Raw genomic sequence first — 110876 nt, 5'->3', positions numbered from 1 at the left:
GTCCACGGCAAGTGGTCGGGCCAGTGCAGCGCATGCGGGCAGTGGAACTGCATCGTCGAGGAGAGCCGCTCGGCTCCGCCGGGCGCGCTGAAGCCGGCGGCGTCCAGCCGCACGCGCGGCCTGGCCTTCGAGACCCTGCAGTCCGACAACCCCGAGCCGCCGCGCATCATCACCGGCGTGACGGAGTTCGACCGCGTCTGCGGCGGCGGCGTGGTGCCCGGCTCGGCCCTGCTGCTCAGCGGCGACCCGGGCGTCGGCAAGTCGACCCTGCTGCTGGACGTGGCCGGACGCGCGGCGCTGGCGGGCCGACGGGTGGCCTATATCTCCGGCGAAGAGGCGGTCGAGCAGATCCGCTCGCGCGCCCGCCGCATGGGGCTGGAGAAGGCGCCGGTCGAGCTGGCCTCGGCCACTGCGTTGCGCGAGATTCTCGGCACGCTGAAGCGCGAAAAATTCGACATTGTCATCGTGGACTCGATCCAGACCCTGTGGTCCGACGCCCATGAGGCCGGTCCCGGCTCGGTGACCCAGGTGCGAGCCTGCGCCAGCGAGATGGTGCGGCTAGCCAAGTCCGGCGGCCCCGCCGTCATCCTGGTCGGCCACGTCACCAAGGACGGCCAGGTCGCCGGGCCGCGGGTCGTCGAGCACATGGTCGACGCCGTGCTCAGCTTCGAAGGCGAACGCGGCTATCCCTTCCGCATTTTGCGCGCCGGCAAGAACCGCTTCGGGGCCACTGATGAGATCGGCGTCTTCGAGATGGGCGACGGCGGCCTGCGCGAGGTCGGCAATCCGTCCGCCCTGTTCCTAGGCGAGGGCAAGGAGCGCGCGTCGGGCGCCGCCGTCTTCGCCGGCATCGAAGGCTCGCGCCCCGTGCTGGTCGAGATGCAGGCGCTGGTGTCGAAGTCGGCCTACGGCACGCCGCGTCGAGCGGTCGTCGGCTGGGACACCGGCCGGCTGGCCATGGTGCTGGCGGTTCTGGAGGCGCGCTGCGGCTTCGGCTTCGGCGACCAGGACGTTTATCTGAATGTCGCCGGCGGCCTGCGCATCAATGAGCCGGCGGCGGACCTGGCGGCGGCGGCGGCGCTGATCAGCTCGGCCACCGACGTGCCCCTGCCCCAGGGCTGCGTGGTATTCGGCGAGATCAGTCTGTCGGGCGAGGTGCGCGCCGTCGGTCGCGCCGAAGCACGCCTGCGCGAAGCCCAGAAACTCGGCTTCGACCAGGCCCTGTGCCCGCCCCTGTCGGCCAAGGGCAAGGGCGTGACGGCGACGACGGTCAACCGACTAAGCGAAGCCGTCGATCGAATCTCGCAAAACAGGTATTGATGTCGGGGACAGTTACGCTTCCCCGACAATCCGTCATTATCGGATCTGCATGACCGGCTTCGACGTCATCGCCATCCTGGTCATCCTCGGCTCGGCCGCCGCCGGCTGGGTGCGCGGCGGCACGCGCGAGATCATCACCCTGTTCAGCTTCGTGGTGGCGGCCTTCCTGGCCCTGGTCACCCTGCCCCTGACGGCCAGGCTGGGCCGGGCGCTGGTCGATCCCGACTGGGCCGGTTCGATCTCGGCGGCGGTCGTCGCCTTCCTCGTCATCTATTTCGGCATGCGGCTGTTCGGGCAGATCCTGTCCAAGCGCGCCCAGGCCCATCCGCGCCTCGGCGGCGTCGACCGCATCGTCGGCATCTTCGTCGGCGCGGCCCGTTCGCTGCTGCTGCTGGGGGCCATCCACCTGGTCGTGGTCGCCGCCATGCCGGGCGACAAGACCCCGACCTGGCTGCGCGATGCCACGGTGCGCCCGGTCACCGCCGCGGCCGCCCGCGCGATCCAGTTCATCCTGCCCGGCATCGGCCGGGGCGCCGACGCCCTGACGCCGGTGGTCGCTTCGTCCGTAAGCAAAGGATTTTCCGACGAAGAAGCCTTGCCCCCGACGCAATCCGAGCCTACGTCCCGCCGCGCCGCACCCTAGTAGATTCTCGGTCATCGGAGCCCCACGATGTCCCACCTGATCGCCGATCCCGTCGTTCACCGCGAGCATTGGCGTGACGCCGATGACGACGCCCTGCGCCTCGAGTGCGGGGTCTGCGGAGTCTGGGGCGCCGAGCCCGACGCCGCCTCCTCGATCGTCGCCCTGGGCCTGCACGCCCTACAGCATCGCGGCCAGGAAGCCTGCGGCATCGCCAGCGTCCACGACGCCCGCTTCCACACCGAGCGTCATATGGGCCTGGTCGGCGAAGCCTTCGGCGGCGCGGATCTGTCGGAGCGCATGCCCGGCTCGGCTGCGGTCGGCCATACCCGCTACTCCACCGCCGGCGGCAGCTTCCTGCGCAACATCCAGCCGATGTTCGCGGATCTGGACTCGGGCGGCATCGCCATCGCCCATAACGGCAACCTGACCAACTTCCTGTACCTGCGGAACCAGCTGGTCGGCGAAGGGGCCATCTTCCAGTCGACCTCGGACTCGGAAGTCATCCTCCACCTCATCGCCCGCAGCCGGAAGGCCAAGATCGTCGATCGCTTCATCGACGCCGTCGGCCGGATCGAGGGCGGTTACGCCCTGGTCTGCCAGACGCGCTCCAAGATGATCGGCGCCCGCGACCCGCTGGGCATCCGCCCGCTGGTGCTCGGCAAGCTGGGCGACGCCTGGGTCATGGCGTCGGAGACCTGCGCCCTGGACACCATCGGCGCGACCTTCGTCCGCGACGTCGAGCACGGCGAGGTCATCGTCATCGACCACGAGGGCCTGCTGTCGCTGAAGCCCTTCCCGACCCGCGCCGCCCGCCCCTGCCTGTTCGAATACGTCTACTTCTCGCGCCCGGACAGCGTGGTGAACGGCAAGTCGGTCTATGACGTGCGCAAACGCATGGGCCGCGGCCTGGCGCGTGAACATGCTGTCGAGGCCGATGTCATCGTGCCGGTGCCGGACTCCGGCGTCCCGGCCGCCCTGGGCTACGCCCAGGAAAGCGGCATTCCCTACGAGATGGGCATCATCCGCAGCCACTATCTGGGCCGGACCTTCATCCAGCCGAGCCAGGGCGCGCGCCAGAAGGGCGTGCGCATGAAGCACAGCCCGAACCGTTCGGTCATCGAGGGCAAGCGCGTCGTGCTGATCGACGACTCGATCGTCCGCGGCACGACCTCGGTGAAACTGGTGCGCGCGGTCCGCGCCGCCGGCGCCAAGGAAGTTCACCTGCGCTCGGCATCGCCGCCGATCCTGTACCCGGACTTCTACGGCATCGACATGCCGGAGCGCGATCAGCTGATCGCCGCCAACAAGACCCTGGAAGAGATGCGCGCCTATCTGGAGGTCGACTCGCTCGGCTTCCTGTCGGTCGATGGCCTGTACGAGGCCATGGAGGCCGGGCCGCGCGATCCGAAGAACCCGCAGTTCACGGACCACTACTTCACCGGCGAATACCCGACCCGCCTGCTGGATCGCGAGATCGAGGAAGGCGGCCGCGAGGTGGCCGCGCGGCAACTTTCGCTGCTGGTGAGCGCTTAGGGCGAACCCGGCCGGTCGCGCCAAGCGTCCGGCAGGTCTTCGCCAACGGAAAGCGCGGATGATTCAGCTCGGCTACTTCACGATCGACACCCCTGACATCGACAAGGCCCGCGCCTTCTACGGCGGGCTGTTCGGCTGGCGCTTCGACGAGGCGGCCTCGAGCCCGACCTATGCCCATGTCGCTGACAGCGACCCATCCTTCGGCTTCACCAAGGTCGAGCGCGCCAAGGAATTCCAGCACCTGTATTTCCGCGTCGAGGATGTCGACGCCCTGTGCAAGCGGGTGGCCGAGCTCGGCGGCAAGGCGGCCGCGCCTTCGGAGACGCCATCGGGCCGGACGGTGGTCGTCGCCGACGACCAGGGCGTCAGCTTCAGCCTGTGGCAGCCTGCCCCGGGTTTCTGAGCCGGTTTCGCTTTCGGCGAACGTAGCGGCGCGCTATCAGGCCCGCCATGACCGACCTCCCCCTGAAAGACCGCATCGCCCTCGTCGTCGGGGCCTCGCGCGGCATCGGCTATGAGAGCGCACTGGCCCTCGCCAAGGCCGGAGCCCATGTCATCGCCACCGCTCGAACCCAAGGGGGACTGGAGGAGCTGGACGACGCGATCTTCGCCGCCACCGGCCAGCACGCCACCCTGATCCCGTTCGACCTGGTCGACGGCGGCGCGATCGACCGCATGGGCGGGGCCATCTTCGAACGCTTCGGCCGGCTGGACATCTGGGTGCAGGCGGCCGCGACCATGGGCGCCGAGGGCCTGACCCCGGTCAGCCACGCCGACCCGCGCGGCTTCGCCAAGATCGAGAAGACCAACTTCACCGCCGTCTACCGCCTGATCCGTTCGCTGGAGCCGCTGCTGAACAGCTCGAGCGCCGGCCGCGTCATCCACTTCACCACCAGCGTCGCCAGCGCTCCGAAGGCGTTCTGGGGCGCCTATGCGGCGACCAAGGCGGGCGCCGAGGCGCTGATGAAATGCTGGGCCGACGAGATCGAATCCACGGCGATGCGCGTCGCCATCGTGAATCCCGGCCGGATGCGCACCCAGATGCGCGCCCAGGCCTATCCGGGCGAGGATCCGCAGGACGTCGTACATCCCTCGGCCATCGGTCCGCTGGTGGTCGAACTGGCCCGCGGCGACCTGCAGCCGCCGCTGGAGGTCAGCTTCAAGGAGTGGAGCGGCCAACCGGGGGCGTCCGCGCTGATCTAGCTGCCTGGCGGATAGACCAGCGGGGCGCGCCACCTGCAGCCGCAGCTGGAGACTACCGCGGCATCGTCGGGTCGACAGGGACGTTCGGAGCGACGTCACGCAGGTATTCGCCGGCCTCCTGGCGATCTGCATCGGTCCGGCGCTCGCTTCGGCACACACGGCGGCGCAGCACCGAGCCCGTCGGCGCACGCTCGCGGCAGACGAGGGTTTCGCCCTGACGATTGCGCGCCGGTGCAGCGGGCTGGACGGTCTCGCTCTCCGGGGCAGAGACGCCCGGAGCCGAACTTCCCTGAGGTGCTGCCTGCAAGGCCAGCGAAGCAATCAGAACAACCAGCATGGGGACCCCTCCATCTCGCATGCCACTGTGTGCGAAGTACGCTCCGGTTGCAAACCGGCCGCGCCTGCACGCAGGCTCAGGCGGTCTGAAGCTCTGGTTTCAGCGACACCCAGGTCCCGAGGGCAGCGGCCGCCAAGGTCCCGTCCGCGGCGTGCAGGGCCGTCCCGACCGTATGCTTGCGGCCGTCCGAGGCGATCGGCCAGCCGGTCACGATGATCGGCTCGCCGGCACGGACCGGAGCGTGCAGGACGACGCCGAGGCGGCCGAGGACAGCCTTGCCGGCCCGGTCCTGGACGGCGAAGTAGCCGGGGCAGTCCAGGGCCGCCCAGATGAACTCATCCCGGATATGCCCATCCACGCCGGCAAGACCCTCATCGGGGGTCCAGACGGCCGCGACACGGCCCGAGCCGTCATCAAGCGGGCCGGTGAAGATGCGCAGGCCGTCCGCCGGTGCGCGCTCAGGTCCGCAGACGAAGCAGCCGGGGAAAATGTGCTTGTGGAAGCCGGTGAACCGCCGCGCCGCGGCCTCTGCATCCTGAAGCGAAGGCGGCGACGGGACGTCGACGGACACCGGGACGGCGTTGGCGGTCGCCAGTTGCTCGTCGCCGAACCACAGGGTCGCGCCGCGGCCGGCGACCTCGAGACCCAGCGTCTCGTCGAGCGGGGGCGGCGCTTGCAGGGTGACGACGCAGTTCGAGCCGCCGAGCCCGCCCGCCAGCAGGCCGGCGACATAGCCCCCGTTGCCGCTATTCGGCGGACCACGAAAACGAGGCGCGATGCGGAGGACGCTGCTCGTCACGGCGCGCCCTCCCCGGCCCTATTTCTTCGGCGCGTGTTTCTGGCCGGTGCGGATCCGGCCTGAACGCGAGACCTGCCGGGCTCCGCCACGGGCGCCCTTCTGGACCGCCACCGAGGAGCCGGCCTTCTTGGAGGCGCTGCTCTTGAGGCCGCTGACCGGCTTCACCTTGCCCTTGCCGGCCTTCTTCTGCTCCAGCGCCTTGCCGGGCAGGTTGGACAGCATCTCGGCGCGCTCGGCCTTCTTGATGACGCGGCGCGGCGCGGTCTTGGCGTCGCCCTTGTAGCGCTCGGGGCCCGACTTGGAGCCGCCCGGCGCATAGGGGTTCTCGCTGCCCGACTTGACGATCAGGCGGATCGGCGTGCCCTTCAGGTCGAAGCTCTCGCGCAGGCCGTTGACCAGGTAGCGCTTGTACTGCTCCGGCATGGCCTCGGCGCGGCTGGCCATCAGCACGAACGTCGGCGGGCGGGCCTTGGTCTGGGCCATGTATTTGGGCTTGATCCGCTTGCCGTCGACGGCGGGCGGCGGGTGCCTCTGGGTGGCCAGGGACAGCCAGGTGTTGAGGTCCTTGGTCTTGACCTTCACCGACCAGGTCTCGTGCGCCTTGAGCACCGCCGGCATCAGCCGTTCGACGCCGCGGCCGCTGTGCGACGACAGGGCCACGAAGGGCGAGCCCTTCAACTGGGGCAGCTTGTCCTCGGCCATCTGGCTGAGCTTGGCCAGACGGGCCTGGGGCTCGGTCTCGAGGTCCCATTTGGCGGCGACATATACCAGGGCGCGGCCTTCGCGCTCGACCAGGTCGGCGAGCTGCAGGTCCTGGGTGTCGAAGGCGTCGTCCTTGTCCATGACCAGGACCACGACCTCGGCGAAGGTGATCGCGCGAATCGTGTCGGCGACCGACAGCTTCTCCAGCTTCTCCTGCACCCGGGCCTTGCGGCGCATGCCGGCGGTGTCGACCAGACGGATGTTCTGACCTTCGTACTCCCAGTCGACCGAGATCGAGTCGCGGGTGATGCCGGCCTCAGGGCCGGTCAGCATGCGGTCTTCGCCGATCAGGCGGTTGATCAGGGTCGATTTGCCGGCATTGGGGCGGCCGATGATGGCGATGCGGATCGGCTTGTCCGGCTCGTCCACCTCTTCGACGAAGATGTCGACCGAAGCGGCGACGATGGCGGCGTAGAGGTCGGCCATGCCCTCGCCGTGCTCGGCGGAGACGGCCACGGGTTCGCCGAAGCCCAGAGCATAAGCCTCGCCGATGCCGCCGCCGCTTTCGCGGCTCTCGGACTTGTTGGCCAGCAGGATGACCGGCTTGGTCACGCGACGCAGGCGATCCGCGAAGATCCGGTCCAGCTGGGTCACGCCCTCGCGGGCGTCCATCATGAACAGGATCAGCTCGGCGTCGTCGATCGCGGCCTCGGTCTGCTCGCGCATACGGGCTTCGAGGCTTTCGTCGGTGACGTCCTCGTAGCCGGCGGTGTCGATCAGGGTCAGGTCCATGTCCCCGATGTTCCCGTCCGCATAGCGACGGTCACGGGTCACGCCCGGGCGATCATCGACCAGCGCAAGGCGCTTGCCGACGAGGCGGTTGAATAGTGTCGACTTGCCCACGTTCGGGCGGCCGACGATGGCGACTTTGAGAGCCATGTCGGCCTTCTAACGCAGTTCGGGCGACTAAGTCAGCGAATGCTGATCAGTTGGCCCTGATCGGTGAGCACATAAAGCGCGCCGTTGTAGGCGGCCGGGGCGAGATAGACAGGGCCGCCGAGCTTGAGCGAGGCGGTCTGCTGGCCGGTCTTGGGGTCGAAGGCGACCAGTTCGCCGTCCGAATTGGTCAGCACCAGACGGCCCGAGGCCATCATCGGGCCCGACCATTCCGGGCGCACGGTGCGGTCCCAAAGCCCGAACACGCCGCCTTCCTGGCGCTCACGGCCCTCATTGAGGTCGTGGGTCCAGTAGACTTGGCCGGTTTCACGGTTGACCACGGTCAGCTCGCCGTTCTTGGAGACGACATAGACGACGTCGCCGACCGGCAGCGGAGCGTTCACGCCGGCGACCGGCAGCTGCCACTTCGGCTGACCGGTGCGGACGTCGATGGCCGACATCACCCCGGAGTGGCCGACGGCGTAGACGACGCCGCGGCTGACCACCGGGCGGCCGGCGATGTCGCGGATTTCGGACAGGGCGCTGGTGCGGCTGGTGCGCGACAGCACCTGCTGCCACACCGGCTGGCCGGTCGAGGCGCGCAGGGCGACGAGTTCACCCGACGAGAACGGCACGACGACCGTCTCGCCCGTCACCGCCGGGCTGGAGGCGCGCATGATCCGCGCCGGCTCGGGGATGCCGCGGTAAGCCCAGGCCTGGCGACCCGTATTCACGTCGAAGGCGAAAATCTGGTTCTCGACATCGACGACATAGACGCGCGAACCGGCGACGGTCGGAGCGCCGTGGATCGGCACGTCGACCGGGGTGGTCCACAGGACCGCGCCCGAAGCCTGATCGATAGCGCTCACGCTGCGATAGCCGGAGGCGACGAAGACCTTGCCGCCGCCGACAGCCACGCCGCCGCCGAAGCCGCCGCCGCTCTCGCCGCCGGTGATCGGAATGCCGAGCACGCGACGACCGCGATCATTCTCGGCGCGCTTCAGATCAACCTTCCAGGCGACAGCGCCCGTGCCGGAGTCGACCGCGGTGACGTTGGCCTCGCCGTCCATGACGAAGACACGGCCGTTGTCGGCCACCACCGGCGCCATGATTTGGCGGGTGCGCGACGAGCCGGAGCCGACATCGCGCTTCCAGGCGATGGCGAATTCCGGGGCCGCGATCACGTGCTCGACCGAGTTCTCGGCGGTGCCGCCCGGCTGGGTCCAGGACACGGCCGCCTGCGGGCCGGGGATGAAGAAGTCACGGCCGCTGAGCGCCGCGGCGGGCGCGAGCTGCTGCTCGAACTCCAGCACCGAGATGCGCTCGCCGGCGCTGGCGGTGGCTTGGGGCTTGTCCCCGCCCCCGAGGCCGAACGGCAACGCCTGACGGACGCTGCTGCAGGACGCGAGGGTGGCGGCGACACCGCACAACAGGGCGACTTTGAACGCGCGATTCATGGAGGACGTCCTGAAAGCGTGGATCACGGGCGGGCCGCCGCGGCGGGCGCGGCGGTCGGAGCCGCCGGAGCGGCCTGGGCGCGGGCGGCGGCCTCAGCCTCGCCCGCGGCGCGGGTGATGGCGGCGAGGTTGCCGGCCGTGCCGGAGTCGATCGAAGCGATCGCGAGGTCAGCGCGCTGGCTGACGATCTGCGGCGTATCGAGCGCGTTCTTGAGCACCACCAGGGCCTCGCGGGCCTCGGCGGCCTTGCCGTGCTGCAGCTGGGCCATGGCCAGGGCTTCGCGGGCGAAGGCGCTGTAGGGGCGCTTCGCGTCGGTCAGCGGCTCGAGGCGCTTGGTGATGTCTTCAAGGTTGGCGGTGTCCATCACCAGCCAGGCGGCTTTCAGGGCGGCGGCGTCGGCGATGATCGGATCGCGGGTGGCGCGCGCGGCTTCGTCAAGAAGCGCGACGGCGCCGGGAATGTCGTTGGCCTGCAGCTTCAGGCCGGCGCGCTGTTGCAGCGCCAGGGCCTTATAGGCGCCGTTGCCTTCCTTGGCGGCTTGCACGAAGGCGGCGTCGGCGCCGACCGCATTGCTGGCCTCGAGCGATTCGAGGCCGCGCTGGTAAGCGATCGAGCCCTTGTCGGCCTTCGCCGTCTGCCACGACTGCCAGCCCCACCAAGACAGGGCGGCGATCAGCGCGACCAGCAGAACACCGCCCACGACGGGCAGCCAGGTGCGGGCCAGGCGCTTGTATCGATCGGAGCGAAGCTCCTCCTCGACCTGATCGAAGACATCAACCACGGAAATATCGCCCCAGAAGTCGCAGAAAATCCAACCGGCCGGACCCTAGAGGCTCGTTTCCCCCGCCGCAACGCGGCCGTTACGGTGAAACCGGCTTTTTCGAGAAGTAGGTCTCGACTTCGGCAGGAAAACGGCGGGCCCGCACGTCTGCGGCATAGGTCGCAGCGGCGCGGCCGATCTCGCCGCGCAGGTCGGCGTAGCGGCGCACGAACTTGGGCGTCCATTCGAACAGGCCCAGCATGTCGGACACGACGAGGATCTGCCCGTCGCAGCCGGACGAGGCGCCGATGCCGATGGTCGGCTTGTCGATGGCGTCGGTGATCTCGCGGGCCAGACCTTCCGCCACGCCTTCCACCACCACCGCAAAGGCCCCGGCGTCAGCGGAGGCCTCAGCCTCGGCGAGGACGCGCAGGCGTTCCTCGTCGGTCCGCCCCTTGGCCTTGAAGCCGCCCTCGGTCAGCACCGCCTGGGGCCGCAGGCCGACGTGGCCCATCACCGGAATGCCGCGCTGGACCAGGTAGGCGATGGTTTCGGCGACAGTCGGGCCGCTTTCCAGCTTCACGCCCTGGGCCCCGGTCTCCTTCATGACGCGAGCGCAATTCTCGTAGGCCTGCTCCTTGCCGCCCTCGTACGAGCCGAACGGCATGTCGATGACGACCATGGCCCGCTTCGAGCCGCGCATGACCGCCTGGCCGTGCAGAATCATCATCTCGAGCGTGACGCCGACCGTGTTGGGCAGGCCGTGCACAGCCATGCCGACGCTGTCGCCGACCAGCAGCAGGTCGCAGTGATCGTCCAGAATGGCGGCGGTGGGGGCGTCATAGGCGGTCAGGCAGACGATGGGCTCCCCACCCTTGCGCGCCCGGATGTCCGGGGCGGCGATTCGGCGGACGACTTCCTGCTTCTGGCTGGACATGACGGCTCTCCTGTTCGGAGCCCTAGATAGGGGCGCGAGACCGGCCCGTCATCCTTTCGAACGACGGGCCGCGAACTCAGGCGTCCTGCGACAGCTTCATCACGCCGCCGGCGGCGATGGCGATCAGGGCGGCCGCGGCGATCCAGAACAGTTGCATGCTGCTCATGGAGCCGAACTCGACATGGGCCAGGCCGGCCTGTTCAAGGCCCGACTGGACGCTGCTCTGGAGGTTGAACGACGCCGACTGGAGCCCCTGACCGAGGGCGTCCTTGGCCACGACGCCCTCGCGGGCGCCGAGGTCGATGTCGACCGTCATGGTTTCGCGGATGGCCACCGCGCCGCCGATGACGCCCGCCAGCGACAGGGCGAGGAAGCGGATCCGCGAACCCTTCTGCAGGCGCTGCTCGACCTGGGCGGTGAACAGCGGCGCGTCGGGCATGGCGGGGGTGCGCGAGAACAGCCGCTCGACGAAGGGATCGAATTCGTCAGCCGACATGCTGCGATCTCCCCAAGGGCTGTGCGGGCTCCGGTTGAAGCCGCGCGCGGAGTTTATCCAAACCACGTTTGACATGAGATTTCACCGTGCCGAGTGGCAAATTCAGGGCCGTGGCGATCTCGGGATGCGCCATGCCCGCCCCGTGACAGAGAGACACGCAGAGCCGTTCGACCTCGCTGAGCGCCTTGAGCGCTTCGTCGAGATCGACCAGGCCCGCTTGGTCGGTCTGGGGAGCGACATCTTCGCTTTCGACTTCAGCGACATAGCGGGCCTCCTTGGCGACACGCTTAATGTAGAGCCGGGCGGCGATGCGCTTGACCCAGGCGGCGAAGGTCCCCTCGCCACGGAACTCCGCGCAGCGCTGGAAGGCCTGGATGAAGGCGTCCTGAGCGATGTCGTCGGCGAGCGAGGGCTGGGCCCCCATACGGCGGAGCAGGGCCCGGACCGCCGAACCGTGGCGACGGACCAGCTCCCCGAACTCCCGACGTCCGCCCGCCGCCGCAAGGGCGGCGAGCTCGACATCGTGCCGGTCGACCAGAGGTTGGGTCATGATCAGCTCCTGCCAGACCCGGACCTACTCCTTGTTCTTGTTGAAGAAGCTCAGGACCAGATAGGCGAGGCCGATGGTGATCGGGATAGCCGCCAGGCCCATCAGGCCGTTGTCGACATTGCCGCCCCAGTCGTCGTGGTGGCCCCAGCCGGAGGTGCTGATCAGCGAGAAGGCCACCATGCCGATGCCGACCGCCAGCCAGATGATGCCGCGGCGAATGTCGCGGGTCCGCGAAGGCAGGTTCTTCTGGACGTCCTTCGTCAGGGCGTCGATGACCTCGGGCGGCATGTCCTGGCCCTTGTCGATGGCGCGGCGGACGGTCTCCTGGACCTCGCGGCGCTCCCTCGAGCGCAGGTAGGTCGGACCGAAGAAGATGGCGACGATCGTGCCGAAGAAGGCGACGATTGCGACGACCGGAATGAATTCTTCCATTGGGAAATCCCCTCTCTTGTGAAGCCGAGCCTGATGCTTCGACCTTCTGACGACAAGAGGCGACGGCGCGCCCGTACGGATGCGTTCGGACGGGTGAAACTTTCGTAAGGCGGATGAAACCGGTTACATCGCCCCGAACAGAGGATTCGCCCATGATCGATCGTCGCCTGCTGCTGGCCGGACTCGCCGCCGCCCCCCTCGCCGCCCCGCTCGCGGGCTGCACCACTACGGCGAAGCAGGGCGCGAAGGCCCCGCTGCGGCTGGCGACCTTTAACATCTGGCACAACCAGGGAAACTGGGCCGCCCGCCTGCCGCTGATCGTCGCCGAGCTGAAGGCCCAGGACGCCGACGTCATCGCCCTGCAGGAGGTGCTGGAGGACGCAGCGGTCGGCCTGCCGAACCAGGCCGTGACCATCGCCGAGGCCCTGGGCGGCTATGAGGTGCATTTCGTCTCGACCGATCCCGAGGACAGCGGCCGTCGCTACGGCAACGCCATCCTGAGCCGCCTGCCCCTTCTCGCCCACGACACCCGCAAGCTGGCGCCGCTGGACGACTACCGCACCGCGATCCGGGCGCGGGTCGATTTCCACGGCCGGGCCATCGACGTGGTCTGCACCCACCTGGCCTGGAAGCCCGAGCAGGCTCCGACGCGGGCGCAACAGATCGCCGACCTGCTGGCCTGGCTGCCGCAGGACGGCGCGCCACTGATCATCATGGGCGACTTCAACGCTGTGCAGGAAGATGCGGGACTGGCCGTGCTGACCAGCGACCGCTTCTTCAGCGTTCTGCCACGGGGCTCGGCGCCGACCACGCTGAATCCGGCCAAGGGCCACCAGCCGCGCGTGATCGACCACATCTTCGCCGAGGCGGCCTATTTCTCGCCGGTGAGCGGCGTCGTCTTCGCCACCGATATGACGGGCGGCGAACACCCGTCGGATCACTTCGGCGTGGCGGGGGCCGTCAGCCTGCGCTGAAGCGGCGCGAGACCCGGCGCGACAGCTGCAGGGCGCTGAAACCTGCGACCGAGGCGATCGCCAGAATCGAGGCGAGCGGGCCGATGACCGCGGCCAGGCCCTGCGACAGCGGGTGGATCATCGGCTGAAGAGCCCACAGCAGGGCGGCGGAGGCGATCGCCCAGGGCGTCAGGGCGAGGACGGTCAACCACGCCCGGCGCGCCGCGATGCGTCCGGCAACGAGCGTCTGGAAGCCGTAATCGCGCGCCGGCGGGGCGTCGGCGGCGAACAGGGCGGCGAGTTTCTGTTCAGGCGTCATGGTCAGGCCCTCCGAGCGCTTTGAGCAGCCGCGCCCGGCCACGCGCAACATGGGACTTCACGGTGCCCAGCGGCAAGTCCAGCGCCAGGGCGGCCTCGCCGTGCGACCAACCGTCGGCCAGGCACAGGGCCACGCAAGCCCGGACGTCGGCGGGCAAGTCGGCCATGGCGTCGACAAGGGCCAGCTTCTCCTCCGGCGACACTCCGGCCGGCAGTTGGATGCTTTCCAGCCAGACCGAGTCGCGCGCCGCGCCCCGGCGCGATGAGCGGATCCGGTCCTGGGCCTTGCGCCAGGCGATGCCGCACAGCCACGGTCGGACCCCAGCCGGGTCCTTGAGCGACCGCAGCGAACGCCAGGCGGCCAGGAAGGCGTCCTGGGCCACGTCGTCCGCCTCGGCCCAGCCCCCGCCCAGCGTCCGGCGCAGGAAGGCCCGCACCGGCGCCTGGTGTCGTTCGACCAGCCGCGAAAAGGCCGCGTCCGAGCCGGCGAGCGCGCGGCCCACCAGTTCGGCGTCGGTCTGCAATCCCCCCATGCCCTGCGCCCCGGACCCGCATCACTTCCGCAAGCGGCGGCCGGACAGCAAAGCAGTGACCAGGCAGGCCAGGCACAAGCCGGCGAGGACGAAGGTGACGATCACCAGCCCCGGGCCCGAGCCGTACATGTCCGTGTAGGCGCCGTAGCCGAACCCGACCGCCATGACCGCGAACAGAACGACGCTGAACCACAGGCCGTCGTTGTTGTCCTTCCTGGCGTCTATCGTCACCGAGACTTCGTTCTCCGGCTCAAGCAACTTCAGCAGGGCCGCAGGCGGCTCCTGCCCCTTTTCCGCATAGGTGCGGATCAGCTTCAGCGTGTCCTGCTGGCGCTTGTAGTTCAGCAGGCTGTTGAAGGCGCCGGCGATCAGGAAGCCGACCGGGAAAATCAGCCACCAGAAGTCGCGAAACAGTTCTTCCATCGTCGTTCACCCCTTGCGCGCCGAGCCCGTCGCCCTGCGCTTTCATAGGGTAGTCGTCGCCCCCCGGGCCAGCGGATGCAGGGCGAAGAGATTTTTCGGCGAGACCGCGAGTCCGCGAGCGTACGCCGCAAACTGCAACTGGCTGGCCGTCGCCGCGTTCGTACCGCAGCGGTTGGCGGGACCCTTCCCTGCCCTTCTCCCGGAGACGGCTCATGGTCCAGATCACCTATCGCATCGTCGAGCACGACGGCGGATGGGCCTACAGGCTTGGCGATACCTATTCGGAGACCTATCCGAACCACGACTCGGCGCGCGCCGCCGCAGCGGCCGCCGCGCGGGAACAGAAGGTCCCGGACGAGGACGCCCTGATCGAGTATGCGGACACCACCGGACGTTGGGTCACCGAGCGCGCGGACGGGCATGATCGGCCCGAAGTCGAGGTCGAAGGCTAGGCTCGCAACGGGTTGTGATTTTTTCGGGGTAGGCGGGGCCCGCCTTGACGGTTTAGTCCTGCCCGACTCTCGTTGGAACCGGTTACAATGCAGCATGCCTCATTCTCTGCACCCTCCCGTCGCATGCTTCTGCTCGGTGGCGTCATGATCGCCGGAATGATGACCGCACCGCGAATCGCGGCCGCCAAGGCCGAAGCCAACCTCGAACGCGTCAACGCGCTGATCGCGCGCATGACCATTGAGGAAAAGGCTGGACAGCTGAACCTGCAGAACGATCCGTTCCGGTGGCGCCCAGAAGGCGTGAACCCCGGCGACGCTCTGAACACGGACCAGGCCCAGACCGCCGCCGACATCAAGGCCGGCCGGATCGGGGCCCTGTTCAACGGCGTCGGCGCCGCCACCACCCGGCTGGTGCAGGACATGGCGGTCAAGGAAAGCCGCCTGGGCATTCCGCTGCTGTTCGCCGCCGACATCATCCACGGCCTGAAGACCACCTTCCCCGTGCCGCTGGGCGAAACCGCCAGTTGGGATCTCGACCTGGCCGAACGCACGGCGCGCGCCGCAGCCGTCGAGGGCGGCGCGGCGGGCGTGCACCAGACCTATGCGCCGATGGTCGACGTGGCTCGCGACCAGCGTTGGGGCCGCGTGGTCGAGGGCGCCGGCGAGGACGTGCTCCTCAACCGCCTGTTCGCCATCGCGCGGACCAAGGGCTTCCAGGGCGACGACCTGAAGGACTGGTCGTCCCTGCTGGCCTGTCCGAAACATTTCGCCGCCTACGGCGCCGCCGAAGCAGGCATGGACTACAATTCGACCGACATGAGCGAGCTGGAGCTGCGCTCGGTCTATCTGCCGCCGTTCAAGGCCGCCTTCGACGCCGGCGCGCTGTCGACGATGAGCGCCTTCAACGACCTGAACGGCGTGCCCGCCAGCGGCAACAAGTGGCTGCTGACCGACATCCTGCGCGGCGAGTGGGGCTTCGCGGGCTTCGTCGTCTCCGACTACACCTCCGAGCAGGAGCTGATCGCCCACGGCTTCGCCGCCGACGGCCGCGACGCGGCCCGCATCGCCCTGATGGCCGGCGTCGACATGTCGATGAAGAGTGGCCTGTACATGGAGCACATCCCCGACCTCGTGGCCTCGGGTGACGTGCCGATCGAGCGCGTCGACGAGGCGGTGCGCCGCGTGCTGATGACCAAGGCCGCTCTGGGCCTGTTCGAGAACCCCTACCGCGGCGCGGACGTGCGCACCGAGCGTCGCGTCCATGGCAGCCGCGAGCACCTCGCTTTGGCCCGCGAGGCCGGGCGCAAGTCGATCGTCATGCTCAAGAACGACGGCGATCTGCTGCCTCTGCCCAAGACCGGCAAGACATACGCCCTGATCGGGCCGTTCGGCGCGGATTCGGCCGACCTGTTCGGTCCTTGGTCGATCTTCAAGGACACCAAGCTGGCCGTCTCGCTGGAGCAAGGCCTGCGCTCGGCGCTGGGCGCCGGCGCCAGCCTGACGGTGACCAAGGGTTCGGACGTGGAAGCCCCGATCGCCGGCGGCATCGAGGCGGCCGTGGCTGCCGCCCAGGCGGCCGACGTGGTGCTGCTGGCCGTGGGCGAGTCGACCGAGATGTCGGCAGAATCCAAATCCCGTGTCGACATCGGCATCCCGGCCGCCCAGTTGGCCCTGGCCGAGGCCGTGGCGGCCACCGGCAAGCCGGTCGTCGTGATCCTGCGTAACGGCCGCGGCATGGAGCTGGCGGGCGCGGTCAAGGACGCCCCTGCCTTGCTGGTCACCTGGTTCCTCGGCTCGGAGACCGGCAACGCCGTCGCTGACGTGCTGTTCGGCGACCACGCCCCGACCGGCCGCCTGCCGGTCAGCTTCCCGCACCGCTCGGGCCAGTCGCCGTTCTACTACGCGCACAAGGCCACCGGCCGGCCGTCGAAGCCGACCGATCGCGAGTTCACCTCGAAATTCCGCGAGGTCCCGCACACGGCCCTCTACCCGTTCGGCCACGGCCTGACCTATGCGCCGGTCAGCTATTCGCCGGTGCGGCTGTCGGCGGACGCCATGGCCTGGAACGGCGAACTGACCGCAAGCGTCACCCTGACCAACGGCGGGACGCGCGAGGCGTCGGAGGTGGTGCAGCTCTACATCCGCGACCGCACCGCCTCGATCACCCAGCCCGTCCGCCTGCTGCGCCACTTCAAGCGCGTGACGGTCCCGGCCGGCGGCTCGGTCGAGGTAGCGCTGCCGCTGAAGTTCGAGGACCTGCTGTTCCTCGGCCAGGACCTGAAGCCGACCGTGGAGCCGGGCCTGTTCGACGTCTGGCTGTCGCCCGACGCCCAGGCCGGCGAACCGGTCCAGTTTACGCTGAACCGCTAGGCGAAGGCCGCTTCGTACAGATCAGGTTTGAAGCCGACGAGCGTCCGGTCGCCGAGATCGAGCACCGGACGCTTGATCATCGACGGCTGGGCCAGCATCAGGCCGATCGCCTTGTCGGCGTCGAGCCCCTGCTTCTCGGCGTCCGGCAGGGCGCGGAAGGTCGTGCCGGCGCGGTTCAGCACCGTCTCCCAGCCGTGCGCCGCGACCCACTTCTCAAGACTGGCGCGGCCGATGCCGGCCTTCTTGTAGTCATGGAAGTCGAAGGCGACGCCGTGCTGGTCCAGCCAGACGCGGGCCTTCTTGACGGTGTCGCAGTTGGGGATGCCGTAGAGGGTGTGGGTCATGGGGCCTGTCTGCCCATCGCGCCCGGGAACCGCAAGCCGGAGGCGGCGTTTGCATTTAACCTTTCGGTTTAATGGTCTCAAGAGACCACGAGAAGGAGCCCACCTATGCCCGTCGCCGCCAAGATCGTCCCCTGCCTGTGGTTCGACAAACAGGCCGAGGAGGCCGCTGAGTTCTATGTCTCGCTGTTCCCGGACTCGCGCATCGACGGGGTCGACCGCGCGCCATCCGACTATCCCGCCGGCAAGGAGGGCGACGTCCTGCTGGTCCAGTTCACCCTGGCCGGCAGCCCCTTCACCGCCCTGAACGGCGGCGACTATTTCAAGTTCACCGAGGCGGTCTCCTTCCAGATCGACTGCGCCGACCAGGCCGAATGCGACCGCTACACCAACGCCCTGTCGGCCGTGCCCGAGGCGGAGCAGTGCGGCTGGGTCAAGGACCGCTACGGCCTGTCGTGGCAGATCGTGCCGACGATGATGACCGAGATCCTGTCCGATCCCGACCGGGCCAAGGCCAAGCGGGTGTTCGACGCCATGATGGACATGAAGCGGCTCGACATCGCCGCCCTGGAGGCGGCTGCGCGCGGCGAGGGCTGAGGGTTCGACCGGGCCTCGCTCTGCGGGATACGCCCGATCATACGGCCGCGCCAACCGTTCTAGGGTCTGACGGCGGGGGACAGACGCGAAAGGCCCGGTCCATGACCCGACTCCTCGCCTCCCACCTCGCCGCAAGCCTCGCCTTTGGGGCCGCCATCGTCGCCCTTTCCGGATCGTGCGCCGACGCCCAGTCCGGTCAGGACGACATGGCCGCCTTCCCCGCCGCCCGCGAGGGCGAGACGCGGCACGTGATCCGTCTTGAGCCGGGCCGAGACGAGGACGCCATGCGTGTCAGCGTCATCGTCGGCCGGACCCAATGGGTCGACTGTAACCGGGTGATCTTCTCGACACACCTTGAGGAGCGCACGGCCGAGGGCTGGGGCTTCAACTACTACGTCGTGACTGGCGGTGGTCCGGCCGCCTCGACCATGATGGCCTGTCCTGACACCCAGAAGACCCAGCAGTTCGTGCGCAGCGCGGACGAGCCGATGCTCCGTTACAACAGCCGCCTGCCGCTGGTGGTCTATGCGCCGAACGAGCTGGAAGTGCGCTACCGGATCTGGCGCGCGGGGCCGGAACAGACCCCCGGGGATCGCTAGGCAGCGAGCGACAACGGCGCCGCCGACGCGAGTTCAAGCCTGGTCGAGTCCGTCCGGGGCCGTGATCAGCTGGGCGAAGATCTCTCCAGCCCGACTGCGGTATCGCTCGGCGTGGCGCAGCAGGCGGTAGGGGCGTTCGGCCAGACCGAAGGGCGCGACGACGACGCGGCCGGCGTCGATGGCGGCGCGGGCGACGCTCTCCGACAGGGCCGTTGCGCCCGCCCCGGCTTCGGCGGCGGCCAGGACCGACTCGTTCGACGGCAGGGTCATGGCGACGGGCAGCTCGGCGGGATCGACGCCCGCCTCGCGAACGGCCTCCTCCAACGTCGAGCGGGTGCCGGAGCCGACCTCGCGCATGACCCAGGGTGACGACGGCAGGTCTTTGGCGGCCAGGGCCCGCCGATCCGCCCACGGGTGATCGGGGGCGACGATCACCGCCAGCCGGTCCGAGCCGATGCGGGTCTGGACCAGGGCGGGGGCGTCGACGTCCCCTTCGACCAGACCGATCTCGGCCACGCCGTTCAACACAGCATCCGCCGCTTCGCGCGTGTTGCCGATCTCGACCTGCAGCTCCACGCCCGGATGAGCGGCGTGGAAGGCCACCAGGCGGCGCGGCAGCCAGTAGCTGGCGATGGTCTGGCTGGCGAAGATGGTCACCCGTCCACGGCGCAGGGCGCTCATGTCGGCCAGGACGGCGTCGGCGGCGGCAGCCCGGGCAAGGACGGCGCGCGCCTCGGGCACGAAGGCGCGGCCCATCTCGTTCAGCGCCACGCCGCGTCCGACCCGGTCGAACAGGCGCACCCCGTGCTCGGCCTCCAGGGCGGCGATGGCGTTAGAGACGGCCGACTGAGTCAAGTTCAGCGCCCGCGCCGCCGAGGTCACATGCTCCCGCTCGGCCACGGCGACGAAGATGCGTAGGCGCTCAAGAGTCATGAACGATCTCCAAATCGGATCAATCCTAGCACAATTATCCGTTGGACCCACATCCTCGGACGGGCTCATCAGTCCACGGATGAGCGCCGCTCCCTCCTCTGTCCCGTCGCCCCCCGTTGCGTCCCTCACGGCGATCGGCCGCTCGCTGCTGCCGGGGCTGCTGCTGTGCGCGGCGGTGACGGTCGCGGCCCTCTGCCTGACCAGTCTGGAGCGCAGCCTGATCGGCGAGGTCTGGTTGGAGCCCCTGGTGGTCGCCATCCTGCTCGGCGCTGCGATCCGCACGGTCTGGACGCCGGGCGCCCGGTTCAAGGCCGGCGTCGGCTTCAGCGCCCGGACGCTGCTGGAGATCGCCGTCGTCCTTCTCGGCGCCTCGGTCAGCGCCGAGGTGCTGGCCTCTCTGGGGCTGGGAATGATCGGCGGCATCTTCGCCCTCGTCGCCCTGGTCATCGTCATCGGCTTCGGCGTCGGGCGGATGCTGGGGCTTAACCCGCGCATGGCTCTGCTGGTCGCCTGCGGCAACGCCATCTGCGGCAACTCCGCCATCGCCGCCATCGCGCCCGTAATCGACGCCGACGGCGAGGACATCGCCGCCTCGATCGCCTTCACGGCGGTGTTGGGCGTTGTCGTCGTCCTGACCCTGCCGCTGCTCGGCGCCCTGCTGTCGATGACCGAGACCCAATACGGCGTCCTGGCCGGCCTGACCGTCTATGCGGTGCCCCAGGTCCTGGCGGCCGCCGCCCCGTTCGGCGCCTTGGCCACCCAGACCGGGACCGTAGTCAAGCTGGTGCGGGTGCTGATGCTGGGACCGGTGATCCTGGGCCTGTCGCTGGTCTTCCGGGACCGCGCGCCCGGCGCTGCTAAGCCGGGCCTGTCGCGTCTGTTGCCCTGGTTCATCGTCGGCTTTCTCGTGATGGTCGCGCTGCGCTCGCTGGACCTGATTCCGCCGGCCATCCTGCCCACGCTCGCCGCCGCCTCCGGCCTGCTGACCGTCATTTCGATGGCCGCCCTCGGTCTTCAGACCGATATTCGCGCCGTCGCCCGCGCCGGCGGCCGCACGGTCGGCGCAGTTCTCCTGTCGCTTGCGGCGCTGGCCCTGCTCAGCCTCGGCCTGATCCGGCTGCTGGGGATCTGATCAAGCGGCTTCGTCCCAGAGCGCCAGCGGTTCTGCGGCGAAGCCCAGGGCGGGATTGGACAGGACGGAGACCGGCCGCTCGCCCTCATACAGGGCGATGGTCTCGAACCCGGGCCAGTTGGCGGCCAGGGCCTCGAGTTCGCGCTTCGCATCGGCGTCTGACTCAGCCGAAAGCGCGGCGATCTCCCGGTACGGTGCGCCCGGCAGATTCACGATGCAGAAGTAGGAAGTCACGCGCCCGCTCCGAAACTGAGCGGCGAGAACGGCGACGGCCCGCCCGGGTTCCGCCGCGACCCGCGGTCGATCGTGCGTGCGTCCTTCGGTCCTAGGGCAGAAGGATCGAAGACCCCCGGGCGCGGCGACTTTCCAGGGTCTCGTGGGCCTTGCGCACCTCCGCCAGGGGAAAGCGCGCGCCGATCTCGACCGTCACAACCCCGCGCTCGATGACGTCGAACAGGGCGGCGGCGCTCGCGTCCAACTCCACCTCGGTGGCGACGTAGTCCCCGAGCGTCGGCCGGGTCAGGTAGAGCGACCCCGCCTGGCTCAATCGAAGGGGCGAAACAGGTGGAACAGGGCCGGACGCATTACCGAAGCTGACGAGGCAGCCGCGCCGGCTCAGGGATGCCAGCGAGGCCTCGAACGTGGCCGCCCCGACGGAATCGTAGACGACGGGCACGCCTTCGCCTGCGGTCAGTTCGCGGACCCGGGCGGCGACGTCCTCCTCACGATACTGAATGACCTCCGCGCAGCCGACGGAGCGGGCGAAAGCCGCCTTCTCCGGCGATCCGGCCGTGCCGATCACCCGCGCGCCGAGCGAGACCGCCCACTGGGACAGCAGGGTGCCGACGCCGCCGGCCGCCGCATGCACCAGGATGGTCATCCCCGCTTCAACGCGAAACGTCCGCCGCACCAGGTATTCGGCCGTCATGCCCTTCAGCATGGACGCGGCCGCGACCTCGAAGGACACGCGCTCAGGGACCCTGACAGTGCGATCCGCCCGCACCACATGCGCCTCGGCATAGGCGCCGGGCGGGCCGCTGGCGTAGGCGACGCGGTCGCCCGTCGCGAACCGCGTCACCCCGGGCCCCACGGCCTCGACGACGCCCGCCGCCTCCTGCCCGAGTCCGCCCGGAAGCGGGATCGAATAGAGGCCGCTGCGCTGGTAGATCTCGATGAAGTTGAGCCCGATCGCGTGGTGCCGGACCCGGATTTCGCCTGGGCCGGGCTCGGGCGTCTCGACCTCGACGAGGCGCAACACCTCCGGCCCGCCGGTCTCGGATATGCGGACGGCTTGCATGGCGTGCTCCTGCGGCCAGAGCCCGCGACGCGCAGGCGTAACCGCTAGAAGGGAATGGGACGCTCGATCCGCAAGACGATCAGCAGCTGGCCGCGCTTATTCCCACTCGATCGTGCCAGGGGGCTTCGAGGTCACGTCATAGACCACGCGGTTGACGCCGCGGACCTCGTTGATGATCCGGGTGGCGGTCTTGGCCAGGACATCCCAGGGGAACTGGAAGAAGTCGGCGGTCATGCCGTCGGTCGAGGTGACGGCGCGCAGGGCCAGCACCTTCTCATAGGTGCGCGCGTCGCCCATGACGCCGACCGTCTTGACCGGCAGCAGCACGGCGAAGGCCTGCCAGATCTGGTCGTAGAGGCCGGCGTTGCGGATCTCTTCCAAGTAGATGGCGTCGGCGTCCTGCAGGGTGGCGACGGCCTCCGGAGTGATCTCGCCGGGGATGCGGATGGCCAGGCCGGGCCCTGGAAACGGGTGGCGGCCCACGAAGGCGTCGGTCAGACCCAGCTCGCGGCCCAGGGCGCGGACCTCGTCCTTGAACAGTTCGCGCAGCGGCTCGACCAGCTTCAGCTTCATATAGTCCGGCAGGCCGCCGACGTTGTGGTGACTCTTGATCACGTGGGCCTTGCCGCTCGACGACGACACGCTCTCGATCACGTCGGGATAAAGGGTGCCCTGAGCGAGGAACTCGGCGCCCTCGATCTTGGCGGCTTCGCGGTCGAAGACCTCGATGAAGACCCGGCCGATGGTTTTGCGCTTGGTTTCGGGGTCCGACTGGCCCGCCAGCTCGCCAAGGAATTCCTTAGACGCATCAACGTGGATCAGCGGGATGTTGTAGTGCTCCCGGAAGAGCGTGGTGACCTGCTTGGCCTCGTCCTTGCGCAGCAGGCCGGTGTCGACGAAGACGCAGGTCAGCTGGTCGCCGATGGCCTCGTGGATCAGCACCGCGGCGACGGAGGAGTCGACGCCGCCCGACAGGCCGCAGATGACCTTGGCCGAACCGACCTGGGCGCGGATCTGGGCGATCTTTTCATCGCGATAGGCGGCCATGGTCCAGTCACCCGACAGGCCGGCGATCCGGTGGGTGAAGTTCTTCAGCATGGTCGCGCCGCGCGGGGTGTGCATCACCTCCGGGTGGAACTGAACGCCATAGAACCGACGGGTCTCGTCGGCGATCACCGCATAGGGCGAGCCGGGCGAGGAGGCGACGACGTCGAAGCCCTCGGGAATGGCGACGATCTTGTCGCCATGGCTCATCCAGACCGTCTCTTCCTCGCCGATAGGGGCCAGGTCGGCCAGCAGGGGTGAGTCCTTTTCGATGGTGATCTCGGCGCGGCCGAACTCGCGGGAGTGGCCGCCCTCGACCTTGCCGCCGAGCTGTTCGCACAGGGTCATCTCGCCATAGCAAATGCCGAGCACCGGCACGCCCGCCTCGAACACGCCCTGCGGCGCCCGGGGACTGCCCTCCTCGTGCACGCTCTCAGGGCCGCCCGACAGAATGATCGCCGCCGGACGCATCGCCGCCAGCGCCGCCTCGGCCTTATCGAACGGGTGGATCTCGCAATAGACGCTCGCCTCGCGCAGACGCCGGGCGATCAGCTGGGTCACCTGGCTGCCGAAGTCTACGATCAGCACGGACTGGTGGTTGGCGGCGGTCATGGGCGTTCCAGATTCGGGGCAATCGGGGAATGGGCGGGGTCTTGAAGCTTCGGGCCGCCCGGATCAAGGGCGGCGAGGCCTTGGGTCGTCAGGACCTCGGCGAGGCGATCCATGGCCTCGGCCAGATTGACGTCCACGTGATGCAGGGTGGAGGTCCAGTCCTCCAGCTTCGTCAGTTCGGAGCGGCCGTCGCTGACGCCACGCAGGGCCACAAGGGGCGTGCCGAAGGTCTGGGCGGCGCGCAGCAGGGCGAAGGTCTCCATGTCGACCATGTCGGCGTCGATGGCGTCATAGGCGGCTCCGGAGACCACGTTCGCGCCGGTCGACAAGCGGGCCGTGGGCAGGCCAGGCACGGGGCAAGGCAGGCTCATGACCGGCGGCAGGTCGAGCAGCGGCGTGACGCCCTTCTCAAAGCCGAGGACGCTGGCGTCCATGTCGCGATAGGCGACCGAGGCGACCTGGTAGACGGCCGCGTGCTCGAGATCGCGCGAGCCGCAGGAGCCGAGCGAGACGATCAGGTCCGGCGGATGGCCGGCCGCCTCCAGCCGGGCCAGGGTCGCCGACAGGGCGACGGCCGCCTCGACCGGGCCGACGCCGGTGATCAGGGGCTGGATGCGCGCGCGGAGCGCCGGGCCGTACTCGGCCGGCGCCGCCATCACGCAGAGGACGGAAAGGTCGCCGTAGGTCTGGAGGGACCAGCTCCCGTTCACGCCGTCCTCTCGTAGACGGCGGCGAAGAAGCCGTCGGTGTTGGTGGAGGCCGGGGACAGCCGCAGGCGATGACCCGAAGCGACCTCGGCCAGCCGGGCCCGGGCGGCGTCCGTGAGCGTCGGGGACGACATCAGGTCGGCGATCGCCACCGGGCGGAAGCCCGGGTGCGCCGCTTCGAAGGCCTCGGTCGTGGCCTCGTTCTCGCGGCTCAGCATCGAGCAGGTGACATAGACTAGGCGTCCGCCCGGCTTCACCAGCTGAACGGCCTGTTCGAGGATGCGCAACTGCAGGGCGTGCAGGCGTTCGACCTCGTCGGCCTTGAGCCGCCAGGCGTCCTCGGGACGGCGGCGCCAGGTGCCGGAGCCGCTGCAGGGCGCGTCGACGAAGACCAGGTCGGCCTTGCCGTTGACGTCCTCGACCCCGCCGCCATTCTGGCCGAGCAGGCGCAGGTCGGCCGCGACGCCGGCGCGGGCGAGGCGCGGACGGATGTTGTCGAGCCGCTTCTGGACTACGTCGCAGGCGATCAGCGTCATGCCCGAGGTCAGTTCGGCCTTCGGGGCGCCGCCTGCGCCCTCGTCGCCGCCTGTGGGCGACCAGCCGGCCGGCTTCGCAGCCGGCTTCGCGCCGGCCTTGGCGACCGGCAGGGCCTGGGCGGCCAGGGCCAGGGTCTTGCCCCCGCCGCCGGCGCAATAATCGACGACGATGCTGTCCGGCCTGAAGTCGAGACCAGCCCCGGCCAGCCAGGTGACGATCTGGCTGCCCTCGTCCTGGATTTCGATCCAGCCCGCCTTGAAGGCGTCCTGGGCCTGGACGTTCGGCGGCGGCTCGGACGGCAGGCGCAGGCCCCAGGTCGAGAAGGGTGTCGGCTCCGGCGCCAGGCCGGCGGCGGTCAATTCGGTGCGGACGGCGTCCACCGATGCCCGGGCGCTGTTGACGCGCAGGTCGATCGGGGCGCGCGGGGCCATCAGCTCGCGGGCCTCTTCGGTCCAGCGCTCGCCGTAGGTCGCCTTGAAGTCCTCGACCACAAACTCGGGCAGGCCGGCGGCTGCCCAGCCGGGCAAGTCGCCCTCGCCGGCCGTAATGCGGGCGCGCTCCTGCTTGGACAGCGGGCGCGGGCCGTAGCCTTCGCCCGAGTGCAGGGCCTCGATCTCTTCCAGCGACAGGCCGTCGATCAGGCTCAGCGAGCCGATGACCAGGGCCCGGCCGTCCTCGCGGCCGCCCATGGCCCAGACCAAACGACCGCGGGCGCGCAGCACGCGGTAGACGCGGTCGGCGACGGCGCGACGATCCTTGGATCCGGCGTAGCGATTGGTCTGTCCCCAGGCCTTGAGAACGACTTCGGCCGGAGCGCGGCCCTGGGCGATGCTGTCCAGGACGGAGGCGGCGGCGGCGAGGCGGGCGGCTGGGGTCAATTCAACTCTTTCAGACAAACAGGGCGACGATGCACATCACCAGCCCGGCGGCGGCGGCGAGCCAGGCCAGGGTGCGGATATAGGGCACGCCGAAGGCGTAGAGCGGCAGGTAGATCACCCGGCCGAAGAAATAGAGGTGGGCGCCCAGGAAGGTCAGTTGCCCGTCCTTACCGGCGATATGCGCCATGATCACGGCGGCGGCGAAGATCGGCAGGGTCTCGAACAGATTGGCCTGGGCCCGCATGAGGCGGCCGGCCAGCTTGCCGGGCGGCGGGACCTCGGCATCGCGCGGTCCCGCGTTCCATTTGGCGCCGAGCTCGGCGGTGCGGGCTATGGCGGCGGCCCCGATCTGGACCAGCGCCAGGATCAGGGTGAAGGCCAGCATGATGAACTCAGGCGTCATATCCATGCCTGCCGGCCCTCCCCTTCTCAGCCCTGACGGTAGTTCGGCGCCTCGCGCGTGATCATCACGTCATGGACGTGGCTCTCCCGCAGGCCGGCTCCGGTGATGCGCACGAAGCGGGCGCGTTCCTGGAGGTCGGCGATGGTGGCGGCGCCGACATAGCCCATGGCGGCGCGCAGACCGCCGACCATCTGGTGCAGCACCGGGGCGATCGGCCCCTTGTACGGCGTCTGGCCCTCGATGCCCTCGGGGACCAGCTTGCGCGTGTCCTCGACTTCCTTCTGGAAGTAGCGGTCCGCCGAGCCGGCGCCCATGGCGCCGACCGAGCCCATGCCGCGGTACGACTTGTAGGACCGGCCCTGGTACAGGAAGACCTCGCCCGGGCTTTCGTCGGTGCCCGCGAACATCGAGCCCATCATGGCGACGGAAGCGCCCGCCGCGATGGCCTTGGCGAAGTCGCCGGAATATTTGATGCCGCCGTCGGCGATGATCGGGGCGCCGCTTTCACGAGCGGCGCGGACGGCCTCCATGATGGCGGTCAGCTGGGGCACGCCGACGCCCGCGACGATGCGGGTGGTGCAGATCGAGCCTGGGCCGATGCCGACCTTCACGGCGTCGGCGCCGGCGTCGATCAGGGCGCGCGCGGCTTCGTAGGTGGCGACGTTGCCGGCGATCACCTGCAGGCGGTTCGATTCCCGCTTCACCCGCTCGACGGCGCGCGAAACCTGGATCGAATGGCCGTGGGCGGTGTCGATGACGACCACGTCCACCCCGGCGTCGGCCAGGGCCATAGAGCGCTCGAAGCCGGCGTCGCCGACGGTGGAGGCGGCCCCGACCAGCAGGCGACCCTGCTCGTCCTTGGCGGCGTTCGGGAAGGCGTGGGCCTTCTCGATGTCCTTCATGGTGATCAGGCCGACCGCCCGATAGGCGTCGTCGACGACGATGACGCGTTCGATCTTGCGCGTGCGCAGCAGGTTCTGGGCCTCGTCGCGACCCGCGCCTTCGCGCACGGTGACCAGGTCGCCGGTCGTCATCAGCTCGGCGGCCTTGCGGTTCGGATCGGTGTCGAAGCGCATGTCGCGGTTGGTCAGGATGCCGACCAGCTTGCCCGACTTCGGATCGACCACCGGGAAGCCCGAGATCTTCTTGCGGGCGACGATGTCGCGGACCTGGCCGAGGGTCGTCTCCGGATGGATGGTCACCGGATTGATGACCATGCCGCTCTCGTAGCGCTTCACCTCACGAACCTGGTCGGCCTGTTCCTCGACCGAGAGGTTGCGGTGAAGAACACCCAGACCGCCGGCCTGGGCCATGGCGATGGCCAGTCGACTTTCAGTGACGGTGTCCATGGCGGACGAGGTCACCGGGATGTTCAGCTTGATGTCGCGGGTGAGCTTCGTCGAGACATCCGCATTGGCGGGCATGATCTCGGACGGGCCGGGTTCCAGCAAAACATCGTCGAAGGTGAGCCCTTCGCGTATCTCCATGAGGAGTCTCCGTTTTGCGGGCCGCGTATAGAGCCGGAAGGCGGGGAACCGCAAGGCCCCGTCGCGCCTATCCTCACGATAAGAACAATTGCCTTGCCTGTTGCGGCGCCGGACCCACATCTGAGGATAGATGGTAGGATTGATCATCAGCACCGCCCGACGGCTCGCGCTCAAGATCGCGAGCTATGGGGTCATGCACCTGGTTGTGGCGATCCTGGTCGCCTTCGCGATCACCCGCGATTGGCGGCTGGCGCTGGCTGTCGGGGTCGTCGAGCCCTTCTTCCAGACCATCGCCTATTCGATCCACGACCGCGTCTGGCACCGCATCGAGCGGCGGCGGATGCTGTCCAATGTCGAGGAGGCCGCCGAGGCGTTCACCGCTCGCCTGGAAGTGATGACTCCGGAGGAGCAGACCCGGGCCCATGGCCACGGCCACGGTCACCACGGCCATAGCCACGCCCTGCCCCGCTCGCTCAAACAGATCGCGCTCAAAACCGTCACCTACGGCCTGATGCATTTCACCGTGGCGGTGACGGTGGCCTTCGCCCTGACCCAGAACATCCGCCTTGCCCTGGCCATCGGCATCATCGAGCCCTTGGTCCAGACCGTCTTCTTCACCGTCCACGACCGCATCTGGACGCGGATCGAGGCCAAGAAGGCCAAGCGCGCGGCGGAACTGGCCTCCGCCTAGCGCTTGTTCAACGCCACCAGGAAGACCTCGGCGCTGTCCTTACGGCTCGAGGCGGGCTTCACATACTTCACCGTCTCAAACTCGGCGCGCAGCCGCGTCAGCACGCCGCCGGCGTCGCCGCCCTGGAAATTCTTCGACACGAAATGCCCGCCCGGCTTGAGCGTGCGGATGGCGAAGTCGGCGGCGATCTCAATCAGGGCGATGATCTTGAGGTGATCGGTCTGGCGGTGTCCGACGGTGTTGTGGGCCATGTCGGACAGGACCAGGTCAGGCGGCCCGCCCAGCAGGTCGATCATCTGTTGATCGACGCCCGGATGCGTGAAGTCGGCCTGCACCAGCTCGGCGCCGGGGATCGGCTCGATCGGCAGCAGGTCGACCCCGACCACCGCCTTGGCCCCCCGCTGAAGCGCCACCTGCACCCAGCCGCCCGGAGCCGCGCCCAGGTCGATGACCCGGCTGCCCGTCTTGATCAGGCGGAAACGATCGTCGATCTCGATCAGCTTGAAGGCGGCGCGGCTGCGCCAGCCCTCGGCGCGGGCCTTCTCGGACCATTTGTCGGACAGCTGACGCTTGATCCACTGCTGGCTGGACATCGACTTGGTGTCCGCCGTCTTCATCTTGGTGCCCATGCCACGACCGGCAGCGGTCCCGCCCGAGGGCGGACGGACCATGCGGCGGCGTTCTACGGGCTTTTCCTCGTCACTCATGCTTCCCACATAGCGGCGACGGCGATCACGGGCTATGACCCGCGCCACTTTCCCTTCCCCTTTAGTGCAAAGGACCGCGCCGATGGCCGAAACCCTGACCTTCTCCCTCGACACCGGCGACGGCGAACAACGCGACGTCGTCATCAAGCTGCGCCCCGACCTGGCCCCCGGCCACGTCGCCCGCATCACCGAGCTGGCTGAAGAAGGCTTCTACGACGGCGTGGTCTTCCACCGCGTCATCCCGGGCTTCATGGCCCAAGGCGGCGATCCGACCGGCACCGGCACCTCGGGCTCGAAGAAGCCGAACCTGAAGGCCGAGTTCTCGGCCGAGCCGCACGTCCGCGGCGTCTGCTCCATGGCCCGCACCTCGGATCCGAACAGCGCCAACAGCCAGTTCTTCATCTGCTTCGACGACGCCACCTTCCTCGACCGCCAGTACACGGTCTGGGGCGAAGTCATTGAAGGCATGGACCACGTCGACGCCCTGCCGAAGGGCGAGCCGCCCCGCAACCCGGGCAAGATCGTCAAGGCCACGGTGGCCTAAAACAAAAGGGCCGCTCGAAGGAGCGGCCCTTTTTCTATTCGATCTCGACGACCTCGACCCGCGGCCCGTTCAGGACCAGGGCGATCTCGCCGCGCTTGAGCTTGAGCGCATCCTCGCCGAACAGCTGGCGGCGCCAGCCGTGCAGGGCCTCGACCTCGGCGTTGTCGTCCAGGGCGATCTTCTCGAGGTCGGCGACGTTGGCGATCAGCTTGGTGGCCACGCCCGCGTTGTCGCTCTTGGCCTTGAGCAGGACCTTCAGCAGCTCGACCACCGACGGCGGCGCAGGCTGGTTGTGGGCGGGACGCTCCAGCTTGGGCGCGTGGGCCTCCGGATCGGCCAGCACGCGCTTGAGCTCGGCGATCAACTCCAGGCCCAGGCGCGAGGCGCCGAAGCCTTTGGGCACCGAGCGAAGGCGGTTGAAGGCGTCCGGATCGGTCGGGCCCTGGGCGGCGATCTCGTCGATGGCCTCGTCCTTGAGGATGCGGCCGCGCGGCTGGTCGCGCTCCTGGGCGGCGCGCTCGCGCCATACGGCGGCGGACACGAAGGCCGCCAGGTATTTGGCCGCGTACTTCTTGGGCTTCAGCCGCTTCCAGGCCTTTTCCGGATCGGTGTCGTAGAGGGCCGGATCGGTCAGGTCCTCCATCTCGGCCATGACCCACTCCAGGCGCCCGTCCTTGTTCAGGCGGTCACGCAGCTTGGGATACAGGGCCGCGAGGTGGGTCACGTCGCCCAGGGCGTAGACCAGCTGGGCGTCCGACAGCGGGCGGCGAGCCCAGTCAGTGAACCGGCTGCCCTTGTCGACTTCCTGACGCAGCATCTGGCGGACCAGAGCCTCGTACGAGACCTGATCGCCGAAGCCGGCGGCCATGGCGGCGACCTGGGTGTCGAACATCGGCTTGGGCATGGCGCCCAGCTTCACGAAGATTTCGACGTCCTGGCGCGCGGCGTGGAAGACCTTGAGGATCGATTCGTCGCGCAGCAGCTCGAGGAAGGGTTCGAGGTCCAGCCCTTCGGCCATCGGGTCAATGATGGCCGCATCGGTCGGCGACGCGGCCTGGATCAGGCACAGGCGCGGCCAGTAGGTCGTCTCCCGCATGAACTCGGTGTCGACCGTGATGAAGGGGGCTTGGGCCAGACGCGCGCAGAAGTCGCGCAGTGCGTCAGTGGTGGTGATCGGCGTCATTCGAGTGCTATAGCCCCGCGCAATACGGTTGTGGCAAGAGCCCCCGCATAAATCCGCCCACTGATTCAGGCCCGTGACCCATGAGCGACACCCCCGACAAGCTCCGTAATGGCCTGACCTACGCCGATGCAGGGGTCGATATCGACGCCGGCGAGATGCTGGTCGACGCGATCAAGCCACTGGCCAAATCCACCGCCCGCCCCGGTTCTGAGCCCTCGCTGGGCGGATTCGGGGCCCTGTTCGACCTCAAGGCCGCCGGCTTCGAGGACCCGCTGATCGTCACCACCACAGATGGCGTCGGCACCAAGCTGAAAATCGCCATCGAGACCGGCCGTCATGACGGCGTCGGCATCGACCTGGTGGCCATGTGCGTCAACGACCTGCTGGCCCAGGGCGCCGAGCCGCTGCTGTTCCTCGACTATTACGCCACCGGGAAGCTCGAGATCGACGCCGCCAAGCGCGTCGTCGCCGGCATCGCCGAGGGTTGCCGCCAGGCCGGCTGCGCCCTGGTGGGCGGCGAGACCGCCGAAATGCCCGGCATGTACCAGGGCGGCGACTACGACCTGGCCGGCTTCTCGCTGGGCGCCGTCGAGCGCGGCCACGCCCTGCCCTACCTCGACCGCCAGCAGGCGGGCGACATCATCATCGGCCTGGCCTCGTCTGGCCCGCATTCGAACGGCTATTCGCTCATCCGCAAGGTGGTCGAGAAGTCCGGCCTGTCATGGGGCGATGACGCGCCCTTCGCCAAGGACCGCACCCTGGCCCAGGCGCTGATGGAGCCGACCCGCATCTATGTGAAGCCGGTCCTGCCGCTGATGAAGGCCGGCTTGGTCAAGGGCGCGGCGCACATCACGGGCGGCGGCCTGATCGAGAATCCGCCGCGCTGCATCGCCGACGGCCTGCAGGCCAGCTTCGACTGGGACACCCTGGCGGTGCCCCAGGTGTTCCAGTGGCTGGGCGAAGTGGGCGGCATCTCGGACAATGAGCTGCGCCGGACCTTCAACTGCGGCATCGGCTTCATCCTGATCGTGGCCGCCGAGAACGCCGAACCGGTCCTCGCCGCCCTGCTCAACGCCGGCGAGGTCGCCTTCGTCTGCGGCCAGCTGGTAGCCGCCTAGGTCGCCTCCAGAGAGGATCGTCCGATGGTCGGATCGCCCGTCCCGCCGACGCGCGTGGCCGTTCTGATCTCCGGATCGGGATCGAACATGGCCGCCTTGATCGATGCCACAAAGGCGGATGACGCGCCCTATGAGGTGGTTCTGGTCCTCTCCAACAAGCCGGACGCCGGCGGCCTGGCCGTCGCCGAGGCCAAGGGCGTACCGACCGCCGCCGTCGACCACCGCCCGTTCGGCAAGGACCGTGAGGCCCACGAGCGGGCGATCGATGCGATCCTGATGGAGCACGGCGTCGAGGTGGTGGCCCTGGCCGGCTATATGCGGCTGTTGACGCCCTGGCTGGTGAGCCGATGGGACGGGCGAATGCTGAACATTCATCCCAGCCTGCTGCCCAAATACCCCGGCCTCGACACCCACGCCCGCGCGATCGAGGCGGGCGACACGGAAGCCGGCTGCACCGTCCATCTCGTCACCGAAGGCGTCGACGAGGGCCCGGCCCTGGGTCAAGCCGCCGTCCCGGTTCTGGCCGACGACACCCCGGCCGCGCTTGCCCAGCGTGTCCTGACCGCCGAACATCGCCTCTACCCAGAGACCCTGGCGGCCTTCTGCCGCGACAGATGAGTTTTTTGTAATCCGGGCGTTTCCCGGCGACAGCTCGTCGGGGGTGAGTCAGGGTCCCGCACGGATTTTCCGTTCTGAGGGGCGCCTATGCTCAAACTTCGTCTTACGGCCTGCGTTGCGGGCGCCGTTCTTCTCGCTGCCGCCGGCGTCGCCTCGGCCCAGACCCACGCCGCGGCGCCTGCGACCGACGCCGGCTCTGGTCGCCACGCCGAGATTGGCGGCTTCGGCTTCGACATGGCCGGCATGGACGCCGCTGTGAAGCCGGGCGACGACTTCAACCGCTACGCCAGCGGCGTCTATCTGCGCGACACGGCCATCCCCGGCGACAAGACCTCCTACGGCGTGTTCGACATGCTCTACGACCGCTCGCAGGAGAACCTTAAGGCCCTGATCGAGCAGAGCGCGGCCAATCCGACCTACAGCGCCGACGCCGCCCGCATCGGCGCCTTCTACGCCAGTTTCATGGACGAGGCGGCGGTGAACCGCCTCGGCGCGACGCCGCTGAAGGCCGATCTGGACGCCGTGCGCGCCGCCGACAGCCACGCCGAAATCGCCGAGCTTATGGGCCGGAGCCAGATGGGCTTCGGCGCCAGCCTGTTCGGCCTGGCCGTGTTCGAGGACCTCAAGGAGCCCTCCAAGAACAGCGCCTACATCTTCCAGGGCGGCATCGGCCTGCCCGACCGCGACTACTACCTGGAGCCGCAGTTCGCTGAAGCCCGGACGGCCTACCAGGCCTATGTCGCTCGCAGCCTGAGCCTGGCCGGCTGGCCGGACGCCGAAGCGGCCGCCGCCGCCGTGGTCGCCTTCGAGACCCGCATCGCGGAGCAGCACTGGACCCAGGTCCAGAGCCGACAGATCGACAAGCTGCACAACCCGATGACCCGCGCCGAGTTGGCCGCCGCCGCGCCCGGCTTCGACTGGGAGGCGTGGGCCCGCGGGGCCGGCGTGCAGAATGCGCCGGTGCTCATCGCCGGCAACAACACCGCCTTCCCGGGCATGGCCCGCGTCTTCTCCGAGACGCCGGTCGAGACCCTGCAGGCTTGGCAGGCCTTCCACGTCATTGAGCAGGCGTCGCCCTATCTGTCGCAGGACTTCGTCGACGCCAATTTCGACTTCTTCGGCAAGACCCTGAACGGTCAGCCCGAGAACCGGCCGCGCTGGAAGCGCGGCGTGCAGTTGGTCGACAACTCGCTGGGCGAAGTGCTGGGTCGCGAATATGTGGCCAAGCATTTCCCGGCCGAGTCCAAGGCCCAGATGGAGACCCTGGTCGACAATCTGCTGGCCGCCATGAAGACCCGTCTGGAGGGCCTCGACTGGATGGGCCCGGAGACTCGCGAACAGGCGCTCTACAAGCTGAGCCGCTTCGGGGTGAAGATCGGCTATCCGGACGAATGGCGCTCGTACGACGGCCTCCAGCTGAACGCCGGGGACCTGTACGGCAACGTCGAGCGCTCGACCGCCTTCGAATGGGCGTTCAACCTCGACAAGCTGTCCAAGCCGGTGAACCCGAAGGAATGGGGCATGACGCCCCAGACGGTGAACGCCTCCTACAACCCGCCGCGCAACGAGATCACCTTCCCGGCGGCGATCCTGCAGGCACCCTTCTTCGATCCGAACGCCGACCCGGCCGTGAACTACGGCGGCATCGGCGCGGTGATCGGCCATGAAGTGACCCACGGCTTCGACGACCAGGGCCGCAAGGTCGACGGCGACGGCGTGCTCCGCGACTGGTGGACCGCCGAGGACGCGGCGAAGTTCGAGGCGCGCGCCAAGGTGCTGGGCGCCCAGTATTCCGCGCTGAGCCCGTTCGCGGGCGTCAACGTCAACGGCGACCTGACGATGGGCGAAAACATCGCCGACCTGGGCGGCCTGCTGATGGCGCTGGACGCCTATCACCTGTCGCTGAACGGCCAGCCCGCCCCGGTGATCAACGGTCTGACCGGCGATCAGCGCGTCTTCCTTGGATGGGCCCAGGTCTGGCGCGAGAACATCCGTGACGAGGCCTTGCGCCAGCAGGTGACGGTCGACCCGCACGCGCCGGCCCAGTACCGGGCCGCCGTGCCGGTGCGGAACATCGACGCCTGGTACGAAGCCTTCGGCGTCAAACCGGGCGACGAGCAGTACCTCCAGCCCGGGGCCCGCGCCCGGATCTGGTAAGGCCTGAAAAGAAAACGGCCCCGGCGAGCGATCGCCGGGGCCGTCTTTCTATTGCGCCAGGCCGCGTCGGATCGACAAGGCGGAGCCTTGTGACCGCGGCCCAACAGGCGTTAGCCGACGATCTGGTCGTCCGAGAAGAACTGCTCGATTTCGATCGCGGCGTTCTCAAGCGAGTCCGAGCCGTGGACCGAGTTCTCGCCGATCGACAGGGCGAACTGCTTGCGGATGGTGCCTTCGGCGGCCTGTTCCGGGTTGGTGGCGCCCATGACTTCACGGTAGGCGGCGACGGCGTTGGGGCCTTCCAGGACCTGGACGACGACCGGCTCGGCGGTCATTTGGCCGACCAGCTCGCCGTAGAACGGGCGCTCGGCGTGGACGGCGTAGAATTTCTTGGCCTGCTCTTCCGAGAGCTTGACGCGGCGCTGGGCGACGATGCGCAGGCCGGCGCCTTCGATCACGGCATTGATGGCGCCGGTCAGGTTGCGGCGCGTGGCGTCGGGCTTGATGATCGAGAAGGTACGTTCGGTCATGGGAAGTGACTTCTTGTTTGGGAGATTGAGGGTCGCGGGCTTATAGCGGCGCCCTCCCCGCTTTCCAACCGCCTCACAATTTTGCCTCTATCGCCCGCCGAATGGCGTCCGCCGACAAGAGGCCGTTCAAGAATTCGACGTACCGATGCTGCAGATCACCGACCTGACCTTCAACGCCTGGGGACGCAAGTTCCTTGAGGACGCGTCCGTCAGCCTGCCGCCCGGCTCCAAAGTCGGCCTGGTCGGCCGCAACGGCATCGGCAAATCGACTCTGTTCAAGCTGATCCTCGGCGAACTGGCTGCTGGCGGCGACGAAATCAGCCTGCCCAAGACGGCCCGCATCGGCTCGGTGGACCAGGAACACCCGGCCACGCCCGTCAGCGTGCTGGAGACCATCCTGGAGGCCGACGAGGAGCGCCACTGCCTGCTGTCGCGGCTGGAGACGGCCGAGCCGGAGGAGATGGGCGAGATCTGGACCCGACTGATCGAGATCGACGCCGACGCCGCCCCGGCCCGCGCTGCGGAAATCCTGGTCGGCCTGGGCTTCAGCCAGGAAAACCAGCAGCGGCCGATGTCGGAATACTCCGGCGGCTGGCGGATGCGCGTGGCCCTGGCCGCCGCCCTGTTCGCCGAGCCGGACATGCTGCTGCTCGACGAACCGACCAACTACCTCGACCTGGAAGGCGCCCTGTGGCTTGAGGCTCGCCTCAAGAAATACCCGCACACGGCCCTGATCATCTCCCACGACCGCGAGATGCTGAACGAGGTCTGCACCCACATCCTGCACCTCGCGAACCACAATCTGACGCTCTACACGGGCAACTACGACCAGTTCGAGAAGGCCCGCGCCGAGAAGGCCCGGCTGCAGATGTCGGCCAAGGCCAAGCAGGACGCCGAGCGCGCCCACCTGCAGGCCTTCGTCGATCGCTTTAAGGCCAAGGCGTCCAAGGCCGCCCAGGCCCAGTCGCGCATGAAGCGGCTGGCCAAGATGGAGCCGGTCTCGACCACCATCGAAGAGCGCGTCGCCCCCTTCATCCTGCCCTCCCCGCCGCGTCCGCTGGCCCCGCCGCTGATCCGCCTGGAGCGCGCCAATGTCGGCTACGAGACCGGCCGGCCGATCCTGCGCAATCTCAACCTGCGCATGGACCTGGACGACCGCATCGGCCTGCTCGGGGTCAACGGCGCCGGCAAGTCGACCTTCGCCAAGATGATCGCCGGCGCCCTGAACGTCTCCGAGGGCGAGTTGCACCGCGACCGCAAGATGCGGGTGGGCTGGTTCCACCAGCACCAGATCGAGGCCATGGACCCGACGGACACCCCGTTGGAGATCATGCGCCGAGCCATGCCGGACGCCTCCGAAAGCAGCCGCCGTTCGAAACTGGCGCAGTGGGGACTAGGCTACGAAAAGCAGGAGACCACCGTGGCCTCCCTGTCTGGCGGCGAGCGCGCGCGCCTGTTGCTCAACCAGGTGGCCATGGACGCGCCCCACGTCCTGATCCTCGACGAACCGACCAACCACCTGGATATCGACAGCCGCCGCGCCCTGTTGGACGCGCTGAACGAATATTCGGGCGCCGTCATCCTGATCACCCACGACCGCTCGCTGATGGAAATGGTCGCCGACCGTCTGTGGCTGGCCGCCGACGGCACGGTGAAGCCCTATGACGGCGACATGGACGACTACGCCAAATTCGTCCTCGACCGCGCCAAGGCCGCCGTCTCCAAGCCCAGCCAGATCAAGGAAGAGGCCAAGGCGGACGCGCCCCAGCCGAACAAGGGCAAGAAAAACGAGAAGCGTTCGGGCCCTTCGCCCTCGACGTTGCGCCACGCGGTCAAGAAGGCTGAAGAGCGGGTCGCCGCCCTGACCGCCGAGATTGCCCGAATTGACGACGACCTGGCCAACGCCGCGGTCAGCAATCCGAAGGCGCTGGAAGGCCTCACGCGCGCTCGCGGCAAGACCCAGTCCGACCTCGAGGCCGCCGAGACCGCCTGGATGGAAGCCGAAGAAGCCCTGGCGGCCGTCGGATGAAGCCGATCGCCTTCAGCCGCGAGGAGACGGCGGCCATCACCGGCCGCCTGCAGACCTATTTCCGTGACGAGCTGGAGCTCGATCTGGGCGCGTTGCCGGCCGAGATGCTGCTCGACTTCCTGGGCCGCGAGATCGGGCCGTTCTTCTACAACCGCGGCCTCTACGACGCCCAGGCGGTGGTCGCAGCCAAGGCCGAGGACATCAGCGAGGCGATCGCAGGTCTGGAGCGCAGCTGAGCCGTCAGACTGTCCTGCCCGCCCGTCGCAGCTACAGCCGCACCCTGAGCTTCTGGCGAGGCTCAGCCGCAGTCAACGGCGGTGACCAGTCCGGTGGCCTGGTCGAACCGGATGTTCAGGCGATCGCGCTGGAAATCCTGCGTGGAGGCGCAAGTGGTGCACACCACCCGAACGTTCGAACCCGGCGGGAAATTCAGCGCGTCGGCGCGGGTGCCGATGAGGTGCCGATGCGTATCCGCGTCGCAGCGCTGCGGACTGGGCCGCGGGCTGGACGAGCCGCTGCTTCCGCAGGCGGCGAGCGTGACGGCTCCAATGGCCGCCATGGCGAGGAGCGTTTTCATCCGCAGAAGACCCTGGTGATGACATTGGTGTTCTGGTCGTAGACGACGTTCATCCGCTCTTCGTGGAAGTCCATCGTCATGGCGCAGGTGCTGCACACTACGCGCCAGTTGGCGTCAGCGGGTTTGGCCGGCAGCTCTGATCGATTGCGGCCAATGTACTGCTGATACCGGTCGGCCTTGCACTGGGCGAGACTTTCGCCGGGCGCATCCGGAGCGGGCGTGGGATCCGTCGATGAGGCGCAGGAGGCGATCAGCAGGCCGGCCGCAGCGAGGGTGAGGATGGACTTCATGGACGCGTCTCCGTTCCGACGTCAGCCGCAGCGCACCTGCTCGACCACGGACGTCTGCTCGTTGAAGAAGATATTCAGGCGGGTCGGGGAGTAGTCCTCGGTCACAGGGCAGGTCGTGCAGGTCACTCGACGGCTGACCACATCTACCGGAACGGGGATTTCGGTCTTCGGTTTCCCCACAAGCCACTGCATCTCGCCCGCGCGGCAAAGATCGGCGGTCGGATTCACGGTGGGCGTTCCAACCGGCTGATTGAGTTGGGCTTCCTCGACTGTGCGCGGCGCGGGGGCGTCGGCGGCGGGCGTCGAGGCGGCGCAGGCGGCGAGGCTCGCCGCGAGGACGATCAGGCCGCCTTTTCCCAGCGCCCCTCGGGCGACTGCTTCCAGTAGGCCAGATTGGCGTTGGCCGCCTTCAACGTCTTCCAGCGCGCGCGAGCCCCAGTGAGGGATGCCTCGTCCCGACCGTCGAAGATGATGAAGCATCGATCAAACCCTTTCGTATCGCCAAGCTCTGCGCCGTCCACGATGAACAGCGCCTGAGCGCCGTTAGGGTTCTCAAGGGATTCGGTCAGCAGGATGGGCTGGCGCCCCGGCTCGGGCTCGGACGAACGGCCGTGAGCGAGAAAGCTCTCGTCTCGCCAAGTCCATAGATGTTCGTCGAGGTCATCGAGCAGGCCCGAGGATTCGGCGCGCACAATCGCCCGCCAACCGCGCTCCCGAGTCTTCTCCAGCAGACCAGGCAGCACCTGATCCAGCGTCGAGCGCTCGAGGTGGTAGAACCAGATTTCGGGTTTGGCGTCAGACACCTAGCCCTACCCCCTCATGCAGTTGGAGCGATCAGGACTCGTAGCTGTCGGCCACCATCCGGTCGAGCGTGCGCACGCCCCAGCCGACGGCGCCGTCCGGCACGGTCGCGGACTTGCTGTCCTTGACCCAGGCGGTCGGGGCGATGTCGATGTGCGCCCACGGCGTGCCGTTGGTGAAGCGCTGCAGGAACAGAGCGGCGGTGATCGAGCCGCCGGCGCGGCCGTTGCCGGTGTTCTTCACATCAGCGATCGGGCTGTCGATGTGGCGCTCATAGGCCGCGGGGATCGGCATCCGCCAGGCATTCTCGCCGACCTTCGGAGCAGCGGCGAGGAAGTTGTTCGCCAACTCGTCGGAGTTCGAGAATACGCCTGCATACTCCAGGCCCAGAGCCACGATCATGGCGCCCGTCAGGGTGGCCAGGTCGAGCATGAATTTCGGCTTGAAGCGCTCTTGGGTGTACCAAAGGCAGTCGGCCAGGACGAGGCGTCCCTCGGCGTCGGTGTTCAGCACCTCGACCGACTGGCCCGACAGCGACATGACGATGTCGCCCGGACGCTGGGCGTTGCCGTCGGGCATGTTCTCGACCAGACCGATGACGCCGACGGCGTTGACCTTCGCCTTGCGGCCGGCCAGCGCGTGCATCAGGCCGGTGACGGCGGCCGCGCCGCCCATGTCCCACTTCATCTCCTCCATGCCTTCAGCAGGCTTGATGGAGATGCCGCCGGTGTCGAAGCAGACGCCCTTGCCGACGAAGGCGATCGGCTGGTCGCCCTTGGCGCCGCCGTTCCACTTCATGATAGCCACCTGGCTGTCGCGAACGCTGCCCTGGCCGACGGCCAGCAGGGTGCGGAAGCCGAGCTTCTCCAGCTCCTTCTCGCCAAGAATTTCGACCTCGAGGCCGAGCTTCTCGAGCCCCTTCACGCGCTTGGCGAACTCTTCCGGGTACAGGACGTTGGCCGGCTCGCTGACCAGATCGCGGCTGAACTCGACGGCCTCGGCCACGGCGGCGAGCGCCGCATACGCGGCCTCGGCGGCCTTCGGATCGGCGGCGACGATCTTGATGGTCTCGATTGACGGCGTCTTCTCCGGCTTCAGCGTGGTCCGGTATTTCAGGAAGCGGTAGCTGGCCAGTCGGGCGGCGAAGGCGGCGCGTGCGGCTTGGGCGGCCGACAGGTCTGAGGCGTCGATGGTCAGCGCGGTCGCGCCCGACATCTTCACGGCGTGATAGGCGGCGCCGGCGGCGGCTTCGAGCGCGAGATCGTCAAATTTGGCTGGATCGCCCGCGCCGGTCAGGACGACGGCGGCGGCGTCGACGCCCGCGGGGGCGGCGACCAGCAGGGTGCTGTTGGAACCGCCGGTGAAGCGGCTGGCGGTCATGGCCTTGGTCAGGGCGCCGGAGGTCGCGGCGTCAACGTGTTGACCCGAGCTCAGGAAAGCGCGGCCCTCATGCACCAGAACGGCCAGAACCTCAGCGGCGCTAGCAGACGCGACGAACTCGATCTTCATTTACTGCTCCCGCCCGGTGGAAGTCCCGAGCTTGTGGATCTGGGAATGGTCGCGCGGTTTCACCGGCGCGAACGGGTGTGTATTAGATGCTCTCCCTCGCCGCCACCTGCAACGGGCTATTTCCTGCCGCGTATGACGCTGATTCAAGGCTATCTATTCCGCCAGATTGCGCGCCCCGTCGTCGGGGCGTGCGCCGCGCTGGCCGGAATCGGCATCCTCAGCCAGAGCCTCGACCAGCTCGAGGTGATCGTCGAACGGGGTCAGAGCATCTGGGTCATGATCAAGCTGACGCTGCTGGCGGTGCCGCAGTTGTTGGCCGTCATCATTCCCATCGGCCTGTTTGTAGGGGCCCTGATGGGCCTGACCCGGCTGCAACGCGAACAGGAGCTCACGGCGGTGTTCGCCTCGGGCGTGACGCGCTGGTCAGCGATTCGGCCGGCGGTGCGGATCGCCTTCATCGCCGCGCTGTTGACCCTGGCCATCACCACGACCCTGCAGCCGTGGGCGCAGCGCCAGGCGCGCGTCGAAGCCTTCGCTGTGAGGACCGATCTGGCCGCCCTTCTGGTCGAGGAGGGCCGCTTCGTGCAGGGGCCCGACGGTCTGACCGTCTATGTCCAGCAGATCGAACAGAACGGCCTTCTGAAGAACCTCTTCGTGTACATTCAGAAGGGCGACGAAGTGACCACCTGGGACGCCGCGGAAGCCCGCTTCGGACGCGTCGACGGCCTACCCACGCTGGATCTGCTGAACGGCTCACGCCAGAGCTATTCGTCGCGGGGCGTGCTGGAGTTCACCTCCTTCGACCGGACGGTCGTGGATCTGTCGCCCTATACCGACATCACCGAAGAGGTCCGCTACAAGCCGTCGGACCTGTATCTGACCCAGCTGTTTAATCCGTCGCCGCGCGAACTGGACTCGGTCGGTTCCGCGGGCGAGCTGCTGGCCGAAGCCCACTCCCGATTGTCCGCTCCGCTGTACGCCCTGCTGGCCATGGCCATGGCGCTGTCGGCGATCATGGGCGGCCAGTTCAGCCGCACCGGCTACACCTTGCGGATCGCCAAGGCGGCGGGCGCCTTCCTGATCGTGCGCATCATCGGCTACGGCATCGTCGCCGCCAGCGCCTGGAACGCCTGGGTCAACGTCTTCCAGTACCTCCTTCCGATCGTCGCCACCGTGATCGCGATGCGATTGCTGTTCCGCGCCCTGAAGCCTCGTCGCCGCCGGAGCTGGCCGGCCTATGAGCGACTGAAGGCGAGGTTCGCGTGAGCCTGTTCGCCGCCCTGCCCTCCTGGATGCGACTGGGCCGTATCGAACGCTATGTGCTGGTCCAGCAGGCGCGCTCGCTGGCCGTGGCCCTGGGGGTCATCGCCGCCCTGATCATGCTCATCGACTTCGTCGAGATTTCGCGCGGCGTCGGCTCTGACGTCGATCTCTCGGCGGTCCGCATCCTGGGCCTGATGCTGCTGAAGTCGCCTCAGGTGATCCTGCAACTGCTGCCCTTCGTCTTCCTGTTCGGCACGCTGGCGGCCTTCGTCGGCCTGAACCGCCACAGCGAGCTGATCGCCATGCGCGCGGCCGGGGTCTCGGCCTGGCGCTTCGTGCTGCCGGCGGCCGGCGCGGCCTTCCTGTTCGGCATCATCACGGTGACCGCCCTGGGTCCCCTCGCCGCCTCCGCAGACGGTCTGTTCCAGCGAGAACGCGCCCGGCTGTCCGGATCCGCTGCGTCCGGCAGGGCGCCGGAGGCGGTCTGGATCCGCGAAGGCGATGACACCCGCCAGATGGTCATCCGCGCCGAACGGCAGGATCCGGCCAACGCCCGCCTGCTGGGCGTCTCCTTCTTCATCTACACCAACGACGAAGACGGCCGCCGCACCTTCGCCGAGCGGATTGACGCGGCCGAAGCCTCGCTGAACGCCGGCCGGTGGCGGCTGGTCGACGCGGTCGGGGCCCGCATCGGCCAACGGGCGGTGCGCTACTCGACCCTCGACCTGCGTTCCAGCCTCGCCGACAAGGAAGCCTTCGAGCGCTTCGCCCGGCCCCAGTCGACGCCCTTCTGGTCGCTGCCGGCGCAGATCGCCCGAGTCGACGCCGCCGGCTTTTCGACCACCGCCTATCGGCTGAGGCTCCAACAACTGCTGGCGACGCCGCTGATGTTCGCAGCGATGTCCATCCTGGCGGCCGCCTTCTCGCTGCGACTGATGCGCCTAGGCGATCTTGCGCGCATGAGCGCGGCGGCCGTTGTGCTCGGTTTCGGCTTCTTCTTCGTCAACCAGGCCGCCTCGGCCTTCGGTTCGGCGGAAGTGATCCCGCCGTGGCTGGCGGCCTGGTTGCCGCCCTTGCTCACCGCCCTCGCCGCCTTCACCTTGCTGTTCTATACCGAAGACGGCTAAGCGGATCACTGACTTAGCCCCCACCGCCGACCTTCGAGTGAGACTGAATGCAGCGTGACCGCCGCGTCCATACGGGAGCCCTGCGCCTTCGCCTGCTGGCTGGGGCGGCCGCGGTGGCCCTCATCTCGAGCGGCGGCGCGGCGCTCGCGCAGGAGGTTCCGGCCGAACCCGCCTCCGAATCCGCGCAGGTCCCGGGGCCAGATGGCCTGCCGCCCGGCGGCGTCTATCTGGACGCGGAAACCGTCACCCGCGACGGCGACGTGGTTTCCGCGTCCAGCACCCAGGACCGCGTGCTGGCCCGTTTCCGTCAGACCACCCTTCGCGCCGGCCAGGTCACCTACGATCTCGCCAACGAGGTCGCCACGGCGGACGACCGCGTCGAGTTCAAGGACGCTGACGGCAATACCGTCTTCGCCAGTCACCTCGAGCTTCAGTCCGACCTGAGGGCCGGTGTCGCCGTCGACTTCGCGACCCGCTTCAGCAACGGCGCCAGCCTGATGGCGGCGACGGCCGTACGTCGGTCGGAAAACGTCAACGAGCTGAATTTCGCGCTTTTCTCGCCCTGCCCGATCTGCGACGAGGAGGGCAACCCGAAGGAGCCGAGCATCGCCGTCCAGGCGGAGAAGGTGGTGCAGGACCATGATTTGCGCGCCATTCTCTACCGCAACGCCGTCTTCCGGGTTGGCGGCGTGCCCGTCTTCTACCTGCCGTGGTTCGCCCATCCCGATCCTTCGGTCGAGCGCGCCTCTGGGTTCCTGATCCCGATCCCCAGCTATGACGAAGGCCGCGGCATCAGCCTGGAGCTGCCGTACCTCGTGGTCGTCTCGGCGTCCGAGGATTGGCTGATCAGTCCGCAGATCAACACGGACGTCGCGCCATTCCTGAACCTGCAGTGGCGACGGCGCTTCAGCGACGGCACGATCGTGCTCCGCGGCGGATACACCTACGAGCGCAATTTCGGCGACTTCGACCCGGACGGCGAATGCGACATCGATTGCGACATCCAGAAGAACATCCGGTTCGGGGACGCGACCAGCCGCAGCTACTTCCTCGGCTACGGACGATTCGATCCTGAAGGCCCCTGGCGCTGGGGCTTCACGGCCGAGCGGACCTCCGACAAGACCCTGTTCGACCGCTACGACATCCAGGATCCCTACCAGGACAACGGCCTCTACTACGGCGACCAGCGGCGGCTGATTTCTCAGATCTACGCCGAGCGCCAAACCGAACGGTCCTACTTCTCGATGGCGGCCTTCACCCTGCAGAGCCTGCGGGTGAAGGAGTTCAGCACGATCACACCGGCCCTCAACGAGTTCGAGGCCGACGGCGACCTGCCGGTCGTCGCGCCGCTGATCGATGCGCGTTGGGAGCCGGATCATCCGGTGTTCGGCGGCCGTCTGAGACTGCGCGGCTCGGCGGTGGCCCTCGCCCGCGACAACTATGTCGGCGCCCCCGTGCTGCGCTCGGAGATCCTGCCGCCGGGACCGACCGACGGCCTTCCGGGCGTCGACAGCCGCCGTGTCACCGGTCAACTCGACTGGCGCCGGACGATGATCTCGGCCGCCGGGGTCCGCTTGGAGCCCTTCATCGACCTGCGCACCGACCTCTATTCGATCGGCGACCTTCCCCCCGGGCTGGGCGTCGAGGAGGACTCCGTCGCCCGCGGTCGCGCCACTGCAGGCGTCGACGTCAGCTATCCGCTGATCCGTCGGTTCGGCGCGAGCGATCTGATCCTGGAGCCCATGGCCCAGCTGTCTTACTCGACCGACTCGGACCTGGACCCGCACGTTCCGAACGAAGACAGCGAGATCATCGAACTCGACGAGAGCTCGTTGTTCCGGGTGGATCGCTTCCCCGGGTACGACCTCTACGAAGGCGGCCTGCGCCTCACCGCCGGCGCCCGCGCCACCCTGCGCTGGGACGAGGGCCGTCAGGCCAGCCTGTTCGTGGGCCGCAGCCTCCGCGCCAATGAAGAGCCGGCTTTCCGAGTGCCGACGCCCGACGATCCGGCGAAACTCTATGATCCCACCGGCCTGGCCTCCGAGACATCCGACTGGGTTGTGCAGGGCACCTTCTCGCCGTCGGACCACGTCCGCGGTTGGGGCCACGCCACCGTTGATTCCGCTGGCGAACTGCGTCGCGCCGAGCTGGCCGTCGACGGCCGTTGGGGTCGGCGCAATCTCGGTACGGTGAGCTACATTCTCGACCGCTCGAATCCGCAGGCGGGCCCGAACAACCGCAACTACGAATTCCTTCAGGTATCGGGCCAGCAGTTCGTCTACGGCAACTGGGGTGTCGCGGTCACCGGCATTGCGGACCTGGAGCGGGACATCATCACGCGCTCCGAAATCGGCCTGCTGTTCGACGACGACTGCTTCCGTTTCGAGCTGGGGTGGCAGCGCGACAACACCAGCGTAAGACCATCCGGCCCGTCGGAAGGTCCTTATGTGCGCCTAACCCTCGCCACTTTCGGCAGTACAGGATATTGACGGGGCGACGGGCGCCGGCGGACCCAGGTTCACGGCTGCCTGCGGGGAGTCGTGGCGGGTACCATAGGGTGCGGCGCTGCTTGAGGAATCAGGACTGACATGCGTTTTCAGCGTTACATGACGGGCGCCGCCCTTGCGGCCCTCCTGGCCGGTTCGGCCATGGCCCAGACCGCGCCACAACAACCGGCTGCGGCGGGTACGCTGAATCCTGCGGCGGAACAGGCCCCGGCCGCCGCACCGCAGGCGGCCCCGCAGTTCCAGATGGCCGACGGCGTTCTGGCCACGGTCAACGACAGCGTCATCACCGGCTATGACCTGCGCCAGCGCATGCTTCTGCTGATCGCCATGACCCAGGTCCAGCCGACCCAGGAAAACCTGCCGGCCATCCAGCAGGAGGCGCTGAACGCCCTGATCGACGAGCGCCTGCAGATCCAGGAACTGGCCAACTACGAAGACCTCCGCGTCTCCGACGAAGAGGTGAACCAGGAAATCTCCGCCATGGCCCAGGAGGCCGGCACCACTGCCGAGGCCTACCTCGCCTTCCTGCAGCAGGGCGGCATCCGCCCGGCGACCCTTCGCGAGCAGATCCGTACCCAGATCGGCTGGCAACAGCTGGTCGGCGGCCGCTTCCAGAGCCGCGCCCGCGTCAGCAAGGGCGCCGTTGACGCCGCCATGCGTCAGATGTCCGAGGCCGCGTCGAAAAAGCAGTACCTCATCGGCGAGATCTACATCGACGCCAACCGCGTCGGCGGCCAGCAGGCGGCCATGAACGGCGCCAACCAACTGGTTCAGCAGATGGTCCAGGGCGCGCCCTTCCAAGCCGTCGCCCAACAGTTCTCCTCGGCCCCGTCCGCCCCGCGCGGCGGCGACGCCGGCTGGGTTGTCGAAGGCACTGTCCACCCGACCCTGCAAGCCGCCATGGACCAGCTCGGCGTCGGGCAGCTGTCGCGGCCGATTCCGGTCGAGGGCGGCGTCTACATCGTTTACATGCGGGATAAGCGCGAAGGGGCGGCGACGAGCCTGGTTTCGCTGAAGCAGATCATGGTCGAGCTGCCGGAGGGCGCGACGGAGGCTCAGGTGCAGGCGGCCAGCCAGCGGCTCGAGTCGATCCAGCCGCAGCTGACCTGCGACAACATCCTGACCCGCGCCACCTCGGAGCAGGGGCTGCTCGGCGCAGACCTGGGCGAATCGGACGTCCAGAACCTGGCGCCGCAGTTCCAGCAGGTCGCCCGCTCGGCCGAAATCGGCACGGTCAGCTCTCCCGTGCGCACCCCGCTGGGCCTGCACCTGCTGGCCGTCTGCGGACGCCGCGCCGGCGGCATCCAGGCCCCCGACGCCCGCGCGGTCGAGAACAACCTGTTCCGCCAGAACCTCGCCACCCTGGGCCGCCGCTACATGCGCGACCTGCGCGACGACGCCCTGATCGAGTACAAGGCCGGCCAGTAATGACCGACCGGCCCGCCCCGCCGCTGGCCCTGACCCTGGGCGAGCCGGCGGGCGTGGGCCCCGAGATCACGGCCAAGGCCTGGCAGGCCCTGCGCGCCGACGTCGCCTCCACCCCGCCCTTTGTGGTCCTCGGCGACGCAGCCCTGCTGCGCGCCCAGGGCGTCCCGGTGCAGACCGTCCCTTCGCCGGCCGAGGCCGCAGCGGTCTTCGCCCGCGCCCTGCCCGTCCTCGACCAGCCCCTGCCCGCCCCGGTCCAGCCCGGCCGCCCCGACCCGGCCAACGCCGCCGCCGTCGCCGACTGGATCGAACAGGCGGTCAACCTGACCGTGGCCGGCGAGACCTGCGGCGTGGTCACCGCCCCCATCGCCAAGGCCCCGCTCTACGCCGCCGGCTTCCGCTTCCCCGGCCACACCGAGTTCATCGCCGAACTGACCGCCGACGTCCCCTTCAGGGGGACCCGCGGGCCGGTGATGATGCTGACCGCCAAGGACCTGCGGGCCTGCCTGGTGACCATCCATGCGCCGCTGGCCGAGGTCCCGGACCTGATCACCGCCGAGCGCGTCCAGCGCACCGCCCGCGTCGTCCATGAGGCCCTGCGCCGCGACTTCGGCATCGCCCGCCCGCGTCTGGCCCTGGCGGCGCTGAACCCGCACGCCGGCGAGAGCGGATCCATCGGCCTGCAGGAGATCGAGGTGCTGATCCCGGCCGCCCGGGCCCTGCGCGACGAAGGCCTGGACATCACCGACCCCCTGCCCGCCGACACCCTGTTCCACGACGAGGCCCGCGCCCGCTACGACGCCCACATCTGCCTCTATCACGACCAGGCCCTGATCCCGGTGAAGACCCTCGACTTCTGGGGCGGCGTCAACGCCACCCTGGGCCTGCCGATCGTGCGGACCTCGCCCGACCACGGCACGGGCTTCGACATCGCGGGCAAGGGCCTGGCCCGGCCGGACAGCCTGATCGCCGCGATCCGTCTGGCGGGCGAGATGGCGCGAGCACGGGCAGGATAGCGGCGGCGATCGACGCCTCCGGCCTGCCGGCGAGTGCGGACGCTGACCCCTTGCTGGTTCGTCACGAAGGACGCGAAGGTCTCACGAAGATCACGAAGAGAGCGCGGCCGCCGCTACGCTCAGGCCTTCAGACTGGCCCGCGCGATTTGATCGGGCGCGAAGCGCCCAAGAAAGCCCGCCGAACCTCCGGCTCAGGCTTGAAGGCTTAAGCACCGGCCCCGTTGCGCCCTTCGTGTGACCTTCGTGTCCTTTGTGACGAACCATGTCTGTCGGACGCCCAGCGCTGGCCCTCCCCTCGCCCCTCCACTGCTTGCTGCTTCGCCCCTCCACCGCTTGACTACTTCGCGCCGCCCTGCGGGTCGCGGTCCCCCTCCCCATTGCTTTGCAACGGGGAGGAGACGAAGGCGGCGCGCTCCCCTATGACACCCCGGTGACCTCCTCCGACCTGCCCTCCCTGCGTGAAACGCTCGACGCCCATGGGCTGTCGGCGAAGAAGAGCTTCGGCCAGCATTTCCTGTTGGACCTGAACGTGACCCGCAAGATCGTCCGCCTGGCCGGGCCGTTCGAGGGCCGGGCGGTGATCGAGGTCGGGCCCGGGCCCGGCGGGCTGACGCGGGCGCTGCTGGAGAGCGACGCCGGGCCGGTCGTGCTGGTCGAGAAGGACCCGCGCTTCGTGCCGCTGCTGGAAGAACTGAATGATGGCTCCGGGCGGCTGACCATCGTCCAGGCCGACGCGCTGAAGGTGCGCGAGGCCGAGCTGGTCGAGGGGCCCGCGCACCTGGTCTCCAACCTGCCCTACAACGTCGGCACCGCCCTGCTGATCAAATGGCTGACCGGGCCGTGGCTGCCCCACGCCCTGACCCTGATGTTCCAGAAGGAGGTCGCCGAGCGCGTCGTGGCGGCGCCGGGCGACGACGCCTACGGCCGGCTGGCGGTGATCAGCCAGGCGGTGTGCGACGCCCGCATCGTCATGCACCTGCCCGCCGCCGCCTTCACCCCGCCGCCCAAGGTGGCCTCGGCGGTCGTCCACCTGGTCCCGAAGGCGCAGCGGCCGCCGGCGGAGATGCTGAAGAAGCTGGAGCGGGTGACCGCCGCCGCCTTCGGGCAGCGGCGCAAGATGCTGAGGTCGAGCCTCAAGCCGCTGGGCGGCGCGGCGCTGTGCGAGAAGGCCGGGATCAGCCCGGAGGACCGGGCCGAGGTGATCGACCTGGCGGGGTTCCTGCGGCTGGCGGGGGCGTTGGAAGGCTAGGGTCGGAGGTTCAGGGTCTGCCTGGCCATAGAGACCCCTCTGGGCCGGAGGTCGGCCCTGCGCCAGGAGCGGACAACAATCACCCGCCCATTCCGAAGGGTCGCGCCCGGGCCCCGCCGCAGCGGGACCCGGGCGTCGATCTCAGCTCAGCCAGTCGTGGTCGAACACCGCCGCCCGGGCGTGGTCTTGGGCGAGCGACCAAGCGCCGTCGTAGTGGGCCAGCTGCGCCTCGAGGCCGATGAACAACCGATCGGCGAGGCCCGACGGGACGTCGAAGCCGTCGAAGGCCTTGGCCGCGTCGAGGCCCGGCAGGACTTGCGTGTGGTCCGACGCCAGCGCCGGCAGGACGAAGGAATCCGCATCGGCCGCCATCAGCGGGCTGACCTCCGGACCGCCCTTGCCCTCGGCCTCGCCGATCGAAGCCGCCACCGGCGGATAGCTGAGCGTGCGCACGGCGTTGTTCGACCAGCGGATCACCTCGATGGAGGTGACGAAAGTCGAGCCGTCGCGACCAGCGACCTTGTCGACGATGCGGTAGCCTGCGCCCTCGACGGTGACGGTGTAGTCCGCCGCAAGGCCACGCATCTGGATCTCGTCCTTGCCGAGCCCGCCGTTGATCGTGTCGCTGCCGCCGCGGCCGCGCAGGATGTCGTTGCCGTTCCCGCCGGTGATGATGTTGTCCAGCGCATTGCCGGTGCCGACGAAGGTGCCCGTGCCACCGACGTAGAGCAGGTTCTCGATATTGGCGCCCATGGTGTACGAGCCGATGCGGGCCTCGACGGTGTCGATGCCTTCGCCGGCCAGCTCGACGCAGGTGTCGAAGGCGTCCAGCACGTAATAAAGCCCAGCAGGGTGTCGGTGCCGATGCCGCCGTGCAGGACGTTGTTGGAGGCGTTGCCGATCAGCAGGTCGTTGTAGACCGAGCCGGTCAGGTTCTCGATGCCGGTGAAGGTGTCGGTAGCCCCGTCGCCGTCGTTGGTGGCGCGCATGGTGTCGAGACGCGCCGTCACCCCGGCCGCGGCCAGGGTGTAGTCGACGGTGTCGACGCCGGCTCCGCCGTTCAGAACGTCCACGCCGCCGCGGCCGCGCAGGTTGTCGTCGCCATTGCCGCCGGTGATGGTGTTGGCCTGGGCGTTGCCCGTCGCCGCGAAGTTCCCGGTCCCGCCGAAGACGAGGTTCTCGACGTTCAGGGCCAGCACATAGGCGTTGATCCGGGCCTCGATGGTGTCGGTCCCTTCGCCGGCGACCTCGACGACGGAGTCGTTGGCCTCGAGGACGTAGCGGTCGTCGCCCAAACCGCCCTGGAGCTGGTTGACGACGCCCGAACCGCCCCAGATCACGTCATTGCCGGCCAGGCCGAGCAGGGTGTCGGCCCCGAGGCCGCCGCGCAGGATGTTGGCGTTGGCGTCGCCGATCAGGGTGTCGTTGAAGGCCGAGCCGGTCAGGTTTTCGATCGAGGAGAAGGTGTCCGTCCCGCCGTCGCCGTCGTTGCTGGAGCTGTTCGAGTTGAGCTGGGCGCGCATGCCGGCGGCCGCAGCGGAGTAGTCGGCCGTGTCGATGCCTGCGCCGCCATTGAGGACGTCCACGCCCGCGCCGCCGGCGAGGATGTCGTCGCCGATATACCCGTTCAGAATGTCGGCCCCGCCGAATCCAAACATGGAATCATTGTCTCCAACGGCTTCCAGGGTCTCACCGGCATCCGTGCCGAAGACCTGATATGCGACGAGGTCTGACGCGGCGATCTCCATCGCCCCCAAACGCAGGCGTTCGACGGAGGTCAGTCCATCGACGCCGTCGACGCCTCTCACGGTGATCTCTCCAGCGGAGACGATGATCGAAACGGCTCCGGCGGCAAAAACGGCCGTGTCGAATCCGTCGCCTCCCCAAAGGTTGTCATCCCCCTCGCCGCCGATCAGAAAATCGTCGCCGTCCTCACCCTGGAGCGTATCGCGGTAGGCGCCGGCCCCGCCGAGAAGGGTGTCGTGGCCACCGCCGCCGTAGAGCGTGTCGGTTCCTGCGCCCCCGTCCAGCAGATCATCGCCCGCGGTCATCGGCAGCAGAGCGCCGAGGCCACTGTCCCCCTGCAAGGTGTCGGACCCGTCGCCGCCCAGAAGGGTGTCATCGCCCGATCCGCCGAACAGCCTGTCAGCGCCGCCGAACGCCTCAAGGTGGTCATCGCCCTCCTGGCCGGCCAAGGTTTGAGCGCTGTCGTTCCCGAATATCCGATCGTCACCGCCGTAGCCGGAGTAACTCCCGCCGACCGCGCTCCCGACGCGAAGCACGTCGCTAAAGTTTGTCAGGCCAAGCGCGCCGACTTTCTCGAACCCGATCAGGGAGCCCCCCTGGACCGCTGTGAGCGCGCCAAACGTATCCGCTCCGAGATCTAACGTCAGGGCCGACGTGCGTCCGACGAGGGTCAGGAAGAGGCTGTCGCTGTTCGCTCCCCCGTCGGCGACATCGCCGTAGCCGACGTGGATCTCGTCGTTCCCGGCGCCCCCGTTGATCGTATCGACGTCGCCGTCGTCAAGAGCGCCACCGGTTACGAGTACGCCGTCGGTATTGGTTGCGGAGCCTACGATCGACCAAGATCCAAAAAGGCCGTCTGCAGCATCCCCTCCTTCGATAGTGTCGCGCCCGAACCCGCCGTAGAGGTAGTCGTAGCCGGCAGCCCCCGTAAGGATGTCGTCCCCTGCCTCGCCGTAGATCACGTCATTTCCCGCGGTGCCCGTGACCGCGTCGGCGAAGAGGGTGAGCGCCACGCTGTAGGTCTCGAAGCCTGACAACTGGCCTCCAAGGGCCGCGCCGAGGACGCCGTCGGCATTGATCTGAAGATCGAGGTCTACGCCAGCCGCCAGGCGGGTAAGGTCGACGAAGACATGATCCATGCCATCGCCGCCGGAAGCGATGTCGGCCAGCCCGGCGTAGATGTCATCGTCGCCTGCCTCGCCGTCCAGGACGTCGATTTCTTCGTCATCCTGCCCGACATAGGTCGTGAACCGGAGGTGCTCGACCGGCTCCCCGTAGAGATGGGTATTGAGCCGGGCGGTGAGCTGCCCCTCCTGTCCGATGAGGACGTCGTTCCCCGCGCCCCCGTAGACGCCGTCAGCCCCGCTTCCGCCAATAAGGATGTCGCCGCCGCTATTGCCGAACAGAGTGTCATCGCCGGCTCCGCCCGTGATGCCGTCTCCTTCGTTGTCGCTGAGCGGGTAGGTCTCGTCGCCCCCCCTGATCACGTCATCGCCGCTGCCGCCGTCGATCAGGTCAGTGCCGTCGAAACCCTCGATTTCTTCGGAGGCGTCCGTCCCGGTCAGGGTATCGATCCCATTTGTACCGGAGATGGGCAGCAGTGCCGAAAGCTGGACGCCATTCCGCTGCGCCGCCACGCTCGTCACATGAGCAAGAGGGCCGCCGGACCATTTGGGATGGAGCAGGCTACCGACACCCCCGCTGTTTTCCAGCGCCCGGTCGTCGCCGGCGAGGCCGGTGTTGTTTGACATGAGTGTTCCCCGCACTTGAACCAATAGGCAGGGCGATACGCTGACGCTGCACTTCCCCTTAAGGCGAAGCTAGTGGGTCGATCAGCGGGTGTACATGCTCTCACCTGCACTTCGTCGTCCGCCACCGAGGCTGTCGGTGACAGAATCTCGGACAGGTGTCGATCCGCCGGGCGCGCCATTTTCCTCTGCAGAGGCGCGACCGCCGCCGTCAAAAACGAGCCGTGAGGTCGTCCGGCGCCTTGTGGCGCTGCAGAACAGGCCGCCGCCCCCCTTGGGGCCGGCGCCGACCTCGGCAGTCGAGACGCTGATCGTCCCGGTCGCCAAGGGCTCCGCCGAACGACCGGCCGAGGTCGTTGCGGTAGCGCGCGCCGGCCGGATTGATGACGGTTGTCGCCATCAGCGCGCAGGGGCGACCCGCCAGACGGTGTTGGACAGGTCGTCGGCGATCAGCAGGATGCGGCGCTGCGGATCGAAGCTCACGCCGACCGGTCGTCCCCGCGCCTCGCCGTCGGCCAGGAAGCCGGTGACGAAGTCGACGGGCCGCCCCACCGGACGGCCGTTGGCGAAGGCGACCCAGATGACCTTGTACCCGGACAGGTCCTGCCGGTTCCAGCTGCCATGCTCGCCGATGAAGGCGCCCTGGCTGAAACGCCCGCCGAAGCCGCCGTCAGTCGCGAAGCTGAGGCCCAGCGCGGCCACATGCGAACCGAGCGCATAGTCGGGCGCGATGGCGCTGCGCACCTGTTCCTCATCCGCAGGGCGGACCCGCGGATCGACGTTCTGGCCCCAATAGCTGTACGGCCAGCCGTAGAATGCGCCGTCGCGAACCGAGGTCAGATAGTCGGGCACCAGCTCCGGTCCCAGTTCGTCCCGCTCATTGACCACGGCCCACAGTTGGTTCGAGGTCGGCTCGATCGCCAGCGCGGTGGGGTTGCGGATGCCGGTCGCGAGCGTGCGGCGCGCGCCCGTCAGGCGATCGATCTCCAGGACCACCGCCCGATCCTCCTCGACGGACATTCCGCGTTCGCCGACGTTGCTGTTCGAGCCGACGCCCACATACAGCTTCGTCCCGTCCGCGCTGGCGGCCAGCGACTTGGTCCAGTGGTGGTTGACCTCGGACGGCAGCCTGGTGACGACCTCGCCCGGCGTGGTGATGCGGGTCTGCCCGTCCTGATAGGGGAAGCGCAGCAGAGCGTCCTGGTTGGCGACGTAGAGATTGCCGTCCACGAAGGCGAGACCATAGGGCGCGTCGAGATTCTCGATGAAGACGGTCCGCACTTCGGCCGTCCCGTCGCCATCAGCGTCGCGCAGCAGAGTAATGCGGTTGCCGCCCTTCACCTTGGACTTGCCGCCCGCCTTGATCACCCCGGCGATCACGTCCTTGGGCCGCAGCTTGGGCGCATTGCCGCCCGAACCTTCGGCGACCAGGATGTCGCCGTTGGGCAAGACGAGCATCTGGCGCGGGATCTTCAGATCCGTGGCCATGGCGGTGATGGTGAAGCCCTGGGGCACCGTGGGCAGGTCGCCGTCCCAGCCGGTGGGCGAGGCGATCTTCATGGGCGGGATCAGGGTTTCGTTCCGCTCCGGAAGCTGGGGGCTGGGACCGGTCTGGTCGAGGTTCTCGGCCGGGCGTCCGCAGCCGGTCATGGCTACGGCGAGGGTAAGGGCGGAGGTGGCCAGCAGACGGCGCATCATCGGCCTCCCTCCCGGATGGATTGCGCGGTTCCGACCCAGGCGGCGGCGAAGGCCAGCAGGGTGCAGACGATGGACATCACCAGGCCCGGGGTTCCGACCGAGCTCCAGCCGTCGCGGCTGTGCTGCAGGGAGTTGAGGAAACCGATGACGAAGGCGACGGCGAGCAGGCCGGACAGCAGCACGGCCGAGGTCCGCTCCGGCGTCCGCCACTGCTGGATCAGGCTGATCGCCGACCAGGCCAGCAGAACGCCTGTGAACACCTCAGCCCCAATGATCAGCCATTGGGAGAAGTTGGTCCACTGAATCACCTCGGTGCGCAGATAGGCGATGTCGCTCAGCAAGCCGCCGGCGAACAGCGCCGCCGGGAAGCCCAGAAGGATGGAGCGTGTCGTCTGCAGTGGCCGCGCGGCCAGTCCCTTCAATGTCATTCGTGCGTCATTCCTGTTCAGCCTGTGCCGTCGCCAACCCGTCGGACGCCGTTTCGTTGCCGCATTCCCGGGGAACCACCGGACGGGCGCGGGGCTTCTCACGGTGAAGCTGCCGAGGGGCCGCCATCATCCGCCCGCCGACCGAGTTCGCCGCATGACGCCCGACGCCCTGACCTGGCTCCCGTACTGCGGCCCGGCTCCAGCGCCTGGCGACTGGCGATGGAACCTTGATCCACTCCTGCTGATCGCGCTCACCGCCATGGCCGCGCTGGCGCTGTGGCGGGGCCGGGGTCAGGCGCGATGGCTGGGTCTGGCCGCCGTCGCGGTCTTCGGGGTCATCTTCGTTTCCCCCCTGTGCGCGATCAGTTCGGCCCTGTTCTCGGCCCGGACCGTACACCACGTCCTTCTGGTCGCGGTCGGCGCGCCGCTGCTGGCGGGGACTCTGCCCGCGGGGCGAGCGGGGTCGCTGACCCTGGCGACGGCGACGCAAGCGATCCTCTTCTGGGCGTGGCATGCACCGTCGGTCTACGCCGCCGCTCTGTCGAGCGACGCGGCCTACTGGCTCATGCAGGCCAGCCTGCTGGGCAGCGCCGTCTGGTTTTGGACGGGGGTGCGCCGCGCATCGGCGCCGTCAGCGGTCGGGCATCTGCTGCTCGCCATGGTGGCCATGGGTCTGCTGGGCGCCCTGCTGACCTTCGCCGAAGCCCCCCTGTACGCGCCCCACCTGCTGACCACCATGGCCTGGGGTCTGACGCCGCTGGAGGATCAGCAGGCCGCGGGCCTGATCATGTGGGCTCCGGCGGCGGCGATCTATCTGGCGGCGGCTCTGATCCTCCTCGGCCGCTGGATCGGACCGGACCGTCCTGTTGTCCACGTGGATCCGTCCGCGTGATCGACCGGCTCATCGCCAATGTGCTGGAGTGGGCCGCCGGACACCACGATGAAGGCCGCTTCTCGCCGGTCGCCATCGTCTTCCACTGGACCATGGCGGGGCTGGTCAGTTTCCAGCTGTTCTGGGGCTGGTGGATGGGCCAGCTCCCGGTCGGCGGCGACAAGGTGGCGGCGCAAAGCCTGCACTACGCCATCGGGGTCCTGATGTTGGTGCTGGCCATGGGGCGTGGCGCGTGGCGGCTGCTGGCGCCCGGTCCGATCAACGACGCGGACAAGCCGGGCTGGGAAAGCCATGCCTCCACCGTCACCCACTATCTGTTCTACATCTGCCTGTTCGGGCTGCCGCTGAGCGGATGGGCCATCGTCTCGGCGACAGCCCGCGAGCAGGACCTGACCCTGCTGGGCCTGACCTCATGGCCGCTGATGCCGTTCCAGGATCTGTCAGCGGTGAGCCGCTGGCGAATGGAGGCGATCACCGAATGGATGCACTGGGCGCTGGTCGTGACCCTGCTCCTGCTCATCCCGATCCACATCGGCGCGGCGCTGAAGCACCAGATTATCGATCGGGACGACGTACTCCACGGGATGCTTCCGGTCGTGCCGCAGCCGAAGCCGCGACGGACGCGCTGGCAACGGCGGTATCGGGCGGTGGAGCAGCGGGTGCGCGCTCTAGCCAGGCGGCGATTTGGGCTATCTCGGCGTCGGTGAGCCCCTTCACCGCATCGATCATGACCCCGCGCGGGTCATTGCGACGCTTCGCCTCGCGCCACCGGTGCAACTGGTCGGCCGTATAGGCGGCGGGTTGGCCCGCGATCGCCGGATTGCCGAAACCCACGCCCAGACCGTCCGCGCCGTGACACGATGCGCAACTGGCCACGCCCCGCGCGGGGCGCCCGTTCAGATAAAGGTCAGGCGGCGGACCGGCTGGGCCCCGCGATGGCGGCGAGGGCATGTCGGCGTAGAACTGCGCCACCGCCCGGCGGTCACCGTCGTCCAGCCAGCGGGCGACCTCGCGCATCACGACGTCCTGCCGGACGTCCTTCGCGTAGTCCTCCATCTGCTTCTGCAGATAGCCGGCATCCAGCCCCGCCAGCCGGGGAACGCTGACGCCGTCGCCCGCGCCGTCCAGACCATGACAGCTGAAACAGGCGTTGGCCGGTCCGCCCTCCCCGCCGCCCATGGCGATGATTTCACCCGTGCGCGTGTAGGCGGCCCCCGTCTCGTTGGCGGGAGGCGCGCAGGCCGCAAGCGGCAGCAGCAGAAGCAGGGGCAGGACACGCACATCCCGCCAACACCGCCCGACCGCCACGGTTCCGCTTCAGGCGGAACCTTGACCATGGGGACGGGTTTGATCGGCAGCGGCGAAGAGGCGCGATGACGATTCCCGAGTTTCCATGTCCGGCGTGAGGCGGGGCGCGATCGCCTTGGCCACGACCCTGTGCGCCTGTGCGGACAAGTCGGATCCGCCCCGGACCATAATGGGCGCGGACGCGAACCATGGGCTCGAGGTGATCGAACGCATGGGCTGCGCCGCCTGTCATGACACGCCCGGCGTCGCCTGGCCCAAGGGACTTGCCGGCCCCTCGCTTCACGGTTTCGCCGACAGCCCGATGATCGCGGGACAGTTCCCGAACCGCCCCGAATCGCTGATCGCCTTCCTCAAGGATGCGCCCTCGATGGCGCCCGCCACCGCCATGCCCGCCATGCCTTTGACCGACTCCGAGGCCCGCGACGTGGCCGCCTACCTGTACACGCTCCATGACTAGGGCCGCCGACGGAACGGCGGCCTGGCCGCCCGCGGCGCTGGACCCGGCGGGGCCTTTCGCCGAGCCCCTGCACACTCTGTCCTGGGTGCTGTTCGCCATGGCCGGCTCGGTGCTGCTGATCGTCGTCGTGGCCCTCGCCGTCGCCCTGTTCGGCCCCCGCCGCTGGCGCGACAGGCTGGGCGGGCGCAAGCTGGTGTGGATCGGCGGCTTCGCCTTCCCCGTCATCGTGCTCACCGCCCTGCTGATCTATGGCCTGGGGCTGACCAGCCACCTGACGCAGGAGCCCGGTCCCGGCGAAATGCGCGTGCGCGTCACCGGCGAGATGTGGTGGTGGCGCGTCGCCTACCTCGACGACCAGGGCCGAGAGGCGTTCCACGACGCCAACGAGCTGCACATTCCGGCCGGACAGCCCGTGGTGATCGAGCTCGACTCCGCCGACGTGATTCACAGCTTCTGGGCGCCGCGTCTGGCCGGCAAGGTCGACATGATCCCGGGCCGTCGCAACCTGATCCGGATCCAGGCCGACGCCCCCGGCTCCTACGGAGGTCAATGCGCCGAATACTGTGGCGGCCCCCACGCCCTGATGGGCTTCGTCGTCGTGGCCCATGAGCCGGCGGCGTATCAGGCGTGGCGCGCCCGCCAGGCCGCGCCGTCACCCGCCGCCCTGCAGACCACCGCCGGATCGCAGGTCTTCGCCCGCGCCGGCTGCGGCGCCTGTCACACGGTGGCGGGCACGGCCTTCAATGGGCAGGCCGGGCCGGACCTGAGCCACGTCGGGTCGCGGCGAACGCTCGGCGCGGGCATCCTTCCGAACAACCAGGGCGTGATGGCGGGCTGGATTTCGGACAGCCAGTCGATCAAGCCCGGCAACCGGATGCCCGCCTATCCGGTGCTGACCGGCAAGGAACTGCGCGACGTCTCCGGATGGCTCGAGAGCCTGAAGTGAGTTCACAGTTCGAAAAGGAAACCGGGTTCGACACCGCCCTCTACGAGCGCTTCCCGACGACGGGACCGCGACCGGATGGCGAGCTGGAAGAGCTGGAGCGCATCTGGTGCCGCCCGAAGGGCTGGCAGTGGATCACCGCCATCAACAACAATTTCGTGGGCGTCTACTACGTCGGCGCAGCCATGCTCTTCTTCGTGCTGGCGGGCATTCTCGCGGTCCTGATGCGGACCCAGCTGGCCGTGCCAATGGCGGGCGTCCTTCCGCCCGAGACCTACAACCAGATCTTCACCGTGCACGGCACGATGATGATGTTCCTGTTCGCCGTCCCCGCCGTCGAGGCGTTGGCGGTGCTTTTGCTGCCTCAGATGCTGGGGGCGCGCGACCTGCCTTTCCCCCGCCTCAGCGCTTACGCCTTCTGGGCCTACCTGATCGGCGGGCTGGCCTTCTTCTGCTCGCTCTTCTTCGGCCTCGCGCCGAACGGCGGCTGGTTCATGTATCCGCCGCTGAGCTCGACGGCCTTTTCGCCTGGGATCAACGCCGACTTCTGGCTGCTGGGCATCGGCTTCATCGAGATTTCGGCCATCGCCGGCGCCATCGAGATCATCGTCGGCGTGCTGCGAAACCGCGCGCCCGGCATGACGCTGGACAAGATGCCGATCTTCGCCTGGGCCATGCTGATCTTCGCCGGAATGATCATCATCGCCTTCCCGTCGGTGATCCTGGCGACCACTCTGATGGAGCTGGAACGGGTCTTCGGCTGGCCCTTCTTCGATCCGGTCAAGGGCGGCGACCCGATGTTGTGGCAGCACTTGTTCTGGTTCTTCGGCCACCCCGAGGTCTACATCATCTTCCTGCCCGCGGCGGGGGCCATGTCGACCATGATCCCAGGCATCGCGCGGATGCCCCTACTGGGCCACAACGCCGTGGTGCTGGCCATGCTGGCCACCGGCTTCATCAGCTTCGGCGTGTGGGCCCATCACATGTTCACCACCGGCATGCCGACCATCTCCACGAGTTATTTTTCGGCGGCGTCGATGGCGGTGTCGGTGCCCGCGGGCGTGCAGGTCTTTGCCTGGATCGGGACGATCGCTGCGGGCAAGATGCGTTTCACAACGGCGGGACTGTTCGTCACCGGGGCCATCGTCACCTTCGTCATGGGCGGGCTGACCGGCGTCATGGTCGCCATGGTCCCCTTCGACTGGCAGGCCCACGACAGCTACTTCATCGTCGCCCACCTCCACTATGTGCTGATCGGAGGGATGGTCTTCCCCTTCTTCGCGGCTATCTACTACTGGCTGCCCATGTCCTCGACCCGCCCGCTCAGCGAGCGGATGGGCAAATGGGTCTTCTGGCTGATGTTCGCGGGCATGCACGTGACCTTCCTGCCGATGCACCTCAGCGGGCTGATGGCCATGCCGCGGCGGGTCTTCACCTATCTGCCGGGACGCGGACTGGAGCTGCCCAACATGATTTCGAGCATCGGCGCGGCGATCACCGCCATCGGCGTCCTGCTCTGGGTCATCGACATGGCCCGCAACTTCCGCCCCTTCGGCGACCGCGACGCGGGCAACATCCATGACGCCCCCGGACTGGAGTGGCTTCCCACCGGCCTCTATTCGGTGCGCTCGGTGCCCGTCGTGAACAGCCTCTATCCGCTCTGGGAGCAGAAGAATCTCGCCCGCGACGTCGAGGGGGGCCGCTACTTCCTGCCCAACGCCCCCACCGGCGAGCGCGAGACCATCGTCACCTCTACCCTGAACGCCGAGCCGCAATATCTGCAGCGCATGCCGTCGCCCTCGCCCTGGCATGTCTGGGCGGCGATCTTCACGGCGGGCTTGTTCCTGCTGCTGACCGTGCAGGCCTACGTCGCATCGGCCATCAGCGGGATCCTGGCCGTCTGGTGCATCATGCATTGGTGCTGGATGCTGGATCGACCGCACATCGCAGAGACGGTCGATATCGGCGGCGGCATCCGGTTGCCGACCTATATGAGCGGTCCGTCCAGCCATGGCTGGTGGGCCATGGTCATCACCCTGATCGTGGCGGGCATGGTCGCCCTGCTGGCCGGCTTCAGCTACGTCTTCCTGTGGAGCCGAAATCCGCAGGATTGGCTCGCGCCGCCACCCTCCACGAGTCTCTACCTCACGCTCGGCGCGAACCTCATCGGGGCCCTTTTCGCTTGGCTGTCGTGCAGAGCGTTGTCGCTGGACCGTCCGCGCAGCCCGGTCATCGCCACCCTGCTGATGCTGCTGGCCGCCGCCGCGCTCGGCGCGGCCTGGTGGATCGACTTGAACGGCTGGATCGACGCGGGTCTGCAGGCATCGGCCACCGGGCAGGGCGCCACCGTCTTCGCCCTGCTGTCCTGGCACGGCTTCTTCATCGGCATCGTCGCCCTGATGGCGCTCTACGCCACGCTGCGGCTGGTCTTCGGGCACGTTGAGGCGCGCCGGCGCTCGACCTTCCAGCTGATCGCCCTGTTCTTCGCCTACTCCGCCGGACAGGGCGCTTTCTCGGCCGCCCTCACCGCCCTGTTCCCGGGGGCGCTGTGAGGACCTGGGCCTGGATGACCGGCGGTCTGATCGTCTGGGCCGTCCACTTCATCGGCGTTTATCTGATTTCCAGCGTCGCAGACGTCGTGGCGACGGCCGACGACGCAGGATGGCGCATGGCCGGGCTCGCCTTCAGCGGGCTTTGCGCCTTGACCGCCGCCGCCTCGCTTTGGGCCGCCCTCCGGCGCCTGCGTGATCGCAAAGACGCTTTCGCGGGTCAGATCGCCGCATTCGGATCCGGTGTGGCGGTCATCGCCATCGTCTGGCAGGCCTTGCCGACGGTCATAGGCCACTGAGGGGCGCAGGCTCTTTGGGGTTTCTGACTCAAGGCAAGGCTTGTCCGCCGAGCGCCCGCAGCAAAAAGGGCCGCCCCGTCGGAGGGGCGGCCCTTCATTGTTCAGCCGCGTACGGCTACGTCAGGCGAAGGCCCCCGCCAGAGGGGAGGCCGGGCTCATCCGACGGGCCGCGCGCGGCGTGAGACAATGAGACATTCGACCACCTCCTTTCGTTGTTGAAACAGTAGGTTGGAGATAGGGGCCGCGCGGGCGGGTTCAAGGGGCGGTCGGTCCCAAGCTCGGGCGGGAGTTGTCGCAGCGACTCCGAGATGGTCGGCGCCGAAGGCCGCGGGGCCGGGCCGAGAATCCGGGCGCTCTAGGCCGCCAGCTTGAGCTCGAACAGGGCCCAGACCTCGACGAGGGCGGCGACCAGGTCGGCGATCATGGCCTCGTCGTGCAGGGGGCCGGGGGTGAAGCGCAGGCGCTCGGTCCCCTTGGGCACGGTCGGGTAGTTGATCGGCTGCACATAGACGCCGAAGTCGGAGAGCAGGCGGTCGCTGATGGCCTTGGCCTTGACCGGGTCGCCGACCAGCACCGGCACGATGTGCGTCGTCGAGGGCATCAGCGGCAGGCCGGCGGCGACCAGCGCCTGTTTGAGCAGGGCCGCGTGGCGCTGCTGGCCGTCGCGCTCGGCCTGGGAGGCCTTGAGGTGGCGCACGCTGGCCAGGGCCCCGGCGACCAGCACCGGCGACAGGGAGGTGCTGAAGATGAAGCCGGGGGCGTAGCTGCGGATGACGTCGACGATGCGCCGCTCGGCGGTGATGTAGCCGCCCATGACGCCGAAGGCCTTGGCCAGGGTGCCCTCGATGATGGTGACGCGGTCGGCGACGCCGTCGCGCTCGGACACGCCGCCGCCGCGCGGGCCGTACATGCCGACGGCGTGGACCTCGTCGAGATAGGTCAGGGCCCCGTATTTGTCGGCCAGGTCGCAGATGGCGGCGATGGGGGCGACGTCGCCGTCCATCGAGTAGACGCTCTCGAAGGCGATCACCTTGGCGGCGCCCGCGGGGGCGGCGGCGAGCAGCTCTTCAAGGTGGTCCAGGTCGTTGTGGCGGAACACGCGCTTGCTGCAGCCCGAGTTGCGGATGCCCGCGATCATCGAGGCGTGGTTCAGGGCGTCGGAGAAGATGATGCAGTCCGGCAGGACGGTGCCCAGGGTGCACAGGGTGGCCTCGTTGGAGACGAAGCCCGAGGTGAACAGAAGCGCCGCCTCCTTGCCGTGCAGGTCGGCCAGCTCGGCCTCGAGGGCGAGGTGGTAGTGGGTGTTGCCGCCGATGTTGCGCGTGCCGCCCGAGCCGGCGCCGACGTCGTGCAGGGCCGCCTCCATGGCCGCGATGACGGTCGGGTGCTGGCCCATGCCGAGGTAGTCGTTCGAGCACCAGACGGTGATCGGGCGCGGCTTGTCCGTCTCATGATAGCAGCGGGCGCGAGGGAAGGCGCCTTTGTTGCGCAGGATGTCGATGAATACTCTGTAGCGGCCTTCGGCGTGCAAGCTCGCGATGGCGCTGTCGAATGACGCAGAATAATCCACGGCAATGCCCCCTCTACATTATCCAGACGGGACCCGCCCTCCAGCACGCCACGTCGATACAGCCCGCCTGAAACATCCGGGAAAGGCTGGAGAGCGACAAGTGACACCATCGCCCTAGACCTTTCGGCCTATCGGGAGCTTGCCTACCCGGAAGGTCGTAGGGCAGCCCGGCGCCGCCCGGAGCGCCACGCGTCAAGCGCGTATCCCGCCCACCACCAGTTCGCCACAAGCCTTAATAGGCACTCGCCTCACAGGCGAAAACGCGCCCATCCCAATGGTTCCAAAGAAAAAATTGCCATTTTTTTACGGTGAAGCTGAGGCGAATTTCCAACACGCAGGTTTTGGTGGCCGCCGGAAAATAAGGCCGGATCTGGACGGCAAACCGCCGTCTCCCCAGGAGGTTTCAACCATGGCTACCACTCGCGTTACGTTTACCAGTTCGGAAGTCGGCAACGGCCTGAACAACGACTCCGGGCTCCTTACGGGCCAGGACGGCGGCGCCGCTGTACGGCTGCAGTCCCAAGATACTGACGGCGTCCTGACCGGTTCCGAGATCCGCGTCGGCGACGAAGGCCTGCGCCTGACGGCCGGCGCCGGCGACTTCTTCGACGTCCGTGACCTGGTGTCGGGCGACCAGCGCGGCGCGCTGTTCAGCTCGGTCAACCTCGGTTCGGACGGCATCGACGCCTTCCTCGGCGGCGACCTCAATGACTACATGAACGGCGGCCTGGGCGACGACCAGCTGCAGGGCGGCCTGGGCGACGACTTCCTGGTCGGCGGCGCGGGCGACGACGTCCTGACCGGCGCGGGCGGGATCGACAGCTTCATCGGCGGCGCGGGCAATGACCGCATCGACGGCGGCGTCGGCATCGACTGGGTCAGCTACGCCGGCTCGACGGCGGGCGCGACGATCCGCCTGAACGGCGGCGCGACCCTGGACGGCATGGGCGGCACGGACACCCTGTTCGGCATCGAGGACGCGACCGGTTCGGCCTTTAACGACACCATCATCGGCAGCGGCGTTTCGAACACCCTGCGCGGCGGCCTGGGCTCTGACTATCTGATCGGCATGGCCGGCGACGACGTCCTGGTCGGCGGGGCCGGTTCGGCCAACACGCTGCAGGGCGGCGTCGGCGACGACGTCTATGTCGTCAGCGCCAATGACACGATCATCGAAGCGTCCGGCGAGGGCGTCGACCTGGTCCAGACCACCAACGCCAGCCAGCGCCTGTCGGCCAATGTCGAAAATCTGACCTTCACCGGCACGGGCGAATTCCAGGGCGTCGGCAACGTCATGGACAACCGCATCATCGGCGGCGAGGCCCGCGACACCCTGATCGGCCTGGCCGGCAACGACACCCTGGTCGGCGGCTCCGGCGCGGCCAACCAGCTGTTCGGCGGCCTGGGCGACGACGTCTACATCGTCTCGGCCAATGACACGATCGTCGAAAACGCGGGCGAAGGCGTCGACGCGGTGGCCACCACCAACGCCCGCTTCACCCTGGGCGCCAACATCGAGAACCTGGACTTCACCGGCACGGGTTCGTTCACGGGCACGGGCAACGCCCTGGCCAATGTGATCCAGGGCGGCGAAGGCGATGACGTCCTGACCGGCCGCGGCGGCGACGACACCCTGGTCGGCGACCTGGGCACCGATGTCGCGGTCTTCACCGGCGTGCGCGCCGACTACACCATCGCCCTGACGCTTGACGGCTATCAGGTGACCGACAACACCGCCGGCCGTGACGGCGTCGACCAGCTGATGGGCGTCGAGCGCGTCCGCTTCGCGAACGGCGAAGAGTTCCTGCTGACCGACCTGTTCCCGATCCCGGCCGCCGACGCGCTGGCCAAGTCGGCAGGGATGCAGGTCATGCCGATCTGGGAAGACGCCTCGTTCGGCGCGGCGCAGGAGAAGGCCTTCTTCGAGCCGATGGGCGACGCTCACGACGCCATGCCGATCACGCCCCACGCGCTGGTCGAGTTCGGCCACAACGACGCCTGGCTCTAGACCTCCGATCCAAGTGTGACGGGAGGGGGCGCGGGCGACCGCGTCCCCTCTTCCCTTGCCGGAGGGAAGTCTCAGACCGCTTCGTGCAGCAGGGCCTGCTTGTAGCCTTCGACCCAGGTGTTGCGCTGACGACGGCTGCGTTCGGCGTGGTAGATGTGGGCCAGCTCGGCGTAGGAGCGGTCGAAGTCGTCGTTGACGAAGACATAGTCGAAGTCGCCGCAGTGCTCGATTTCGCCCTTGGCGTTGGCGATGCGGCGCTCGATGACTTCCTCAGCGTCCTGCGAGCGGGTCACCAGGCGGCGGCGCAGCTCTTCCAGGCTCGGCGGCAGGATGAAGACGCGGACGGCGTCGCCCGGGCATTTCGCGGCGATGTCGCGGGCGCCCTGCCAGTCGATGTCGAACAGCACGTCGCGGCCCTCGGCCAGGGCGCGGTCGATCGGGCCGCGCGGGCTGCCGTAACGGGCGCCGTGGACGTCGGCCCATTCCAGGAAGGCGTCGGCGTCGATCAGGCGCTGGAACTCGGCGTCGTCGACGAAATGGTAGTCGCGGTCGGCGACTTCGCCCGGGCGGATGCCGCGGGTGGTCATCGAGACCGACAGCTCCAGCCCCTTGTGATCGGCCATCAGGCGACGGCAGAGCGAGGTCTTGCCGGCCCCCGAGGGGCTGGCGACGATCAGGAGGACGCCGCGGCGGGGCGTACGTTCATTCGACAAGGTAGGCTTCCAGACATCAGACCGGGACGAACCGGGAATCCCGGGCGCCCTTCAAGGCGGTGTTAATCCGTGAAGCGGGCCGAAATTGAAAGCCCCGGCGGACAACCGAAACAGCGAGACGGGGCCATTCCGCCGAGTCGGCCGGTTCGTCGCATCAGTCCTGAACTGCGTCATCCTGTGCGGAAGCAGCGGGTCCGCCGCTCAGTTCAGGCTGGTACAGACCCGTCGCGACGCGCACGAGGAACCCCTCGGCCCGCACGCGCGGCCCGAAGCGCGCGCACGGATCCGGCGTCGGGATCGGGCGCACTTTCCTGTCCTTCGTCGAGAATGCATCTCCCACCATGTCACCGAGCGGCTCGGCGAGTTGGTGGGCGTCGCCGACCCGCGACAGCGACGGGCTGTCCGTACCGATGACCATGGCGTCGCGTCGCCAGACGATCGCTGCAGCCTGCCGGCCGTCTGCGGTCAGCAACTCAGCCTCCGCGCCCAGCCCGCCCGTGCCGCCCGGCGCGCGTACAGTGACCGGTCCCGGAATGAAGAAGTTCGCCACCGCCGCCGCCGCCGACCCCGCCGGATTGGTCGGGGCGATATGCGTAACCCCGATCCGGACGGAAGCGGCGTCTGGGCCGGGCTGGTCGGCGATGTCGAACCGTTCGCTCAGCTCGTAGCAGACCTGGCGATCGACCTCGGCGAGCACTGCCTGCCGCTCTCCCTCGCTCAGGACCGGATGGACCACCCCGAACACCTCTGCCGGAGCGATCCAAAGTCGCTGAACGCCGGAGGCGAGCACGTCATCCCTCCGCTCGTGAACCGAGGCGCGGACCGTATCGTCGCGGCGAGCCAGGCCCGCGTAGGACGAGAGGTAGCCCGAGGGCGAGGACGCCGGCGCGGTCGCACAGGCGGCGGCCAGGCCAGCGAGGCTCGTCACCATGGCGGCGGTCAGCAGTTTCTGCGGCATCGGCGGCTCCTTGAATGCGACGAAATACGTACGCCGGAGCCGTTTGGATGACCGATGAGCACGGGCCGTATCTCGGGCCCTGAGGTCCGGCGGGCCCGAGACGGGCCGCCGGACCTCAGGAATCAGAGCATCCAGTCGTCGTGGTGGTGGGCGCCGCGATGGTCGTCGAAGACGCTGAAGCGCGAGGCGCCATCGTCAACGGTCAGAATGTCCGCGCCGCTCGCCGCAACCGGGGCGTCGACCAGGCTCGGGGAGTCGAAGCCGCCGACCGCCGGCACGACCAGCGGCAGTTCGAGGCCCTTCGGCAGGATGAAGGCATCGTCTGTCAGGGGCGAGACGACGGCGCCGACGTCCTTGGCCGACAAGGCCGGAGCCGCGATGACCAGGTCGGCGAGCACGAACGTGCCGTCGGCGAAGCGGACTGTCTCGATCCTGAAGGTGTAGTCCGTCCCATCACGGCCGCCGATCGTGTCGACGATCTCGTATCGGCCCGATCCGATGTCGGTGATCACGTAGTCCGACCGGATACCTCTGAAGACGGCCATGTCGCGACCGTCATCGCCGTCAAGCAGGTCGTCGCCCGCTCCGCCGGTCAGGGTGTCGCGCCCGTCACCGCCGACGATGTAGTTGTTCGACGCGTTCCCGGTCCCAGCGAAATCGCCGTGGCCGCCGTACAGCAGTTCCTCAAGGTTGGCGCTGAGGGTGAAATTGCTGCGGTCCGTCTGGACCGTGTCGGTCCCCTGCCCGGCCAGTTCCACGATCGTGTCATTCGCGGTGACGATATAGATGTCGTCGCCCAGGCCGCCGTACAGGGTGTTGGCTGCGCCAATCCCGCCCCAGAGGGTGTCGTCCCCTCCCATGCCCAAGAGGACGTCGCGGCCCCCATCGCCAGTCAGCTGGTTGTCCAGGGCGTTGCCGACGATCAGGTCGTCCTGGCTTGACCCATAGACATTCTCGACCGCGACGAGGGTGTCCGTCCCGCCGAGCCCGTCCTGAGCGAAGTTGAGATCCAACCGCACCGTGACGCCGGTCATGGCGGCGCCGTAATCGACCGTGTCCACGCCTACGCCTCCCAGGAGGGTGTCGTTGCCGCCGAGCCCCTCCAGATGGTCGTCGCCGGCGCCGCCCGAAAGGACGTTGGCGCCGTGATCACCGCCCAGAACGTCTCTGACTGCAGAACCGGTCAGATTCTCGATGCCGACGAGCACATCTCGACCGCCATCGCCGTCGGAGGACGCCAGGCCGTGAAGGAGGCTCGCCTGCACGCCGATATGCGAGCTCGCACTGGCGTAGGTGGCCGTGTCGTTGCTTCCTGCGCCGCCGTCGAGGCTGTCGTTCCCCGCCGCGCCGTACAGCACGTCCGCACCCGCGCCGCCGGAGATGGCGTTGTCCAGGCCGTTGCCCGTGCCGATGAAGTTACCGCCACCGGTGTAGTGAAGCTCCTCGACATTGGCGACCAGGGTCAGGCGGTCGCGGGTCGTGAAGATGCGGTCGTGGCCCTGGTTGACCAGCTCGATGACGGTGTCGTTGGCGTCGACGTAGTAGTCGTCGTCGCCCGTGCCGCCCTGCAGTTGATTGGCCGCGCCCACGCCGCCGCGCAGGACGTCGTTGCCGTCCAGGCCGATCAGGGTGTCGGCGCCGCCGCCGCCGCTGAGGACGTTGCCGCCCGTGGCGCCGATCAGGATGTCGTTGAAGGCCGAACCGGTCAGGTTCTCGATGCCGGTCAAGGTGTCCGCGCCGCCGTCGCCGTCGTCGGAGACCGAACCGGCGTTCAGCTTGGCCACAATGCGCGCGGCGGCGTTCTGATAGTCGGCCGTGTCCACGCCGTCGCCGCCGATCAGGGTGTCGTTGCCCGCGCCGCCGGTGATGACGTCGTCGCCGTCGCCGGCGTCCAGGGTGTTGTCGCCGGAGTCGCCGGCGACCTCGTCGCCCTCGCTGTCCTCGCCGACGATGGTCAGGGTGACGGTGGCGGTCGAGCCGCTGTCCAGGGTGTAGGTGAAGCTGTCCGTGGCGGTCAGATTGGCGCCGCCCGAGGCCGTGCCCGAGAGGGCGTCGAAGGCGCCGTTCGGGTCGTAGCTGTAGGTCCCGTCCGCGTTCAGGGTCAGCAGGGCGCCCGAGGCCAGGGTGATCTGCGTCCCGACCGCGGCGGCCGAGCCGTTGACGGCGGCGACCACGAACGGCGGGCCGTCAGCGTCGCTGTCGTTGGCGACGACCGAACCGGTCAGGACGACGCTTTCGAGGGTCGAGTCGGCGTCGTCGGACGCCACAGCGGCGTCATCGACGTTGGCGACCGCGGCCGTGCCGGCGCTGGTGGCGGATTCAACGGTTCCGCCGGCGTCGGTGTAATAGACCACCACGCGGATCACCGCGCCGACGTCGGCGTCGCCGAGGATGTAGGTCGCCTGGTCGGAGCCGACGTTGACGTAGCCCGCGCCGGTGTCGCGCTGCCACTGGTAGTGCAGGGTTCCCAGGCCGTCGGCGTCGGCCAGGTCCGAGGCGTCGACGGTCAGGGTCTGGTCCTCGGCGACCACGCCGGAGATGGTCACGGAACCGGTGGGGGCGTCGTTCGTCCCGGTGATCGAGACGATGGTGGTGTCCGCCGCCGAGGTGGCCGTCCCGTCGGTGACGGTCCAGCTCACGGTGCGGCCCGCGCCCGGCGCGTCGCTGGTCGAGTCGAACACGACCTGCTGCAGCAGCGCCTGGTAGGTCGCCAGCGAGGCCGAGCCCGAGAAGGTGAGCACGCCGGTGAACGGGTTGTAGCTGTAGGTCACGCCGTTGACGACGCCTGAGGCGCTGCCGTCGATCGACAGATAGTCGTGCAGGGCGACCATGCCCGCGCTGATGCTGACGGTCGCCCCGGTGAGGTTCGCGCTGTCGATGTCGCGCAGCGCCGCGTTGGGCGCGAGGAGCACGGCGGCGCCGTTCTCGACGTAGGTCGCCGTCGTGCCGGTCTCGGAGCCATTGCCGTTCAGATCGACGAACGGGGCGTCGTTCACGGCGGTGACGTCGAGGGTGATAGTGTTGGGGCTCTGGTCGAGGTCGACCCCGGCATTGGCCGTGCCGCCGTCGTCGGACACCTGGAAGGTGAAGGTGTCATAGCCTGCGCCGTTGGCGTCGGTGGCGGGACGGTAGCGCACCAGGCCGGCGTCGATCTGGGCGGCCGTGACCGCGTCGCCGGAGACCAGGGTCGAGACGACCGCGCCGTCGCCATCGACGATGACGATCCACCCGTTGATCGGCATCGTCGTGATCACCACGCCGCCGAGGTCGTCGCGGTCGACGTCGGCGAAACCGAAGTCGGCGCCGGTGAAGACGTGCTCGCCGTCCTCGGCCAGGGTCACCGTGGCGTCAGCGCCGCTCGGCGCGATGTTCGGCGCGTCGGGGTCCTGGTGCGTGAGGTGGAGGCCGACGATCGTGCCGCCGCCCGAGGCGTTGCCGGTCGCCCAGGTCACGGTGACGTTGACGCCGTCGAGGACGGCGACCGGATCGTAGTCGGACGAGGCGTTGCTGGTCAGCTGCACCGGGCCGGCGTCGGGGGCGTAGGTGTTGTTGTAGGCGCGCGAGAACAGCTCGAAGTCGCTGGACGGGCCGGTCCCGCCGGTCGGGTCCTGCGACCAGATGATCTGGAAGCCGCCCCACGGGAAGGCCACGGCCGAGACCGTGCTGACGCCGTTGTCGTCGACCACGTCGTTGACCTGCACGGTGGCCTTCACCGTCGAGAGGTCGGCGCTGTAGACGCGGGCGGTGAGCTTGTCGCCGTCATCCAGGGCGCCGCCGCTGACGGGGCCGCCGACGTAGACCACCAGCACGTCGCCGTTGGCGAGATACGTCAGGCTGCGGATGGTGGTGTGGGCCCCGAGGTCGAGTTCGTTCGGCGGCGAGACCGGCAGGGCGCCGGTGGCGGCGCCGACGGTGAAGCTGGCCACGCGGGCGTGCACGTTGCCGCCGTCCAGCGGGTTGTTCTGGGTCCAGGACACGACGGCGTCGAAGCCGTTCAGGGTCAGCAGGGGATTTGAGACGCCGGTGTTGGCGAACTCGCTGATGCGGGTCTCTGGCGTCAGCGGGTTGAAGTTGGCGTCGAAGGTGCGCGCGACCAGCTGGGCGCCGCTGTAGTTGCCCGTGTACTGGGCCCAGACGACCAGGAAGTTGCCGTCCGGCAGGCGCAGGATCTGGTGATCGTTGCCGTTGTCGTCGTCCAGGCTGGCCGGATTGCTGATCGGCAGGTCGCCGCCGTGGCTGATGGAAGCGCCGGTGATGGTGTAGACCTGGGCGATCATCTCGACCGCGCCGGTCGGCGTGGCGTAGTCGGCGACGACGACGGCGAAGTGGGTCGCATCGATGGCCGTGACGCGCGGCATGGCCCCGTAGCCGCCGATGACCTCAAAGATCTCGTTGGTGACGGGCGTGCCGTCCGGGTTGATGACGCGGATGCCGAAGCTGTTGTTCCCCAGCGCGTCATAGTGCTCGTAGATCACGACCAGCTGGCCGTTGGGCAGGCGGGTGACCGCCGGCCGGACCTCGTTGTCGCCCGCGTTGAAGGGCGACACGACGAAGGGCGTGGTGAACGGCATGGAACTGTACTTTCGGATAACCGCGCGCGGCGGTGTGAAGTCTTTGGACTGGCAAAGCTTTCACGCCACGCCGCCCCCCAACGGCTCCGGATAGAGCGCGTCTCGGGGGCCGACAACCCGCAGATTGGGTACCCCTTAAGGAGTAGGTAACTGTGTGGCTTCCCGGCCGCTGTGGAGCGAATCAGGACCGCCCCCGGCCCTACTCCACGTTCTGGACCTGCTCGCGCAGCTGTTCGATCACCGCCTTGAGCTCCAGACCGATGCCGGTCAGGGCGGTGGCGGCCGACCGGGAGCCGGACTCACTCGCTGTCGACGCTGACGAGCGTACCCTCGTGCGTGAAGGTACAGATGAAGACCGTACCGGCGCCGTCCGGCGGATACTGTCCAAACACTGAATACATGCCGTGATCGGGGATCGGCGTTTGGGTGCTGATGTTCTGAGGCGATTGATGGAACTTGGCCGCTGCGGCGCCGGCGCAGTAGCGCGGCATCTGCGCGACCGTGGTGCGCTCCGACGAAACGCCGTGGTTCTGATAGCCGGGATTGGCTCGAATCTCGGCCTGGCCGCAGTCCCGAGCCGACGCGGGCTCGATCGACTGAACCCGGCCGTTCTCAACCAGGACGGAGGCGCACGTCCTCGTGCCGGCATTCCACCACATCGATGCGGCGCCCACGTTCTTCGCGAGCGCATAGCCCTTGCTCGCGAGCTCGCTTTCGGCGGACGAGCCTCGGGCGCCAACGAGATCCGCGAGGCCCGGCACGCTCTGGCCCAGCGCGACGGCCGGCCAGATCGCAACGACCAGCGTGGCAATACCTACAGCATTGGCGATCTTGATCATCGTATTCGCTCCATTCGTAGATCGATGTTTAAGCCGTTGGCGGCTTCACCCGCCGAAGATCAGCGCGTCTGGAATTTCATAGATTTCGACGTCGCCGATGCGCACGATGCTGACGTCTTCGCGTCTTTCGACGCCAATGCGGCTATCGCCGTCACTGGATACCGCCACGCCGTCGCGAAACAGGATCGTCCGCTCACCCCCATCGGGCGTGTCGAGGTGAACCGTCGCTGATCCACGCCGGCGGATCACGCCCGCCTGGCACGAGCCCATCGGCGCCCCGGCCGCTGACCGACAAGGAATGGAGGCGGTGGCATGGTAGGGCGTGCCTGGAACCAGGGCGTCGCCCGGAAGCTGTGAGGCCGCGTCTCCGCCGGACGCCGGAAGTTGGCCGGCGACCCCTGGATCGGTGACGGAAAGCGCAAGCTTGAAGCGCGCGGCTTCGTCGCGGCGGCCGCTCGCACGCATCTGATACACGCGGATTGTATAGGCGCCGTTATGCGCCGTCGTGCCGGTGTATTGCTGGTCGCCCATCGAACTGTTGTAGATCGCCTCGCCGGTTGATCCCGGCTCCATGACATTGAAGTAGGGCGACCCGGCGGTCGGGCGCAGGCTGACGGACAGGCGCTGGCCGGCGCCTACGACAAGGCGATAATCCGAATAGGTTTGACCACGGATCTCGCCATCCAACGTCGATGATGATGCGCCCCGGTCGAATTGAACCGGAATCACGGTCTGTGCAGACACTGGAGCGGCGGTGATGAGGATCAACAGGCTGGACGCACACGCCAACACGTAACGCATCACCTTGTCTCCTGCGGGGTCGGGGTCGGGCCGTTCGAAGCCCGGGGTCCGGTTCAGGAGGCCTCACAAGCGGACAGGTCACAATCAGGCGAAACCCGGAAGCCGGAACGGCCCCGCCGCCCCCGGCCCTACTCCACGTTCTGGACCTGCTCGCGCAGTTGCTCGATCACCGCCTTGAGCTCGAGGCCGATGCCGGTCAGGGCGGTGGTGGCCGACTTGGAGCACAGGGTGTTCGCCTCGCGCATGAACTCCTGCATCAGGAAGTCCAGCTTGCGGCCGGCCGGCGGCTGTTTGAGCAGGGCGCGGGCGGAGGCGACGTGGGCGGTCAGGCGGTCGAGCTCCTCGCGGACGTCGGCCTTGGTCGCCAGGGCGGCGGCTTCGAGGAAGATGCGGTCGGCGAGGCCGGGCGCATCCGGAGCCAGCTCTGTCATGCGGCGGGTGAAGCGCTCGCGGATGGCGTCGGTCTGGGCCACGGCCTCGGTCTCGGCCTGGGCGACCAGGGCCTCGATGCGGTCGATGAAGTCGGCGATCACCGGCAGCAGCTGGGCGCCCTCGCGTTCGCGGGAGATCTTGAGGGCGTCGAAGGCGGCGTCGATGGAGGCGGCCATGGCGGCCTCGACGGCGGCGCGGGCCTCGGCGTCGTCCTCTTCCTCGGGTGCCTCGAGCACGCCGCGCAGGGAGAGCAGGCCGTCGGCCGAGGGCGGGGTGGCCCCCTCCTCCGCCAGCTGGTTGGCCAGGGTCAGGTAGCGGGCGAGGATGTCTTCATTGACCTTCAGCGCCGCGGCGCCAGGGTCGGCGCGCTTGGCCTGGACGCCGACGGTGACCTGGCCGCGGCTGAGGCGGGCCTGGCCGGCGGCCTTGGCGTGGCGTTCGAGGGTGTCGAAGCCCGGCGGGCCGCGGAAGCGGACCTCCAGATTGCGGCCGTTGACCGAGCGGGCCTCGACCGACCAGGTCCAGCCGCCTTCGGCGCCGTCGGCGCGGCCGAAGCCGGTCATGCCCGAGATCTGATTGCTCATTGGCTCGCCGCCGGCTGCTGGGGAACGCGGATGACCTGGGCGCCGGGCGGAACGTTGACGCCCGGCGGGAGGTCGCTCGCGGGGGCGGCGCCGGGGGCGACGGCGCCGGGCGGCGCGGGCACGGGCGCGCCGGGCGGCAGGCCGGCCTTGCGGCGCTCGATCTCGCGCCAGCGGGCGACGTTGAGCAGGTGCTCGTCATAGGTGCGGGCGAAGACGTGGCCGCCGGTGCCGTCGGCGACGAAGAACAGCTCGTCGGTGGTCGGCGGACTGAGCACCGCCGCCAGCGCTTCGCGGCCCGGGTTGGCGATCGGCGTCGGGGGCAGGCCGTCGATCTGGTAGGTGTTCCAGGCGGTCTGTCGATCCAGCTCGGAGCGGCGGATGCCGCGGCCCAGCGGGCGTCCCTGGGTGATGCCGTAGACGATGGTCGGATCGCTCTCCAGCCGCATGCCGGTGCGCAGGCGGTTGCTGAACACGGCGGCCACGCGCGGCCGCTCGGCGGCGATGCCGGTCTCCTTCTCGACGATCGAGGCGAGGATCAGGGCCTCTTCAGGACTGCGCACGACCGAGCGCGGCGAGCGCCGCTCCCACAGCTGGGCCAGGTTGGTCTCCTGGGCGGTGGTCATGCGGGCGATGACCGAGGCGCGGGTTTCGCCGCGGCTGATCTCATAGGTGTCGGGCCAGAGCGAGCCTTCCTCGGGGACCTCGGGAATCTCGCCGGTGAGGATGGGCTGGGCCATCAGGATGTCCACGGCCTGGGCCGAGGACCAGCCCTCCGGCAGGGTGACGTAGTGGCGGACCACCTTGCCGTCGACCAGCAGGCTGATGACCGAGCGGAGCGAGGCCTTCGACGGCACTTCATATTCGCCGGCGCGCAGGCGGCGGTCCGCGCCGGTGACGGCCACCGCGGCCTTGAACATGTCGGTCGAGCGGATCACGCCCGCCGCCTTGAGGTTGGCGGCGATAGCGCTGACCCCTGCGCCGCTGGGCAGGGTGACGATGGTGACGTCGCCTTCGCGCGCCGTCGGCCCGGGCGCGTAGAAGACGCTCCAGGCCGCGACGATGGCGGCGATGAGAAAGACGCTGAAGGTGGCCGAAGCCGCCAGAAGCGCCGTTGCACGGCCGGATCTCGGAGCCCCCGCTCCCCGGAAACGGCTGAACATCTAGTCCACCTTTTTGAAGATGACGCTGGCGTTGGTGCCGCCGAAGCCGAAGCTGTTGGACATGGCGACGTCGATCTTCATCGGCTTGCCCTTGTGCGGCACGAGATCAATGAGCGTCTCTTCCTCGGGATTGTCGAGGTTGATCGTCGGCGGGGCGATCTGGTCGCGGATGGCCAGGACGGAGAAGATCGACTCGATGGCGCCGGCGGCCCCGAGCAGGTGGCCGGTCATCGACTTGGTCGAGGAGACGGCCAGGTCCTTGGCGTGGTCGCCGACCAGGGTCTCGATCGCGTGCAGCTCGATCCAGTCGGCCATGGTCGAGGTGCCGTGGGCGTTGACGTAGTCGAGGTCCGACGGCTGCAGGCCGGCGCGCTTCAGCGCCGCCTTCATGGCCCGCAGGCCGCCCTCGCCGTCCTCGGACGGGGCGGTGATGTGGTAGGCGTCGCCGCTCATGCCGTAGCCGACGACCTCGGCGTAGATCTTGGCCCCGCGGGCCTTGGCGTGCTCGTACTCCTCCAGGACCATGATCCCGGCGCCCTCGCCCATGATGAAGCCGGCGTGGTCCTTGTCGTAGGGACGGCTGGCCTTCTCGGGCGTGTCGTTGAAGGCCGTGCACAGGGCCTTGCAGGCCAGGAAGCCTGCGATGCCGATCGGCACGATGGAGCTTTCCGCGCCGCCGCAGACCATGACGTCGGCGTCGTCCAAGGCGATCATCCGGGCCGCATCGCCGATGGCGTGGGCGCCGGTGGCGCAGGCGGTGACCACCGAGTGGTTCGGGCCCTTGAGGCCGTGGCGGATCGAGATCTGGCCCGAGGTCAGGTTGATCAGCGACATCGGGATGAAGAAGGGGCTGACCCGGCGCGGGCCCTGTTCCTTAAGGACGATGGCGGTTTCGGCGATGGGGCCCAGGCCGCCGATGCCGGAGCCGACCATGACGCCGGTGCGCTCGCGCTGTTCGTCGGTCTCGGGCTTCCAGTTCGCGTCGGCCAGGGCCTCGTCGGCGGCGGCGATGGCGTAGACGATGAAGTCGTCGACGCGCTTGCGGTCCTTGGCCGACATGACCTTCTCGTGGTCGAACACGCCCGGCTCGCCGGCGACGCCGCCGCCCCGTCCGTCGACCGACGGGATTTCACCGGCGATGGTGCAGCCCCAGCCCTCGGTGTCGAAGCTGGTGATCGGGCCGATGCCGGAACGGCCTTCCACGATACCCTTCCAGGTATGTTCGACGCCCCAACCGAGCGGGGTGAGAAGGCCAAGACCGGTGACGACGACGCGGCGCATGCGCTTGCGCTCCTGAACTGCAGAATCCTGAGGCTTAAACAGTAATGGCCGCCGGGCGACCCCGCTAGGGGAGCGCCACGGCGGCCATCAAAGCCGTATCGAGAATGGCGGCGATCAGCCGGCCAGCTTCTCGTCGATGAACTTCACGGCATCGCCGACCGTCTGGATGTGCTCGGCGGCGTCATCCGGGATCTCGATGTCGAATTCTTCTTCGAAGGCCATGACCAGTTCGACGTTGTCGAGCGAGTCGGCGCCGAGGTCGTCGATGAAGCTGGCCTTCTCAACGACCTTCTCCGGATCGGCGTCCAGGTGGTCGATGACGATCTTGCGGACGCGTTCCAGGGTGTCGGACATTTGTGTCTCTGCCTTCTAGGGCCGCGAGTCTGCGGCTGTTGTCTCAATCCTTGCCGTATGACGACGGCGTCGGCTGCGCAAGCCTTCTAACGAAGACTCGATGCATCCGGTTGCGAGCGCCTTTAGCACAGCCATTCCGTTGGGGAAGGCCCGAAATGCGCCTGAAGCAGGCTGTGATCAAGCCTTCCGGGCCGTCAGATCATCGCCATGCCGCCGTTGACGTGCAGGGTCTGGCCCGTGACGTAGGCGGCTTCGTCGGACGAGAGGAAGACGGCGGCGGCGGCGATCTCATCGCCGGTGCCGAGGCGGCCGGCCGGGATGTTGCGCAGGATGGTCTCGCGCTGCTGGTCGTTCAGCACATCCGTCATCGGCGAGGCGATGAAGCCCGGCGCGATGCAGTTCACCGTGATGCCCCGCGAGCCGACTTCCTGGGCCAGCGACTTCGAGAAGCCGATCATGCCGGCCTTGGAGGCGGCGTAGTTGGTCTGGCCGGGGTTGCCGGTGACGCCGACCACCGAGGTGACGCCGATGATGCGGCCCGAGCGGCGCTTCATCATGCCCTTCATGGCGGCGCGCGAGAGGCGGAAATAGCTCTCGAGGTTGACCTTGATGACCTGTTCGAAGTCCTCGTCCTTCATCCGCATAAGCAGGCCGTCCTTGGTGATGCCGGCGTTGGCGACCAGGATGTCCAGCGGGGCGCCGGCGGCTTCCTCGGCGCGGCCGATCAGGCCATCGACGGACTCGGCGTCCGAGAGGTTTGCGGCGGCGGCGAAGGCGCGCTCGCCCAGCTCCTTGGCCAGGTCCTGCAGCACGGCCTCGCGCGTGCCCGAGAGGACGACGGTCGCGCCTTGGGCGTGAAGGGCGCGGGCCACGGCCCCGCCGATGCCGCCGGTGGCGCCGGTCACGAGGGCGGTCTTGCCGGTGAGGTTGAACATGAGAGAGCTCCGGTGTCGGGAGTGATTAGTGATTAGTGATTAGTGATTAGTGGTTGCGGGTGGTTGCGAATGAGGGCCGGACCTATGCTCCAAGCGCGGTCCAGCCACTAATCACTCACCACTAACCACTCAGAGCGACTTCGCGAACGCTTCCAGCTCTTCCGGCGAGTTCAGGGCCGAGCTTTCGGCGTCGGGCGCGATGCGCTTGGCCATGCCGGTCAGGACCTTGCCCGAGCCGATTTCGGCGAAGCGGGTGACGCCCCCTGCCCCCGCCATCCACTCCATCGACTCGCGCCAGCGGACGCGGCCGGTGACCTGCTCGACCAGCAGGCGGCGGATGACTTCCGGGTCGGTCTCCGGCGAGGCGGTGACGTTGGCGACCACCGGCACGATCGGAGCGACGATGGTGGCGGTCGCCAGGGCGGCGGCCATTTCGTCGGCGGCGGGCTGCATCAGCGGGCAGTGGAAGGGCGCCGAGACGTTCAGCGGAATGGCGCGGGCGCCCAGTTCCTTGGCCTTCTCGATGGCGCGGTCGACGGCGGCCTTGTCGCCGGAGATGACGATGTTGCCGGCGTTGTTGTCGTTGGCGACGACGCAGACGCCGACCTCGGAGCCGGCCTTGGCGGCTTCCTCGGCCAGGGCCAGGTCGGTCTTGGGTCCGATCAGCGAGGCCATGGCCCCCTTGCCCACCGGCACGGCGCGCTGCATGGCCTGGCCGCGCAGCTTGAGCAGGCGGGCGGTGTCGCTCAGCGAGATCGCGCCGGCGGCGCACAGGGCCGAGTATTCGCCGAGCGAGTGGCCGGCGACATAACCCGCCTTCGACAGATCGACGCCGAACTCGGCCTTCAGGGCGCGGGCGGCAGCCACGGACACGGCCATCAACGCCGGCTGGGCGTTCTCGGTCAGGGTCAGCTGGTCCTCGGGACCCTCGCGCATCAGCACGGACAGCTTCTGGCCCAGCGCTTCATCGACTTCGGAGAAGACCTCGCGGGCGCTGGCGAAGGCGTCGGCGAGCGCCGCGCCCATGCCGACCGACTGGCTGCCTTGACCGGGGAACAGCAGGGCGAGGGTCATGGCGGGCGCTCCGTGAAAGCCGTGAATCAGGGGCGCAGCGATAGGCCGGGCGTGCCGCAGGGGCAAGTCAGCGACGCGGGGCGCCCTGCCCGCTCAACCCCAGAGGTGAATGGCGTCCGGCGTTGCCGGCGGTTCGGCCGGAGCGGCGCCGGCGGCGTAGCTGACCCGGCTCTCGCGCCCGCCGCAGACGCAGCGGAAGCGCTGCGAGCGGCCGGCCGCGGGCCAGTCGCGGGCGGGACCGAACAGGCTCTGCGGCTCCAGCAGGGCGACGTGGACGCAGCCCGGCGAGAGGCAACGCACGATCATCCGTCCGCGCGTCGAATGTGTCTGAGTTTCGGCCATGATTCCTCCCGGACGCCGAAGCTAGTCCGGCGTGGGGATTCGGCTCAAGAGCAGATGTTCCAGTTTTGTTCTGTATCCACAGAACTCTAGAACAGCACCGCGGGATTCATGATGCGGTGCGGGTCGATGGCCGCACGGACCGCCTGCATGGTGCGGATCTCAAGCGGCGACTTGTAGCGCCGGGCTTCCTCGGTCTTGAGGCGGCCCAGGCCGTGTTCGGCGGAGATGGAGCCGTCGTATTTGGCGACAATGTCGTGAACGACCTGCGAGCCCTCGGCCCAGCGGGCGAGGAAGGCCGGCAGGTCGCCGCCCGGCGGACACAGGACGTCGTAGTGCAGGTTGCCGTCGCCGACGTGGCCGAAGGCGCCGACGCGGGCGCCGGGATGGAAGCGCTCGACCGCGGCGGTGGCCTCGTCGAGGAAGTCGGCGATGCGCGAGACCGGCACGGAGACGTCGTGCTTCCAGCCGCCGCCCTCGGGCTTCTGGGCGGCGGACTGCTCCTCGCGGACCTTCCAGAAGGCGGCGCGCTGGGCGTCGTTCTGGGCGATGGCGGCGTCGATGATCAGGCCGGCCTCGAAGGCGTCGGTCAGCAGCCGCTCCATGGCCGCATCGGCGGCGCCCGGCTCGCCGGAGACCAACTCGATCAGGACGTACCAGGGCGGGGTCGAGTCCAGGAGTTCGCGCGTGTCGGGGATGTGCTTGAGCGCGAACTCGACGCCGATCCGCTTCATCAGCTCGAAGGCCTCGACCCCGCCCCCGGTCTCGGCCTTGGCGCGGGCCAGCAGCTCGATGGCGGCGTGGGGCGTCTCCAGCCCGACCACGGCGGTGGCGCGGCTGCGCATGACGGGGAAGAGCTTCAGGGTGGCGGCGGTGACCACGCCGAGGGTGCCTTCGGCGCCGATCAACAGTTGCTTGAGGTCATAGCCGGTGTTGTCCTTCCGCAGCCGCTTGAGGCCGTGGAAGATCTCGCCGTCGGGCATCACCGCCTCGATGCCGAGCACCAGGTCGCGCATGACGCCGTAGCGCAGCACGGCGGTGCCGCCGGCGTTGGTGGAGATGACCCCGCCGATGGTGGCGGAGCCCTCGGCGGCCAGGCTGAGCGGGAACATGCGGTCGACGGCGGCGGCCTGCTGCTGGGCCTCGAGCAGGGTGACGCCGGCCTCGACCGTCAAGGCGTCGTCGAAGGGCGTGACGTCGCGCACGGCGCGCAGCTTGCGGGTCGAGAGCAGGACCTCGCCATAGGGAATCTGGCCGCCGACCAGGCCGGTGTCGCCGCCCTGGGGCACGACGGCGATGCGGCGCTCGGCGCAGACGGCGACGGCGCGGGCCACCTCGTCGGTCGAGCATGGGGTGAGCATGAGCGGCGTGTGCCCGGACCAGCGATTGCGCCATTCCTTGAGCCAGGGCGCGATCTCGTCGGGGTCGTCGGTCCAGCCGCCGGAACCGAGCGCGGCCTTGAGGGCTTCGAAATCTTGAGCAGACGGGGAGGTCATGTCCCGTTGTCTCAAAGTCGCGGCCGGTACGCCAGAGCTTCGGCGGACGGTCGGGGCGGTGATTCCCGTCGTATCGACTCAGGGTTGCGCCGGATGGGCGGGAACCCGCGATAGGTGGACGATCACGGCCAAATGGAGTGAGGCCTGTGTGCGTCGCGTGCCGTCCAGCCCTGGGCGCCTTCCTGTCTGCGGCCGCCTCCCGCCGCAGCTTCCTGCGCTACGCGGCGATGGGGACCGCCGTGGCGGCCCTGCCGGGCTGCGGAGCCAGCCGAGGCGGCCGGGACACGGCCGAGGTGATCTTTCGCGGCGGCCAGGTTCTGACCATGAGCGAGGCGACGCCCCGGGCCGAAGCCCTGGCGGTGGCCGGGGGCAAGATCATCGCCGTCGGCGGCCTGGACGAGGTCAACGCCCGCATCGGGCCAGAGACGCGGATCATCGACCTGGAGGGCCGCACCCTGATGCCCGGCCTGATCGACCCGCACATGCACTCCAGCTTCGTGCTGTTCGACGACTGGCTGGACGTCAGCCCGCTGGCGGCGCCGAGCATGGACGCCGTCTTCGCCCGGCTGCGCGAGGCGACGGCCATGGCGCGGCCGGGGGACTGGGTGCGGGCCCAGGGCTTCGATCCCTCCATCACCCGGAACGGCCGCGTCCCCACCCTGGCGGAGCTGGACGCCATCGCCGCGGACCATCCGTTGTTCATGTCCGAGGGCAATGGCCACGTCGCCTACGCCAACAGCCTGGCGCTGCAGAAGGCCGGCGTCGGGCGGGACACGCCGAACCCGCCGCAGTCGCGATACGTCCGCGACGCCCAGGGCGGGCTGACGGGGCGGTTGGAGGAGGCCGGCGCCATGTCGCCCTTCGCGCGCACAATGCCCCTGCCTTCGGCGCTGGAGATGCGGATGCGGGTTCGGCGTTTGATGGACGTGGCCGCCTCGCGCGGCTGCACCGCCTTGCACGACTGCGGCATCGGCGTGCAGGCGGGGATGGAGGACCTGCGCATGCTGGACGCGGTGATGGGCGCCGACCCGCCGGTGCGCTACCGCGGCATGCTGGTCTCGACCGCCATGGACGAGTGGGAGCGGGAGCGCTTGCGGCCCGGGCGCGGCGACGACCGCTTCCGGGTTGAAGGGATCAAGGCCTGGGCCGACGGTTCGAACCAGGCTTTCACCGGCTACCAGCGCGAACCCTACCTGGGCCGGGAGTCGCGGGGGGCGCTGAACTACGCCCTGCCGGAGCTCACCGAGGTGATCCGGCGGGCCCACGAGGGCGGCTGGCAGGTCGGGGTGCACGCCAACGGCGACGCGGCCATCGACACCACCTTGGCCGCCTATGACGCCGTGCTCAGGGACCGGCCGCGCACCGATCACCGACACCGGATCGAGCACTGCAGCATCCTGCATCCGGACCAGATCGCACGGATGAAGGCCATGGGCTTGTCGCCCAGCTTCCTGATCGGGCACGTCCGCTGGTGGGGCAAGGCGTTCAAGGAGCGGATCCTGGGACCCGAGCGGGCCCGGTTCTATGATCCCTGCGCCTCGGCCCTGGCGGGCGGGCTGAGGATCTCGCTGCATTCGGACTGGAATGTCACCCCGATAGGACCGCTGCGCTACGTCGAGGACGCCGTGACCCGGCGCATGAACGAGGGCGGCGGCGTCTTCTTCCCCGAAGAGCGCATCCCGGTCGACGCGGCGCTGCGGGCCGTGACCCTCGACGCGGCCTGGCAGTGCAAGATGGACGTGCTGTGCGGCAGCCTGGAGCCGGGCAAATACGCCGACCTGGCCGTACTGGAGCAGGACCCGACCACGATCGATCCGTCGCGGATCAGCGCCATTCCGGTGAGCCAGACCTGGCTGGCGGGGGAGCAGAAGTACGGGGCCTGAGGCTGGACCCGGCGGCAGGAGGCCCTAGGCTCCGCCCATGTCCGCGCCCCTCCCCGCCCCCGTTCCCGCCGTCGGCGTCGTCTGCCTGAGGGGTGACGAGGTGCTGCTGATCCGTCGGGGTCAGCCGCCGCGCCAGGGCGAGTGGAGTCTGCCGGGCGGGCGGATCGAGCCGGGCGAGCGCGCGATCGACGCGGCCCTGCGGGAACTGCGCGAAGAGACCGCAGTGGAGGCGGAGATCACCGGCCTGCTGGACGTCGTCGATGGCCTCTTCCCCAGCGCGGGGCGCCACTATGTCCTGATCGACTACGGCGCGCACTGGCTGTCGGGAGAGCCCGTGGCCGGCGATGACGCGATAGAAGCGCGGTTCGTGCCGCTGGATCAGGTCGCCGCCCTGATCGACTGGTCGGAGACGCGACGGATCATCGCCCTGGCCGTCGAGCGGCGCTAGGCGACCAGGATTACGCGGTTGTCATTCCCTGACGTCCGGTTTCTGTGGCGCGCGTCCGTGGGCCTGATAACCTGAGCAGGAATTGGGAGGCACCATGGACTTTTCTTCGATCTTCATCCTCGCCGTCGTCGTACTGGCCTTTGTGATGCTGTTCAGCATCGTGAAGATCGTGCCGCAAGGGCGTGAATTCACTGTCGAAAGATTCGGCAAATACACCCGCACCCTGTCGCCGGGCATCAGCCTGCTGACGCCCTTCGTCGAGCGCATCGGCCGGCGCATGAACATGATGGAGCAGGTGCTCGACGTCCCGACCCAGGAGGTCATCACCAAGGACAACGCCGTGGTGAAGGTCGACGGCATCGTCTTCATCCAGGTCATGGACGCCGCGCGCGCCGCCTATCGCGTCGACGACCTGCCCTACGCCATCAGCCAGCTCTGCATGACCAACCTGCGGACCGTGGTGGGCTCGATGGAGCTGGACGAGGTGCTGAGCCAGCGCGACTCGATCAACACCCGCCTGCTGCAGGTGATCGACTCGGCGACCGAACCGTGGGGCGTGAAGGCCAACCGGATCGAGATCAAGGACCTGACGCCGCCGGCCGACATCACGAACGCCATGGCCCGCCAGATGAAGGCCGAGCGGGAACGCCGCGCCGTCGTCACCGAGGCGGACGGCGAGAAGCAGGCCGCGGTGACGCGCGCCGAGGGCGCCAAGCAAGCCGCCATCCTGGAGGCCGAGGGCCGCCGCGAAGCCGCCTTCCGCGACGCCGAGGCCCGCGAGCGCGAAGCCGAGGCCGAGGCCAAGGCGACCGCCATGGTGTCCGAGGCCATCGCCCGCGGCGACGTCAACGCCATCAACTATTTCGTGGCCCAGAAATACGTCGAGGCCTTCGCTGAACTGGCGCGCAGCCCGCAGCAGAAGACGGTCATCGTCCCGGCCGAGATGGGCGCCCTCGTCGGCACCCTCGCCGGCGTCGGCGAGCTCGTCGGCCTGGCGCGTTCCCAGCAGCAGTCGGCCCCGCGGCCGGCCGCGCCCCCCGCCGCCCCGCAGCCGCCGGCTCCGCCGCGTCCGCCGCGTACCGGCGGCTCCGTGCCGAGGACCTGATCATGGACGCCCTGGTCGAACTCCACCTGGCCCAGCCCTACTGGATCTGGCTGGCCGTCGGCGTCGTGCTGCTCGCCGTCGAGGCGGCTTTCTCGACCGAATGGCTGCTGTGGCCGGCGGTCTCGGCCGGGGTGGTGGCGGTCGTCACCGCCCTGGGCCTGCCGCTCGGTTTTTGGGGCGAGGTCCTGCTGTTCGGACTGCTGACCCTGTTGTCGACCGTCCTGTCCCGCAAGCTGATCCAGCGGGTCAATCCGAGCGACACGCCCGACATCAACGCCCGCGACAGCCGCCTGATCGGTCAGCGGGCCCAGGTCACCCAGGCCTTCATCGACGGCCGCGGCCGGGTCTTCGTCTCGGGCGCCGAATGGCAGGCCGAGATCGACGGCGCGGCGCCGCTGGCCGGCGAGAGCGTCATCGTCGAGGGCTTTGACGGCCCGAAGCTGAAGGTGCGGGTGTAATCAGGTCTCCTCCCCGTTCGCCTGGCGAATGGGGAGGTGGCGCGGCGCGGATACGCGCCGTGACGGAGGGGCAGAACGGCCTCCTGGGTGCTAGACGGGTTCGCCCCTCCACCGCTCCGCGGTCCCCCTCCCCATCGCTTCGCGACAGGGAGGAGACAGCCCCCATCGCTAGCGGGCCGCGCGCATCTCCTCGACCCCGCGATTCGCCAGCTGGTCGGCCCGCTCGTTGAGGGCGTGGCCGGCGTGGCCTTTGACCCAGTGCCATTTGACGTCGTGACGGGCGCGGGCCTCGTCGAGGCGGCGCCACAGGTCGTCGTTCTTGACGGGCTTCTTGTCGGCGGTCTTCCACCCGCGAGCCTTCCAGCCGCGAATCCACTCGGTGATGCCCTGCATCACGTATTTGCTGTCGGTGTGGAGGTCGACGCGGCACGGTCGGGTCAGGGCTTCCAGGGCCATGATCGCCCCCATCAGCTCCATGCGGTTGTTGGTCGTAAGGGGCTCGCCGCCCCACAATTCCTTCTCATGCCCGCCGCCGGTCTGAAGGATGGCGCCCCAGCCGCCGGGGCCCGGATTGCCCTTGCAGGCGCCGTCGGTGTGGATGATCACGTGACTCATCCGCGCGCTGTATCAGGTTCGCTTGGCGTCGCGCCACCGAACCGCCTATATGCGGCATGAAACTGTGAACGGGTCGCGCATCGGCCCGAACGAGGAGACGACACCGTGGGTTCATTCAGCATCTGGCACTGGGCCATCGTCGCCGTCATCGTGCTGCTGCTGTTCGGCGGCCGTGGAAAGCTCTCGTCCATCATGGGCGACGCCGCCAAGGGCGTGAGGGCGTTCAAGGACGGTCTCAAGGACACCGACGAGACCAAGCCCCGCGATGAACGCGCGGGCGCCCTGCCCCGCACCGACGCCGAAAAAGAAGACCTCAAGAACTAAGCGCGTCCGCGCGTCGGAGACCCAAGCATGGGTGGCCTGGGCCCCGGCATCGGGGGCATGGAATATGTCGTGATCGCCGTCGTGGCCCTGCTGGTCGTGGGGCCCGAACGGCTGCCTGCCATGCTGCACAAGCTGGGCAAGATGGTCGGCAAGGCGCGATCCATGGCCAACGAATTCCGCGCCTCGTTCGACGAGATGGCGCGGCAGTCCGAACTGGACGAGCTGCGCAAGGAGGTCGAGGCGCTGCGCCAGGGCCAATCCAACATGATGCCGCTGGGCGCCGAGGCCGAGGCGACCTTCAAGAGCATCGCCGAGGACCTGAACAGGACCGGGACCTCCATTCCCCTGCCGGCCGAGCCCGTGCCGGTCGACGAATGGCCCGACAGCCCGCCGGTGCTTGAGCCGCTGGCCGAGCCCGCGCCGACGCCCAAGTCCAAGCCCCGCGCTGCGCCCAAGGCGAAGGCCAAGGCCAAGGCCAAGTCCGACGGCGAGTCGCCGACGAAGACCCGCGCCAAGACCGCCCCGGCTACGCCGGCGGCCGCCAAACCCAAGACCACGCGCAAGAAGGCGGTCGAACTGTGAGCCGCACCGACCAGGACGAGGCCGAGATCGAGGCGTCGCGCGCGCCGTTGATGGCGCACCTGATCGAGCTGCGCAGCCGGCTCGTGGTCTGCGTCGTCGCCTTCATCATCGCCTTCCTGGTCTGCTTCTATTTCGCAGGCCCGCTCTACGTCTTCCTGGTGAAGCCCTATGCGGTGGCCAGCGCCCTGCATTCGGTCGAGGGCGCGCACGTTTCACCGATCCGGCTGATTCAGGTGATGGTCGGCCTCCAGCCCGTCCCCACGGGCGACCATCAGGCGGTGCAACTGATCTACACGGCCCCGCTCGAAATCCTGTTCGTGAAGATGAAGCTGGCAGGGCTGGGCGCCGTGGTGCTGTCCTTCCCGATCCTCGCCTGGCAGCTCTACCGCTTCGTGGCGCCGGGCCTGTACCGCAATGAAAAGGGCGCCTTCCTGCCCTTCCTGATCGCGGCCCCGCTGCTGTTCATCCTCGGCGCGGCGCTGGTCTACTACGTCATGCTGCCGTTCGTGATGCTGTTCTCCCTGAGCCAGGGCATCCAGGCCGAGGGCGTGACCGCCAGCCTGCTGCCCAAGGTGTCGGAGTACATGAGCCTGGCGACGGCCCTGATCCTGGCCTTCGGCCTATGCTTCCAGCTGCCTGTCGTCATGACCCTGCTGGGCCTGGCGGGCATCATTTCCTCCAAGGTCATGGCGGAGGGGCGCCGGTACGCCATCGTCGCCGTCGTGGTCCTCGCCGCCATCGTGACCCCGCCGGATCCGATCAGCCAGCTGATGCTCGCCGTGCCCCTGGTGCTGCTCTACGAGATCTCGATCTGGTGTGTGCGCCTGATCGAGCTGCGGCGGAACCAGGCCGAGGCGGCGGAAGCCGCGCTGGGCTGACGCCCCCTCTAAAGCTTGCAGCCGTCGCCGATCTGGCCTGCTTCCGCGCAGGCGTAAGAGCGGGCGAAGACGCCGGCGGCGTCGAAGCGGGCCATGGCCCCCTGCCCGTCGGCGCATTTGACCTCGTAGAACCGACCCGAGGCGTTGCCGCCGACATAGCGCGCCGCCTGCGGCCGGCACTCGCCCAGGGGCGTGCCGGTCAGCCGCGTCTGCAGCCCCGCCGCCTGTTCCTGGCCGGTGGTCAGGGCGCAGGTCTGGCCGACGCTGACCACCTCAAGGCACTCGGCGCTGAGCCGGACGGAGCCGTCGGCCGCCACGTCGATCCAGGCCCCGTCGCCATCCGAGCAGCCGATTTCAAAGCGATCGCCGCCCTGTTCCGGGCGACCGATCCAGGTCCCCGCATCGACCGTGCAGGCCAGGCCCGCGGCCCGGCCGAACTCGGCGTAGAGCGCTGCTTCGCTGTTGCCCGGCAGGGCGCATTGGGACCCGACGTCGGCGTTCGGATCCTCGGCGCGCCGACGCGCGGCTTCGGCCGAGAGCTGCAAACAGCTGAACGTCTGAGGCGGCGGGCCCTCAACGAGGATGTAGCCAGGACCCGAGGCGCAATCGACCTCGTAGATCTCGCGGCGATTGCGGGTCTGTCCCAGCTCGACCGACGCGGCGGTCTGGCAGACGAGGCCGCTCTCCGTCAGCAGTTCACGGGCGCTCGCCTCGACCGCCGCCGGCGAGCGGCGCGGGCCATGCGTCTTGGCCGCATGGTCAAGGTATTCGCGGTTGAAGTTGCCGTTGTCTCGCCCGGCCTGGAAGGCCGCGGCCTCCGGCGAGGAGAAGTCGTTGGGCGTGCGGGGCGTGCCGCGGTTGATGACCTCGTCCTGCGCCGAGGCGGGCGTACCGGCGACGGCGGCGGTCAGGGCGGCGAGCGCAAACAGCCAGGAGCGGGCGGACATTGAAACCTCCCTCGTTTGAGGGCGTAGGACGCGCTCGTCGAACGCAGGTGTCAATCCGACGAACGGCCGACTTCTCCCGCGACCGGAACCCCGCCGGAGAGGGACCGTTCTGCCGAGATCGAAACGCTGGAGCTTCCAACATGACGTCCTTCCCCGTACGCAGCACCGCCCTCGCCGCCGTCGCCCTGCTGGGCCTGTCGGCCGCGGCCTGCACTCAACAGACCGAGGCGCCTGCCGCCGACGAGGCCGCAGCGCCCACCTCGACGACGACGGTCATCGAGCGCGAAGTGCCCGTGCCGACCCCGCCCGTGGTGGTCGAGCGTGAAGTGCCCGCTCCGCCCGTGGTCATCGAGAAGGACAAGGGCGACACCACGACCGTCCGCGCCGGCCAGAACGGCGTCGAGGTCGAGACGACCAACCGCTGACGTTTCCGCCTCGGAGGCGCTGGGCGGCTGTCCGTCCGGCGCACTTCGGCGCGCACCCCGCAAGCTTCTCCTACGTCAAGCCATCACCCTGCTAGGCTCTCCGGACGACCCCGTTCAGGAGACAGGCCATGTCCGACGCCCGCCGCCGCCTGATGTCCCGCAAGTCCGATCCGGGCGAAACCCGGCTGGACGCCCTGCCCCTGCCGCCGCTGGCCGAGGGCGAGGTTCTGCTGGGCCTGGACAGGTTCTCGCTGACCACAAACAACATCACCTACGCCGCCTATGGCGACGCCATCGGCTACTGGCGGGTCTTCCCGACCGGCGAGGACGGCTGGGGCCTGATGCCGGTCTGGGGCTTCGCCGACGTGCTGGAGTCCCGGGCGCCGGGCGTGGAGGCCGGAGCCCGCGTGTTCGGCTATTTCCCGATGGCCGGCGCTCTCGTGGTGCAGACCGACAAAGTCAGCCGCGGCGGCTTCGCCGACGCATCGCCGTGGCGCAAGGCAGTACCGGACATCTATAACCGCTACGTTCTGTGCGCGGCCGACCGGCACTACGATCCGGCGCTGGAGAACAGCGAGGCCCTGTTCCGGCCGCTGTTCGTGACCTCGTACACGGCCGTCGACTTCCTGCGCGACCGGGACTTCTTCGGCGCGGGCCAGATCGTCGTGTCGAGCGCTTCGAGCAAGACCGCCTACGGCGCCGCCTGGTGTCTGGAGCAGGACGACAAGCATGTCCTGGCGCTGACCGGCGTCCGAAACCGGGTCTTCGTCGAGGGGCTCGGGTGCTACGACGCGGTCCACGGATACGACGAGATCGAGGCGCTGCCGGCCGACGTGCCGACCCTCTACCTCGACCTGGCCGGCGATCCGGACCTGCGCCGGCGGGTGCATGCGCATTTCGGGGACAATCTTTTCTACGATTGCCTGGTCGGCTCGACGCGCAGCGATTCCTTCCAGATCGACGACCCGTCGCTGACAGGGCCGAAGCCCGTCTTCTTCTTCGCCGCCACCTGCCTGGACGACCACCGCGCGCGGGGCACGCTGCACGCCTTCTACGAGCGCTTCCTGTCGGACCAGAAGCGCTTCTTCGAACGGGTCGTCGACCCCGCCTCGCCGTGGATCACCATCGTCGAGCATCCGGGCCTGGACGCGGCGAGCGGGGTCGTCCGCGCGCTGGCCGACGGCGCCTCCGATCCGGCCGAGGGCGTCATCGTCCGCATGGCTCGCTGAGCAAAGAAAAAGGCGCCGGACGGTTGCCCGTCCGGCGCCTCGATCGTCAGCCCCTGCTGGCGATCAGCAGCTGTAGTACATGTCGAATTCGACGGGGTGCGGATGCAGTTGCAGGCGCATCACCTCTTCCATCTTCAGCTCGATGTAGCTGTCGATGAAGTCGTCATCCATGACGCCGCCCTTCTTGAGGAAGGCGCGATCCTTGTCGAGGTTCTCAAGGGCCTCGCGCAGAGAGCCGCAGACCTCGGGGATGTTGCCGCGCTCTTCCGGCGGCAGGTCGTAGAGGTTCTTGTCGGCGGCCGCGCCCGGATCGATGCGGTTCTCGATGCCGTCGAGGCCGGCCATGAGCAGGGCCACGAAGGTCAGGTAGGGGTTGCCCATCGGGTCCGGGAAGCGGGCTTCGATGCGCTTGGCCTTCGGCGAGTTGACCCACGGAATGCGGATCGAGGCCGAGCGGTTGCGGGCCGAATAGGCCAGCTTGACCGGGGCTTCGTAGCCCGGGACCAGGCGCTTGTAGGAGTTGGTGGTCGAGTTGGCGAAGGCGTTGATCGCCTTGGCGTGCTTGATGATGCCGCCGATGTACCACAGGCACATGTCCGACAGGCCGGCGTACTTGTCGCCGGCGAACAGCGGCTTGCCGTCGCGCCAGATCGACTGGTGCACGTGCATGCCCGAGCCGTTGTCGCCGAAGGTCGGCTTGGCCATGAAGGTGGCCGACTTGCCGTAGGCGGCGGCGACGTTGTGGATCACGTACTTATAGAGCTGCAGGCGGTCGGCCATGGTCAGCAGATCGCTGAACTTGAGGCCCAGCTCGTGCTGCGCCGGGGCCACCTCGTGGTGGTGCTTCTCGGGCTGCATGCCGAGGTCGCGCATCACGCCGAGCATCTCGCCGCGCAGGTCCTGGGCGCTGTCGGTCGGGTTGACGGGGAAGTAGCCGCCCTTGTGCGTCGGGCGGTGACCCATGTTGCCTTCCGAGTACTCGGCGCCCGTGTTGGCCGGCAGCTCGATCGAGTCATAGGTGTAGCCGGTGTCGTGCGGAGCGGTGCTCCAGCGCACGTCGTCGAAGATGAAGAACTCGGCTTCCGGACCGAAGAAGACGGTGTCGCCCACGCCCGAGGACTGGACATAGGCCAGGGCCTTCTTGGCCATCGAGCGGCTGTCGCGGTTGTAGGGCTCGCCGGTGTCCGGGTTCAGCACGTCGCAGAACAGGAACATGGTCGTCTGCTGGTAGAACGGGTCGATCCAGTAGTTGGCCAGGTCCGGCTTCAGCAGCATGTCGGACTCGTTGATGGCCTTCCAGCCGGCGATCGACGAACCGTCGAACATGGTCCCCTCTTCAAGGAACTCCTCGTCGACGAGATCGATGTCGAAGGTGACGTGCTGCATACGCCCCTTGGTGTCGGTGAAGCGGAGATCGACGTACTGAACGTCCTTCTCCTTGATCTCCGAGAGGATTTTCTTGGCGCTCATTTTCGAGGGTCCGTTTCTTGGGGAGGTAATGTGAAACGGCCGCCCCGAAGGACGGCCGGTAGTCGGGACGATCAGACGGCCTGGGCCCCCGTTTCGCCGGTGCGGATGCGGATGACGTCGAGGACGTCCGAGACGAAGATCTTGCCGTCGCCGATCTTGCCGGTCCGGGCCGCGGTCTGGATGGCCTCGATCACGGAGTCGGCGAGGTCGTCGGGAACCACCACCTCGATCTTGATCTTGGGGAGGAAGTCGATGACGTATTCGGCGCCGCGGTAAAGTTCGGAATGGCCCTTCTGGCGACCATATCCCTTGGCCTCCAGCACGGTCATGCCTTGCACGCCCGCGTCCTGCAGCGCTTCTTTCACTTCATCCAGCTTGAAGGGCTTGATGACGGCTTCAATCTTTTTCATCGGCGATCCCAGCGGGCAAAATACGCCTCGCGCTCGGGCGGTAAAGGGACATTGCATTGCACAATAAGGCAAGCGTTTTTCCATCCGCGGCGCCATCCGTGAACGGAGAGACCACAGGATGACGAGCGAGCCCCTGGCTGACTGGCGCGCCGGCCTGCCCTGGCCGGGCGAGGAGACGCACAAGCACGCGCGTGGGCGGCTGGGCGTCGTCTCCGGAAAAGCCACCCAGACAGGCGCGGCGCGGCTGGCGGCGCGCGGCGGCCTGCGCATCGGCGCGGGCGTGGTGCGAATCTTCTGTCCGCCAGACGCCGCAGGCGTCATCGCCCCGGCGATCGAGGCGGTGATGCTGGCGCCCTTCACCTCGGCCGAGGCCCTGACCCAGGCGGCCCAGGGCCTGGACGCGGCGGTGATCGGTCCGGCGGCGGGGGTCAGCGAGGCGACCATGGCCAACGTCGGGGCGCTGGCGGTCACGGGCGCGGCGCTGATCGTCGACGCCGACGGGCTGACCTCCTTCACCGAATGGCCCGAGGACCTGTTCGACCTCCTGGATCGCGACGACGTGCTGACCCCGCACGAGGGCGAGTTCAAACGGCTGTTCCCGGGCCTGCTGGAGCAGGGCCGAGAGGCCGCCGCCGCCGAGGCCGCGCGCCGGGCCGGAGCGGTGGTGGTGCTGAAGGGTCCGGCGACGGTGATCGCCGCCCCCGACGGCCGCATCGCCATCAACGACAACGGCGTGCCCTGGCTGGCCACGGCGGGCAGCGGCGACGTCCTGGCCGGCATGATCGGCGGACTGGTGGCGCAACGGATGGACAGCTTCGACGCGGCCCGGGCGGCGGTGTGGATGCACGCCGAGGCGGCCCGCGGCTTCGGCCCCGGACTGATCGCCGAGGACCTGCCGGAGCGCCTGCCGGCGGTCCTGGCTGCGCTGTATGCACAGGCGGGTTGAGCTGTTCTCCGTCACTCTCGGCCTTGTGCCGAGGGCCCAAGAACTCGGTGTACGATAGCGGGCCCTCCGGCGGGCGCCGCGCGTATGGGCCCTCGGGACAAGCCCGAGGGTGACGGGGTTTGGAAAGGGCTGTGGACGGGAGCGGCGGATGGAAGCGCCCTGGTTCAAATCGTCACCGAAGCGGCCTAACAGGGCGCCATGCTGATCGTCCTGTCTCCGGCCAAGCGGCTGGACTTCACCGAAGCCGACCCCGCCCTGCCCGCGTCGGAGCGCCGCTTCCGCGAGGACACGGCGTCGCTGTCGAAGACCGCGCGGGCGCGCACCGTCTCCGAACTGCGCCAGCTGATGAGCATTTCGGACGACCTCGCGCGGCTGAACCGCGAGCGCTTCCAGGCCTTCGATCCCGAATCGACGGACGGGGTGCAGGCCGCCTTCGCCTTCGCCGGGGACGTCTATGAGGGGCTGAAGGCCCGCGAGTTGAACGCGGCCGAGCTCGGCTGGGCCCAGGACCATCTGCGCATCCTGTCGGGCCTGTACGGCCTGCTGCGTCCGCTGGACCGGATCCAGCCCTATCGGCTGGAGATGGGCACGCGGTTGAAGACCCGGCGGGGCTCCAGCCTGTACGACTTCTGGGGCGACCGGATCTCGAAACAGCTGAACGCCGACGCCGAGGGCCAGGCCGATCCGACGCTGGTGAACCTGGCCAGCCAGGAATATTTCGGCGCCGTCGACGCCCGCGCCCTGGAGCTGCCGATCGTCACGCCCCACTTCCGCGAATCGAAGAACGGCGAGAGCCGCATCATCTCCTTCTTCGCCAAGAAGGCTCGCGGCGGGATGGCCCGCTTCGCCATCGACGAGCGCATCGAGAAGGCCGCCGACCTCAAGGCCTTCGACCGCGACGGCTATCGCTTCGAAAAGTCTTCCTCGACCGACGCCGACTGGATATTCACCAGAGAAGGAAATTAATCGGACGGTGTCGCCTTCGCAGTCGCGAACAGCTAGGCTGGGCGGCACGACACAGACGGACGAAACTCATGTTCCAATGGCCCCGGCGCGGCGACAGCACTCAGGGTGATCCCGCGCCCTTCCGCGACATCGGCGACCTGAAAGGCCAGGTGGCGGTGATCTCCGGCTCGACGTCCGGCATCGGCCTGGCCATGGCCCGCGGCGTCGCCTCGCGCGGCGGCGAAGTCGTCCTGAACGGGCTGGGCGATCCGTCCGAGATCGAGCGCACCCGGGCGGAGCTCGAAGCCAGCTGCGGCGTCCGCGTGCGCTATCACGCGGCCAACATGCTGCGCGGCGACGAGGTCGCCGACATGGTCGCCTACGGCAAGCACGAGCTGGGCCGGGTCGACATCCTGATCAACAACGCCGGCGTGCAGCACGTCGAGGCCGTCGAGAAATTCCCCGCCGACAAGTGGGAGCAGATCATCGCCATCAACCTGTCGTCGACCTTCTATGCGACGCGGGCGGCGATCCCGATCATGAAGGCCCAGGGTCGCGGCCGGATCATCAACATCGCCTCGGCCCACGGCCTGGTCGCCAGCCCGTACAAGTCGGCCTATGTCGCCGCCAAGCACGGCGTCATCGGCTTCACCAAGACCGTCGCCCTGGAGGTCGCGCAGGACAACATCACCTGCAACGCCATCTGCCCGGGCTTCGTCGAGACCCCGATCGTCGAGAAGCAGATCGCCGACCAGGCCCGCACCCGCGGCATGACCAAGGAACAGGTGCTGAAGGACGTGATCCTCGGCTCGCAGCCGACCAAGCGCTTCGTCACCACTGACGAGCTGGTCGGGATGATGCTGTACCTGGCCTCCGACCTGGGCGCCTCGGCCAACGGCGCCAGCTTCTCGATCGACGGCGGCTGGACGGCGCAGTAGGCGGAGCACGACGGTGCTGATCGAGACAGACGGCGCCGTCACCCTCATCGCCGCGACGAGCGACACCCTGGACGCGGAAGACATTGGCGGCGACGCCTTGGCCGCGGCCTTGGGCCTCGCCAAACCCCTAGCCTGGCCGCCGCCCTTTAACGGACCCGAGACCCGCGCCTGGATGCGGCGACTGATCGCCGCCCAGCCCGACCGTCCCGGCTACGGCAGCTGGTATGTGATCGCCGACGGCCGCCCCGTCGGCATCGCCGGCTTCAAGGGCCCGCCGGACGACCTCGGCGACGTCGAGATCGGCTATTCCATCCTCGAGCCCGAGCAGCGCCGCGGCTACGGCACGGCCGCCGCCCGCCTGCTGGTCGCCCGGGCCTTCCGGGAGCCTCCGGTGCGCTCGGTGTCGGCGGAGACCCTGCCCGAACTGACCGCCTCGCAGACGGTGATGCAGCGCTGCGGCATGACGCTGGTCAGCACCTGGAGCGATCCCGAGCACGGCGAGATCCTGCGGTTCACGGTGCGGCGCTAGGCGAAAGATCGACGGTGGCTGGACCGCGCAGTAGGGCCCCGACCCACTTTCGTCATCCTTCGGCAAGGCGAAGCCGAGATCGGAGGCCCGTCACTAGTTAAGGTGGGTGCCTGAGCTCTCGGCAGATTCGCATTCGCCCCCCCCATGTCCGCCCGCTCACGCGCTGCGTGTCAGCCCGTTTCGATGCGATCGGGCAGCGGCCGAGGCGCGGTTTCTTTAGGGCGGCGCTCCAACGGGCGCTGGCGGATACGACCCGCAGAGACCTGTTCTGAGACAACTCGCACCAAAGAGCTCTCAAGCCGGGGATTGATGATTCCGCACAACATTGATATTCAATTTTTAGTTGTGTAACCGCCCAGAATCATCTTGGAGAAATTACAATGAGTGCCTGGCTTGTACCGACTGCGATTCAACAATTTCACAGCAACTACAATCGGCATGGCGACTTTGACCGAGCGATGAACGACTTCGTTATGGGGGCCTCAGACATGCTCGGGATCGACGCCGGTCTCACAACCACAGAGCGCGAGTTGGCGCTAAGCGAATCCTTCAACCCAAGCGAAGTAACCATCGTCAACGGCGTCGGCTATGTTAACGACGGCATCACCACATTGTACGATGATGACGGTGACGGCTCGTGGGACGCCGCCCTCCAGACGGCCAATGGGACGACCTACGAGTTCGGAACCTCCGGTTGGTCGATTTTCGGCGAGTAGCGGCCAGTCAGGAAGCGGTATGCGCCTTTTCATAGGATTGGCGGTGATCGGCGCGGCGGCATTCGCCGTCGCGGCCGGCGCTTCGGCAACTGAAGCGAGCCCAGACCCTCCTCACCCGGCTTCAGTTCCGCGGGTAGTTCATGGCACACTCCAGGACCTTTGCGGCGGCGTGGACCTTCGGCCGTCGCCAGACGGTCGTTTTCTGGCCGTCCAGGTCCGCAGCCTGGACCGCGTTCCTCGCCGGATCATGCGGACGAGCTCCGTCTTGGTGGCGCCGCTCCCCTGCCTCTTCGACGAGCAGCGCGACGTCTGCGATTTGACCAAGCTCACCTCGGTCGCAGGCGTTCTCGAACCCCAGTGGCGCGACCAATCTGGATTCACCGTGATCGGGAACACGCGAAGAGGGTGGCCCGGCTGGGTCTTCAGCTTCGAATTCGGCGACGCTGACGATACCGAATGGACTCCCGGCGCGGCCGCTGAATTTGGCGCAGCGCCCTATGATCTGATCCGCACCGGCTACAATCCCAAATCGGTGCCCGAACAGGCCGCCGAATACGATCGTGTCATCGGGCTGGTGGACGCGAAAGCCGCTCTGCCGATCGGCGGTTACTGGGCCGGGGACCAATTTCTCGGCTATCTCTATGAACTGCGAGGATCCCTGAACCTCAGGTATGCCCCACCGTCCGGCCCGGCCGCTGACCTCGGTATCGCTAGCCCGCTGCTGCCGGACGCTAGGCTAGGATTGAACCGATCAAACGAAATCGAGCTGCTGGCACAAGGCTTTCGTGCGCCATTGGACAATGCGCCAGAGGCCGTCAGAGTCGCCTTTGATCGCGATGTCTTCGACGCCGGATCAGGCCGGATCATTGGAAGTTTCGGAGTCCGCTCGACGACCCTGCCCCCATCCTGGGAGAAAGCCGCCACGTCCTTACAGCAAGCCCTGACCGAACTCGGCGACCCCCATCTCGTCGCCGTGGCGACGGTTGAAGCCCAAGGTCAGATCTTCGCCATGGCGGAGCGGGTCGACGGCTCAAGATTTCTTCTCAAGGTCGGACGTGACGGCCAGAGGGCCATTCGCCCGATCACCTGCTCGACCGATAAGACTACCGGTGCATCCGTCACCGTCAAACGCGAAGATTGGGGCCAGGACGCCTGGCCCATGCCCGTCACGATGTACGCGACCGAAGGTGCCGATACCCTGATCGTCTTTCTTCACGGCGGTCCAGGCAAAAATCATGCGGCCACCGCCCCCCCGCATCAGGCCGTACAGTACCTGGATCGGGGGTATTCGGTGGCGATCGTCGAGTACAGCGGCTCTTCCGGCGCCGGGCTCGACCTCGCGAGCCGGATCGCCACCTTTGGAGGTGAGGCGCTCGCGAACGATGCCGCACTGGTGTCGGCCGCGGCGCGCCAAAGACGATCCCAATATCGCTTCATTGGACTTCACGCGGAGAGCTTCGGGGGATCGCTCCTCACGCAGCCCGAACTGTCGGGATTCGACTTCCTGATTGCATTGGCCCCCTACGTCCGCATCCATGCGCCGGAAACCTGGACGGTCAACAGGCTTGAGCCTGTTCAGCTCGAATACCAACGCGGCTTTGAACGCGCGTTCTTCGGGGCGCAGGAATCGCCTGCTCGTGCCAGCTTCGAGACCGCTCTTGAGCGCCAACTGTCGAGCTGGCGACTGAGCATCCCGGCACTGATCGTCCTCGGCGATCGCGACGACTACTCCCGACCTTCAGATTTCTACGCCCTTGCACGCGATCCGCAGACCGAGGTCTTTGTCGTTGATGGGCGAAACCACTTGACGGTCTTCTCGGCTCACGAGACGCAGTCCGCAGTTCAACGCTTCCTGGATCGCACGATTAGCACCTCCAGCGGGCAGTAGGCCAACCCCTACCCGATATGCCCCGCCGCCCGTTTCAGGCGGTCGTTGATGGCCTCGCCGAGGCCTCGGGTCGGGATCGGGGCGACGGCGATGCCCTTGGGCTTTTCGCGGTCGGCTTCGCGGAACAGGCGGAACAGGTTGGCGGCGGCTTCGCGCAGGTCGCCGGTGGGGCTGAGGCTCCAGCGGGGGTCGCCGACGCCGGGGCCGAAGCCGAGCAGGATCTCGCCCGCGCGGGCTGTCTTCACATCAGTGCGGACCGGCGAATCCGGGGCGTAGTGGAGGGTCAGGCGGCCGGGCGAGCGGTGCCCCTCCCCGCCGTGATCCAGCGGGCCGACCACGGCCTCGATCTCCTCGCGCGTCACCGAGCCGGGACGCAGCAGGGCGACCTTGCCGCCGATCAGGGACACCACGGTGCTTTCGACGCCCACGGCGCAGGGGCCGCCGTCGACGGCCGAGGCGGCGGCCGAGCCGGTCTCCTCCATGGCGTCCGCGAAGGTGGTCGGGCTGGGGCGGCCGGAGCGGTTGGCCGAGGGCGCGACGACGGGGCCGCCGAACTCGGTGATGACCTCACGGGCGCGGACGTGGCCGGGCACGCGGACGGCGACGCTGTCGAGGCCCGCGCGTGCCAGGTCACAGACCCGGCGACGATCGCGGACCGGAACCACCAGCGTCAGCGGGCCGGGCCAGAAGGCGTCGGCCAGGGCCCGGGCGCGATCGTCGAAGAGGGCGATCTCCTCGGCCGCGCCGCCGTCGGCGACGTGGGCGATCAGCGGGTTGAAGCGGGGGCGGCCCTTGGCCTCGAAGATGGCGGCGACGGCGCGCGGATCACCGGCGTCGGCGGCCAGGCCATAGACGGTCTCGGTGGGCAGGATGACGAGCTCGCCGTTGCGCAGCGCGGCGGCGGCCACGTCGATCGGGTCTCCCGCGAGGTCCTGTCGTTCCTGCCGCAAGGCCGTCTCCCTTCAACGGCATCCTCTGCGCTCCGGCGCCGCTCAAGACAAGGGCGCGAAATCGTCGCGCGAGCGAGCCGGGCCTACGCCTGGCGCGCCAGCAGGTTGAACCGCACCGTCGCCTGACGCCCGACCATACGGTTCCACGGCCCCGAACCGATGCCGAAGTCGGCGCGGTTGACGGTGAAGGCGCCGGTCAGGCGGGCCGTGGCGCCCGAGGTGCTGAGATCGACCGGGAAGGTCACCGGCCGGGTCCGCCCCTTCATGGTGACATTGGCCCCGGCGGTGTAGCGATCGCCCTCCACCGGCTCGACCGAGGTCAGTTCGAAGCGGATGGTCGGATAGCGGGCGGCGTCGAGGAAGTCGGGCCCGATGGCGCGGTCGGTGCCCATCGACGGCGACAGGCGCAGGGAGGCGGCCTGGACGGTGACCGAGGCGCGCGTGCGCGACGGGGCCGACGCGTCGAAGACGATGCTGCCGGCCCAATCGGAGAACCGCCCTCGCCGCGTCTGGCCGAGGGCGTTGAGGTTCAGCTCGATGGTCGAACTCGGCTTGTCGAAGGTCCAGCGCGACTGGGCCCAAGGGCGAGCGTGGGCGCGGGCATGAGGAAGCAGCGTCGCGCAACCGGCCAGGATAAGGTCACGCCGTCTCACGGCCGACGCGGGATGAACGGGATCATGCGGTGCAGGACGTTGTCCCGGTCGACGAACTGATGCTTCAGCGCCCCGGCGAGGTGCAGGAAGATCAGGATGTAGACGACCTTGGCGCCCAGCTCATGGATGTCCATCAGCTCGCGGGCGACCTCGCGACCGCCGCCGATCGGCAGCAACGGCCACTGGAACAGGCCGAACCAGAGGATGTCGCGACCGGCCGCCGACGACGCGGCCCACCCGACCAGCGGCATGGCCAGCAACATGACGTAGAAGCCGACGTGGGTGACTCGGGCGAAGATCTTCTGCCAGCGCGGCATATGGTCCGGCAGCGGAATGGCGGGGTTGGCGAGACGCCAGCCGATGCGGACCAGGGTCAGCACCAGGATGGTCAGGCCGACCGACTTGTGCAGGTTGACGTATTCCCGCGAAATCTGTCCCTCGGTGGCGTCATGGGCCATGATCAGCAGGACCTGAGCCACCACTGCCAGGGCGATCACCCAATGCAGGATCAGCGAGACGGCGGAGTAGCGGTTGCGCGGTTCAGCCATCGAAAACTCCCGGTTTGCAAACGCCAACGTGCCGCAGCGCTTCCGGTTCGCCAAGGTCCGCTTGCATCCCCTTGCGGCAAGGCGGCATGAAGCGAGCGAAACCGACATTGAGGGCCTCCCCGATGAGCTACCGCGCGCCCGTCCGCGACCTGATCTTCACCCTGACCGAGGTGGCCGGCGTCGACGCCGTGGCCGCGACCGGGGCCTTCCCCGACTACGATCGCGACATCCTGGCGGCCGTGCTCGAGGCGGCGGGCCAGTTCTCGGAAGAGGTGCTGGCGCCGTTGAACCGGGTCGGCGACCAAAAGGGCGCGACCTGCGCAAACGGGGCGGTGAAGGCCGCGCCAGGCTTCGCCGACGCCTATCGCCAGTTCGCCGAGGGCGGCTGGACGGGCCTGACCGCCTCGGCCGAGGCCGGCGGCCAGCACCTGCCCAAGGCGCTGGAGCTGGCGGCCTATGAGACGGTGCACTCCGCCAACATGGCCTTCGGCCTGTGCCCCATGCTGTCGCTGGCCGCCATCGAGGCGCTGGAGGCGGTCGGCACCGAGAGCCAGAAGGCGACCTATCTGACCAAGCTGGTGTCCGGCGAATGGACCGGGGCCATGGTGCTGACCGAGCCGCAGGCCGGCTCGGACCTGGGGGCCCTGACCGCCACGGCGGTTCCGAACGGCGACGGGACCTACCGCCTGAACGGCCAGAAGATCTTCATCACCTGGGGCGACCACGACGCCACCGACAACATCGTGCACATGGTGCTGGCCCGCCTGCCCGACGCCCCGCCGGGGCCGAAAGGGATCAGCCTGTTCCTGCTGTCCAAATTCGCGGTGAAGCCGGACGGCTCGCTGGGCGAGCGCAACAGCTTCCGGCCGGTCAGCATCGAGCACAAGCTGGGCATTCACGGCTCGCCCACCTGCGTGATGGCCTATGAGGACGCGACGGCCGAGCTGGTCGGCACGCCGAACCAGGGCCTGGCCCATATGTTCGTGATGATGAACGCGGCCCGCCTGGCCGTCGGCGTCGAGGGCGTCGGCATCGCCGAGCGCGCCTATCAGCACGCCCTCGCCTACGCCCGGGAGCGCCGCCAGGGCCGCTCGGTGTGGACCGGCGAGGCCAACGCGCCGATTATCGACCATCCGGACGTGCGCCGCATGCTGTCGGTGATGAAGGCCAAGGTCGCCGCGGCCCGCGCCATCTGCCTGTCCACCGGCGTCGCCGCCGACCTCGCCCGGCACGCGGGCGACGAGGCCGAGCGGAAGCGCTGGAAGGGCCGCGAGGACCTGTTCACCCCGATCGCCAAGGCCTGGTCGACCGATGTCGGCTGCGAGGTCGCCTCGACGGGCGTGCAGGTGCACGGCGGCATGGGCTTCATCGAGGAGACCGGCGCGGCCCAGTACTATCGCGACGCCCGCATCGCCCCGATCTACGAGGGCACCAACGGCATCCAGGCCATGGACCTGGTCGGCCGCAAGCTGGGCCAGGACGGCGGCGAGTCGGCCAAGGTCCTGATCGCCGAAATGAAGGCGACGGCGGCGAAGCTGCCCAAGCTCTACTCCGGCAAGCCGGTCGACCGCTTCGTCAACGCCATCGAGGCGGTCGAGGACGCCACCCTGTGGCTGCTGGACCGCAAGGCCGACGCCAGGGGCGCCGCCGACGTGCTGGCGGCCGCTGACGGCTATCTGAAGCTGCTGGGCGATGTGGTCGGCGGCTGGATGCTGGCCAAGGGCGCGCTGGCGGCGCGGGAAATCCTCGACTCCGGCGAAGGCGACGCGGCCTGGCTGGAGGGCAAGATCGCGCTCTACGAGGTCTACGCCGCCAATGTGCTGGGCCACGCCTCGAGCCGTCTGGCCGCCATCGGCCAGGGCGGCGACCTGCTGGAGCGGATGAGCGCGGACGTGCTGGCCGGCTAGGTCAGGGAGACGCCGCGTCCAGCAGGGCGATGGCCTCGCGGACGTAGACGGCGTGGGCGACGACGGCGATGCCGAGCGGATCGTCGCCCGGGCGCACCTCGGACACCACCACCCCCGCGACGAAGGGGTGGTCCGGCTGGACCGTCCCGGGCAGCTTGCGCGCCGCCGGGGTCCAGAACGCCGGTCCGCCCGAGTTGCCGGGGAAGACCGGGAAATCGAGCAGGAAGGTCGGGAAGCTGCGCACCGGGGTCAGCGGCCACGACGCGACGCGGCCGGCGCGCAGGATCGGGAAGCCGGCGGTGTTCGCCGAATAGCCGTAGGGATAGCCGAGGGTCAGGAGCTCGTCGCCGGGCCCGATCTGCCAGGTCTCCAGAGCCTCGGGCTCGACCAGCCAGGCCAGGGGTATGGCGGCGCGGGCGAAGGCCGGCGGGGCCGAGACCTCCATGACCGCCACGTCGCGATCCGGGTGCTGGGTCCACAGCTGTTCGCCGGCTTCGTTGCGAATGCGCAGCGGCTCCGGCGCAAAGCGCCAGCCGCGGCCGGGCATCTCGACACGCCAGCCGATGCGGGCCTCGGGCGCCGCCATGCCGCGCAGGACGTGGTGGGCGGTGACCAGGACCGTGCGCGGCTGGCCGTCCGGCCGCGGCGCATTGACCAGGAAGCCGGTGCCCGCCCGGCGCGTGCCGTCGGCGTTGGTCTGATCCAGCTGGACCGTCGCGGCGATCAGGCCGGCGGTCAGGTCCCAGGCGGGCGCCGCCACCTCTGCGATCGGAGGGTCGGCGACCTGGGAGGGAATCTGCGCGTCGAACATCGGGATGGATGCGGCCCTGTTGGTTTGTTCATTTGACGGCGACGCTCCCGCTCGCACAAGGTCCGGCGATCATTCGCCTCTGGGGGGCCCCGACCATGAACCGCCGCGATCTTCTCGCCACGTCCGCCGCCGCGCTCGCGGCCACCGCCCTCCCCGCCCAAGCCCGCCCTACCGGAGCCTCGATGCCGCAAGTCCCCGTCCCGCCCGTCGCCAAGAAGATCCCGGTCACGATCGAACAACTCGGTCGCACCCGGACCGACGACTATCAGTGGATGAAGGACGACAACTGGCAGGCCGTGCTGCGCGACCCGACCCTGATCAAGGCGGACGTCAAGGCGCACCTGACCGAGGAGAACGCCTATCGCGAGGCGATGATGGCCTCGACCCTGCCGCTGCAGGCGACGATGTTCGAAGAGATGAAGGGGCGCATCAAGCAGGACGACAGCTCGGTGCCGTCGGCCGACGGCGACTGGGAGTACTACACTCGCTTCCGCACCGGCGATCAGCACCCGCTGTTCGCGCGCCGTCCCCGCGGCCGCCCCGACGGCGAAGTGATCCTGCTGGACGCCAACGAACTGGCCAAGGGCAAGGCCTATTCGGAAGTCTCGGCGGCCGACCACAGCCCGGACCACAAGCTGTTCGCCTACGCCGAGGACGCCCAGGGCTCGGAGGTCCATCAGATCTTCGTCAAGGACCTGGCCACCGGCGAGGTCCTGCCTGACCCGATCGGCTCGGCGACCGGCAATTTCACCTTCTCGCCGGACAGCCAGTGGATCTTCTGGACCAACCGCGACGACAACGGCCGTCCGGACAAGATCTTCCGCCGCCCGGTGCGCGGCGGCGAGGCGACCCTCGTCTATGAGGAGACCGACGACGGCATGTTCCAGAGCGTCGGCCGCACCGCCGACGACGCCTTCGTGGTCATCTCGATCGCCAACCAGGAGACTTCGGAAGCCCGCATCATCCCGGCGGCCACGCCGACCGCGACGCCGGTGGTGCTGGAGCCCCGCCAGGTCGCCCGGCTGTATGACGCCGACCACTGGGGCGACCGTTGGGTGATCCGCACCAACGCCGACGACTCGGTCGACTTCAAGATCGTCGAGGCCCCGACGGCCTCGCCGGCCAAGGCGAACTGGAAGGACCTGGTCCCGCACGCGCCGGGTCGCTTCATCGAGGGCGTGGCCCTGGTGAAGGACTACATCGGCCGCCAGGAGCGGGCCGACGCCAACACCAAGATCGTCATCCGTGACCGCGCCGGCGCCGAGCACGACATCGCCGTCGACGAGCCCGCCTATTCGCTGTCGCTGGGCGGGGCGTCGGAGTTCGACACCACGGTCATGCGCTACGGCTACAACTCGCCGTCGACCCCGACCTCGACCTATGACTACGACCTGAAGACCCGCCAGCGCACGCTGCGCAAGGTCCAGGAGGTCCCGTCGGGCCACAACGCCGCCGACTATGTCGTCGAGCGCCTGAACGCCCCGGCCGCCGACGGCCAGCTCGTGCCGGTGACGGTGCTGCGCAGGAAGTCGACGCCGGTCGACGGCTCGGCCCCGCTGCTGCTGTACGGCTACGGCAGCTACGGCATCCCGATGGCGGCCAGCTTCTCCACCAACCGCCTGTCGCTGGTCGACCGCGGCTGGATCTACGCCATCGCCCACATCCGCGGCGGCTCGGACAAGGGCTGGAACTGGTTCCTGTCGGCCCGGCGGATGACCAAGAAGAACACCTTCACGGACTTCATCGCGGCCGCCGAACACCTGATCGCCAAGGACTTCGCCCGCGCCGGGAACATCGTGGCCCAGGGCGGCTCGGCCGGCGGCATGCTGATGGGCGCGGTCAACAACATGCGTCCGGACCTGTGGGCCGGCGTCATCGGCCAGGTGCCGTTCGTCGACGTGATCAACACCATGAGCGACACCTCACTGCCGCTGACGCCGCCCGAGTGGCCCGAGTGGGGCAACCCGATCGAGGACCCCGAGGCCTACGACTACATGATGAGCTACAGCCCGTACGATCAGGTCTCGGCCCAGGCCTATCCGGCCGTGCTGGCCACCGGCGGCCTGTCGGATCCGCGAGTGACCTATTGGGAGCCGGAGAAGTGGGTGGCCAAGCTCCGGCCCGCGACCACCTCGGGCAAGCCGGTGCTGCTGAAGATCAACATGGAGGCCGGCCACGGCGGGGCCTCGGGCCGCTTCGACTATCTGAAGGAAGTCGCGCACGACTACGCCTTCGCCATCTGGGCGGTCGACAAGGGCTGGGAGAAGGCCTGACCCCGGTCAGGCTTGAATCCTTAGGGCTACGGGTCGAGGTTCCAGGTGTAGGGACCCGGCTCGTCGGCATGGATCGGCACGAAGTTGCGGGTTTCCTGGCCCTCTTCGCAGGTCGAGGACCCTGTCGACCAGAAGGTGTAAGGGCCCGGGTACTGGACGCACAGGACGTGTTCGCCCTGCCAGGACCGGCCTGACCCGTCGGTGGCGTCGGCGTAGACGTAGAAGTTGGCGTTGTCCGTCGACACCAGCTGGGCGCAGGCCCCGTTCAGTACGTCGTACCAGCCGCGATTGACGAACTGTCCCGAGCCGACCTCGACATAGGAGACCGCCACGGTCGCGTCGCGGCCGCTGCGATTGCAGACCTGGATGTCGACCGTCGACGCCCGCGCCTTGGATATCCCCGCCGCCCCCGCCTTCGCCTGCGCGGTCGCCAGCCCGGGCGCGAACAGCACCAGAGACGCGGCCGCAGCCGCTGCTAAGATCGTCTTCATGCCCAGTCCTCCCTCGGACCCCAGGGCAAGATATCAGGGATTTGTGAAGCCGCCCACGGGGCGATTTGCTTCGGAGACAAGACGTGATCGAACCCCGGCTTCGCGACACAGACTCCGGCGACCTGCAGGACGTCACGGCCCTTTACGCCGACGAGGTGCTGCATGGCACGGCCACCTTCGAGCTGGATCCGCCCGACGAGGCCGAGATGGCGAAGCGCGTCGCCGCCGTTCGCGCCCTGGATCTGCCCTGGCTGACCGCCGAGATCGACGGCCGGTTCGCCGGCTACGCCTACCTGTCGCCGTTCCGGCTGCGTCCGGCCTACCGCTACTGCGTCGAGCTTTCGGTCTATGTGACGCCCGAAGCGCGGGGGCGCGGCGTCGGTCGCGCGCTGATGCAGGCCCTGATTGAACGCGGCCGGGCCATGGGCCTCAGACACCTGATCGGGGCGATCGGCGACAGCGCCAACGCCGGGTCCATCGCCCTGCACAGGGCCTGCGGCTTCCGCGAGGCCGGGGTTTGGCGCGAGACGGGCTGGAAGTTCGACCGCTGGATCGACGTCGTGCTGATGCAGCTCGACCTGACACCGGACGGCCGCCCGCCGCAGAGCGACGGCCTGCGGCTGTGACGCGCGTTGCGGCCCGGGGGCGAAGCGCCTAGGTGAGGGCGATGGCCCTGCTTCGCGCATTCCTGCTGCTGCTCGGCGCCCTGGCGGCGCTGGTCATCGGCGCTGCGCCGGCCATGGCCGCATCCGCCGCCCCGGCCTGCCACGAGATGGCGATGGCCCACGGGGGTCACGCCCCCGACCCGGGCCAGGATCGCGCGCCGGACAAGGCCATGAAGGCGATGAACTGCTGCGTCGCCTGCGTCGCCACCCCTGAGCTCAAGGCGCCGGACCGCGCCGTTCCGGTTCCGCCGAAGCCGGCCCACCGCCTGCTGCGCGGCGAGCTGCCCTGCGGCGAACACCCCTGCCCCGAACCGGGCCCGCCCCGGTCCGCCCTCCACTGAAGACAGCGATGCGCCGCGGCCCGACCGCGCGCGCCCCTATTTGCTCTTTCAGGAGGCCACCCATGGCTGCCCGACTTATCGCGCCCCTCGCCGGCGCATCCCTGCTCGCCCTCGCCCTGCCCGCGGCGGCGCAGCATACGCAACACCCTCCCGCTCCGGCCCAACCGCGGGCCCAGACGCCGGCCCAGACGCCGGCCGCAGACCCCCACGCGGGCCATCACGCCCCGGCTCCCGCCACGCCCCCCGCGCCGACGCCGGCTCAGACCGATCCCCACGCAGGCCACAACGCGCCTGCCCCCCAGACCACCGATCCCCACGCCGGACACGCCCCGCCCGCGACGCCCACGCCTGAAGGCCACGACGGGGGCCACGCCAGGGGCCACGAGGGGCACGCCGCCATGACCAGCGCGCTGGGCGTCTGGCCGATGAGCCGCGACGCGTCCGGCACCAGCTGGCAACCGGATCTGGCCGAGCACGGCGGCGTGCACCGGCAGGCGGGCGACTGGACCCTGATGGGCCACGCCCTGCTGAACCTCGTGTACGACCAGCAGAACGGGCCGCGCGGCGACGAGAAGACTTTCCTCGCCGGCATGGTCATGGGCGCGGCGCGACGCGACTTCGCCGACGGGTCGACGCTGAACCTCCGCGCCATGCTCAGCCCCGACCCCTTCATGGGCAAGGACGGCTATCCGCTGCTGCTGGCGGCAGGCGAGACGGCGGACGGCGTCACACCCCTCGTCGACCGCCAGCATCCGCACGAACTGGTGATGGAGCTGTCGGCCAGCTATGCGCGCCGGCTGTCTGACAAGGACAGCGTCTTCGCCTACTTCGGCCTGCCCGGCGAACCGGCGTTCGGCCCGCCGGCCTTCATGCACCGCATGAGCGCGATGGACAGCCCCGAGGCGCCGATCACCCACCACTGGCTGGATTCGACCCATATCGTCTTCGGCGTGGCGACCCTGGGCTACGCCCACGACGGCATGAAGATCGAGGCCTCGTCCTTCCGCGGCCGCGAGCCGGACCAGGACCGCTACGACATCGAGAGCCCCGAGTTCGACAGCTGGTCGGTGCGCGGGTCGTGGAACCCGTCCCCGGAGTGGTCGCTGCAGGCCTCCTACGCCGACGTCACGGGGCCGGAGCAGCTGGAGCCCGACGAGGACGAGACCAAATGGTCGGCCAGCGCCCTGCACACGGCCCGCTTCGGCGCCGAAGGCTGGTGGGCTTCGACCCTGGCCTGGGGCCGCAAGACCAACGACCACGGGCAATCCAAGGACGCCTGGCTGCTGGAGACGGCGGTCAGCCCGGTCGACGCCTGGACGGTGTTCGGCCGCGCCGAGCGGATCCAGACCGATGAGCTGGTCCCGGGCGTCGGCGGCGGCCACGGCGATCTGCACACCGTCAGCAAGGCCTCCGTCGGGGCGATCCACGACTGGCGTCTGGCGCAGAGCGTGCGCTTCGGCGTCGGCGCCCTGTACAGCGTCAACGATGTGCCCGGCGCACTTGAGCCGCTGTACGGCGGCGATCCGGACGGCGGCATGCTGTTTGTGCGACTGAAGATCGGCTGATCTGAAGCGGACGCGCCGCGCGGGCTCCGGTGACCGGTGTCAGTGCGGCGCGATTCCGTCCGGCGGCGTGGTCAGCCAGGGGGCCAGGCGGAATCGGCGCGGCGGCTCTCCGACGGTGCGGTTCTCGATGAACTGGCGGGCGAAATCGACGACGGCGCGGATGGTGTGCTCATCGAACGGCTTCGAGACCGCCCCCAACGCCCCAGCGAAACCCTCGGGAATCTGCTCCGGGTTGGCGGTGAGGAAGACGACGGCCGCCCCATGACGGCTGACGAGCGTCTGGGCGATCTGCGGTCCGGTGAGACCGTCCAGGAGATTGACGTCGACGAGCGCGAGGTCAGGCTGCTCACGCTCGGCGATGGCGAGCGCCGAGCGGGTGTCCATCGCCGCGCCCACCACGTCGCAGCCGGCTTCCGCCAGGACGAGCTCAAGCTCCATAGCCAGCAGAGCCTGATCTTCAACGATCAGGACCCTCAAATCAGGCGGTACACGCACTCGAAACGCTCCCCCACCACACGCAACACAATAGCTTAGCACCAAGTGTCGGTGACCGGACACAGCAAACGTCTGCTTGGAGAATTGGTTCGCGTCGCGTTATTCATCAACCGTCCAATTCAACCTGTAGGGTGAGACATGAGTGCGTTCGCCGACCGGCCGGCCGCGATTGAGCGACGGCTGGGGGACCCCCACGAGTTCATCCAGATTCTCGTCGGCATCCGTCTGCGCACCGTCACCGATCCGGAGAGCATCCGGCACCTGACCTGGCTGAGCGACATCGTCGCCGCCCTGGCCCTGATCCAGCGCCGCCTGCCGGGCGAAGGATCGGTCGACTTCGCCGCCTATCTCGACGACGTCGCGGCCTTCTGGGCGCGCAGCTGCGCCGATCGCGGCATTCGCCTGGAGGCGCGAGGCGCGAAGGTCGAGATACCTGACGGCCACGTCCTGCCCCTGGCCATGATCCTGCACGAACTGATCGCCAACGCCGTGCGCCACGGCTTCCCCGACAGCCAGGGCGGCCTGATCACCGTGCTCTGGGCCCCCACGGTGGACGGCGTGAGTCTGCTGGTGCGTGATTCCGGACTCGGCGCGGGCGAACTGGCCCCGCGCGACGGCCTGTCGCTGGTCCGCGGCCTCGCGGAACACCTGGGCGGCGCCATGACGGTCGAGACCGCGCCCGGCGCCGGCGCCGGGGTGCGCATCCGCCTGCCGCTGGACACGGCGCGAACGCACTGAGCGGCTCGCGTCGGCGCGCGAGGCGAGCAAGCTGGGCGGAACCCGCCGTCTAACGCCGATCACAGCGGCAGTGCAGGTAGAGCTTCCGTTCTTCCGTCTGGGCGAAGTCAGGGTTTGGGCTGATTGATGCGCGTGCGCCTCGGCCCTCTGATGAGACGCCGACCATCAGGCGAGAGCACCGCCAATGTCCCTCATCGTGAACGCCGACAATTTTGTTCGGGCCGAAACCGACAACTACCTCGTTGGCTTCGCGAAGAACGGCGCGCTCGGTACGTTCGTACATGTCAGGGAACCAGCTTCGATTGAGAAACAGGACATCGTCCGTCTCAATCGCGACACGCTCTATAGCCAGGCGCTTTTCGACCTCGATGCGGGCGATGTGACCATCACGCTCCCCGACGCCGGCGAACGCTACATGGCCCTGCAAATCATCGATGAGGATCACTACACCCACGGCGTGGAACATGCGCCCGCCCGGCGCGTGCTGACCAAGGCCGATATTGGCACGCGATATGTTGCAGCGCTGGTCCGAACCCTTGTCGATCCCAACGACGAGGCTGATCTGAGAGAGGTTCGCCGCCTGCAAGACGCCATCGCTGTCACCCAGGCGAGCACCGGCGCTGTTGAACTACCCGCCTGGGATCAAAACAGCCTGACGCGGGTCCGCGACGCACTGAAGGTCCTCGCCTCCGGTCTGTCGAGCTTTGAACACGCCTTCGGAGCCCGCGGCGAGGTCGACCCGCTTCGGCGGTTGATAGGCGCGGCAGCAGGGTGGGGCGGAAATCCCGACGCCGAGGCGATGTACATCGGCGAGACGCCAGAGCTGAACGACGGCGATACTGTTTATCGGCTCACGGTTAAGGACGTGCCGGTCGACGGCTTTTGGTCGATCAGCGTCTACAACGCCGCCGGCTATTTCGAGCCGAACAGCCGCAACGCCTATACGATCAACAGCATCACCGCCCAGAAGGGCAATGATGGCTCTATTGCCATCCAGTTCGGCGGGTGCGACGGCCAAACCCCGAACTGCCTGCCCGTGCCGCCGGGCTGGAATTATCTCGTGCGGCTCTATCGCCCTCGCGCCGAGGTGCGGGAGCATCGGTGGACTTTTCCGACGGCCCAACCGTTGGCCGGCTGACAGGGTTGGCCCCCTGTCCACCCTTAGCGGACTCTGACGGCGTCCGCTCCTGGGCCTCTCAGCCGAAGGTCCGCTTCCAAGCCGATTGCGAATGTCTGCTCCAGACCCATTGCGGACTTTCAGAACAGGTCTTTGAAAGTCCTGCGCGCCTCGGCCTCACCAATGACGTGGGCTTCGCGCTCGTTCTCTTTCCACCAAGAGCCACAGACGTGACACCGGCGAAGATGAGCATGGTTGGGTATGCTGGTCCCGATTAGTGCGGGAGAGGAACTGCTCCCCGAAAGCACGGCCTGTCGGCAACTCTCGCAACCCTGTTTAAACCAGTCATCCATCCGGTGATGGCTACCCCACGCAACGTCCGCTTCCCACCCTTAGACGACGTTCGGAATGTCCGCTTGCGGCGGGAGACCCGAGTTCACGCTGGGGTTTGGAAGCGTCACGGCTTCAAATGCAAAACCGTATTGCAAAACGCAGCCGGATTTCGACTGCGTTTTCAAGGCGGCGGATGGCTGGGGAACTAGGACTCGAACCTAGAATGACGGTACCAAAAGCGCGGGCTTTATCAGTCAGATCAACGCGCTCGCTGTAAAAATCGGGCGCTTCTCGCGTCAACGATTTCAGCTACTTAGCGGCCGGCTGTAAAAGAGATTTGCCCGTCGAAAAGCGCAAGATCAAGCCCATGGCCATCGCCTCGTCCGAGACGTAGCGGCGGACGATCTCGTGGACCCGCGACGGCTCCCACCCGAGGATCACCGCCACCTCTTCGATCGGGACGCCGGCGAGGACCAGGCGCGTTGCGGCCGTGCCTCGCAGGTCGTGGAACCTCAGCCCCTCCAAGCCGGTCTGGGCGTCGGCGCCGTGGACCTTCTGAGCATGTGCGAGCGCATCCATCCGGGCCCGCCGGACGCCGCTGTCGAGACCATTTCCCGGAGCCTTCCACGGCAGGGCGTCGGAGGACGTGAGGATGGTCACTGCGCGCTGCGGGATCTCAGCCAGGACCTCCCGTAGGCTGGCGGTCAGGGGGATGACGACCGATCGCTTCTTCTTGCTCTTGCTGGTCTGAAAGACGATCGCCTGATCCTTGACCGCGGTCCACGGCAGGGCCAGCAGGTCGTTCTTCCGGAGGCCTGTCTCGGCGGCTAGGCGCACGGCCCAGGCGACTTCGGGATCGGCCCACTTCAACAGGAGGTCGAGGTGTTCGGGCTGCCAGATCACGTCGGCCCGGTCGACCTGGTAGATGCGGGGGAAGTCCTGCAGCGGGTTCGATGCGATCTCCCCCTTGTCCTTGGCCCAGTTCAACACCGCTGACAGGTCGCCGA

The 110876-nt window shown here is 68.5% G+C and carries 110 protein-coding genes and 4 pseudogenes (2 of these 114 only partly in view); 53 read left to right on the top strand and 61 right to left on the bottom strand.

The annotated features are described in order from the left end of the window. The 5 genes in view from radA to ASC65_RS15130 are tightly spaced (at most 58 nt apart) and all read left to right on the top strand, a layout consistent with a single transcriptional unit that may run on beyond the window. On the top strand, positions 1–1320 hold the 3' portion of the coding sequence (radA, locus tag ASC65_RS15150) for a DNA repair protein RadA (protein WP_056455161.1). 45 nt of this gene lie to the left of the window's left edge; 1320 of the gene's 1365 nt are visible here — the last part of the coding sequence; the start codon falls outside the window, past its left edge; its stop codon occupies positions 1318–1320. Positions 1321–1369: 49 nt separating this feature from the next. Beyond that, complete coding sequence (locus ASC65_RS15145; RefSeq protein ID WP_056455159.1) at positions 1370–1963, top strand: CvpA family protein; 594 nt, start codon at positions 1370–1372, stop codon at positions 1961–1963. 27 nt (positions 1964–1990) lie between these two features. Then, positions 1991–3496, top strand: a complete 1506-nt coding sequence (gene purF / locus ASC65_RS15140; protein ID WP_056455157.1) for an amidophosphoribosyltransferase — start codon at positions 1991–1993, stop codon at positions 3494–3496. A gap of 58 nt (positions 3497–3554) precedes the next feature. Beyond that, entirely contained in the window at positions 3555–3899 is a 345-nt protein-coding gene (locus tag ASC65_RS15135) for a VOC family protein (RefSeq protein WP_056455155.1), read from the top strand. A 47-nt stretch (positions 3900–3946) separates the two neighbouring features. Beyond that, entirely contained in the window at positions 3947–4699 is a 753-nt protein-coding gene (locus ASC65_RS15130; protein WP_056455153.1) for an SDR family NAD(P)-dependent oxidoreductase, read from the top strand. A gap of 52 nt (positions 4700–4751) precedes the next feature. On the opposite strand, the gene ASC65_RS17255 is transcribed toward ASC65_RS15130, so the two are convergent. The 9 genes from ASC65_RS17255 to ASC65_RS15090 all read right to left on the bottom strand — a co-directional run bounded on the left by ASC65_RS17255 (position 4752) and on the right by ASC65_RS15090 (position 12106). Beyond that, the gene (locus ASC65_RS17255) at positions 4752–5036 is read right to left on the bottom strand and encodes a hypothetical protein (RefSeq protein WP_156459696.1); all 285 of its coding nucleotides are present in this window, start codon (positions 5034–5036) and stop codon (positions 4752–4754) included. A 76-nt stretch (positions 5037–5112) separates the two neighbouring features. Then, positions 5113–5835: a hypothetical protein gene (locus ASC65_RS15125; protein WP_056455150.1), complete on the bottom strand. Its 723-nt coding sequence runs from the start codon at positions 5833–5835 to the stop codon at positions 5113–5115. 18 nt (positions 5836–5853) lie between these two features. Continuing rightward, positions 5854–7476 carry a ribosome biogenesis GTPase Der gene (gene der, locus ASC65_RS15120; protein WP_056455148.1) on the bottom strand — a complete coding sequence of 541 codons (1623 nt, stop codon included), beginning with the start codon at positions 7474–7476 and terminating at the stop codon, positions 5854–5856. 32 nt (positions 7477–7508) lie between these two features. After that, positions 7509–8930: a PQQ-like beta-propeller repeat protein gene (locus ASC65_RS15115; protein WP_056455146.1), complete on the bottom strand. Its 1422-nt coding sequence runs from the start codon at positions 8928–8930 to the stop codon at positions 7509–7511. A 23-nt stretch (positions 8931–8953) separates the two neighbouring features. Next, complete coding sequence (locus tag ASC65_RS15110; RefSeq protein ID WP_056455144.1) at positions 8954–9712, bottom strand: tetratricopeptide repeat protein; 759 nt, start codon at positions 9710–9712, stop codon at positions 8954–8956. Positions 9713–9791: 79 nt separating this feature from the next. Further along, entirely contained in the window at positions 9792–10628 is an 837-nt protein-coding gene (gene panB / locus ASC65_RS15105) for a 3-methyl-2-oxobutanoate hydroxymethyltransferase (RefSeq protein ID WP_056455142.1), read from the bottom strand. A 76-nt stretch (positions 10629–10704) separates the two neighbouring features. Next, on the bottom strand, positions 10705–11124 hold the full coding sequence (locus ASC65_RS15100) for a hypothetical protein (protein ID WP_056455140.1): 420 nt from the start codon (positions 11122–11124) through the stop codon (positions 10705–10707). After that, positions 11114–11674: an RNA polymerase sigma factor gene (locus ASC65_RS15095; protein ID WP_056455138.1), complete on the bottom strand. Its 561-nt coding sequence runs from the start codon at positions 11672–11674 to the stop codon at positions 11114–11116. The genes ASC65_RS15100 and ASC65_RS15095 overlap by 11 nt, the downstream gene beginning before the upstream one ends. 24 nt (positions 11675–11698) lie before the next feature. Beyond that, a complete protein-coding gene (locus ASC65_RS15090; protein WP_056455135.1) occupies positions 11699–12106 on the bottom strand; it encodes a DUF6249 domain-containing protein in 408 nt (135 codons plus the stop codon). Between the two features lie 152 nt (positions 12107–12258). Between ASC65_RS15090 and ASC65_RS15085 the strand changes: the two genes are divergently transcribed. After that, entirely contained in the window at positions 12259–13080 is an 822-nt protein-coding gene (locus tag ASC65_RS15085) for an endonuclease/exonuclease/phosphatase family protein (protein ID WP_056455132.1), read from the top strand. Here ASC65_RS15085 and ASC65_RS15080 read toward each other — a convergent pair. From ASC65_RS15080 to ASC65_RS15070, 3 genes are read right to left on the bottom strand one after another with little or no spacing between them, the layout of a single operon-like run. Beyond that, positions 13067–13378, bottom strand: coding sequence for a hypothetical protein (locus ASC65_RS15080; protein WP_056455129.1), 312 nt, complete (start codon positions 13376–13378; stop codon positions 13067–13069). The genes ASC65_RS15085 and ASC65_RS15080 overlap by 14 nt on opposite strands. After that, positions 13368–13910: an RNA polymerase sigma factor gene (locus ASC65_RS15075; RefSeq protein ID WP_056455126.1), complete on the bottom strand. Its 543-nt coding sequence runs from the start codon at positions 13908–13910 to the stop codon at positions 13368–13370. The genes ASC65_RS15080 and ASC65_RS15075 overlap by 11 nt, the downstream gene beginning before the upstream one ends. A gap of 21 nt (positions 13911–13931) precedes the next feature. Then, positions 13932–14333 (bottom strand): hypothetical protein, encoded by a 402-nt coding sequence (locus tag ASC65_RS15070; RefSeq protein WP_056455123.1) that lies wholly within the window; start codon positions 14331–14333, stop codon positions 13932–13934. A 212-nt stretch (positions 14334–14545) separates the two neighbouring features. Here ASC65_RS15070 and ASC65_RS15065 point away from each other — a divergent pair, with 212 nt between their 5' ends. After that, entirely contained in the window at positions 14546–14785 is a 240-nt protein-coding gene (locus tag ASC65_RS15065; protein ID WP_056455118.1) for a DUF2188 domain-containing protein, read from the top strand. Positions 14786–14908: 123 nt separating this feature from the next. Beyond that, on the top strand, positions 14909–17155 hold the full coding sequence (locus ASC65_RS15060) for a glycoside hydrolase family 3 N-terminal domain-containing protein (RefSeq protein ID WP_056455112.1): 2247 nt from the start codon (positions 14909–14911) through the stop codon (positions 17153–17155). Here ASC65_RS15060 and ASC65_RS15055 read toward each other — a convergent pair. After that, positions 17152–17499, bottom strand: a complete 348-nt coding sequence (locus ASC65_RS15055) for an arsenate reductase (RefSeq protein WP_056455109.1) — start codon at positions 17497–17499, stop codon at positions 17152–17154. The genes ASC65_RS15060 and ASC65_RS15055 overlap by 4 nt on opposite strands. A 105-nt stretch (positions 17500–17604) precedes the next feature. Here ASC65_RS15055 and ASC65_RS15050 point away from each other — a divergent pair, with 105 nt between their 5' ends. Together ASC65_RS15050 and eco are read left to right on the top strand one after the other, a co-directional pair. Then, entirely contained in the window at positions 17605–18093 is a 489-nt protein-coding gene (locus ASC65_RS15050) for a VOC family protein (protein ID WP_056455106.1), read from the top strand. 101 nt (positions 18094–18194) lie between these two features. Continuing rightward, on the top strand, positions 18195–18692 hold the full coding sequence (gene eco, locus ASC65_RS15045; RefSeq protein WP_056455103.1) for a serine protease inhibitor ecotin: 498 nt from the start codon (positions 18195–18197) through the stop codon (positions 18690–18692). Between the two features lie 33 nt (positions 18693–18725). On the opposite strand, the gene ASC65_RS15040 is transcribed toward eco, so the two are convergent. Further along, on the bottom strand, positions 18726–19625 hold the full coding sequence (locus tag ASC65_RS15040; RefSeq protein WP_056455101.1) for a LysR family transcriptional regulator: 900 nt from the start codon (positions 19623–19625) through the stop codon (positions 18726–18728). A gap of 79 nt (positions 19626–19704) precedes the next feature. Here ASC65_RS15040 and ASC65_RS15035 point away from each other — a divergent pair, with 79 nt between their 5' ends. Continuing rightward, a complete protein-coding gene (locus tag ASC65_RS15035; protein ID WP_056455100.1) occupies positions 19705–20757 on the top strand; it encodes a YeiH family protein in 1053 nt (350 codons plus the stop codon). Here ASC65_RS15035 and ASC65_RS15030 read toward each other — a convergent pair whose 3' ends face one another. The 7 genes from ASC65_RS15030 to guaB form a co-directional block, all read right to left on the bottom strand. Beyond that, complete coding sequence (locus ASC65_RS15030; RefSeq protein ID WP_056455097.1) at positions 20758–20991, bottom strand: hypothetical protein; 234 nt, start codon at positions 20989–20991, stop codon at positions 20758–20760. A gap of 91 nt (positions 20992–21082) precedes the next feature. Beyond that, a complete protein-coding gene (locus tag ASC65_RS15025; protein WP_056455093.1) occupies positions 21083–22054 on the bottom strand; it encodes a quinone oxidoreductase family protein in 972 nt (323 codons plus the stop codon). A gap of 96 nt (positions 22055–22150) precedes the next feature. Next, positions 22151–23710, bottom strand: a complete 1560-nt coding sequence (gene guaA / locus ASC65_RS15020; RefSeq protein WP_056455090.1) for a glutamine-hydrolyzing GMP synthase — start codon at positions 23708–23710, stop codon at positions 22151–22153. Beyond that, a complete protein-coding gene (locus ASC65_RS15015; protein ID WP_235561512.1) occupies positions 23707–24420 on the bottom strand; it encodes a 5'-methylthioadenosine/S-adenosylhomocysteine nucleosidase in 714 nt (237 codons plus the stop codon). The genes guaA and ASC65_RS15015 overlap by 4 nt, the downstream gene beginning before the upstream one ends. Next, the gene (locus ASC65_RS15010) at positions 24417–25832 is read right to left on the bottom strand and encodes an RsmB/NOP family class I SAM-dependent RNA methyltransferase (RefSeq protein WP_056455088.1); all 1416 of its coding nucleotides are present in this window, start codon (positions 25830–25832) and stop codon (positions 24417–24419) included. The genes ASC65_RS15015 and ASC65_RS15010 overlap by 4 nt, the downstream gene beginning before the upstream one ends. Before the next feature lie 10 nt (positions 25833–25842). Next, positions 25843–26241 (bottom strand): MAPEG family protein, encoded by a 399-nt coding sequence (locus tag ASC65_RS15005; protein ID WP_235561511.1) that lies wholly within the window; start codon positions 26239–26241, stop codon positions 25843–25845. Positions 26242–26261: 20 nt separating this feature from the next. Continuing rightward, positions 26262–27722 carry an IMP dehydrogenase gene (gene guaB / locus ASC65_RS15000; protein WP_056455085.1) on the bottom strand — a complete coding sequence of 487 codons (1461 nt, stop codon included), beginning with the start codon at positions 27720–27722 and terminating at the stop codon, positions 26262–26264. 130 nt (positions 27723–27852) lie between these two features. Between guaB and ASC65_RS16865 the strand changes: the two genes are divergently transcribed. Further along, positions 27853–28413, top strand: coding sequence for a DUF2061 domain-containing protein (locus tag ASC65_RS16865; protein WP_082526076.1), 561 nt, complete (start codon positions 27853–27855; stop codon positions 28411–28413). Here ASC65_RS16865 and ASC65_RS14990 read toward each other — a convergent pair. Continuing rightward, positions 28410–29120 (bottom strand): RlmE family RNA methyltransferase, encoded by a 711-nt coding sequence (locus ASC65_RS14990; RefSeq protein ID WP_056455082.1) that lies wholly within the window; start codon positions 29118–29120, stop codon positions 28410–28412. The genes ASC65_RS16865 and ASC65_RS14990 overlap by 4 nt on opposite strands. A gap of 82 nt (positions 29121–29202) precedes the next feature. Between ASC65_RS14990 and ASC65_RS14985 the strand changes: the two genes are divergently transcribed. Continuing rightward, complete coding sequence (locus ASC65_RS14985; RefSeq protein ID WP_056455079.1) at positions 29203–29664, top strand: peptidylprolyl isomerase; 462 nt, start codon at positions 29203–29205, stop codon at positions 29662–29664. Between the two features lie 34 nt (positions 29665–29698). Here ASC65_RS14985 and rnd read toward each other — a convergent pair whose 3' ends face one another. Further along, entirely contained in the window at positions 29699–30847 is a 1149-nt protein-coding gene (gene rnd / locus ASC65_RS14980) for a ribonuclease D (RefSeq protein WP_056455072.1), read from the bottom strand. Positions 30848–30927: 80 nt separating this feature from the next. Here rnd and purM point away from each other — a divergent pair, with 80 nt between their 5' ends. From purM to ASC65_RS14965, 3 genes are all read left to right on the top strand, one after another. Next, positions 30928–31965, top strand: coding sequence for a phosphoribosylformylglycinamidine cyclo-ligase (gene purM / locus ASC65_RS14975; RefSeq protein ID WP_056455069.1), 1038 nt, complete (start codon positions 30928–30930; stop codon positions 31963–31965). 24 nt (positions 31966–31989) lie between these two features. After that, positions 31990–32583 carry a phosphoribosylglycinamide formyltransferase gene (gene purN, locus ASC65_RS14970; protein ID WP_056455067.1) on the top strand — a complete coding sequence of 198 codons (594 nt, stop codon included), beginning with the start codon at positions 31990–31992 and terminating at the stop codon, positions 32581–32583. 87 nt (positions 32584–32670) lie between these two features. Next, entirely contained in the window at positions 32671–34740 is a 2070-nt protein-coding gene (locus ASC65_RS14965; protein WP_056455064.1) for a M13 family metallopeptidase, read from the top strand. 110 nt (positions 34741–34850) lie between these two features. Here the strand turns inward: ASC65_RS14965 and ndk are convergent, their stop codons facing one another. After that, positions 34851–35270: a nucleoside-diphosphate kinase gene (ndk, locus tag ASC65_RS14960; protein WP_056455062.1), complete on the bottom strand. Its 420-nt coding sequence runs from the start codon at positions 35268–35270 to the stop codon at positions 34851–34853. A 145-nt stretch (positions 35271–35415) separates the two neighbouring features. Here ndk and ASC65_RS14955 point away from each other — a divergent pair, with 145 nt between their 5' ends. Beyond that, on the top strand, positions 35416–37299 hold the full coding sequence (locus tag ASC65_RS14955; RefSeq protein ID WP_056455058.1) for an ABC-F family ATP-binding cassette domain-containing protein: 1884 nt from the start codon (positions 35416–35418) through the stop codon (positions 37297–37299). Then, the gene (locus tag ASC65_RS14950; RefSeq protein ID WP_056455055.1) at positions 37296–37535 is read left to right on the top strand and encodes a DUF2164 domain-containing protein; all 240 of its coding nucleotides are present in this window, start codon (positions 37296–37298) and stop codon (positions 37533–37535) included. Before ASC65_RS14955 ends, ASC65_RS14950 begins: the two co-directional genes overlap by 4 nt. 62 nt (positions 37536–37597) lie before the next feature. Here the strand turns inward: ASC65_RS14950 and ASC65_RS14945 are convergent, their stop codons facing one another. The 5 genes from ASC65_RS14945 to ASC65_RS14925 form a co-directional block, all read right to left on the bottom strand. Continuing rightward, positions 37598–37876, bottom strand: coding sequence for a hypothetical protein (locus tag ASC65_RS14945; protein WP_156459694.1), 279 nt, complete (start codon positions 37874–37876; stop codon positions 37598–37600). Beyond that, positions 37873–38166, bottom strand: coding sequence for a hypothetical protein (locus ASC65_RS14940; protein WP_056455052.1), 294 nt, complete (start codon positions 38164–38166; stop codon positions 37873–37875). Before ASC65_RS14940 ends, ASC65_RS14945 begins: the two co-directional genes overlap by 4 nt. A 21-nt stretch (positions 38167–38187) precedes the next feature. After that, positions 38188–38394: a hypothetical protein gene (locus tag ASC65_RS17785; RefSeq protein WP_056455051.1), complete on the bottom strand. Its 207-nt coding sequence runs from the start codon at positions 38392–38394 to the stop codon at positions 38188–38190. 113 nt (positions 38395–38507) lie between these two features. Further along, positions 38508–38969, bottom strand: a complete 462-nt coding sequence (locus ASC65_RS14930) for a DNA polymerase III subunit chi (protein WP_056455048.1) — start codon at positions 38967–38969, stop codon at positions 38508–38510. 31 nt (positions 38970–39000) lie between these two features. Next, entirely contained in the window at positions 39001–40476 is a 1476-nt protein-coding gene (locus tag ASC65_RS14925; RefSeq protein ID WP_056455042.1) for a leucyl aminopeptidase, read from the bottom strand. 132 nt (positions 40477–40608) lie between these two features. Between ASC65_RS14925 and ASC65_RS14920 the strand changes: the two genes are divergently transcribed. From ASC65_RS14920 to rsmA, 6 genes are all read left to right on the top strand, one after another. Continuing rightward, the gene (locus ASC65_RS14920; RefSeq protein ID WP_056455040.1) at positions 40609–41742 is read left to right on the top strand and encodes an LptF/LptG family permease; all 1134 of its coding nucleotides are present in this window, start codon (positions 40609–40611) and stop codon (positions 41740–41742) included. A gap of 26 nt (positions 41743–41768) precedes the next feature. Further along, positions 41769–42866, top strand: a complete 1098-nt coding sequence (lptG, locus tag ASC65_RS14915; RefSeq protein WP_056455264.1) for an LPS export ABC transporter permease LptG — start codon at positions 41769–41771, stop codon at positions 42864–42866. A 47-nt stretch (positions 42867–42913) separates the two neighbouring features. Further along, positions 42914–45355 (top strand): LPS-assembly protein LptD, encoded by a 2442-nt coding sequence (locus ASC65_RS14910; RefSeq protein WP_056455036.1) that lies wholly within the window; start codon positions 42914–42916, stop codon positions 45353–45355. 99 nt (positions 45356–45454) lie between these two features. Next, positions 45455–46801 carry a peptidylprolyl isomerase gene (locus ASC65_RS14905; RefSeq protein WP_200939852.1) on the top strand — a complete coding sequence of 449 codons (1347 nt, stop codon included), beginning with the start codon at positions 45455–45457 and terminating at the stop codon, positions 46799–46801. Further along, positions 46801–47814, top strand: coding sequence for a 4-hydroxythreonine-4-phosphate dehydrogenase PdxA (gene pdxA, locus ASC65_RS14900; RefSeq protein WP_056455033.1), 1014 nt, complete (start codon positions 46801–46803; stop codon positions 47812–47814). Before ASC65_RS14905 ends, pdxA begins: the two co-directional genes overlap by 1 nt. A gap of 430 nt (positions 47815–48244) precedes the next feature. Continuing rightward, on the top strand, positions 48245–49063 hold the full coding sequence (rsmA, locus tag ASC65_RS14895) for a 16S rRNA (adenine(1518)-N(6)/adenine(1519)-N(6))-dimethyltransferase RsmA (RefSeq protein WP_056455031.1): 819 nt from the start codon (positions 48245–48247) through the stop codon (positions 49061–49063). Between the two features lie 141 nt (positions 49064–49204). Here the strand turns inward: rsmA and ASC65_RS14890 are convergent, their stop codons facing one another. The 5 genes and pseudogenes from ASC65_RS14890 to ASC65_RS14875 all read right to left on the bottom strand — a co-directional run bounded on the left by ASC65_RS14890 (position 49205) and on the right by ASC65_RS14875 (position 54683). Beyond that, positions 49205–49648: a hypothetical protein gene (locus tag ASC65_RS14890; protein ID WP_056455029.1), complete on the bottom strand. Its 444-nt coding sequence runs from the start codon at positions 49646–49648 to the stop codon at positions 49205–49207. 54 nt (positions 49649–49702) lie between these two features. Next, positions 49703–49816 (bottom strand): annotated as a pseudogene (locus ASC65_RS17855) (hypothetical protein); the annotation flags it as partial. 107 nt (positions 49817–49923) lie between these two features. Further along, positions 49924–52560 (bottom strand): annotated as a pseudogene (locus tag ASC65_RS17760) (calcium-binding protein); the annotation flags it as partial. Between the two features lie 396 nt (positions 52561–52956). Next, complete coding sequence (locus tag ASC65_RS14880) at positions 52957–54255, bottom strand: PQQ-dependent sugar dehydrogenase (protein WP_056455025.1); 1299 nt, start codon at positions 54253–54255, stop codon at positions 52957–52959. Beyond that, entirely contained in the window at positions 54252–54683 is a 432-nt protein-coding gene (locus ASC65_RS14875; RefSeq protein ID WP_056455024.1) for a DUF2231 domain-containing protein, read from the bottom strand. Before ASC65_RS14875 ends, ASC65_RS14880 begins: the two co-directional genes overlap by 4 nt. Positions 54684–54837: 154 nt before the next feature. On the opposite strand from ASC65_RS14875, the gene ASC65_RS14870 reads away from it, so the two are divergent. Both ASC65_RS14870 and ASC65_RS14865 read left to right on the top strand, forming a co-directional pair. Next, entirely contained in the window at positions 54838–55575 is a 738-nt protein-coding gene (locus ASC65_RS14870) for a cytochrome c oxidase assembly protein (protein WP_056455023.1), read from the top strand. Further along, positions 55572–56282 carry a cytochrome b gene (locus ASC65_RS14865; protein WP_056455022.1) on the top strand — a complete coding sequence of 237 codons (711 nt, stop codon included), beginning with the start codon at positions 55572–55574 and terminating at the stop codon, positions 56280–56282. The genes ASC65_RS14870 and ASC65_RS14865 overlap by 4 nt, the downstream gene beginning before the upstream one ends. A 19-nt stretch (positions 56283–56301) precedes the next feature. On the opposite strand, the pseudogene ASC65_RS17780 reads toward ASC65_RS14865, so the two are convergent. Continuing rightward, positions 56302–56754 (bottom strand): annotated as a pseudogene (locus tag ASC65_RS17780) (c-type cytochrome); the annotation flags it as partial. 214 nt (positions 56755–56968) lie between these two features. On the opposite strand from ASC65_RS17780, the gene ASC65_RS14860 reads away from it, so the two are divergent. From ASC65_RS14860 to ASC65_RS14845, 4 genes are read left to right on the top strand one after another with little or no spacing between them, the layout of a single operon-like run. Continuing rightward, positions 56969–57340 carry a c-type cytochrome gene (locus ASC65_RS14860; RefSeq protein WP_056455019.1) on the top strand — a complete coding sequence of 124 codons (372 nt, stop codon included), beginning with the start codon at positions 56969–56971 and terminating at the stop codon, positions 57338–57340. Further along, positions 57333–58286, top strand: a complete 954-nt coding sequence (gene coxB, locus ASC65_RS14855) for a cytochrome c oxidase subunit II (protein WP_056455016.1) — start codon at positions 57333–57335, stop codon at positions 58284–58286. Before ASC65_RS14860 ends, coxB begins: the two co-directional genes overlap by 8 nt. Further along, positions 58283–60835 (top strand): cbb3-type cytochrome c oxidase subunit I, encoded by a 2553-nt coding sequence (locus ASC65_RS14850; protein WP_235561510.1) that lies wholly within the window; start codon positions 58283–58285, stop codon positions 60833–60835. Before coxB ends, ASC65_RS14850 begins: the two co-directional genes overlap by 4 nt. Before the next feature lie 14 nt (positions 60836–60849). Continuing rightward, positions 60850–61131 carry a hypothetical protein gene (locus tag ASC65_RS14845; RefSeq protein ID WP_056455008.1) on the top strand — a complete coding sequence of 94 codons (282 nt, stop codon included), beginning with the start codon at positions 60850–60852 and terminating at the stop codon, positions 61129–61131. A gap of 355 nt (positions 61132–61486) precedes the next feature. Here ASC65_RS14845 and hemA read toward each other — a convergent pair whose 3' ends face one another. Next, a complete protein-coding gene (gene hemA, locus ASC65_RS14840) occupies positions 61487–62701 on the bottom strand; it encodes a 5-aminolevulinate synthase (RefSeq protein WP_056455003.1) in 1215 nt (404 codons plus the stop codon). Between the two features lie 409 nt (positions 62702–63110). Between hemA and ASC65_RS14835 the strand changes: the two genes are divergently transcribed. After that, positions 63111–64709: a calcium-binding protein gene (locus tag ASC65_RS14835; protein ID WP_056455001.1), complete on the top strand. Its 1599-nt coding sequence runs from the start codon at positions 63111–63113 to the stop codon at positions 64707–64709. A 71-nt stretch (positions 64710–64780) separates the two neighbouring features. On the opposite strand, the gene gmk is transcribed toward ASC65_RS14835, so the two are convergent. From gmk to ASC65_RS14770, 14 genes and pseudogenes are all read right to left on the bottom strand, one after another. Next, positions 64781–65422, bottom strand: coding sequence for a guanylate kinase (gene gmk, locus ASC65_RS14830; protein ID WP_056454999.1), 642 nt, complete (start codon positions 65420–65422; stop codon positions 64781–64783). A 154-nt stretch (positions 65423–65576) separates the two neighbouring features. Further along, positions 65577–66380, bottom strand: coding sequence for a DUF3313 family protein (locus ASC65_RS14825; protein WP_056454995.1), 804 nt, complete (start codon positions 66378–66380; stop codon positions 65577–65579). Between the two features lie 122 nt (positions 66381–66502). Next, positions 66503–70951 carry a beta strand repeat-containing protein gene (locus ASC65_RS14820; RefSeq protein ID WP_056454994.1) on the bottom strand — a complete coding sequence of 1483 codons (4449 nt, stop codon included), beginning with the start codon at positions 70949–70951 and terminating at the stop codon, positions 66503–66505. Positions 70952–71150: 199 nt separating this feature from the next. Continuing rightward, a pseudogene (locus ASC65_RS17250) lies at positions 71151–71243 on the bottom strand (YicC/YloC family endoribonuclease); the annotation flags it as partial. 7 nt (positions 71244–71250) lie between these two features. Then, positions 71251–71790, bottom strand: coding sequence for a hypothetical protein (locus ASC65_RS14815; protein ID WP_056454993.1), 540 nt, complete (start codon positions 71788–71790; stop codon positions 71251–71253). 45 nt (positions 71791–71835) lie between these two features. Continuing rightward, positions 71836–72591 (bottom strand): hypothetical protein, encoded by a 756-nt coding sequence (locus ASC65_RS14810; RefSeq protein ID WP_056454990.1) that lies wholly within the window; start codon positions 72589–72591, stop codon positions 71836–71838. Positions 72592–72719: 128 nt separating this feature from the next. Further along, the gene (locus ASC65_RS14805; protein ID WP_056454987.1) at positions 72720–73607 is read right to left on the bottom strand and encodes a YicC/YloC family endoribonuclease; all 888 of its coding nucleotides are present in this window, start codon (positions 73605–73607) and stop codon (positions 72720–72722) included. Continuing rightward, positions 73604–74767: an endolytic transglycosylase MltG gene (mltG, locus tag ASC65_RS14800; protein WP_056454984.1), complete on the bottom strand. Its 1164-nt coding sequence runs from the start codon at positions 74765–74767 to the stop codon at positions 73604–73606. Before mltG ends, ASC65_RS14805 begins: the two co-directional genes overlap by 4 nt. Then, a complete protein-coding gene (gene fabF / locus ASC65_RS14795; protein WP_056454981.1) occupies positions 74768–76048 on the bottom strand; it encodes a beta-ketoacyl-ACP synthase II in 1281 nt (426 codons plus the stop codon). 114 nt (positions 76049–76162) lie between these two features. Continuing rightward, positions 76163–76402 (bottom strand): acyl carrier protein, encoded by a 240-nt coding sequence (locus ASC65_RS14790; RefSeq protein ID WP_055830235.1) that lies wholly within the window; start codon positions 76400–76402, stop codon positions 76163–76165. 194 nt (positions 76403–76596) lie between these two features. Next, positions 76597–77337, bottom strand: coding sequence for a 3-oxoacyl-[acyl-carrier-protein] reductase (gene fabG, locus ASC65_RS14785; RefSeq protein ID WP_056454976.1), 741 nt, complete (start codon positions 77335–77337; stop codon positions 76597–76599). Between the two features lie 129 nt (positions 77338–77466). Further along, positions 77467–78411 (bottom strand): ACP S-malonyltransferase, encoded by a 945-nt coding sequence (fabD, locus tag ASC65_RS14780; protein WP_056454975.1) that lies wholly within the window; start codon positions 78409–78411, stop codon positions 77467–77469. A gap of 93 nt (positions 78412–78504) precedes the next feature. Beyond that, a complete protein-coding gene (locus tag ASC65_RS14775) occupies positions 78505–78753 on the bottom strand; it encodes a hypothetical protein (protein WP_156459692.1) in 249 nt (82 codons plus the stop codon). Between the two features lie 86 nt (positions 78754–78839). Further along, a complete protein-coding gene (locus ASC65_RS14770) occupies positions 78840–80246 on the bottom strand; it encodes an FAD-binding oxidoreductase (protein WP_056454969.1) in 1407 nt (468 codons plus the stop codon). Between the two features lie 146 nt (positions 80247–80392). Between ASC65_RS14770 and ASC65_RS14765 the strand changes: the two genes are divergently transcribed. The 4 genes from ASC65_RS14765 to ASC65_RS14750 all read left to right on the top strand — a co-directional run bounded on the left by ASC65_RS14765 (position 80393) and on the right by ASC65_RS14750 (position 84140). Continuing rightward, positions 80393–82129: an amidohydrolase family protein gene (locus ASC65_RS14765; protein WP_056454966.1), complete on the top strand. Its 1737-nt coding sequence runs from the start codon at positions 80393–80395 to the stop codon at positions 82127–82129. A gap of 37 nt (positions 82130–82166) precedes the next feature. Next, positions 82167–82577 carry an NUDIX hydrolase gene (locus tag ASC65_RS14760; RefSeq protein WP_056454962.1) on the top strand — a complete coding sequence of 137 codons (411 nt, stop codon included), beginning with the start codon at positions 82167–82169 and terminating at the stop codon, positions 82575–82577. A 94-nt stretch (positions 82578–82671) separates the two neighbouring features. Beyond that, positions 82672–83682: an SPFH domain-containing protein gene (locus ASC65_RS14755; RefSeq protein WP_056454957.1), complete on the top strand. Its 1011-nt coding sequence runs from the start codon at positions 82672–82674 to the stop codon at positions 83680–83682. A gap of 2 nt (positions 83683–83684) precedes the next feature. After that, positions 83685–84140 (top strand): NfeD family protein, encoded by a 456-nt coding sequence (locus tag ASC65_RS14750; protein ID WP_056454955.1) that lies wholly within the window; start codon positions 83685–83687, stop codon positions 84138–84140. Positions 84141–84308: 168 nt separating this feature from the next. Here the strand turns inward: ASC65_RS14750 and rnhA are convergent, their stop codons facing one another. Next, positions 84309–84755, bottom strand: a complete 447-nt coding sequence (rnhA, locus tag ASC65_RS14745; RefSeq protein WP_056454954.1) for a ribonuclease HI — start codon at positions 84753–84755, stop codon at positions 84309–84311. Between the two features lie 105 nt (positions 84756–84860). On the opposite strand from rnhA, the gene ASC65_RS14740 reads away from it, so the two are divergent. The 3 genes from ASC65_RS14740 to tatC are packed head-to-tail and all read left to right on the top strand — an operon-like array spanning position 84861 to position 86539. Then, positions 84861–85079 (top strand): twin-arginine translocase TatA/TatE family subunit, encoded by a 219-nt coding sequence (locus ASC65_RS14740; RefSeq protein ID WP_056454952.1) that lies wholly within the window; start codon positions 84861–84863, stop codon positions 85077–85079. 27 nt (positions 85080–85106) lie between these two features. Continuing rightward, entirely contained in the window at positions 85107–85661 is a 555-nt protein-coding gene (tatB, locus tag ASC65_RS14735; RefSeq protein ID WP_056454949.1) for a Sec-independent protein translocase protein TatB, read from the top strand. Next, complete coding sequence (gene tatC, locus ASC65_RS14730) at positions 85658–86539, top strand: twin-arginine translocase subunit TatC (RefSeq protein ID WP_056454945.1); 882 nt, start codon at positions 85658–85660, stop codon at positions 86537–86539. Before tatB ends, tatC begins: the two co-directional genes overlap by 4 nt. A gap of 8 nt (positions 86540–86547) precedes the next feature. Here the strand turns inward: tatC and ASC65_RS14725 are convergent, their stop codons facing one another. Beyond that, positions 86548–87486, bottom strand: coding sequence for a hypothetical protein (locus ASC65_RS14725; RefSeq protein WP_056454943.1), 939 nt, complete (start codon positions 87484–87486; stop codon positions 86548–86550). 140 nt (positions 87487–87626) lie between these two features. On the opposite strand from ASC65_RS14725, the gene ASC65_RS14720 reads away from it, so the two are divergent. Together ASC65_RS14720 and ASC65_RS14715 are read left to right on the top strand one after the other, a co-directional pair. After that, on the top strand, positions 87627–87911 hold the full coding sequence (locus tag ASC65_RS14720) for a hypothetical protein (protein ID WP_056454940.1): 285 nt from the start codon (positions 87627–87629) through the stop codon (positions 87909–87911). Positions 87912–88039: 128 nt separating this feature from the next. Further along, positions 88040–89140, top strand: coding sequence for a DUF2855 family protein (locus ASC65_RS14715; RefSeq protein ID WP_056454937.1), 1101 nt, complete (start codon positions 88040–88042; stop codon positions 89138–89140). 63 nt (positions 89141–89203) lie between these two features. Here the strand turns inward: ASC65_RS14715 and glnA are convergent, their stop codons facing one another. Further along, entirely contained in the window at positions 89204–90610 is a 1407-nt protein-coding gene (gene glnA, locus ASC65_RS14710; RefSeq protein WP_056454934.1) for a type I glutamate--ammonia ligase, read from the bottom strand. Between the two features lie 71 nt (positions 90611–90681). Continuing rightward, on the bottom strand, positions 90682–91020 hold the full coding sequence (locus ASC65_RS14705) for a P-II family nitrogen regulator (protein ID WP_056454931.1): 339 nt from the start codon (positions 91018–91020) through the stop codon (positions 90682–90684). 118 nt (positions 91021–91138) lie between these two features. Here ASC65_RS14705 and ASC65_RS14700 point away from each other — a divergent pair, with 118 nt between their 5' ends. The 6 genes from ASC65_RS14700 (at position 91139) to ASC65_RS14675 (ending at position 96982) form a co-directional block, all read left to right on the top strand. Next, positions 91139–91966, top strand: a complete 828-nt coding sequence (locus ASC65_RS14700; RefSeq protein ID WP_056454929.1) for an NAD(P)H-hydrate dehydratase — start codon at positions 91139–91141, stop codon at positions 91964–91966. A 198-nt stretch (positions 91967–92164) separates the two neighbouring features. Continuing rightward, complete coding sequence (gene yaaA / locus ASC65_RS14695) at positions 92165–92932, top strand: peroxide stress protein YaaA (protein ID WP_056454926.1); 768 nt, start codon at positions 92165–92167, stop codon at positions 92930–92932. 68 nt (positions 92933–93000) lie between these two features. Next, complete coding sequence (locus ASC65_RS14690; RefSeq protein WP_056454923.1) at positions 93001–93849, top strand: 3-hydroxybutyrate dehydrogenase; 849 nt, start codon at positions 93001–93003, stop codon at positions 93847–93849. A 13-nt stretch (positions 93850–93862) separates the two neighbouring features. Continuing rightward, on the top strand, positions 93863–94378 hold the full coding sequence (locus tag ASC65_RS14685) for a GNAT family N-acetyltransferase (protein WP_056454921.1): 516 nt from the start codon (positions 93863–93865) through the stop codon (positions 94376–94378). A 380-nt stretch (positions 94379–94758) separates the two neighbouring features. Beyond that, positions 94759–95094 carry a hypothetical protein gene (locus tag ASC65_RS14680; RefSeq protein ID WP_156459690.1) on the top strand — a complete coding sequence of 112 codons (336 nt, stop codon included), beginning with the start codon at positions 94759–94761 and terminating at the stop codon, positions 95092–95094. A gap of 19 nt (positions 95095–95113) precedes the next feature. After that, a complete protein-coding gene (locus tag ASC65_RS14675; protein ID WP_156459689.1) occupies positions 95114–96982 on the top strand; it encodes an alpha/beta hydrolase family protein in 1869 nt (622 codons plus the stop codon). An 8-nt stretch (positions 96983–96990) separates the two neighbouring features. On the opposite strand, the gene ASC65_RS14670 is transcribed toward ASC65_RS14675, so the two are convergent. From ASC65_RS14670 to ASC65_RS14660, 3 genes are all read right to left on the bottom strand, one after another. After that, complete coding sequence (locus tag ASC65_RS14670) at positions 96991–97932, bottom strand: L-threonylcarbamoyladenylate synthase (RefSeq protein WP_056454912.1); 942 nt, start codon at positions 97930–97932, stop codon at positions 96991–96993. 83 nt (positions 97933–98015) lie between these two features. Next, the gene (locus ASC65_RS14665) at positions 98016–98585 is read right to left on the bottom strand and encodes a YceI family protein (protein WP_056454909.1); all 570 of its coding nucleotides are present in this window, start codon (positions 98583–98585) and stop codon (positions 98016–98018) included. Next, the gene (locus tag ASC65_RS14660) at positions 98582–99133 is read right to left on the bottom strand and encodes a cytochrome b (protein ID WP_056454906.1); all 552 of its coding nucleotides are present in this window, start codon (positions 99131–99133) and stop codon (positions 98582–98584) included. The genes ASC65_RS14665 and ASC65_RS14660 overlap by 4 nt, the downstream gene beginning before the upstream one ends. A gap of 122 nt (positions 99134–99255) precedes the next feature. Between ASC65_RS14660 and ASC65_RS14655 the strand changes: the two genes are divergently transcribed. Continuing rightward, complete coding sequence (locus ASC65_RS14655) at positions 99256–101040, top strand: acyl-CoA dehydrogenase (RefSeq protein WP_056454903.1); 1785 nt, start codon at positions 99256–99258, stop codon at positions 101038–101040. A gap of 1 nt (position 101041) precedes the next feature. Here ASC65_RS14655 and ASC65_RS14650 read toward each other — a convergent pair whose 3' ends face one another. Then, positions 101042–101851, bottom strand: coding sequence for a trypsin-like serine peptidase (locus ASC65_RS14650; RefSeq protein WP_056454900.1), 810 nt, complete (start codon positions 101849–101851; stop codon positions 101042–101044). A gap of 95 nt (positions 101852–101946) precedes the next feature. Here ASC65_RS14650 and ASC65_RS14645 point away from each other — a divergent pair, with 95 nt between their 5' ends. Beyond that, entirely contained in the window at positions 101947–104124 is a 2178-nt protein-coding gene (locus ASC65_RS14645) for a S9 family peptidase (RefSeq protein ID WP_056454897.1), read from the top strand. Between the two features lie 26 nt (positions 104125–104150). Here ASC65_RS14645 and ASC65_RS14640 read toward each other — a convergent pair whose 3' ends face one another. Beyond that, positions 104151–104615 (bottom strand): DUF1036 domain-containing protein, encoded by a 465-nt coding sequence (locus ASC65_RS14640; protein WP_082526074.1) that lies wholly within the window; start codon positions 104613–104615, stop codon positions 104151–104153. An 83-nt stretch (positions 104616–104698) separates the two neighbouring features. Here ASC65_RS14640 and ASC65_RS14635 point away from each other — a divergent pair, with 83 nt between their 5' ends. From ASC65_RS14635 to ASC65_RS14625, 3 genes are all read left to right on the top strand, one after another. Further along, on the top strand, positions 104699–105241 hold the full coding sequence (locus ASC65_RS14635; RefSeq protein ID WP_082526073.1) for a GNAT family N-acetyltransferase: 543 nt from the start codon (positions 104699–104701) through the stop codon (positions 105239–105241). Between the two features lie 41 nt (positions 105242–105282). After that, complete coding sequence (locus ASC65_RS14630) at positions 105283–105621, top strand: hypothetical protein (protein WP_056454891.1); 339 nt, start codon at positions 105283–105285, stop codon at positions 105619–105621. Positions 105622–105683: 62 nt separating this feature from the next. Continuing rightward, positions 105684–107186 carry a hypothetical protein gene (locus ASC65_RS14625; protein ID WP_056454888.1) on the top strand — a complete coding sequence of 501 codons (1503 nt, stop codon included), beginning with the start codon at positions 105684–105686 and terminating at the stop codon, positions 107184–107186. A gap of 39 nt (positions 107187–107225) precedes the next feature. On the opposite strand, the gene ASC65_RS14620 is transcribed toward ASC65_RS14625, so the two are convergent. After that, positions 107226–107681, bottom strand: coding sequence for a response regulator (locus ASC65_RS14620; RefSeq protein WP_156459688.1), 456 nt, complete (start codon positions 107679–107681; stop codon positions 107226–107228). A 138-nt stretch (positions 107682–107819) separates the two neighbouring features. On the opposite strand from ASC65_RS14620, the gene ASC65_RS14615 reads away from it, so the two are divergent. Further along, positions 107820–108419: a sensor histidine kinase gene (locus tag ASC65_RS14615; protein ID WP_056454882.1), complete on the top strand. Its 600-nt coding sequence runs from the start codon at positions 107820–107822 to the stop codon at positions 108417–108419. 184 nt (positions 108420–108603) lie between these two features. Next, positions 108604–109557, top strand: a complete 954-nt coding sequence (locus ASC65_RS14610; RefSeq protein ID WP_082526072.1) for a DUF1254 domain-containing protein — start codon at positions 108604–108606, stop codon at positions 109555–109557. 621 nt (positions 109558–110178) lie between these two features. On the opposite strand, the gene ASC65_RS14605 is transcribed toward ASC65_RS14610, so the two are convergent. After that, on the bottom strand, positions 110179–110876 hold the 3' portion of the coding sequence (locus tag ASC65_RS14605; protein ID WP_156459687.1) for a tyrosine-type recombinase/integrase. It continues 436 nt past the right edge of the window; only the last 698 of its 1134 coding nucleotides appear in the window; its start codon lies beyond the right edge, outside the window — the gene reads right to left on this strand; it ends in the stop codon at positions 110179–110181.

Origin of the sequence: Brevundimonas sp. Root1279 (assembly GCF_001425945.1) — a bacterium.
Taxonomy (GTDB): Bacteria; Pseudomonadota; Alphaproteobacteria; order Caulobacterales; family Caulobacteraceae; genus Brevundimonas.
This window is presented reverse-complemented; position numbering and strand designations above follow the sequence as displayed.

What these genes read in the sequence shown, in the direction of transcription:
- ASC65_RS15145 (WP_056455159.1), top strand. Translation starts at nt 1,370, where the DNA reads ATGACCGGCTTCGACGTCATCGCCATCCTGGTCATCCTCGGCTCGGCC.
- purF (WP_056455157.1), top strand. Translation starts at nt 1,991, where the DNA reads ATGTCCCACCTGATCGCCGATCCCGTCGTTCACCGCGAGCATTGGCGT.
- ASC65_RS15135 (WP_056455155.1), top strand. Translation starts at nt 3,555, where the DNA reads ATGATTCAGCTCGGCTACTTCACGATCGACACCCCTGACATCGACAAG.
- ASC65_RS15130 (WP_056455153.1), top strand. Translation starts at nt 3,947, where the DNA reads ATGACCGACCTCCCCCTGAAAGACCGCATCGCCCTCGTCGTCGGGGCC.
- ASC65_RS17255 (WP_156459696.1), bottom strand. Translation starts at nt 5,036, where the DNA reads ATGCTGGTTGTTCTGATTGCTTCGCTGGCCTTGCAGGCAGCACCTCAG.
- der (WP_056455148.1), bottom strand. Translation starts at nt 7,476, where the DNA reads ATGGCTCTCAAAGTCGCCATCGTCGGCCGCCCGAACGTGGGCAAGTCG.
- ASC65_RS15115 (WP_056455146.1), bottom strand. Translation starts at nt 8,930, where the DNA reads ATGAATCGCGCGTTCAAAGTCGCCCTGTTGTGCGGTGTCGCCGCCACC.
- panB (WP_056455142.1), bottom strand. Translation starts at nt 10,628, where the DNA reads ATGTCCAGCCAGAAGCAGGAAGTCGTCCGCCGAATCGCCGCCCCGGAC.
- ASC65_RS15100 (WP_056455140.1), bottom strand. Translation starts at nt 11,124, where the DNA reads ATGTCGGCTGACGAATTCGATCCCTTCGTCGAGCGGCTGTTCTCGCGC.
- ASC65_RS15095 (WP_056455138.1), bottom strand. Translation starts at nt 11,674, where the DNA reads ATGACCCAACCTCTGGTCGACCGGCACGATGTCGAGCTCGCCGCCCTT.
- ASC65_RS15090 (WP_056455135.1), bottom strand. Translation starts at nt 12,106, where the DNA reads ATGGAAGAATTCATTCCGGTCGTCGCAATCGTCGCCTTCTTCGGCACG.
- ASC65_RS15085 (WP_056455132.1), top strand. Translation starts at nt 12,259, where the DNA reads ATGATCGATCGTCGCCTGCTGCTGGCCGGACTCGCCGCCGCCCCCCTC.
- ASC65_RS15080 (WP_056455129.1), bottom strand. Translation starts at nt 13,378, where the DNA reads ATGACGCCTGAACAGAAACTCGCCGCCCTGTTCGCCGCCGACGCCCCG.
- ASC65_RS15075 (WP_056455126.1), bottom strand. Translation starts at nt 13,910, where the DNA reads ATGGGGGGATTGCAGACCGACGCCGAACTGGTGGGCCGCGCGCTCGCC.
- ASC65_RS15070 (WP_056455123.1), bottom strand. Translation starts at nt 14,333, where the DNA reads ATGGAAGAACTGTTTCGCGACTTCTGGTGGCTGATTTTCCCGGTCGGC.
- ASC65_RS15065 (WP_056455118.1), top strand. Translation starts at nt 14,546, where the DNA reads ATGGTCCAGATCACCTATCGCATCGTCGAGCACGACGGCGGATGGGCC.
- ASC65_RS15060 (WP_056455112.1), top strand. Translation starts at nt 14,909, where the DNA reads ATGCTTCTGCTCGGTGGCGTCATGATCGCCGGAATGATGACCGCACCG.
- ASC65_RS15055 (WP_056455109.1), bottom strand. Translation starts at nt 17,499, where the DNA reads ATGACCCACACCCTCTACGGCATCCCCAACTGCGACACCGTCAAGAAG.
- ASC65_RS15050 (WP_056455106.1), top strand. Translation starts at nt 17,605, where the DNA reads ATGCCCGTCGCCGCCAAGATCGTCCCCTGCCTGTGGTTCGACAAACAG.
- eco (WP_056455103.1), top strand. Translation starts at nt 18,195, where the DNA reads ATGACCCGACTCCTCGCCTCCCACCTCGCCGCAAGCCTCGCCTTTGGG.
- ASC65_RS15040 (WP_056455101.1), bottom strand. Translation starts at nt 19,625, where the DNA reads ATGACTCTTGAGCGCCTACGCATCTTCGTCGCCGTGGCCGAGCGGGAG.
- ASC65_RS15035 (WP_056455100.1), top strand. Translation starts at nt 19,705, where the DNA reads ATGAGCGCCGCTCCCTCCTCTGTCCCGTCGCCCCCCGTTGCGTCCCTC.
- ASC65_RS15025 (WP_056455093.1), bottom strand. Translation starts at nt 22,054, where the DNA reads ATGCAAGCCGTCCGCATATCCGAGACCGGCGGGCCGGAGGTGTTGCGC.
- guaA (WP_056455090.1), bottom strand. Translation starts at nt 23,710, where the DNA reads ATGACCGCCGCCAACCACCAGTCCGTGCTGATCGTAGACTTCGGCAGC.
- ASC65_RS15005 (WP_235561511.1), bottom strand. Translation starts at nt 26,241, where the DNA reads ATGGATATGACGCCTGAGTTCATCATGCTGGCCTTCACCCTGATCCTG.
- guaB (WP_056455085.1), bottom strand. Translation starts at nt 27,722, where the DNA reads ATGGAGATACGCGAAGGGCTCACCTTCGACGATGTTTTGCTGGAACCC.
- ASC65_RS16865 (WP_082526076.1), top strand. Translation starts at nt 27,853, where the DNA reads ATGGTAGGATTGATCATCAGCACCGCCCGACGGCTCGCGCTCAAGATC.
- ASC65_RS14990 (WP_056455082.1), bottom strand. Translation starts at nt 29,120, where the DNA reads ATGAGTGACGAGGAAAAGCCCGTAGAACGCCGCCGCATGGTCCGTCCG.
- ASC65_RS14985 (WP_056455079.1), top strand. Translation starts at nt 29,203, where the DNA reads ATGGCCGAAACCCTGACCTTCTCCCTCGACACCGGCGACGGCGAACAA.
- rnd (WP_056455072.1), bottom strand. Translation starts at nt 30,847, where the DNA reads ATGACGCCGATCACCACCACTGACGCACTGCGCGACTTCTGCGCGCGT.
- purM (WP_056455069.1), top strand. Translation starts at nt 30,928, where the DNA reads ATGAGCGACACCCCCGACAAGCTCCGTAATGGCCTGACCTACGCCGAT.
- purN (WP_056455067.1), top strand. Translation starts at nt 31,990, where the DNA reads ATGGTCGGATCGCCCGTCCCGCCGACGCGCGTGGCCGTTCTGATCTCC.
- ASC65_RS14965 (WP_056455064.1), top strand. Translation starts at nt 32,671, where the DNA reads ATGCTCAAACTTCGTCTTACGGCCTGCGTTGCGGGCGCCGTTCTTCTC.
- ndk (WP_056455062.1), bottom strand. Translation starts at nt 35,270, where the DNA reads ATGACCGAACGTACCTTCTCGATCATCAAGCCCGACGCCACGCGCCGC.
- ASC65_RS14955 (WP_056455058.1), top strand. Translation starts at nt 35,416, where the DNA reads ATGCTGCAGATCACCGACCTGACCTTCAACGCCTGGGGACGCAAGTTC.
- ASC65_RS14950 (WP_056455055.1), top strand. Translation starts at nt 37,296, where the DNA reads ATGAAGCCGATCGCCTTCAGCCGCGAGGAGACGGCGGCCATCACCGGC.
- ASC65_RS14945 (WP_156459694.1), bottom strand. Translation starts at nt 37,876, where the DNA reads ATGAAAACGCTCCTCGCCATGGCGGCCATTGGAGCCGTCACGCTCGCC.
- ASC65_RS14940 (WP_056455052.1), bottom strand. Translation starts at nt 38,166, where the DNA reads ATGAAGTCCATCCTCACCCTCGCTGCGGCCGGCCTGCTGATCGCCTCC.
- ASC65_RS14925 (WP_056455042.1), bottom strand. Translation starts at nt 40,476, where the DNA reads ATGAAGATCGAGTTCGTCGCGTCTGCTAGCGCCGCTGAGGTTCTGGCC.
- ASC65_RS14920 (WP_056455040.1), top strand. Translation starts at nt 40,609, where the DNA reads ATGACGCTGATTCAAGGCTATCTATTCCGCCAGATTGCGCGCCCCGTC.
- lptG (WP_056455264.1), top strand. Translation starts at nt 41,769, where the DNA reads ATGCGACTGGGCCGTATCGAACGCTATGTGCTGGTCCAGCAGGCGCGC.
- ASC65_RS14910 (WP_056455036.1), top strand. Translation starts at nt 42,914, where the DNA reads ATGCAGCGTGACCGCCGCGTCCATACGGGAGCCCTGCGCCTTCGCCTG.
- ASC65_RS14905 (WP_200939852.1), top strand. Translation starts at nt 45,455, where the DNA reads ATGCGTTTTCAGCGTTACATGACGGGCGCCGCCCTTGCGGCCCTCCTG.
- pdxA (WP_056455033.1), top strand. Translation starts at nt 46,801, where the DNA reads ATGACCGACCGGCCCGCCCCGCCGCTGGCCCTGACCCTGGGCGAGCCG.
- ASC65_RS14890 (WP_056455029.1), bottom strand. Translation starts at nt 49,648, where the DNA reads ATGCGTGGCCTTGCGGCGGACTACACCGTCACCGTCGAGGGCGCAGGC.
- ASC65_RS14880 (WP_056455025.1), bottom strand. Translation starts at nt 54,255, where the DNA reads ATGATGCGCCGTCTGCTGGCCACCTCCGCCCTTACCCTCGCCGTAGCC.
- ASC65_RS14875 (WP_056455024.1), bottom strand. Translation starts at nt 54,683, where the DNA reads ATGACATTGAAGGGACTGGCCGCGCGGCCACTGCAGACGACACGCTCC.
- ASC65_RS14870 (WP_056455023.1), top strand. Translation starts at nt 54,838, where the DNA reads ATGACGCCCGACGCCCTGACCTGGCTCCCGTACTGCGGCCCGGCTCCA.
- ASC65_RS14860 (WP_056455019.1), top strand. Translation starts at nt 56,969, where the DNA reads ATGTCCGGCGTGAGGCGGGGCGCGATCGCCTTGGCCACGACCCTGTGC.
- coxB (WP_056455016.1), top strand. Translation starts at nt 57,333, where the DNA reads ATGACTAGGGCCGCCGACGGAACGGCGGCCTGGCCGCCCGCGGCGCTG.
- ASC65_RS14845 (WP_056455008.1), top strand. Translation starts at nt 60,850, where the DNA reads ATGACCGGCGGTCTGATCGTCTGGGCCGTCCACTTCATCGGCGTTTAT.
- ASC65_RS14835 (WP_056455001.1), top strand. Translation starts at nt 63,111, where the DNA reads ATGGCTACCACTCGCGTTACGTTTACCAGTTCGGAAGTCGGCAACGGC.
- ASC65_RS14825 (WP_056454995.1), bottom strand. Translation starts at nt 66,380, where the DNA reads ATGCCGCAGAAACTGCTGACCGCCGCCATGGTGACGAGCCTCGCTGGC.
- ASC65_RS14820 (WP_056454994.1), bottom strand. Translation starts at nt 70,951, where the DNA reads ATGCCGTTCACCACGCCCTTCGTCGTGTCGCCCTTCAACGCGGGCGAC.
- ASC65_RS14815 (WP_056454993.1), bottom strand. Translation starts at nt 71,790, where the DNA reads ATGATCAAGATCGCCAATGCTGTAGGTATTGCCACGCTGGTCGTTGCG.
- ASC65_RS14810 (WP_056454990.1), bottom strand. Translation starts at nt 72,591, where the DNA reads ATGCGTTACGTGTTGGCGTGTGCGTCCAGCCTGTTGATCCTCATCACC.
- ASC65_RS14805 (WP_056454987.1), bottom strand. Translation starts at nt 73,607, where the DNA reads ATGAGCAATCAGATCTCGGGCATGACCGGCTTCGGCCGCGCCGACGGC.
- mltG (WP_056454984.1), bottom strand. Translation starts at nt 74,767, where the DNA reads ATGTTCAGCCGTTTCCGGGGAGCGGGGGCTCCGAGATCCGGCCGTGCA.
- fabF (WP_056454981.1), bottom strand. Translation starts at nt 76,048, where the DNA reads ATGCGCCGCGTCGTCGTCACCGGTCTTGGCCTTCTCACCCCGCTCGGT.
- ASC65_RS14790 (WP_055830235.1), bottom strand. Translation starts at nt 76,402, where the DNA reads ATGTCCGACACCCTGGAACGCGTCCGCAAGATCGTCATCGACCACCTG.
- fabG (WP_056454976.1), bottom strand. Translation starts at nt 77,337, where the DNA reads ATGTTCAACCTCACCGGCAAGACCGCCCTCGTGACCGGCGCCACCGGC.
- fabD (WP_056454975.1), bottom strand. Translation starts at nt 78,411, where the DNA reads ATGACCCTCGCCCTGCTGTTCCCCGGTCAAGGCAGCCAGTCGGTCGGC.
- ASC65_RS14775 (WP_156459692.1), bottom strand. Translation starts at nt 78,753, where the DNA reads ATGGCCGAAACTCAGACACATTCGACGCGCGGACGGATGATCGTGCGT.
- ASC65_RS14770 (WP_056454969.1), bottom strand. Translation starts at nt 80,246, where the DNA reads ATGACCTCCCCGTCTGCTCAAGATTTCGAAGCCCTCAAGGCCGCGCTC.
- ASC65_RS14760 (WP_056454962.1), top strand. Translation starts at nt 82,167, where the DNA reads ATGTCCGCGCCCCTCCCCGCCCCCGTTCCCGCCGTCGGCGTCGTCTGC.
- ASC65_RS14755 (WP_056454957.1), top strand. Translation starts at nt 82,672, where the DNA reads ATGGACTTTTCTTCGATCTTCATCCTCGCCGTCGTCGTACTGGCCTTT.
- ASC65_RS14750 (WP_056454955.1), top strand. Translation starts at nt 83,685, where the DNA reads ATGGACGCCCTGGTCGAACTCCACCTGGCCCAGCCCTACTGGATCTGG.
- rnhA (WP_056454954.1), bottom strand. Translation starts at nt 84,755, where the DNA reads ATGAGTCACGTGATCATCCACACCGACGGCGCCTGCAAGGGCAATCCG.
- tatB (WP_056454949.1), top strand. Translation starts at nt 85,107, where the DNA reads ATGGGTGGCCTGGGCCCCGGCATCGGGGGCATGGAATATGTCGTGATC.
- ASC65_RS14725 (WP_056454943.1), bottom strand. Translation starts at nt 87,486, where the DNA reads ATGTCCGCCCGCTCCTGGCTGTTTGCGCTCGCCGCCCTGACCGCCGCC.
- ASC65_RS14720 (WP_056454940.1), top strand. Translation starts at nt 87,627, where the DNA reads ATGACGTCCTTCCCCGTACGCAGCACCGCCCTCGCCGCCGTCGCCCTG.
- ASC65_RS14715 (WP_056454937.1), top strand. Translation starts at nt 88,040, where the DNA reads ATGTCCGACGCCCGCCGCCGCCTGATGTCCCGCAAGTCCGATCCGGGC.
- glnA (WP_056454934.1), bottom strand. Translation starts at nt 90,610, where the DNA reads ATGAGCGCCAAGAAAATCCTCTCGGAGATCAAGGAGAAGGACGTTCAG.
- ASC65_RS14705 (WP_056454931.1), bottom strand. Translation starts at nt 91,020, where the DNA reads ATGAAAAAGATTGAAGCCGTCATCAAGCCCTTCAAGCTGGATGAAGTG.
- ASC65_RS14700 (WP_056454929.1), top strand. Translation starts at nt 91,139, where the DNA reads ATGACGAGCGAGCCCCTGGCTGACTGGCGCGCCGGCCTGCCCTGGCCG.
- yaaA (WP_056454926.1), top strand. Translation starts at nt 92,165, where the DNA reads ATGCTGATCGTCCTGTCTCCGGCCAAGCGGCTGGACTTCACCGAAGCC.
- ASC65_RS14690 (WP_056454923.1), top strand. Translation starts at nt 93,001, where the DNA reads ATGTTCCAATGGCCCCGGCGCGGCGACAGCACTCAGGGTGATCCCGCG.
- ASC65_RS14680 (WP_156459690.1), top strand. Translation starts at nt 94,759, where the DNA reads ATGAGTGCCTGGCTTGTACCGACTGCGATTCAACAATTTCACAGCAAC.
- ASC65_RS14675 (WP_156459689.1), top strand. Translation starts at nt 95,114, where the DNA reads ATGCGCCTTTTCATAGGATTGGCGGTGATCGGCGCGGCGGCATTCGCC.
- ASC65_RS14660 (WP_056454906.1), bottom strand. Translation starts at nt 99,133, where the DNA reads ATGGCTGAACCGCGCAACCGCTACTCCGCCGTCTCGCTGATCCTGCAT.
- ASC65_RS14655 (WP_056454903.1), top strand. Translation starts at nt 99,256, where the DNA reads ATGAGCTACCGCGCGCCCGTCCGCGACCTGATCTTCACCCTGACCGAG.
- ASC65_RS14650 (WP_056454900.1), bottom strand. Translation starts at nt 101,851, where the DNA reads ATGTTCGACGCGCAGATTCCCTCCCAGGTCGCCGACCCTCCGATCGCA.
- ASC65_RS14645 (WP_056454897.1), top strand. Translation starts at nt 101,947, where the DNA reads ATGAACCGCCGCGATCTTCTCGCCACGTCCGCCGCCGCGCTCGCGGCC.
- ASC65_RS14640 (WP_082526074.1), bottom strand. Translation starts at nt 104,615, where the DNA reads ATGAAGACGATCTTAGCAGCGGCTGCGGCCGCGTCTCTGGTGCTGTTC.
- ASC65_RS14630 (WP_056454891.1), top strand. Translation starts at nt 105,283, where the DNA reads ATGGCCCTGCTTCGCGCATTCCTGCTGCTGCTCGGCGCCCTGGCGGCG.
- ASC65_RS14625 (WP_056454888.1), top strand. Translation starts at nt 105,684, where the DNA reads ATGGCTGCCCGACTTATCGCGCCCCTCGCCGGCGCATCCCTGCTCGCC.
- ASC65_RS14615 (WP_056454882.1), top strand. Translation starts at nt 107,820, where the DNA reads ATGAGTGCGTTCGCCGACCGGCCGGCCGCGATTGAGCGACGGCTGGGG.
- ASC65_RS14610 (WP_082526072.1), top strand. Translation starts at nt 108,604, where the DNA reads ATGTCCCTCATCGTGAACGCCGACAATTTTGTTCGGGCCGAAACCGAC.